This window comes from Campylobacter gracilis, assembly GCF_001190745.1.
Taxonomy (GTDB): Bacteria; Campylobacterota; Campylobacteria; order Campylobacterales; family Campylobacteraceae; genus Campylobacter_B; species Campylobacter_B gracilis.
Genome location: NZ_CP012196.1, coordinates 1 through 115,343 on the forward strand (window position 1 = coordinate 1; position 115,343 = coordinate 115,343).

Annotated in this window: 101 protein-coding genes, 1 tRNA gene, 1 other RNA gene, 2 pseudogenes and 1 CRISPR repeat array (1 of these 106 running past the window's edge); of the genes and pseudogenes, 62 read left to right on the top strand and 43 right to left on the bottom strand. The window is 46.2% G+C overall.

The genetic code is table 11. The features are described 5' to 3' along the window. From dnaA to CGRAC_RS00030, 6 genes and pseudogenes are all read left to right on the top strand, one after another. Positions 1 to 1,329, top strand: coding sequence for a chromosomal replication initiator protein DnaA (dnaA, locus tag CGRAC_RS00005; RefSeq protein ID WP_005872941.1), 1,329 nt, complete (start codon positions 1 to 3; stop codon positions 1,327 to 1,329). 156 nt (positions 1,330 to 1,485) lie between these two features. Beyond that, positions 1,486 to 2,565 (top strand): DNA polymerase III subunit beta, encoded by a 1,080-nt coding sequence (gene dnaN / locus CGRAC_RS00010; protein WP_005872946.1) that lies wholly within the window; start codon positions 1,486 to 1,488, stop codon positions 2,563 to 2,565. A 9-nt stretch (positions 2,566 to 2,574) separates the two neighbouring features. After that, positions 2,575 to 4,887, top strand: a complete 2,313-nt coding sequence (gene gyrB, locus CGRAC_RS00015; RefSeq protein WP_005872948.1) for a DNA topoisomerase (ATP-hydrolyzing) subunit B — start codon at positions 2,575 to 2,577, stop codon at positions 4,885 to 4,887. Then, a complete protein-coding gene (locus CGRAC_RS00020; protein WP_005872950.1) occupies positions 4,887 to 6,317 on the top strand; it encodes an EAL domain-containing protein in 1,431 nt (476 codons plus the stop codon). The genes gyrB and CGRAC_RS00020 overlap by 1 nt, the downstream gene beginning before the upstream one ends. Further along, a pseudogene (queF, locus tag CGRAC_RS00025) lies at positions 6,311 to 6,694 on the top strand (preQ(1) synthase); the annotation flags it as partial. The gene CGRAC_RS00020 and the pseudogene queF, both read left to right, overlap by 7 nt. Then, complete coding sequence (locus CGRAC_RS00030) at positions 6,694 to 7,929, top strand: HD domain-containing protein (RefSeq protein ID WP_005872955.1); 1,236 nt, start codon at positions 6,694 to 6,696, stop codon at positions 7,927 to 7,929. The pseudogene queF and the gene CGRAC_RS00030, both read left to right, overlap by 1 nt. A 3-nt stretch (positions 7,930 to 7,932) precedes the next feature. Here CGRAC_RS00030 and ffs read toward each other — a convergent pair. Then, positions 7,933 to 8,030, bottom strand: an RNA gene (gene ffs, locus CGRAC_RS11275) — signal recognition particle sRNA small type. A gap of 47 nt (positions 8,031 to 8,077) precedes the next feature. On the opposite strand from ffs, the gene CGRAC_RS00035 reads away from it, so the two are divergent. The 3 genes from CGRAC_RS00035 (at position 8,078) to CGRAC_RS00045 (ending at position 11,064) form a co-directional block, all read left to right on the top strand. After that, positions 8,078 to 8,497 (top strand): hypothetical protein, encoded by a 420-nt coding sequence (locus tag CGRAC_RS00035; RefSeq protein ID WP_005872956.1) that lies wholly within the window; start codon positions 8,078 to 8,080, stop codon positions 8,495 to 8,497. Between the two features lie 64 nt (positions 8,498 to 8,561). Then, complete coding sequence (gene typA, locus CGRAC_RS00040; protein WP_005872958.1) at positions 8,562 to 10,364, top strand: translational GTPase TypA; 1,803 nt, start codon at positions 8,562 to 8,564, stop codon at positions 10,362 to 10,364. A gap of 112 nt (positions 10,365 to 10,476) precedes the next feature. Next, a complete protein-coding gene (locus tag CGRAC_RS00045) occupies positions 10,477 to 11,064 on the top strand; it encodes an HAD-IB family hydrolase (protein WP_005872961.1) in 588 nt (195 codons plus the stop codon). Between the two features lie 409 nt (positions 11,065 to 11,473). Here the strand turns inward: CGRAC_RS00045 and CGRAC_RS00050 are convergent, their stop codons facing one another. Beyond that, positions 11,474 to 12,286, bottom strand: coding sequence for a transporter substrate-binding domain-containing protein (locus CGRAC_RS00050; protein WP_005872965.1), 813 nt, complete (start codon positions 12,284 to 12,286; stop codon positions 11,474 to 11,476). Positions 12,287 to 12,510: 224 nt separating this feature from the next. Beyond that, positions 12,511 to 13,314: a transporter substrate-binding domain-containing protein gene (locus CGRAC_RS00055; protein ID WP_005872970.1), complete on the bottom strand. Its 804-nt coding sequence runs from the start codon at positions 13,312 to 13,314 to the stop codon at positions 12,511 to 12,513. A 97-nt stretch (positions 13,315 to 13,411) separates the two neighbouring features. Between CGRAC_RS00055 and CGRAC_RS11630 the strand changes: the two genes are divergently transcribed. Further along, positions 13,412 to 14,440 carry a hypothetical protein gene (locus CGRAC_RS11630; RefSeq protein ID WP_143297827.1) on the top strand — a complete coding sequence of 343 codons (1,029 nt, stop codon included), beginning with the start codon at positions 13,412 to 13,414 and terminating at the stop codon, positions 14,438 to 14,440. A gap of 381 nt (positions 14,441 to 14,821) precedes the next feature. On the opposite strand, the gene CGRAC_RS00065 is transcribed toward CGRAC_RS11630, so the two are convergent. Beyond that, positions 14,822 to 15,403 carry a Crp/Fnr family transcriptional regulator gene (locus tag CGRAC_RS00065; protein WP_005872973.1) on the bottom strand — a complete coding sequence of 194 codons (582 nt, stop codon included), beginning with the start codon at positions 15,401 to 15,403 and terminating at the stop codon, positions 14,822 to 14,824. Between the two features lie 127 nt (positions 15,404 to 15,530). On the opposite strand from CGRAC_RS00065, the gene CGRAC_RS00070 reads away from it, so the two are divergent. The 3 genes from CGRAC_RS00070 to CGRAC_RS00080 all read left to right on the top strand — a co-directional run bounded on the left by CGRAC_RS00070 (position 15,531) and on the right by CGRAC_RS00080 (position 19,522). Beyond that, positions 15,531 to 16,097, top strand: coding sequence for a hypothetical protein (locus CGRAC_RS00070; protein ID WP_005872974.1), 567 nt, complete (start codon positions 15,531 to 15,533; stop codon positions 16,095 to 16,097). A gap of 13 nt (positions 16,098 to 16,110) precedes the next feature. Further along, positions 16,111 to 18,558, top strand: coding sequence for a molybdopterin-dependent oxidoreductase (locus CGRAC_RS00075; protein ID WP_005872975.1), 2,448 nt, complete (start codon positions 16,111 to 16,113; stop codon positions 18,556 to 18,558). 457 nt (positions 18,559 to 19,015) lie between these two features. Further along, positions 19,016 to 19,522 (top strand): hypothetical protein, encoded by a 507-nt coding sequence (locus tag CGRAC_RS00080; RefSeq protein ID WP_005872977.1) that lies wholly within the window; start codon positions 19,016 to 19,018, stop codon positions 19,520 to 19,522. 282 nt (positions 19,523 to 19,804) lie between these two features. On the opposite strand, the gene tpx is transcribed toward CGRAC_RS00080, so the two are convergent. Next, positions 19,805 to 20,329 carry a thiol peroxidase gene (tpx, locus tag CGRAC_RS00085; protein WP_005872978.1) on the bottom strand — a complete coding sequence of 175 codons (525 nt, stop codon included), beginning with the start codon at positions 20,327 to 20,329 and terminating at the stop codon, positions 19,805 to 19,807. 89 nt (positions 20,330 to 20,418) lie between these two features. On the opposite strand from tpx, the gene CGRAC_RS00090 reads away from it, so the two are divergent. The 6 genes from CGRAC_RS00090 to CGRAC_RS00125 all read left to right on the top strand — a co-directional run bounded on the left by CGRAC_RS00090 (position 20,419) and on the right by CGRAC_RS00125 (position 27,913). Further along, on the top strand, positions 20,419 to 21,897 hold the full coding sequence (locus CGRAC_RS00090) for a TM2 domain-containing protein (protein ID WP_005872980.1): 1,479 nt from the start codon (positions 20,419 to 20,421) through the stop codon (positions 21,895 to 21,897). 60 nt (positions 21,898 to 21,957) lie between these two features. Beyond that, a complete protein-coding gene (locus CGRAC_RS00095; protein WP_005872982.1) occupies positions 21,958 to 22,401 on the top strand; it encodes a DUF805 domain-containing protein in 444 nt (147 codons plus the stop codon). Positions 22,402 to 22,618: 217 nt separating this feature from the next. Beyond that, complete coding sequence (hutX, locus tag CGRAC_RS00100) at positions 22,619 to 23,131, top strand: heme utilization cystosolic carrier protein HutX (protein WP_040304324.1); 513 nt, start codon at positions 22,619 to 22,621, stop codon at positions 23,129 to 23,131. Positions 23,132 to 24,171: 1,040 nt separating this feature from the next. Continuing rightward, entirely contained in the window at positions 24,172 to 24,771 is a 600-nt protein-coding gene (locus tag CGRAC_RS00115; protein WP_040304326.1) for a disulfide bond formation protein B, read from the top strand. 20 nt (positions 24,772 to 24,791) lie between these two features. Continuing rightward, positions 24,792 to 25,400 (top strand): hypothetical protein, encoded by a 609-nt coding sequence (locus tag CGRAC_RS00120; RefSeq protein WP_005872994.1) that lies wholly within the window; start codon positions 24,792 to 24,794, stop codon positions 25,398 to 25,400. Continuing rightward, the gene (locus tag CGRAC_RS00125) at positions 25,397 to 27,913 is read left to right on the top strand and encodes a molybdopterin guanine dinucleotide-containing S/N-oxide reductase (RefSeq protein WP_005873014.1); all 2,517 of its coding nucleotides are present in this window, start codon (positions 25,397 to 25,399) and stop codon (positions 27,911 to 27,913) included. Before CGRAC_RS00120 ends, CGRAC_RS00125 begins: the two co-directional genes overlap by 4 nt. A 387-nt stretch (positions 27,914 to 28,300) precedes the next feature. On the opposite strand, the gene CGRAC_RS00130 is transcribed toward CGRAC_RS00125, so the two are convergent. The 9 genes from CGRAC_RS00130 to CGRAC_RS00175 form a co-directional block, all read right to left on the bottom strand. Continuing rightward, positions 28,301 to 29,113 (bottom strand): hypothetical protein, encoded by an 813-nt coding sequence (locus tag CGRAC_RS00130; protein ID WP_005873016.1) that lies wholly within the window; start codon positions 29,111 to 29,113, stop codon positions 28,301 to 28,303. A gap of 189 nt (positions 29,114 to 29,302) precedes the next feature. Continuing rightward, positions 29,303 to 30,616 (bottom strand): sodium-dependent transporter, encoded by a 1,314-nt coding sequence (locus tag CGRAC_RS00135; protein ID WP_005873018.1) that lies wholly within the window; start codon positions 30,614 to 30,616, stop codon positions 29,303 to 29,305. 642 nt (positions 30,617 to 31,258) lie between these two features. Beyond that, complete coding sequence (locus CGRAC_RS00140) at positions 31,259 to 32,572, bottom strand: hemolysin family protein (RefSeq protein WP_040304332.1); 1,314 nt, start codon at positions 32,570 to 32,572, stop codon at positions 31,259 to 31,261. 305 nt (positions 32,573 to 32,877) lie between these two features. After that, entirely contained in the window at positions 32,878 to 33,687 is an 810-nt protein-coding gene (locus CGRAC_RS00150; RefSeq protein ID WP_005873024.1) for a M48 family metallopeptidase, read from the bottom strand. A gap of 1,128 nt (positions 33,688 to 34,815) precedes the next feature. Then, positions 34,816 to 36,075: a hypothetical protein gene (locus CGRAC_RS00155; protein WP_005873027.1), complete on the bottom strand. Its 1,260-nt coding sequence runs from the start codon at positions 36,073 to 36,075 to the stop codon at positions 34,816 to 34,818. Positions 36,076 to 36,083: 8 nt separating this feature from the next. Then, a complete protein-coding gene (locus CGRAC_RS00160; RefSeq protein ID WP_005873028.1) occupies positions 36,084 to 36,344 on the bottom strand; it encodes an HP0495 family protein in 261 nt (86 codons plus the stop codon). Then, positions 36,322 to 36,792: a cyclic pyranopterin monophosphate synthase MoaC gene (moaC, locus tag CGRAC_RS00165; protein ID WP_040304336.1), complete on the bottom strand. Its 471-nt coding sequence runs from the start codon at positions 36,790 to 36,792 to the stop codon at positions 36,322 to 36,324. Before moaC ends, CGRAC_RS00160 begins: the two co-directional genes overlap by 23 nt. Before the next feature lie 610 nt (positions 36,793 to 37,402). Next, positions 37,403 to 37,849 carry a hypothetical protein gene (locus CGRAC_RS00170; protein ID WP_005873031.1) on the bottom strand — a complete coding sequence of 149 codons (447 nt, stop codon included), beginning with the start codon at positions 37,847 to 37,849 and terminating at the stop codon, positions 37,403 to 37,405. After that, positions 37,850 to 38,212: a YegP family protein gene (locus CGRAC_RS00175; protein ID WP_005873032.1), complete on the bottom strand. Its 363-nt coding sequence runs from the start codon at positions 38,210 to 38,212 to the stop codon at positions 37,850 to 37,852. Positions 38,213 to 38,328: 116 nt separating this feature from the next. On the opposite strand from CGRAC_RS00175, the gene CGRAC_RS00180 reads away from it, so the two are divergent. Further along, on the top strand, positions 38,329 to 38,808 hold the full coding sequence (locus tag CGRAC_RS00180; protein ID WP_005873035.1) for a hypothetical protein: 480 nt from the start codon (positions 38,329 to 38,331) through the stop codon (positions 38,806 to 38,808). 210 nt (positions 38,809 to 39,018) lie between these two features. On the opposite strand, the gene CGRAC_RS11635 is transcribed toward CGRAC_RS00180, so the two are convergent. After that, the gene (locus tag CGRAC_RS11635) at positions 39,019 to 39,171 is read right to left on the bottom strand and encodes a hypothetical protein (RefSeq protein WP_005873036.1); all 153 of its coding nucleotides are present in this window, start codon (positions 39,169 to 39,171) and stop codon (positions 39,019 to 39,021) included. A 70-nt stretch (positions 39,172 to 39,241) separates the two neighbouring features. On the opposite strand from CGRAC_RS11635, the gene CGRAC_RS00185 reads away from it, so the two are divergent. From CGRAC_RS00185 to CGRAC_RS00195, 3 genes are all read left to right on the top strand, one after another. Continuing rightward, complete coding sequence (locus CGRAC_RS00185; RefSeq protein ID WP_005873037.1) at positions 39,242 to 40,084, top strand: DUF3737 family protein; 843 nt, start codon at positions 39,242 to 39,244, stop codon at positions 40,082 to 40,084. A gap of 1 nt (position 40,085) precedes the next feature. Next, the gene (locus tag CGRAC_RS00190) at positions 40,086 to 41,279 is read left to right on the top strand and encodes a MalY/PatB family protein (protein WP_005873038.1); all 1,194 of its coding nucleotides are present in this window, start codon (positions 40,086 to 40,088) and stop codon (positions 41,277 to 41,279) included. A gap of 200 nt (positions 41,280 to 41,479) precedes the next feature. Then, positions 41,480 to 42,865 carry a DUF3137 domain-containing protein gene (locus CGRAC_RS00195; RefSeq protein ID WP_005873039.1) on the top strand — a complete coding sequence of 462 codons (1,386 nt, stop codon included), beginning with the start codon at positions 41,480 to 41,482 and terminating at the stop codon, positions 42,863 to 42,865. A 244-nt stretch (positions 42,866 to 43,109) separates the two neighbouring features. Here the strand turns inward: CGRAC_RS00195 and CGRAC_RS12340 are convergent, their stop codons facing one another. From CGRAC_RS12340 to CGRAC_RS00240, 10 genes and pseudogenes are all read right to left on the bottom strand, one after another. Further along, positions 43,110 to 43,676, bottom strand: coding sequence for a hypothetical protein (locus CGRAC_RS12340; RefSeq protein WP_005873040.1), 567 nt, complete (start codon positions 43,674 to 43,676; stop codon positions 43,110 to 43,112). Between the two features lie 253 nt (positions 43,677 to 43,929). Next, on the bottom strand, positions 43,930 to 44,256 hold the full coding sequence (locus tag CGRAC_RS12345) for a hypothetical protein (protein ID WP_005873041.1): 327 nt from the start codon (positions 44,254 to 44,256) through the stop codon (positions 43,930 to 43,932). Positions 44,257 to 44,348: 92 nt separating this feature from the next. Then, the gene (locus CGRAC_RS00210) at positions 44,349 to 45,863 is read right to left on the bottom strand and encodes a hypothetical protein (protein ID WP_005873043.1); all 1,515 of its coding nucleotides are present in this window, start codon (positions 45,861 to 45,863) and stop codon (positions 44,349 to 44,351) included. A gap of 292 nt (positions 45,864 to 46,155) precedes the next feature. Then, the gene (locus tag CGRAC_RS12655; RefSeq protein WP_005873044.1) at positions 46,156 to 46,347 is read right to left on the bottom strand and encodes a DUF4299 family protein; all 192 of its coding nucleotides are present in this window, start codon (positions 46,345 to 46,347) and stop codon (positions 46,156 to 46,158) included. Next, positions 46,328 to 47,119: pseudogene (locus tag CGRAC_RS12350) on the bottom strand (DUF4299 family protein). The gene CGRAC_RS12655 and the pseudogene CGRAC_RS12350 overlap by 20 nt, the downstream one beginning before the upstream one ends. Positions 47,120 to 47,153: 34 nt before the next feature. Next, positions 47,154 to 48,014 carry a cysteine ABC transporter substrate-binding protein gene (locus CGRAC_RS00220; protein WP_005873047.1) on the bottom strand — a complete coding sequence of 287 codons (861 nt, stop codon included), beginning with the start codon at positions 48,012 to 48,014 and terminating at the stop codon, positions 47,154 to 47,156. Positions 48,015 to 48,034: 20 nt separating this feature from the next. Beyond that, positions 48,035 to 48,772, bottom strand: coding sequence for an amino acid ABC transporter ATP-binding protein (locus CGRAC_RS00225; protein ID WP_005873048.1), 738 nt, complete (start codon positions 48,770 to 48,772; stop codon positions 48,035 to 48,037). Next, positions 48,772 to 49,428 (bottom strand): amino acid ABC transporter permease, encoded by a 657-nt coding sequence (locus CGRAC_RS00230; protein ID WP_005873049.1) that lies wholly within the window; start codon positions 49,426 to 49,428, stop codon positions 48,772 to 48,774. The genes CGRAC_RS00225 and CGRAC_RS00230 overlap by 1 nt, the downstream gene beginning before the upstream one ends. A gap of 2 nt (positions 49,429 to 49,430) precedes the next feature. Then, positions 49,431 to 50,084 carry an amino acid ABC transporter permease gene (locus CGRAC_RS00235; protein WP_005873050.1) on the bottom strand — a complete coding sequence of 218 codons (654 nt, stop codon included), beginning with the start codon at positions 50,082 to 50,084 and terminating at the stop codon, positions 49,431 to 49,433. Between the two features lie 166 nt (positions 50,085 to 50,250). Then, positions 50,251 to 51,597: an SLC13 family permease gene (locus tag CGRAC_RS00240; RefSeq protein WP_005873052.1), complete on the bottom strand. Its 1,347-nt coding sequence runs from the start codon at positions 51,595 to 51,597 to the stop codon at positions 50,251 to 50,253. A 643-nt stretch (positions 51,598 to 52,240) separates the two neighbouring features. On the opposite strand from CGRAC_RS00240, the gene CGRAC_RS00245 reads away from it, so the two are divergent. After that, entirely contained in the window at positions 52,241 to 52,870 is a 630-nt protein-coding gene (locus CGRAC_RS00245; protein WP_005873054.1) for an outer membrane protein, read from the top strand. A gap of 810 nt (positions 52,871 to 53,680) precedes the next feature. Here the strand turns inward: CGRAC_RS00245 and purB are convergent. Beyond that, positions 53,681 to 55,012 carry an adenylosuccinate lyase gene (gene purB / locus CGRAC_RS00250; RefSeq protein WP_005873056.1) on the bottom strand — a complete coding sequence of 444 codons (1,332 nt, stop codon included), beginning with the start codon at positions 55,010 to 55,012 and terminating at the stop codon, positions 53,681 to 53,683. Positions 55,013 to 55,087: 75 nt separating this feature from the next. Here purB and CGRAC_RS00255 point away from each other — a divergent pair, with 75 nt between their 5' ends. Both CGRAC_RS00255 and CGRAC_RS00260 read left to right on the top strand, forming a co-directional pair. After that, a complete protein-coding gene (locus CGRAC_RS00255; RefSeq protein ID WP_005873057.1) occupies positions 55,088 to 56,500 on the top strand; it encodes a pseudouridine synthase in 1,413 nt (470 codons plus the stop codon). 289 nt (positions 56,501 to 56,789) lie between these two features. Next, complete coding sequence (locus tag CGRAC_RS00260) at positions 56,790 to 57,110, top strand: hypothetical protein (protein WP_005873058.1); 321 nt, start codon at positions 56,790 to 56,792, stop codon at positions 57,108 to 57,110. A gap of 212 nt (positions 57,111 to 57,322) precedes the next feature. Here the strand turns inward: CGRAC_RS00260 and rlmN are convergent, their stop codons facing one another. From rlmN to hisF, 3 genes are all read right to left on the bottom strand, one after another. Then, a complete protein-coding gene (gene rlmN, locus CGRAC_RS00265; RefSeq protein ID WP_005873059.1) occupies positions 57,323 to 58,432 on the bottom strand; it encodes a 23S rRNA (adenine(2503)-C(2))-methyltransferase RlmN in 1,110 nt (369 codons plus the stop codon). Next, entirely contained in the window at positions 58,429 to 58,974 is a 546-nt protein-coding gene (locus CGRAC_RS00270; protein WP_005873060.1) for a hypothetical protein, read from the bottom strand. Before CGRAC_RS00270 ends, rlmN begins: the two co-directional genes overlap by 4 nt. A gap of 352 nt (positions 58,975 to 59,326) precedes the next feature. Then, entirely contained in the window at positions 59,327 to 60,247 is a 921-nt protein-coding gene (gene hisF / locus CGRAC_RS00275; protein ID WP_005873062.1) for an imidazole glycerol phosphate synthase subunit HisF, read from the bottom strand. A gap of 91 nt (positions 60,248 to 60,338) precedes the next feature. Here hisF and rsmA point away from each other — a divergent pair, with 91 nt between their 5' ends. The 5 genes from rsmA to ybaK all read left to right on the top strand — a co-directional run bounded on the left by rsmA (position 60,339) and on the right by ybaK (position 66,007). Continuing rightward, positions 60,339 to 61,202 carry a 16S rRNA (adenine(1518)-N(6)/adenine(1519)-N(6))-dimethyltransferase RsmA gene (rsmA, locus tag CGRAC_RS00280; RefSeq protein WP_005873063.1) on the top strand — a complete coding sequence of 288 codons (864 nt, stop codon included), beginning with the start codon at positions 60,339 to 60,341 and terminating at the stop codon, positions 61,200 to 61,202. Further along, positions 61,183 to 63,408, top strand: coding sequence for a ribonuclease J (locus CGRAC_RS00285; RefSeq protein ID WP_005873064.1), 2,226 nt, complete (start codon positions 61,183 to 61,185; stop codon positions 63,406 to 63,408). Before rsmA ends, CGRAC_RS00285 begins: the two co-directional genes overlap by 20 nt. Before the next feature lie 377 nt (positions 63,409 to 63,785). After that, a complete protein-coding gene (locus tag CGRAC_RS00290) occupies positions 63,786 to 64,748 on the top strand; it encodes a KpsF/GutQ family sugar-phosphate isomerase (RefSeq protein ID WP_005873066.1) in 963 nt (320 codons plus the stop codon). Between the two features lie 8 nt (positions 64,749 to 64,756). After that, the gene (locus tag CGRAC_RS00295; RefSeq protein WP_172539843.1) at positions 64,757 to 65,518 is read left to right on the top strand and encodes a pseudouridine synthase; all 762 of its coding nucleotides are present in this window, start codon (positions 64,757 to 64,759) and stop codon (positions 65,516 to 65,518) included. A 15-nt stretch (positions 65,519 to 65,533) separates the two neighbouring features. Beyond that, positions 65,534 to 66,007 carry a Cys-tRNA(Pro) deacylase gene (gene ybaK, locus CGRAC_RS00300; protein ID WP_005873068.1) on the top strand — a complete coding sequence of 158 codons (474 nt, stop codon included), beginning with the start codon at positions 65,534 to 65,536 and terminating at the stop codon, positions 66,005 to 66,007. A gap of 362 nt (positions 66,008 to 66,369) precedes the next feature. On the opposite strand, the gene CGRAC_RS00305 is transcribed toward ybaK, so the two are convergent. Then, positions 66,370 to 66,933 (bottom strand): LemA family protein, encoded by a 564-nt coding sequence (locus CGRAC_RS00305; protein WP_005873070.1) that lies wholly within the window; start codon positions 66,931 to 66,933, stop codon positions 66,370 to 66,372. A gap of 70 nt (positions 66,934 to 67,003) precedes the next feature. Here CGRAC_RS00305 and CGRAC_RS00310 point away from each other — a divergent pair. From CGRAC_RS00310 to CGRAC_RS11645, 13 genes are all read left to right on the top strand, one after another. Then, positions 67,004 to 67,080, top strand: a tRNA-Met gene (locus CGRAC_RS00310). Between the two features lie 259 nt (positions 67,081 to 67,339). Beyond that, positions 67,340 to 68,152, top strand: a complete 813-nt coding sequence (cas6, locus tag CGRAC_RS00315; RefSeq protein WP_005873071.1) for a CRISPR system precrRNA processing endoribonuclease RAMP protein Cas6 — start codon at positions 67,340 to 67,342, stop codon at positions 68,150 to 68,152. Positions 68,153 to 68,284: 132 nt separating this feature from the next. After that, positions 68,285 to 70,480 carry a CRISPR-associated endonuclease Cas1 gene (cas1, locus tag CGRAC_RS00320; protein ID WP_005873073.1) on the top strand — a complete coding sequence of 732 codons (2,196 nt, stop codon included), beginning with the start codon at positions 68,285 to 68,287 and terminating at the stop codon, positions 70,478 to 70,480. Beyond that, positions 70,477 to 70,749, top strand: a complete 273-nt coding sequence (gene cas2 / locus CGRAC_RS00325) for a CRISPR-associated endonuclease Cas2 (RefSeq protein ID WP_005873074.1) — start codon at positions 70,477 to 70,479, stop codon at positions 70,747 to 70,749. The genes cas1 and cas2 overlap by 4 nt, the downstream gene beginning before the upstream one ends. Positions 70,750 to 71,180: 431 nt before the next feature. Next, a CRISPR array of direct repeats spans positions 71,181 to 74,341; the repeat unit is 37 nt; unit sequence GTTTGATTAGAATTTCCCCGATCTAGGGGATTGAAAC. Between the two features lie 222 nt (positions 74,342 to 74,563). Next, the gene (locus CGRAC_RS00330) at positions 74,564 to 75,169 is read left to right on the top strand and encodes a hypothetical protein (RefSeq protein ID WP_005871601.1); all 606 of its coding nucleotides are present in this window, start codon (positions 74,564 to 74,566) and stop codon (positions 75,167 to 75,169) included. Between the two features lie 162 nt (positions 75,170 to 75,331). Then, positions 75,332 to 75,985, top strand: coding sequence for a hypothetical protein (locus tag CGRAC_RS00335; protein ID WP_005871600.1), 654 nt, complete (start codon positions 75,332 to 75,334; stop codon positions 75,983 to 75,985). Between the two features lie 278 nt (positions 75,986 to 76,263). Beyond that, complete coding sequence (locus CGRAC_RS11640) at positions 76,264 to 76,437, top strand: hypothetical protein (protein ID WP_005871599.1); 174 nt, start codon at positions 76,264 to 76,266, stop codon at positions 76,435 to 76,437. 272 nt (positions 76,438 to 76,709) lie between these two features. Then, positions 76,710 to 77,504, top strand: a complete 795-nt coding sequence (locus CGRAC_RS00340) for a hypothetical protein (RefSeq protein ID WP_005871598.1) — start codon at positions 76,710 to 76,712, stop codon at positions 77,502 to 77,504. A 3-nt stretch (positions 77,505 to 77,507) separates the two neighbouring features. Further along, positions 77,508 to 78,755, top strand: coding sequence for a CRISPR-associated DxTHG motif protein (locus CGRAC_RS00345; protein WP_005871597.1), 1,248 nt, complete (start codon positions 77,508 to 77,510; stop codon positions 78,753 to 78,755). Beyond that, positions 78,752 to 79,132: a CRISPR-associated protein Csx20 gene (gene csx20, locus CGRAC_RS00350; RefSeq protein WP_005871595.1), complete on the top strand. Its 381-nt coding sequence runs from the start codon at positions 78,752 to 78,754 to the stop codon at positions 79,130 to 79,132. The genes CGRAC_RS00345 and csx20 overlap by 4 nt, the downstream gene beginning before the upstream one ends. Continuing rightward, positions 79,132 to 79,854 carry a hypothetical protein gene (locus CGRAC_RS00355; RefSeq protein WP_005871594.1) on the top strand — a complete coding sequence of 241 codons (723 nt, stop codon included), beginning with the start codon at positions 79,132 to 79,134 and terminating at the stop codon, positions 79,852 to 79,854. Before csx20 ends, CGRAC_RS00355 begins: the two co-directional genes overlap by 1 nt. Beyond that, a complete protein-coding gene (locus tag CGRAC_RS00360; protein ID WP_040304029.1) occupies positions 79,851 to 80,132 on the top strand; it encodes a WYL domain-containing protein in 282 nt (93 codons plus the stop codon). The genes CGRAC_RS00355 and CGRAC_RS00360 overlap by 4 nt, the downstream gene beginning before the upstream one ends. 296 nt (positions 80,133 to 80,428) lie before the next feature. Continuing rightward, entirely contained in the window at positions 80,429 to 80,575 is a 147-nt protein-coding gene (locus tag CGRAC_RS11645) for a hypothetical protein (protein ID WP_156187197.1), read from the top strand. 235 nt (positions 80,576 to 80,810) lie between these two features. Here CGRAC_RS11645 and CGRAC_RS00365 read toward each other — a convergent pair whose 3' ends face one another. The 10 genes from CGRAC_RS00365 to CGRAC_RS12355 all read right to left on the bottom strand — a co-directional run bounded on the left by CGRAC_RS00365 (position 80,811) and on the right by CGRAC_RS12355 (position 90,425). Next, positions 80,811 to 81,296 (bottom strand): DUF3137 domain-containing protein, encoded by a 486-nt coding sequence (locus tag CGRAC_RS00365; RefSeq protein WP_050346284.1) that lies wholly within the window; start codon positions 81,294 to 81,296, stop codon positions 80,811 to 80,813. Continuing rightward, positions 81,277 to 81,849: a hypothetical protein gene (locus tag CGRAC_RS00370; protein WP_040304028.1), complete on the bottom strand. Its 573-nt coding sequence runs from the start codon at positions 81,847 to 81,849 to the stop codon at positions 81,277 to 81,279. The genes CGRAC_RS00365 and CGRAC_RS00370 overlap by 20 nt, the downstream gene beginning before the upstream one ends. A gap of 139 nt (positions 81,850 to 81,988) precedes the next feature. Further along, a complete protein-coding gene (gene purN / locus CGRAC_RS00375; RefSeq protein ID WP_005871586.1) occupies positions 81,989 to 82,567 on the bottom strand; it encodes a phosphoribosylglycinamide formyltransferase in 579 nt (192 codons plus the stop codon). After that, positions 82,558 to 84,189, bottom strand: a complete 1,632-nt coding sequence (locus tag CGRAC_RS00380; protein ID WP_005871584.1) for an NAD(P)H-hydrate dehydratase — start codon at positions 84,187 to 84,189, stop codon at positions 82,558 to 82,560. Before CGRAC_RS00380 ends, purN begins: the two co-directional genes overlap by 10 nt. Continuing rightward, positions 84,186 to 85,703 carry a YifB family Mg chelatase-like AAA ATPase gene (locus CGRAC_RS00385; protein ID WP_005871582.1) on the bottom strand — a complete coding sequence of 506 codons (1,518 nt, stop codon included), beginning with the start codon at positions 85,701 to 85,703 and terminating at the stop codon, positions 84,186 to 84,188. Before CGRAC_RS00385 ends, CGRAC_RS00380 begins: the two co-directional genes overlap by 4 nt. Then, entirely contained in the window at positions 85,700 to 86,218 is a 519-nt protein-coding gene (gene def, locus CGRAC_RS00390; RefSeq protein WP_005871580.1) for a peptide deformylase, read from the bottom strand. The genes CGRAC_RS00385 and def overlap by 4 nt, the downstream gene beginning before the upstream one ends. Beyond that, on the bottom strand, positions 86,219 to 86,803 hold the full coding sequence (gene clpP, locus CGRAC_RS00395) for an ATP-dependent Clp endopeptidase proteolytic subunit ClpP (protein WP_005871578.1): 585 nt from the start codon (positions 86,801 to 86,803) through the stop codon (positions 86,219 to 86,221). Continuing rightward, the gene (gene tig / locus CGRAC_RS00400) at positions 86,804 to 88,117 is read right to left on the bottom strand and encodes a trigger factor (protein WP_005871576.1); all 1,314 of its coding nucleotides are present in this window, start codon (positions 88,115 to 88,117) and stop codon (positions 86,804 to 86,806) included. 157 nt (positions 88,118 to 88,274) lie between these two features. Beyond that, a complete protein-coding gene (locus CGRAC_RS00405) occupies positions 88,275 to 89,840 on the bottom strand; it encodes a TonB-dependent siderophore receptor (protein WP_322786805.1) in 1,566 nt (521 codons plus the stop codon). A gap of 54 nt (positions 89,841 to 89,894) precedes the next feature. Next, on the bottom strand, positions 89,895 to 90,425 hold the full coding sequence (locus CGRAC_RS12355) for a TonB-dependent receptor plug domain-containing protein (protein WP_005871573.1): 531 nt from the start codon (positions 90,423 to 90,425) through the stop codon (positions 89,895 to 89,897). 186 nt (positions 90,426 to 90,611) lie between these two features. Between CGRAC_RS12355 and folE the strand changes: the two genes are divergently transcribed. The 4 genes from folE to CGRAC_RS00425 all read left to right on the top strand — a co-directional run bounded on the left by folE (position 90,612) and on the right by CGRAC_RS00425 (position 94,715). Beyond that, positions 90,612 to 91,196, top strand: coding sequence for a GTP cyclohydrolase I FolE (folE, locus tag CGRAC_RS00410; protein ID WP_005871572.1), 585 nt, complete (start codon positions 90,612 to 90,614; stop codon positions 91,194 to 91,196). A gap of 111 nt (positions 91,197 to 91,307) precedes the next feature. Then, positions 91,308 to 92,501: a NifS family cysteine desulfurase gene (locus tag CGRAC_RS00415; RefSeq protein WP_005871571.1), complete on the top strand. Its 1,194-nt coding sequence runs from the start codon at positions 91,308 to 91,310 to the stop codon at positions 92,499 to 92,501. Between the two features lie 10 nt (positions 92,502 to 92,511). After that, a complete protein-coding gene (locus tag CGRAC_RS00420) occupies positions 92,512 to 93,513 on the top strand; it encodes an iron-sulfur cluster assembly scaffold protein NifU (RefSeq protein WP_005871570.1) in 1,002 nt (333 codons plus the stop codon). A gap of 413 nt (positions 93,514 to 93,926) precedes the next feature. Further along, the gene (locus tag CGRAC_RS00425) at positions 93,927 to 94,715 is read left to right on the top strand and encodes a transporter substrate-binding domain-containing protein (RefSeq protein ID WP_005871569.1); all 789 of its coding nucleotides are present in this window, start codon (positions 93,927 to 93,929) and stop codon (positions 94,713 to 94,715) included. A gap of 612 nt (positions 94,716 to 95,327) precedes the next feature. Here CGRAC_RS00425 and CGRAC_RS00430 read toward each other — a convergent pair. The 3 genes from CGRAC_RS00430 to CGRAC_RS00445 all read right to left on the bottom strand — a co-directional run bounded on the left by CGRAC_RS00430 (position 95,328) and on the right by CGRAC_RS00445 (position 98,682). Continuing rightward, a complete protein-coding gene (locus tag CGRAC_RS00430) occupies positions 95,328 to 96,041 on the bottom strand; it encodes a rhodanese-like domain-containing protein (protein ID WP_005871566.1) in 714 nt (237 codons plus the stop codon). 344 nt (positions 96,042 to 96,385) lie between these two features. After that, the gene (locus CGRAC_RS00435) at positions 96,386 to 97,177 is read right to left on the bottom strand and encodes a UDP-N-acetylmuramate dehydrogenase (protein WP_005871562.1); all 792 of its coding nucleotides are present in this window, start codon (positions 97,175 to 97,177) and stop codon (positions 96,386 to 96,388) included. A 608-nt stretch (positions 97,178 to 97,785) separates the two neighbouring features. Continuing rightward, positions 97,786 to 98,682, bottom strand: coding sequence for a menaquinone biosynthesis family protein (locus CGRAC_RS00445; protein WP_005871556.1), 897 nt, complete (start codon positions 98,680 to 98,682; stop codon positions 97,786 to 97,788). 291 nt (positions 98,683 to 98,973) lie between these two features. Here CGRAC_RS00445 and recA point away from each other — a divergent pair, with 291 nt between their 5' ends. The 14 genes from recA to CGRAC_RS00515 form a co-directional block, all read left to right on the top strand. Next, positions 98,974 to 100,017, top strand: a complete 1,044-nt coding sequence (gene recA, locus CGRAC_RS00450) for a recombinase RecA (RefSeq protein WP_005871554.1) — start codon at positions 98,974 to 98,976, stop codon at positions 100,015 to 100,017. Continuing rightward, a complete protein-coding gene (gene eno / locus CGRAC_RS00455) occupies positions 100,017 to 101,267 on the top strand; it encodes a phosphopyruvate hydratase (RefSeq protein ID WP_005871553.1) in 1,251 nt (416 codons plus the stop codon). Before recA ends, eno begins: the two co-directional genes overlap by 1 nt. A 1-nt stretch (position 101,268) precedes the next feature. Beyond that, positions 101,269 to 102,096 (top strand): FtsB family cell division protein, encoded by an 828-nt coding sequence (locus CGRAC_RS12360; protein ID WP_005871551.1) that lies wholly within the window; start codon positions 101,269 to 101,271, stop codon positions 102,094 to 102,096. Further along, the gene (locus CGRAC_RS00465) at positions 102,093 to 103,283 is read left to right on the top strand and encodes a hypothetical protein (protein ID WP_005871549.1); all 1,191 of its coding nucleotides are present in this window, start codon (positions 102,093 to 102,095) and stop codon (positions 103,281 to 103,283) included. Before CGRAC_RS12360 ends, CGRAC_RS00465 begins: the two co-directional genes overlap by 4 nt. Positions 103,284 to 103,292: 9 nt before the next feature. After that, complete coding sequence (locus CGRAC_RS00470; RefSeq protein WP_005871547.1) at positions 103,293 to 103,922, top strand: NAD(P)H-dependent oxidoreductase; 630 nt, start codon at positions 103,293 to 103,295, stop codon at positions 103,920 to 103,922. Positions 103,923 to 104,114: 192 nt separating this feature from the next. Beyond that, positions 104,115 to 105,488 (top strand): argininosuccinate lyase, encoded by a 1,374-nt coding sequence (argH, locus tag CGRAC_RS00475; protein ID WP_040304040.1) that lies wholly within the window; start codon positions 104,115 to 104,117, stop codon positions 105,486 to 105,488. A 614-nt stretch (positions 105,489 to 106,102) separates the two neighbouring features. After that, positions 106,103 to 106,735 carry a uroporphyrinogen-III synthase gene (locus CGRAC_RS00480; RefSeq protein WP_081451729.1) on the top strand — a complete coding sequence of 211 codons (633 nt, stop codon included), beginning with the start codon at positions 106,103 to 106,105 and terminating at the stop codon, positions 106,733 to 106,735. Between the two features lie 243 nt (positions 106,736 to 106,978). Further along, positions 106,979 to 108,235, top strand: a complete 1,257-nt coding sequence (gene purD / locus CGRAC_RS00485; protein WP_005871539.1) for a phosphoribosylamine--glycine ligase — start codon at positions 106,979 to 106,981, stop codon at positions 108,233 to 108,235. Beyond that, positions 108,232 to 108,669 (top strand): RDD family protein, encoded by a 438-nt coding sequence (locus CGRAC_RS00490; RefSeq protein ID WP_005871538.1) that lies wholly within the window; start codon positions 108,232 to 108,234, stop codon positions 108,667 to 108,669. Before purD ends, CGRAC_RS00490 begins: the two co-directional genes overlap by 4 nt. Beyond that, entirely contained in the window at positions 108,656 to 110,914 is a 2,259-nt protein-coding gene (locus tag CGRAC_RS00495; protein ID WP_005871537.1) for an LPS-assembly protein LptD, read from the top strand. Before CGRAC_RS00490 ends, CGRAC_RS00495 begins: the two co-directional genes overlap by 14 nt. Beyond that, a complete protein-coding gene (locus CGRAC_RS00500; protein WP_005871536.1) occupies positions 110,914 to 111,633 on the top strand; it encodes a phosphoribosyltransferase family protein in 720 nt (239 codons plus the stop codon). The genes CGRAC_RS00495 and CGRAC_RS00500 overlap by 1 nt, the downstream gene beginning before the upstream one ends. Further along, positions 111,617 to 113,731: a polyribonucleotide nucleotidyltransferase gene (locus CGRAC_RS00505; protein WP_005871534.1), complete on the top strand. Its 2,115-nt coding sequence runs from the start codon at positions 111,617 to 111,619 to the stop codon at positions 113,729 to 113,731. Before CGRAC_RS00500 ends, CGRAC_RS00505 begins: the two co-directional genes overlap by 17 nt. A gap of 21 nt (positions 113,732 to 113,752) precedes the next feature. Then, entirely contained in the window at positions 113,753 to 114,607 is an 855-nt protein-coding gene (locus tag CGRAC_RS00510) for a universal stress protein (RefSeq protein WP_005871532.1), read from the top strand. A 401-nt stretch (positions 114,608 to 115,008) separates the two neighbouring features. Then, a protein-coding gene (locus CGRAC_RS00515; RefSeq protein ID WP_005871528.1) for a hypothetical protein crosses the window boundary here: on the top strand, positions 115,009 to 115,343 show its 5' portion. The gene runs 115 nt beyond the window's last position; 335 of the gene's 450 nt are visible here — the first part of the coding sequence; its start codon is at positions 115,009 to 115,011; the stop codon falls past the right edge of the window.

Genomic DNA, 115,343 nt, shown 5'->3' on the forward strand with positions numbered 1-115,343 from the left:
ATGGCGACGTCGCAAGCACAAGAAATTTTATCGAATTTAGAGAAGGAAATTTTACCTACCGAATACTCTAGATACATTAAAAATTTGAAATTTAACGATAAAAACTCGACCCCGGAATTTTTCATATACAACGCAACTAACGAGTTTATCGCTAAATACACTCAGACAAAATACGGCACTAAAATAAAAGAGCTTATCAAAAAACAGTTTGGGCTCAACGACGTGATCGTCAAAATCACCTCAAAGGCTAAAATTTCGCCTAAAGAAAAGGTAAAAATCATCTCCGAAAAGCCCAAGAGCACCATTTTAAGCGAAAATTATAACTTCGAAAATTTTATCATCGGCGATTCAAATAAATTTGCCTTTGAGTGTTCGGTCTCCGTCGCAAAAGAGCCCGGAATTCGCTTTAATCCGCTCTTTATCTACGGGCCTAGCGGGCTTGGAAAAACTCACTTGCTTCAATCGATCGGAAATTACTGCATCAAAAAGGGAAAGACCGTCATTTGCGTCACCAGTGAGCAGTTCGCTAATGATTTTGTCTTTAATCTCAAAAACAACTCGATCGATAAATTTAAACAAAAATACCGCAATTGCGACGTTTTGCTCATCGACGACATTCAATTTTTAATCGGACGTGATAAAGCTCAAGAGGAGCTTTTTTATACATTCAACGAGCTAAAAGACAAAAACTGCCAAATCGTGCTAACCAACGACCTGCCGCCGAAATTTTTAAAAGGTTTTGAAAATCGACTCACAACGCGATTTGAAAGCGGCATAATAGCAAACATCACTCCGCCTAATCTAGAAACTAAAATCGCTATTATCAATAAAAAGAGCGAAGAAAATCGCGTTAGAATTCCACACGACGTCGTAGAATATATCGCCGCAAATATGGGCGATAATATCCGTGAAATCGAAGGCGCGATCAACAAGCTAAACGCTTACTCGTCGATACTTCGCACAAAGATCACGCTGGAATTTACCAAAAGTACGCTTCAAGATCAGATCCATCAAAAATATTCAAGCGTGAGTCTCGAACACGTCATAGAGGTGATCTCAAAAGAACTGAACGTAAAACCTAGCGAGCTAAAAAGCAAAACGCGAGCTAAAAACGTCGTCGAAGCGCGCCAAATTTGCATATATCTAACCAAACAGTTAACTCAAAACTCAATGCCTAAAATCGCCGCATTTTTTAATCTAAAAGATCACAGCGCCATCAGCAAAAATATCAAAAAAATCAACGAACTCATTCAAACCGATGAGATGTTAAAGATAAAAATTGAAGAGCTAAAAAACAAAATAACCAAAAAGGATAAGAATGAAATTTAGACCTTATGAAAATAAAGCAAAAAAGGTGAATGAAAGTGAATAAAACAAAGCTACTTACTCACTGGATAAACTACCTAAAGACAAGCTTTAGGACAAGTTTTTCACAAAAACTGCATACCAACTACTACAACGATAAAAATTTAAAAGGATAAAAATATGAAAGTGTTAATCACTAAAAAACTTCTAGAAGAGATAGTTTCAAATACTAGCTCCTATCTTGATAAAAAAGATCTAAGCTCAATAACTTCGCATCTTCTAATGAGTGCTAAAGATGGAATTTTTAGTATAAAAGCTACCGATCACGAAATCGGACTAAGCTATAATCTTCAAAATGTCTCAATAGAAACGGAAGGCGAAGCCACTGCAAATGGAGGCAAACTCCTTAGCGTTATCAAAGGCTTAAGCGACGATAGCGTTACTTTAGAAACCGTTAACGGAGCGCTATTCGTAAAGCAAAAAAAATCCAAGTACAAGCTTCCAATGTTTGAAACGAGGGATTTTCCGAGCTTTCCTGTAGTAGAGGGCAAAAACAGCTTTGACGTAAATGCTGGAATTTTAGGCAGAAGCCTTAAAAAAATCTATCCCTCGATCGATACGAACAATCCAAAATATGAGCTAAATGGAGCCTTAATCGACGTAAAAGAGGGCTTTTTAAATTTAGTCGGAACCGATACGAAGCGACTTAGCGTTTATAAGCTGATCACTCAATCAAAAGCTGGCGAGCTAGATACTAAAATTTTAATCCCTAAAAAGGCAATAGGCGAAATTCAAAAGTTATTTTCTGATAAAATTAAAATTTACTACGACGAAAACGTGCTACTAGCGGTGAGCGAGAATTTTGAGTTTTTTACAAAGCTTATAAACGGCAAATTTCCAAACTACGAGCGCGTGATCCCAAGCGATACGGCGCATAAAATTTCAATCCCGCGCGATAAGATGGTAAGTGGCGTACGAGCAATAAACGCGATGTGCGAGGAGATGAAGGTTACCATTAAAAAGGATGGAATGATTTTTGAGAGCATTAATGAGGATAATTCCGAGGCAAAGACCGAAATTGAAGCGACGATCGAAATAAACGGAGAGATAGTTTTTGGCGTGAAAAACCGCTTTTTACTTGATTTTTTAAGTAATATCGAGAGCGAAATTTTTGAGCTTGATTTTAACAGCTCCGATACGGCGTTCGTGCTTAGTGCGGATGGTTTAAAAACGGTTATCATGCCGATAAATAATATTTAAAGGAAAATTATGAAGCAAAATTACGGCGCTAGTAATATTAAAGTTTTAAAAGGTCTTGAAGCCGTTAGAAAGCGTCCCGGAATGTATATTGGAGATACCAATATCGGCGGACTTCACCATATGATCTACGAGGTAGTGGATAACTCGATCGACGAGGCGATGGCAGGTTACTGCGACACAATCGATGTCGAGATCACTAGCGAGGGAAGTTGTATCGTTAGTGATAACGGTCGTGGGATTCCCGTCGATATACATCCGACCGAAAAAATTCCTGCCGCGACGGTAGTTTTAACCGTGCTTCACGCAGGCGGTAAATTTGACAAAGACACTTACAAAGTCTCCGGCGGTCTGCACGGCGTGGGTGTTAGCGTCGTAAATGCGCTTTCAAAAAAGCTTGTCGCTACGATCAAACGTGATGGAAATATTTATAGACAAGAATTTGCCAAAGGAATTCCTACTACCGAGCTTGAAAAGATAAAAACTACTAATCGCACGGGCACTACGATCGAGTTTTGGCCCGACGGCGAAATTTTTGAAATTTTAGAATTTGACGATGAAATTTTATCGAAAAGATTTCGCGAGCTAGCGTATCTAAATCCAAAAATTACGATAAATTTTAAAGATAATCGTACGGGCAGGGACGAGCATTTTCACTTTGAAGGCGGTTTGGAAAGCTTTGTAAACGATATGAATAAAGCGCCTGCCATATCCAAAGCCGTATCGTTTAGCGATAGCGCGGATGATGTTATGGTGGATTTTGCGCTTATGTATAACGAAACGTATAACGAAAATTTACTAAGCTTCGTAAATAATATCAAAACTCCGGACGGCGGTACGCATGAGGCGGGATTTAGAGCGGGTCTTACTCGCGCGATAACAAATTACGTCGCGGCAAATGCGGCTGCGCGCGAAAAGGACACGAAGATCACCGGCGACGACGTTCGCGAGGGACTTATTGCGGTAATTAGCGTTAAGGTTCCCGAGCCGCAGTTTGAGGGACAGACTAAAGGTAAGCTGGGCTCCAGCTATGTTAAACCGATCGTGCAAAAGATGGCGTTTGAGGTACTTAGCAAGTATTTTGAAGAAAATCCGATCGAAGCGCGCGCCATTATGAATAAGGCCCTTTTAGCTGCGCGCGGTCGCGAAGCGGCGAAGAAGGCGCGCGATCTAACGCGCAAAAAAGATAATATAAATTCCGTCGGAACCCTTCCTGGAAAGTTAGCCGATTGCCAGAGTAAGGATGCGAGTATTAGCGAAATTTATCTAGTAGAGGGCGATAGCGCGGGCGGTTCGGCGAAGCAGGGAAGAGATCGCGTGTTTCAAGCGATCCTGCCGCTTAGAGGTAAAATTTTAAACGTAGAAAAGGCGCGCCTGGATAGAATTTTACAATCAGAAGAGATTAAAAATATGATCACGGCCTTTGGCTGCGGTATAGGCGAGGAATTTAACGAAGAAAAGCTCCGCTATCATAAAATCATCATTATGACCGATGCGGACGTCGACGGTAGCCACATCCAGACGCTGCTTCTAACATTTTTCTTTAGGTTTTTGCGACCTATCGTAGAAAACGGCTATGTTTATCTGGCACAGCCGCCACTTTTTAGATATAAAAAGGGCAAAAAAGAAATTTATCTAAAAGACGAAAAGGCGCTTAGCGAGTTTTTGATCGAAACTGGCATCGATATGGGCGAGTTTGAAGGCATCGGTAACGAGGATCTGATCGATTATCTAAAAATCGTCTCAAATTATCGCTCGCTTCTGAATGAGCTTAAAAAGCGTTTTAGCGTGCTTAGCGCGATCAGATTTTTGATAGAAAATGACGAAGCGCGAAGCCTCGGCTATGAGGAGTTATTTAAAATTTTAAAACCACGCCTGGAAAGCGAAGGATTTAATATCTTAAATTCCTACGTAAATGATGAAGGCATTAGAATTTACGTCCAAACTCCGAGCGGTTTAGAACAGCTTGTGATAGATGAGAATTTATTCGGCAATTATATCTTTGAAGAGGCGATCAGAATTTATTCGAAGATCAAAGATCGAGATGTAAACTTTGGCAAGGATTTTATTGAAATTTTAGATGAAATCGAAAAAAGCTCGAAAAAAGGCGCTTATATTCAGCGCTATAAAGGTCTTGGAGAGATGAATCCGGAGCAGCTTTGGGAAACTACTATGAGCCCTGAAAATAGAAGGCTTTTAAAAATCAGCATTGCAGACGCACAAAGTGCTAGCGATACCTTTAATCTCTTCATGGGTGACGAGGTTGAACCGCGTAGGAACTACATCCAAGATCATGCCAAAGACGTTAAACACTTGGATATATAATGTCTGTTTTATTTAGTGAGACCAAAGAGCGCGAAAACCGTTTTATAACGGCACTTAAAATTTCGGTGCCATTTACCTGCGTTTTGATTGTTTTCGGAATTATTTTATTCCGAAATGGCGAGTTTAAATTTGACGATGTAATTTTATTTTTAATACTTTTGATCTGCTATGTTTATTATGTCATTTATCAAATTTATTTTGGCTTTCAAAAGACTCTGATTGATCCCGTTACTCACGTATTTGTGCGAGAGGAGATCGAGAAAATTTTGAGTAATGATCTAGCCAAAAATCGTCAAATAAATATTGTTCTTTTGCGAATTAAAAATATCATCGACATAAACGATCGATACGGCTACAAAAACGGCGATGAAATTTTATATGAGTATTGTAAGGAACTTTCAAATTTTATGGCGGAGCAGGGTTTTAAGGACCTTCCGATAGGACGCTTTATAAATGGCTATTTTGTATTCGGCGTAGAATCAAAAGCTACAAATTTAAGTCATATTTTGCGAATGTTTGAGCATAAAATTTCAAGTCAAACGATTAAAAATGTAGAGATAAAAAGCGAATTTACGATGCTTCCAAGCTCGTATGATCGCAATCTAAATAATATCGTAAATGCTCTATTTTATAAGATAAATCACCTGGACGACGAAGAGCACGGCGAGAAGGCTATTGACGTAGAGAAAGTATTAATTGACGTATTTTCCGCCGACGTAATGGAAGCGATCGATAGCGAAAATTTTAGCTTTAAATATCAGCGCGTTGCAGATAAAAACGGCGTAAAATCGCATATAAATTTAATTCCGAAACTTGATCTAAGAAGCGGCGAAAAGATTACAAAAAGTAGAATTTTAGATATTTTGCTTCTAAATCATTATGATATCAAATACGATATTTCGATGATGAGGCAGATTTCTAGGATCATCTATTTTAAAGATATTGACGCTAAAATTTTTATCGAGATCATGCCTCAGACCCTGCGAAATAACGAGTTTCGTAATGAAATTTTAAAGCTAATAGATAATAATCTGATCGATCCGAAAAAGATCGTGTTTGAGTTTAACGAAAAGCTTATCTATTCGGAGATCAAGCGCTTTGACGAAATTTTGATTAAATTCCGCGAACTTGGATTTAGCTTCGCGCTGTCGCAGTTCGGCGGCTCAAACGCGAGCTTTGAATATTTAAAATTTTTAGAAGTGGATTTTATCGTTTATGACATAGAATTTAACAAAAATTTGAACGACGAAAAGATTAAAAATATTTTTATAGGTATCAACGAAGCCTGCGCTAAATCGGGTATCAAAACCGTAATGCGTTTCGTTGATAAAGAGGAATTTCAAATGCAGCTTTATAAAATGGGTATCGATTATATTCAGGGATTTTGCGTCGAAAAGCCGAACGATATATCGAATTTAAGGAGATCATAGTGAGATACGGCGAAGAGGAAATTGAAAAATTTGACATCGAAAATTTAGAAGTTTGGCCAAATAAACAGGAGCGCGATTATCTTATAAAAATAACCCTACCCGAGTTTTGCTGCCGCTGCCCACGCTCTGGCTATCCGGACTTTGCGACGATCTATTTGGAATATATCCCGGATAAGCTCGTAGTAGAGCTTAAAGCGATCAAACTTTACATAAATTCCTTTATGAACCGTTATATTAGCCACGAAGATAGCATAAATGAAATTTACGGCGCGCTGCAAAGCAAGCTAAAACCTAAATTTATGAAAATTACGGGCGATTTTAATCCGCGCGGCAACGTTCATACGGTAATCGAAATAAACTCGGATCAAATTTACCGATGATAAGCTCAAATTTAGTCGAACAAATTTTTAAATCCGCAAGCATTAGCCGTTGGAACGATTACCCAAAGATGGTAAGTCTTGTCGAGCTCGACAAGCAGGCACATAAATTTATCATCGCTTATTTTATCGCTAGCTTTGAGCGCGACGTGAATATCAACTACGTGATAGAAGCGGGGATTTTCGAGTTTTTAGCGCGCATCGTCGTGACCGATATCCGTCCGGACGTCTTTCATCAGATACAAAAAACCAAGAAAAAAAAGATCAACGAATGGGTTTTAAGTGTCTTGGAAAGCGATCTTTTGCCTATTCAAAACGGCGAGTTTTTCGAGCGATTTAAAAAATATCTAAATTCCAAGGATCATAAGAAAGAAGCCGTGATCTTAAAGGCGGCAAGCTACCTTTCTACGCGCTGGGAATTTAACATCGTCTATCAAACGAGCCAGTTTTTAAACGATATCGAGGAGCTAAAATCCAAGGTCGAGGAGGAGCTCGAGGATTATTATGAGCTAATCGGCGTGCGAAAGATCGTGATGAACAAAAAACTTGCCCGCATAGTTGATCTTAGCGGCAGACTTCGTTTTCAAAAACGCTGGGCTCAGACGCCGCGCATTCCTGAGACATCGGTGCTGGGACATATGCTGGTAGTCGCGATTTTAAGCTACTTTTTCTCGCTTGAAGTTGGTGCGTGCCGCTCGCGCACGGCATATAATTTTTTCTGCGCTCTATTTCACGATTTGCCCGAAAGCCTCACTCGCGACATCATTAGCCCCGTAAAATACGGCGTCAAGGGCCTTAGCGACATCATCAGCGAATATGAGATGCGGCTAATAGACGATAAAATTTTACCCTTTGTGCCGGAACATATGCGAGATGATTTTAGTTATATTTTGGGTATCCGTAAAGAGAGCAGTAAATTTATAAAAGACGAGTTTGAAAACCGCACCTTCGAGCTAGGCAGGGAGCCTAAATTTGCAGAAGGCAGCCTAAAGATGTTTAACGAAGATAAATTTCGCGCAATCGACGGCAAAGCGCTTAAGTATTGCGATAAACTAGCGGCGTTTTTCGAGGCGGGGATTTCGATCAGCTACGGCGTTAAAAGCAAGGAGCTGCTTAGCGGGTATAATTCGATGTTAGAGTTTTTCAAAGCCAAGCCGAAAATTGAAGGCGTCGATTTTCAGAGTGTTTGCGAGGATTTCAAAGAGCATTTCGGGCTCAATAGGATCGATTTATAAAACCCCTTCCCAGATGGCTGCGGCACATGCGAGATCTAAGTGCTCTGCTGTATTCCTACCCTGAAGCGGTGCCTAAAAAAAGCATTGCACAGGTCTAAGAAAGGGCAATCGGGATTATATGGAAATGTTTCTTAAAGTAAGGTTATAAATGAATTTCAAAAATCATCTTTTATTCGTATTTCGCGAGGTTTTTATCCCTCATCATCGCTCTATCGAGTTTAGAGCCAAAATTTTTGCCGCTATGCTGCTTGCCAAAAAGAAGCAGACCGACGAGGATTATGACGTGATCAAAGATATAGCGGGCGAAATTTATCCGGGCGATGAGCAGCGCATCGGCGTGCTGGTATCCATCGTAAAAGAGTATATTATAAAGGCGAAGACCTATAAAGGTCTAAATTTAGACTCGCTTTTAAAAGAGATCGACAGGGATATCAAAAACAACAAAAAATATATCAAAAAAATCGATTTTTCGCATCTGCGCCGTCTGATCGGCGACGATGACGACGATGCGTTGATCCAACAGCGCGTTTATGAGTTTTTTGTCTGCGAAGTCAAAGAGTACTCGTAAATTTTTATCTTAAGAATTTTTTTAGTATAATCATCAGTTTTTGAAATTATAAACGGAGAAGAATTTGGAAAATATCAGAAATATCGCGGTTATCGCGCACGTCGATCACGGAAAGACCACTATCGTAGACGAGCTTTTAAAACAGTCCGGCACCTTTGGTAATCACCAAGAAGTCGGCGAGCGCGTGATGGACAGCAACGACATAGAGCGCGAGCGCGGCATTACGATACTATCCAAAAACACCGCCATCCACTACGGCGGCGTTAAAATTAACATTATCGACACTCCGGGCCACGCCGATTTCGGCGGCGAGGTCGAGCGCGTGCTAAAGATGGTAGACGGCGTGCTTTTGCTCGTCGACGCGCAAGAAGGCGTCATGCCGCAGACGAAATTTGTCGTAAAAAAGGCGCTATCTTTAGGGCTCAGACCTATTGTAGTCGTAAATAAAATCGACAAGCCCGCAGCCGATCCGGACCGCGTGGTAAATGAAATTTTCGATCTTTTTGTAGCGCTTGACGCAAACGACGAGCAGCTTGAGTTTCCCGTCATCTACGCCGCGGCCAAAAACGGCTATGCAAAATACGATTTAAGCGATGAGAGCACCGACATGAAGCCGCTTTTTGAGACAATTATATCTCACGTCCCTACTCCTAGCGGTAGCGACGACAATCCTTTGCAGCTGCAGGTTTTCACGCTCGATTACGACAATTACGTTGGCAAGATCGGCATCGCTAGAATTTTCAATGGCACGATAAACAAAAACCAAAGCGTTATGCTAGCTAAAGCCGACGGCACGCACATTAACGGTAGAATTTCAAAACTCATCGGCTTTAACGGACTTGAGCGCACCGACATTGATACGGCGGGCACCGGCGACATTGTAGCGATTGCGGGCTTTGATGCGCTTGACGTAGGCGATAGCATCGTCGATCCCAATAATCCGATCCCGCTTGATGCGCTGCATATTGAAGAGCCGACCCTTAGCGTAATTTTCAGCGTAAATGACGGACCGCTAGCCGGCACGGAGGGTAAATTCGTAACCTCAAATAAGATCGACGAGCGCTTGGAAGCGGAGATGAAAACCAACATCGCGATGCGCTATGAAAACGCGGGCGAGGGTAAATTTAAAGTAAGCGGTCGCGGTGAGCTGCAGATCACGATTTTGGCTGAAAATATGCGCCGCGAGGGCTTTGAGTTTTGCCTCGGGCGCCCGGAAGTCATCATTAAAGAGATCGACGGCATCAAATGCGAGCCTTTCGAGCATCTAGTCATCGACGCGCCCGATGATTGCACGGGTACCGTCATCGAAAAGCTCGGTCGCAAAAAGGCCGAGATGAAGGTGATGAATCCTACCGGCGATGGACAGACGCGCATGGAGTTTGAGATCCCCGCGCGCGGTCTCATCGGCTTTCGCTCGCAGTTTTTGACCGATACTCGCGGCGAGGGCGTGATGAATCATAGCTTTTTGGAATTTCGCCCCTTCATCGGTGCGGTCGAGAAGCGACAAAACGGCGCGCTCGTGAGTATGGAAAACGGAGTGGCGCTAGGATACAGTCTGTGGAATCTGCAAGATCGCGGCGTGCTTTTTATCGCTCCGCAGGCGAAGGTCTATCTGGGCATGATCATCGGCGAGCACAGCCGCCCGAACGATCTGGACGTAAATCCGATCAAGGGTAAAAATTTAACCAACGTCCGCGCCAGCGGCAGCGATGATGCGATCAAGCTCGTGCCGCCGCGAGTATTAAATTTAGAGCGCGCGCTGGAGTGGATTGAAGAGGACGAGCTTGTGGAGGTTACGCCGGTAAATATCCGCGTGCGCAAGCGATACCTAGACCCTACGACGCGCAGACGAATGGCGAAAAAATAGAATTTTTGGATGAAATTTTAAAATTCGGCGTGAAATTTAGCTTTTAAATTTCACGCCTTTTTTATAGGCAAATTTTAAAATTTGCGCTGCTAAAATTTTGCTAGGAGAGGCAATGAATCTTGTTTTATTCGACTTTGACGGTACGATCACGCGCGATGATTCGCTGCTCGAGTTCGTCGCCTACGTAGTCGGATTTAAGAAATTTTTTCGCGGGATTTTAGTGCTATCTCCCATTTTAGCGGCGTATAAGTTAGGTCTTGCGAGCAATAATTTTACGCGTAGAAAGCTCTTGGGCTACTTTTTTGCGGGCATGAGCGCCGATAAATTCGATAAAATTTGCAAAAAATACTCCACCACTCACATCGAAGATATCCTAAAACAAAGCGCGATGGACAAGATCGCAAGCTATAAAGCCGCGGGCGATAGGGTCGTTATCGTCACCGCCTCGCTCGAAGACTGGCTACGTCCGTGGTGCGAGGCGCAGGGCTTGGAGCTTTTAGGCACTAAAATACGACGCAAAGGCGGCATCATTACGGGCGAGATCGAGGGACAGAACTGCTACGGCGCGCAAAAGGTCGCTCGCGTGCGCGCAGCATACGACGTGCAGGCTTTCGATCGCGTCATCGCTTACGGCGACAGCAGAGGCGATCGCGAGATGCTCGAGTTTGCCGATGAGGCGCACTACAAGGCGTTTGAGTAAAATTTAACGCTGAAAGCTGAATAATACATCTGCGGCGACTGCGCTTTTGCTGAGAGCTAGATTTCTCCTCACGCAGAATTTTATCCTTTTAAATTTATCGCGCTTATCTGCGGAATTCTATACCGCACGATAAATTTTATATTTTATCGCAGCGCAAAAGCCATGAGTTACGAAATTCTGTTGCAGCACGGGATTTTAAAATTCTCGGTGCGGGTAAAATTATATCGTAGCGTGGAATTTCGTTCCGAATAGAATAGATATTTTGAAACCGAGCGTAAGATAAAATTTAAAATTTTACGGAATTTATTGGTTACCAAAATTTCAAAATTTGCAGATTTCAGAATTCCACTCGCCGCGTGCGAGGTGAAATTTTAAAATTTCAAAATTCCGCGCCTTAGAATTCTAAGGTCTAAAGCATGTTGTAAATTCCGTCTAAAAGGAAGTATTTTTTATCCGCAGTGCCGCGGTAAAACGGCTCGAAAGTGTCCTCATAAGCCTTTTTGAAAAAGCCCTCTTTGCTTAGCTTAATTAGATCGGCATTGATGAAATCAAGCAGGCTTTGATTGCCTTTTTGCACGCCGACGCCTAAGAATTCCGCCGCACCTAGGTTTTTAAACGGCACTTCGAGCGTATCGTCTACGACGGCGTAGGCTAGGACAATGATATTGTCGTTGGCATAACCATCAGCTCTGCCGTCCTTCATCATCGCGTAGCACTCGGAGGTATTTTTGCAGTAAACTAAATTGCTAAATTTCTCTTTGCGCAAATAACGCTCGGTCATTGAGCCGTTGGGATTTTTTTCGATCGAAATTCTCATATCGCGAACTTGCGCGAAGTCCTTCACTTGATCCTCTTTACGCGTTACGATGCCAAAATTTACCGATAGATACGGCAGCGAGAAATCCACCTGCTTCTTACGCTCTTGCGTAATCATAAAGGTGCCGATAACCATATCGACCTTGTTATTTTTCAAAAACGGGATTCTCTCGCCTGCGGTTACGGCTACGAACTGCACTTCGCCCTTTTTATCGCCGAAAATGTCTTTGGCGATTGAGCTAGCAAGCTCGATTTCAAAGCCCTCAAACTTGCCGTTATTAGACTCGCTTAGTGGCGGACGACCTTCTCGCACGCCTACTCTGATGACCCCTGCCTGCCTGATTTCATCTAGTGTATTTGCAAAAATGCTAGCGCAAAATAAGGCTAAAATAAAAAGTGATCTCATAAAAAGCCCCCTACTTTTTAGTTTTGAAATAATTATAGCACTATATATTTTAGAGAAAATAAATGCAAGCGGTTTAAAATTCAATCACCGCGCGTATGCAGGCTTGAAATTTAGGGGCGAAGTGGGGATTTAAAATTTAGCGAATTTGTGAAATTTTAAATCCCAAGATTTTAATTATACAAGCTACCTTCTATAAATTTTATATTTTAATTTCTAGCTCGCTTTTATAATAAGTCATAAATTCCATCTAGCAGGAAGTATTTTTTATCCGCCGTACCACGGTAAAAAGGCTCGAAGGTGTCCTGATAAGCCTTTTTGAAAAAGCCCTCTTTGCTTAGCTTGACAAGCTCTGCGTTGATGAAATCAAGTAACTCCTTATTTCCTTTTTGCACACCGATACCGATGAAATCAGGCTTACCGAAGTTTTGAAACGGCACTTCGAGCGTATCGTCCACGACGGCGTAGGCTAGCACCGTGATATTAAGGTTGACGTATCCGTCGGCTTTGCCGTCACGGATCATCGCGTAGCATTCGCTTGTACTTTTGCAGTAGCTTGCGTTGGTGAATTTCTCTTTTTTGAGGTAATTATCTACGGTCGTGCCCTCTTCGGTTATGAGCCTCATATCGCGCAAACGCGATATATCTTTGATGGCGTCTGCTTTGCGAGTTAGCACGCCGAGATTGGTCGAAAAATACGGCATCGAGAAGTCTACATGATTTTTGCGCGCCGAATCAATGACGAAGGTAGCTGCGACCATATCGACTTTATTATTGACTAGATATGAGACGCGATCGGCGGCGCTTAGAGAGACAAACTGCACTTCGCCTTGTTTAGCGCCAAAAATCGCTTTTGCGATCGCATTGGCAAGCTCGATCTCAAAGCCTTCAAATTTACCGCCACTAATCTCGCTAAAAGGCGGTCTGCCGTCTCTGACGCCGACTCTAATGACGCCGCTATTTCTGATCTCTTGCAGCGTGTTTGCAAAAAGCCCCGCACAAAGCAAGATCAAAGTAAAAAGTAGTTTCATTTGCTGCTCCTTTGTTTAGGTTATTTACGGCTAATTCTAGCGAAATTAAAATCAAAAGGCGCTTTTTTAGGCTAAATTTATTTGCCGTTTGCTTTTTATGAAATTTCAAGACGCTGTTAAATTTAGCCTTAGATTTGATATAATCGTGCAAAATTTAAGCGAGGGCGATATGAAAAATTTTATCTTTTTGTGGCTTTTACTTGCGGGCTGCGCTTTCGGTGCTGCTAAAGAGGATGCGGCGGCTTCTACTACGCAGCAGGTGGCGTCAAATTTGCCGCAGCCAAATTTTGAAATTTTTTACGATGAAAATGCTAGCGATGCGCAGATAGATGCGGGGTTGGATGCGCTTTTAGAATTCGCGGCGCAAAACAGGGGCAGGATCGACGAGGATTTCGGGGAGTTTAAAGATAGAATTTTCACCGCTTTCATTTTTAATCCGAAGGTGCTACGAAATTCAAAATTCGACTTCGAGCGGATAGAAAAAATCCTTAAATTTAAACCAAATCTCAATTACGGCGGAGACGGCGGTTTTTTCTCGCCGCTAAAGCTCGCGATCTTTTTCGGCTCGAAATTTAGCAGCGAGATAGCGAAGCTTTACCATTTTGATAAAGCCGATGCGATGCGGCTTTTAGAGCTTTTGGTGCGAAACGGCGCGGACGTCAAGGCTAGCGGGCTGCTGCGAGATGCCGCGGCAAACGATAATTTCGAGGCATTTAAGTTTTTGATCGCAAACGGCGCGCGAGATACGAAAGACGTGGTCGGCTCGGTTGCGGGCAGCGAATTAATATTTTTAAGTGACAACAACGTTTCTATTCTCGGATATAAAGAGGCACTGCCGCTTGCTGCGAGGAAGTTTGCCACGGGCGCCAAATTTAAAGAATTCCGCGACGGGAGATTATGCTATTTGGACGAAATTTTAAAATTCCAAAGCTTTGCGAGCATCGATAAAAAGGAGATCAAAACGCTTATCAAAGTAGCTATGGTACTAGATGACGAGATGACGGCGAAATTTCTGCTAACGCGCGGTCTGTGCAAGCAGAAAGAGCTTTGCGAGTTTCTAAAAGCGCAGGCAAAAACTTACGACGCCGTAAAAATTTCTAAAATTTTAAGCCGCAAAGAGAAGTAAATTTTAAAATTTGAGTGGCTACGGCGTGGCAAGCGGATAAAATCGCTATTATAATTGCGCCAGTCGCAGTCGCCCTACTTTGTCATTTAACGCGAGCGAAAAAGCAAAATTTGTTCCGCCTAACCTACCCTCCTCCGCTTATCAAACAGCTCGCTATTAAGTTCATTCGAGATAAATTTTAATGTATTTGCCAAATAGCGCGGCGGCGGAGGTAAATTTTAAAATTTAGCCGCTCACTACTAAAATTTCAAGGTTGCTTTCAGCTTTAGTGTGCCGCAAAAGCGCACTATATATTGTGTTCAGACACAATCAAATAGCTTGTAAGACGCGAGCTTTTCAAATAGTCTTGCATTAAATTTACATCTGCCACGCGAATTCAAACTATAAAATTTTAATTCTATTTCCTTTTAATTTCACGATCTTTTTGTCATTTACGAGCTTCGTAATCGCCTGGGAGACGTTTTGGCGAGGCGCGCCGAGCAGGCTTGCCAGCGTCATTATATTAAAGGGAAGCTCCACGATCTTATCTGCGTTTGCGATGCGGTTTAAAAAATTTAAAATCCGCGTCTGGATTTTCGCAAAGACGATCTCTTTTATCAAGATCCGTTGCGAGTAGATATTTTTGATAAGCGCGTTTATGATCGAGCTTGCAAACTCATCTCCGAGCAACCCGAAAAGCTCCGAGATATTGATTTGCAGCGTCTCGCAGTCGCTTAAAATTTCAAGGCTCGTGTTTTTATCCAAGCAGACGTAGGCGCCGCTTCTTATGAAGCTAAAGATAAATTCCTTGCCGTTTTCGTAGCAGTTTAGCTTCGCCCTACCGCGCAGCAGAATGATAAATTTAAACTTCTGCGCGTAGATCACGTCGCCGCGAGCGTAGCTTTCGCGCCTAAATTTGGCAATCCGCTCCCTGCTTAAAAAGTCGAATTTCTCGCTGTAATCGTTATTTAATCTATCTATCATAGCAGCTCTTTGCATAAAATTTCACGTAAATTTTACATAAAAAGGATAAATTCGTCGCAATCGCGACAAATTTAAATTTATCTTTGATTTATAATTCGCGTTAAAGACAACCTAGAAAGGATACTTTATGAGGAAAATTTTTATCTCATTTATCTGTGCGTGTTCGCTTTTTGGCGGCGAGATAATCTCTAAAACCGCTACGATCTCGCAAGACGGCAAAGCAATCGGCGAGGCTGAAATTTTAACACCGATCGAGGTGATATCCAGCGAAGGTGGCGTTACCAAGATTAAAATTAAAGGCGTCGTGAGCGAAAACTATCAGCTTCAGATCCAAAAAAATATGAAAGAAGCTGAAATTTACGCAATTTTTACGAACGAAGCCGAAGCAAATTTTAAAAAGGGCAAAAAGCTAGAGGACGATTACGGCGAGATCTGGTACGAAGCCGAGGGGATTTACGAGATCAGTTCGGATGCCGTAGCCAAGGACGCTAAGGCTCTTTATGCGGAGGCAAAGACGAACTACGAGCAGATCTGCTCGGCGTGTCACCGCCTGCATGAGCCAAAGAGCTTCACGGCAAATCAGTGGCCTGCAAATTTACAAGAGATGATCAATGCAAACTACGTAGCGCTCGAGGGCGACGAGCTAAATTTGATCATAAAATACCTACAACACAACGCAAAAAAACCTGAATGATAAAGGAGATCAGATGAAAAGGCGAGACTTTTTAAAGGCGGGGATTTTAGGCGCAAGCGCGGCAAGCGCTAGCAGGATCGAAGGGGTAACGCAGACGATTTTTGATAACAAAAAGGTATTCGGCGCAAATAGATTCGGCCCTTTTTGGCTAAATTTAAACTCGTCGCAGATCGTTTCGGTAAGCGATTTCGAAGGCGATAAATTTCCAAATACGATGAACTACAGCTTGCCCGATAATATCCAAAACGAAAACCGCGTGCTCTATCCGATGGTACGCAAAAGCTATCTGAAGGCAAAAGGCGCGGCAAAGAGCGAACTACGCGGCAAAGAGGAGTTCGTGCGCGTTAGCTGGGACGTAGCGCTTGATCTAGCGGCGAAGGCTTTGAAAGAAAATTTCGACAAATACGGCGCCGAGGCGATCTACGGCGAGTGCTACTGGTGGGGCGGTAGCGGCAAGATCGGCTGGGGACGCACCGTAGCGCACCGAATGCTTAAAATTTTAGGCGGCTACGTAGAGGAAAGCGGCGATTACTCCACCGGCGCAGGGCTCGTCATCATGCCTCACGTGCTAGGCTCAAGCGCCGTTTACGACGCGCCTACTACGTGGAAAGCGATTGTTAAAAACGCCAAAAACGTCGTATTTTGGGCGACCGATCCTGCGGTAACTAATCAAATTTCATCCATTCCGCCTACGCACGACGGCTACATCGGCATGCAAGAGCTTAAAAAATCGGGCATCAAAACCTACAGCGTAAACGTGATGAGAAACGACACCGCGCGCTACTTCGGCAGCGAAGATATCATCGTGCGCCCAAATACCGACACCGCGCTCATCATCGGCATGTGCCATTATCTGTTTACGAACAACCTCTACGACGAGGAATTTATCAAAAAATACACAGTCGGATTTAATAAATTTAAAGCGTATTTTCTAGGCGAGAGCGATAAAATCGTAAAGGACGCCGCTTGGGCGAGCAAAATTTGCGGGCTTAGCGAGGAGGCTATTGCGAAATTTGCTACGGCGCTTGCAAAGGAGCCGAGCACGATTTTAATCGGTCGCGGTTTGCAACGTGCCGATCACGGCGAGCAGCCTTTCTGGGCGCTCGTGGCGCTTAATGCGATGCTGGGACATATCGGCAAGGAGGGGCTCGGCTTTGAATTTAGCCTGGGCTACGACTCTGCTGGCGCTACGAATAAGGTGGCTCCGATTTTAAAGGGACTTAGCACGCGCATAGATGAGAAATACGAAAACACGGGCTCTGCGCCTTGGAAAAGTGCGAAAAATATTACCATCCCGTCTTCTCGCAGTATCGAGGCGCTGGAGCATCCGGGCAAGCAGATTGACTACGACGGCACCAAGATCAAGCTGCCGCATATGAGAGTCGCGTATATGGCGTGCGGATCGATGTTTACGCGCCATCAAGACGTGAACAATATCGTCAAGCAGTGGCGTAAGCTCGACACCGTTATCACCGCCGAGCCATACTGGACGAGTACGGCGAAGCTTAGCGATATCGTGCTTCCGGTGGCCGTCGAGGTCGAGCGCAACGACATCAACCAAACCGGCGCTACGGGCGAATACATAGTCGCTTACAGGCCCGCAATCGAGCCGATGGGCGAGAGCAAGAGTGACTTTTGGATCTGCGAGCAGATCTGCAAGCGCTGGGGATATGGCGAGGTCTTTAGCGAGGGCAAGGACGAGCTAGGCTGGATGAAGGAATTCTACGCCGATGCCGTAGAGCAAGCCAAAGGTCTAAATATAACGATGCCTAGCTTCGAGGAATTTTACGACAAAGGCTTCGTGCGCTTTGAAAAGGACGACGAGAGCAGCGCGCTATATACGCGCCTTGCGGCATTCCGCGAAAATCCCGCCAAAAACCGCCTCGGCACGCCGTCTGGTAAGATCGAGCTTTACTCGCCCGTAATCGCTAAGATGGGCTATGCTGACTGCCCGCCGATGCCTACTTGGATCGAGCCGAAAGAGTGGCTGGGGGATGCGAAAAAGACGGCGAAGTATCCGATCCACATCGTAAGCCCGCACTCTCGCTACCGCCTGCACAGCCAGCTAAACAACTCGATCATCAGAAATTTCGCCGAGGTTAGCGGCAGAGAGCCGGTGCTGATAAATCCAAAAGATGCCGAAGCTCGCGGGCTTGCGAACGGCGACATTGTGCGCGTTTTCAACGACCGCGGCGAAATTTTAGCGGGCGTGCTCATCACCGACATCGTACCCGAGCGCGTCGCAGCGATCTGCGAGGGCGCGTGGTACGATCCCGAGGTTTGGGGCGAGAAGAGCCTCTGCCAGCACGGCTGCGTAAACGTGCTTACGTTTGATAAGGGCACGTCAAGTCTCGCGCAAAGCAACTCGGCTCATACTGTGCTAGCGCAGATTGAGAAATTTAAGGGAGAGATTAAACCTATACAAGCGTTTAGTAAACCTAAAATTTTGCAGTCGCTATAAAATTTAGCGCGTCGTCTTTTAAGCGTCTTTGAATGAGCTAGAAAATTTCGCCCTGCGACAGGCTAATTTGCCTAGTCTTGGGACGAAATTTTCGTCGCAACATTCAAATCCATCTTAAAATACTTCCGCTTCTCTTTTTTGCGTTCAAATTTTATAATCCGTCAAATCGCGCTGCATTTTGTAAAGCAAGCATGGCAGAGTTTTTAAAATTTCGCTAAAATTCGCTCAAATTTAACCCAAAGGCCGAGCCGTGCAAATCCCAAATTTGATCCGAAATTTTATCCGCAAACGCATCGTTTCAGAGTGCATTTTACTGCCTTTTTTCTACCCCGACGAGGGCGAGTTTGAGAGTTTTTAGGAGGGATATAGGCTCGTTAACCGCAAAACGGGCGAGGAGCTAGCGGGCGACGCACCCGGACAGTGGCGCAAGAGCTGGCGGGTCATCGCGCGTAACGGCATGGACGATCCTTTTTTCGTGGATTTTGCCCTAGGCGCCGCCTCGCCAGTGTATTTTGCCTATCACGGCGCCGGCTCTTGGGAGCCGATTAAAGTCGCGGACAACATCGTTAAATTTGAAGAAATTTTAACCGCTCTTGCCGCGCTTGAGGCGCCTTGCTCGCTTGAAGCGATCGCGCCACTTGCTGATTTAAACAACGAATTTTACCGCGAGCTGGCGGACGATTACGCGCGGGCGGATGAAGCGCGCGAGGAGCCGGGATATAGATATTTCAGCGTTTTTATCGAGGACCTGGGCGCGGATAGGGTAAAAACGCTCGTGTTTTTAAAGAAATTTTTTGAAGATGGGAGCTTTACGGCGACTAAAGAGAGGACGCAAAATTTGCCACTTTGCCTCTTTAGCGGCATAGAGGAGCTGGCGCTAGCGCTACAAGACAAACTCGCCTCACTCGGAGTTAAATTTTACGCCCGCGAGATCTCTTTTAGCGAAATTTATCGCACGGAGTAGTTAAGCGGGCAAATTTAAAATTTTAACTCCCGCTATGGCTAAATTTAAAACTTAGCAGCAGGCGATCCTAATAAATTTCGTGCTCGTTCGCTTGCTATCGCAGTGCGCTAACAGCTTTGCGTACGCTGCAGCGCAAATTAAAGCGTAAAATCAAAATGTAAAATTGAAGTAGAATTTTAAGCGCCCTACTTCGCTTTTTTTGCTTGCAGTAGGGCGAATTTGCTTAAAGTAGTGAACTAAAGCTAGGCGAAAATTATCCAAACCTTGGATCTATTATCTTGCTCAGTTAGAGCAGCTGTTGCGAGCGACGAGCTCTGCAAAATCTAGCGCTGCGTCGTAGTCGGGCTCAGAGGCTATGTCGCTTACGAGCTCTTTATAAACCACAACGCCTGCGGTATCTATGACGAAGATCGCTCTGGCGCTAAGACCTGCCAATGCGCCGCTGGCGATGAGGGTACCGTAGCGGCGGCAAAATTCCTTATCGCGGAAATCGCTTGCAACGCGTAGATTTTTGATCCCCTCAGTCGTGCAAAACCTCCCCATCGCAAACGGTAAATCCATCGAAACGACGATTACTTCGGTGTTAGGAAGTGATGCAGCGCGCTCATTGAACTTACGTGCCTCCGTCGCGCAGACGGGCGTATCTAGCGACGGCACGGCGACGATGATTTGCACGTGCTTGCCGCTAGCGATCTCGATTTCGCTTAGATCTTGGGCTACTAAGCGCACTTGCGGCGCGCGATCGCCTAGATTTATCTCTTGCCCGCTTAGCTCTACAGGCTTTCCTTGAAAAGTTACTGTTGGCATTTTTGTCCTTTGTTTTGAATTTACAGCGGCGAATATACAAAAATTCCTTAAATTTCAGGTAAAATTGCTTTAAAAATCAAGGAGAGCAGATGGGCGAAGATATTTGGGGTAGCAGCAGTAATCCTGCGTCGCTAGCCAGTATAAGACGTAAAAGCGGCGAAGAAAAAAAGCCTCTGGACGAGAAACCACAGGCGCAACCTGAGAATTTAGATTTAACGCAAGAAGCTCTTGCGGCGGATGATACTAGCGAGCAAAATTCCACGGCTCAGAATTCTATAGAGCAAAATTCCGCTTTTACAAAACAGAATTTCATACCACAGAATTCTGCGGAGCAAAATTTAGCTTTTGCAGCTCAAGGCTTGGATGAAGAAAATTCTATTTTGCGAGATTCTGCCGCGACAGGTTCTGGCGAGCAAGATTCTAACGGCAAAGACTTGAATTCTACCAAGAATGCTGCGAGCTCACAGAATTTTGTAGAGCAGAATTCCACTTGGCAAAATTTAGCTTCCTTAAATTCCGATAGAATTAACTCTACGCAAAGCTCAACTAGGGCTTACGATCTAAATAAGGCCTACGTATTTTATATGTTCCTCGGGCCTTTCGGCGCGCATAGATTTTATCTTGGGCGTATAATCTCCGCGATTTTTCAGCTTTTAGGCGGGCTGCCATTTCTCATCTGGCTTTTTTTAGTAGTGGTTACTGTCATGTGGACGAGTATAGAAGGTAACGATCTGTTGGCGCTTATAAACTCGTCTCGTCCGGATTTGGGCGTGCAAGCATCAGACCTAAAGGATATAGAGCAGGGCTTTTTTCATTTTATGGTTATTTTCTCGGTGCCTAATGTTTTGTTTTTAATCTGGCTTGTTAGCGACTTTTTTAGGTTGCCTGATATGGTGCGAAAGCTAAATGTATCCGTAGGTGTGGGAGATATTACCTATCTTTATGCGGACGATGTTATGGAATGTGGCGAGAGTCTATCTAATGCCGAAACCGCTCTTTATGTAGCATTTGGACTTGAGGTACTAAGTGCAGTGAGTGGATATATTAAAAATGCGGACAAGGCTGGTGCACTACAAGGTATCGGGATTATTTTGGTAATATGTTTAGCTGTAGGGCTATATTTTTTAGCGCGCGCAATACGCAGCACGGATTTGCTATCAAATGCTGCGATTGCTGGAGTTTTTTCGACTATAAGTGCGTTAATCATCGTATTTATAGGCTTTGGGCTTTTTAAGCCTTCTGTCTTTGCACTGTGTGTTTCTTGCGTGTGCATGTTGGTATATTTGATTTATCGGTTATTAATTAGCAAGGAGCTTTATGATTGTAGTGGCGAGAAAGACTATTTGAGAGCGTTTTATGTTATCGCGACTACGGAGATGATAACTCTAGTTCTTGCGATACTTGGCTCGCAGCTTTTAGTTCTAGTATCCACCATAGGTCAGGTTGTCGCAGCAGTTCTAAATATTTCAGCGGTTTACGCCACCAAGGGGGTTACCGCTTCAAAAGGTGGCTACAATCTAGCGAATCTGGCGTATCACGTAAGGCAGATGAATAGGCGGGAGTTTTAGGTATTTAAATTTAAGGGGCGATTAGTATAATCTTATATTATTTTAAAAAAGGAGTTTAAAATGACTTTTATGGAGTCTGTGCAAACTTGCGTAAAGCAAAAATACGCCGCATTTAGCGGGCGAGCATCGAGGTCGGAGTACTGGTGGTTTTTTCTATTTACCGTGCTTGGCGGGATTGTTTTGAGCTTGATAGATGGCGTTTTAGGCACTACGATAGGGTACAATCAAATAATAGCCGGCAAAATAGTCCATCAAGAAATCGGCATTATAGATGCGCTTTTTCAGCTAGCTATGCTCGTGCCAGCCATCGCCGTATCAGTCAGGCGACTACATGACACCGATAGAAGCGGCTGGTTTTTTCTGCTTATTTTAACGCCGATCGTGGGTGCTTTTTTCGGCGATATCGGGCTTTTGGTATCATTTGTGGGTTGGATAGTGCTGCTTGTGTTTTTCGTGCAGCGCGGCGATAGCGGGTCCAATCGCTTCGGATACGATCCACTATGATACAGTTCTAAAGCTTTGCGGAATTTTAGAATTCTAAAATTCCGTGTAGATAAAATTCTTTGTATTATCACTTAAAATTCTACGCATAAGCACTTTGCAGCGGTAAATCTTTCTTAAAATAAGCTTCGAAAATTCGCTCTAATTGATTGCCGTTATCTGTAACTTAGAATTTTTATATTATAATGGCGCTCAAAATTTTATTTCAGAAAGGATGAAAATGAAAGAGAGAATCGAGGCGCTGTTCGCGCAAAACCCTAAAATTTCGATCGCGCAGATCTGCAAGGAGCTCGGCGCCAAGGAGATCGACGTGCTGCTAAACCTGCCCGAGCGCTTCGGAAAGAGCGCTGGCGGCGATAAATTCGGCGAGGTCATTAGGGAGCTTGAGAGTTGGGGCGAGGTGCTTTTTGTAAAAAATACGCCGAGCTTCATCATCGAGTTTAAAACCAAGATCCCAAGCGGCAAGAGCGCGCAGGGATATTATAATTTCGGCATGGGCGCAAACGGCGATGAGGCGCATGGGCTGGGCATTTTAGGAGGTCATCTAAAGACGGATGAGATCGATAAGATCATCCTTGTGACGCAGACTTTCATGGGGATGCTCTCGAAATTCGTGGGCTTTTACGACAAGGCGGGCGAGAATATCTTTAAAATTTACGTCTCGCGCGATGAGAAAGGACAGCTGCTAGCCGAGCAAGACGCGAAATTTGAAGCGCTAAAAGCCGCGATTTAGCGCTCGCGCAAGACCGCTCTTGCGCGGTTTGCGTAAAATTTGTCCTTGCGCGGGCATTTAGGCTTGATCTTGCCCTTTATGCGCGAGATCAAATCCATAAAATTCTACCGCGAAATAACATTGCGCGCACTCCTGCGCGTTTGCGCGCAAACGCGCAAAATTGATCCGCGCCGCCGCCCTCTTTATCTCCCGCTTATGCGTATTTATGGTTTTGATCTGCGGCGTAGAATCGCCTCCTTTTCTCGCCGCCTTCATGCAGAATCGATCTTGTCGGTTTAATTTACCAAACCGACTTTAGCGCGCGGGAATAGTTTTTCGAATTTGACGCAGGATCGTCCTCTTTTTTTCATTTTAGCCTCAAGCGCGCGCAGTATCTTGGGCGCAGAGAATTTGAATTTAAACGGGCTCTCAGCGGGCCGAATTAAACGGATAAAATTTAGTCGGAGGATTCGTGCAGCGGCGTTTTTAACGGCCTAAAATTTTAAATTTTAGATTTGCTGCGCCGCGCCACTGTAAGGCGTAAATTTCGATCACGGGCTGTTTTGATCGAGCGCAACTTCGGGCGATCGCAATTTTAAGCGTGCATGATTTTAAAATTTGTGTCGCGCCGCTAGCTTTATTCTATCTTATCACGCCGTGCTCCGTTCTACCGCGCCTATCTTCTGCCGCATCTCGTCTTGCTCCGCTTGTGACGTCCCGCTTCGCGCCCCGTTCGTTTTTTAAAAAGCGGCGCGCGACCGAGAAAAAACCGCCCTACTTCGGATTAAAATTTTATTTTTCCTCAAAACAGATCTCGACAAAGATAAAATTTTATAAAATCTACCATTTTAATTTCATATCTCAAAAACGTTTTGCCGTTACGCAAGGAGCGTCAAATTTTAAAATTGAAATTTTATACGTGAAGCTTAAAGGTTATTAAACTCCGATATTTAGGGCAATGTAGACATGAATTTTTTATCTTTTACTGCTATAATTTTCTCAGAAATTTAAATCTTAAGATTAAAAAGTATTCTTAAGAATTTTATAAGACGGAGGAGATCTTGAATAGATTGATCTTGAAGATTTATGCGTGGCAAAATACTGCTACGCCGTGGTTTTGGCTCTTTGTGATAAGCGCAGGCTATCTTGCGGTATCGTATTTTTTCTTTCAGTGCTACATTTTTATGTCGCCTACGCAGACGAGCGCCCTCGTGCGTCTGGGCTTTGCCGTAGCGGGCGTGGGCGCGCTTATCGGCTTATTGCTGCCGTTTAGCTTCATAACAAGGCTCATTGCTTACGCGCTTGGCTTTGCGGGCGCGATATACGGCTATTTACAAAGCTCCGCGCCGCACCCCGCCGCAGATACCGCAAATTGCCTCGCAGCGCCCGCATTTCCTTTTGCGGCACCGCTTGATAGTCTGCTACCGGAGCTATTTCGCCCCGCAAGCTGCACAGGCACCCCGTCCTTCCCCGCAGGCACCGCGCTTAGCGAAGTGCAGAGTTTTTTTGGCGGATTTTATGGCGAGGGATTTTATCTGGTGCCGAACATTAAATTTGCAGACGCGGCGCAGTGCGCGCAGGTAGCGTTTGCGGCATTCGCGGTTGTTTTAGTCGTGATGTTTGTGGGCTTTTTATACGGCAGATTTACGAGAAGTTTTTAAAATTTTAAGAAAGGATAAGCATGAAGTTTTTAAATTCTATTGCGGCTGCGGCGGCTCTTACGGCTGCGATCGCAAGCTACGCTGGCGCCGAGGTTAAGGCGGGCGAGACGCTTTACGGCACGGCGCTAAAGCAGGTAAGCGTAAGCGGCGATTTGTCGCACAAGGACGGCAGGCTGCTGCCCACAAACGCCATAGAGGTCTTGGAGGTTAAGGACGGAGTAGTGAAATTTTCGCTCACCGGCTATCAAAACCCAAAGGCACCGAACGTTATTTATTTCACGCCTAAAGCGCGCATAATCGCGGTGGCGTTTTCGAAGCAGGCTAAATTCCAAAGCGAGAGCTTGGGCGAAGAGGACGGCTTTAATAAGGTTAAAATAACCGCCTACACCGACGAGGGCGCGCTAAGCGGCGACGTGGATAAAATTTTCGCGGGCGCTAAGGAGAAATTTGAAGCCTCGTGTAGCGTCTGTCACGCTCTGCACCAGCCGGCTAGCTACGAAGCAAACAGATGGCCGGGCTACATTAAATCGATGCTTTCGCGCACGCCTATTAGCAAGGATGAGAGCTGGACGGTGGTGCAGTATCTGCAAAAGCACTCCAAGGACGTAAATTTAAAGGATATGAAATGAAAAGACGAAATTTTTTAAAGCTCGGCGCGGCGGTCTCGGCGCTTCCGCTCATCCCAAGCTCGATGCTTGCGGCGGATAAACTTACTGCGCTTAAGAAAAATGGCGAAATTTTAACCGCGGCGCGGTGGGGAATTTTAAAAGCGAGCGTAAAAAACGGCAAGATCGTAAAATCCGCGCCGTGGAAGATCATCTCTAAAATTCCAAATACGCTTCAAAATACGATGGCGGATCTCGTTTATAACACGCGCATCAAAGCGCCGATGGTGCGAAAATCATATCTCGCCGACCCAGATAATCCTAAGCCGGAGCTTCGCGGACTTGACGAATGGGTCGAGGTAAAATATGAAGACGCGATCAAACTCGTCGCGCGCGAGCTTAAAAAGACGCGCGAGCAAAAGGGCGCGGACTCGGTGTTTGCCGGCAGCTATGGCTGGCAAAGTACGGGCAACGTGCATGTCTCAAGGACGCTACTTCATAGATTTATGAACTTAACCGGCGGCTTTACGGGCGTCACGGGCGATTACTCTACGGGCGCAGCTCAGGTCATCATGCCGCACGTAACGGGCTCAAATCAGGTCTATGAGCAGCAAACCTCGTGGCCGGTGGTGCTTGAAAACTCCAAAGTAGTGGTCTTTTGGGGGCTAAATCCGATCTCTACGCTTCGCGTGGCGTGGACGAGCTCGGACGAGCAGGGATTTAAGTATTTCGAGCAGCTAAAAAACAGCGACAAAGAGATCATCATCATCGATCCAATCAAAACCGTAAGCGGCAAGTATTTCGAAGGCAAGGCGCGATGGATCGCCCCTCGCCCTAACACCGACGTAGCGATGATGCTAGGCATGGCGCAGCACCTCTATTCGCAGGGCAAGTATGATAAGGAATTTTTACAAAATTACACCGTGGGCTTTGAAAAATTCGTGCCGTACCTCACGGGGCAGAGCGACGGCGCGGCTAAGACGCCGGAGTGGGCTAGCGAAATTTGCGGCATTAGCGCGGATGTGATAAAAGAGCTTGCGATAAAATTTTACGAAAACCGCACGATGATAATGGCGGGTTGGGGTATCCAGCGCGCTCATCACGGCGAGCAGGCGCACTGGATGATCGTGACTTTGTGCGCGATGTTAGGACAGATCGGACTTGCGGGAGGCGGCTTTGGCTTTAGCTACCACTACGCTAACGGCGGCGCGCCTACCTGCGCGGGCGGCGTGATTGGCGGAATGAACGCGGCAAGCGTCGGCATCGTTAAGGACGGCAAATTTTTAGGGCTTGCGCAGGATCAGAAGCAAGGCGGCGAAGCAGCCCAAGCATGGCTAGTAAATACGGCGAAGGTTGCCTTTCCTTTAGCTCGTATCGCGGACGCGCTACTAAATCCTGGCAAGACGATCGACGCGAATGGCGCAAAGATCACCTATCCGAAGATCGACTTCATCTACTGGGTCGGCGGAAATCCTATCGTGCATCATCAAGACACCAACACCAACATAAAAGCTTGGCGCAAGCCGCGCACCATCGTAGTGAATGAAATTTACTGGACGCCGACTGCGAAGATGGCGGACATTGTGTTCCCGACCACTACGCAGTACGAGCGCAACGACATTACGATGAGCGGGGACTACTCCAATATGCATATCATCCCGATGAAGCAGGTCGTCGCCAAGCAACACGGCGCGAAGGACGATTATCAAATTTTTACCGACCTTTGCAAGGCTTACGCAGACGGGCTTGCCGAAGTCTATACGGACGGCGGCAAAACGGAGATGGACTGGATCAAAGAATTTTACAAAGGGGCGGCTGGCGCCGTAAACGCAAACACCGCTTTAGGCATACAGATGCCGAGCTTTGAGCAGTGGTGGGAGAAAAACGAGCCGACGGAATTTTACGAAACGCCGGAGAGTGCTGCATACGTGAGCTTTGAGGATTTTAGAAACGATCCCGTTTTGGAGGCTTTGGGAACGCCTAGCGGGCTGATTGAAATTTACTCCGATACGATAGAGGCGATGAACTACAAAGACTGCGGCGCGCATCCGATGTGGTTTGAGCCCGTCGAGTGGCTCGGGATGAAGGATAAGCCTGCGAAATTTCACCTGCTCAGCCTGCATCCGCTTGATCGCTTGCATTCGCAGCAGAGCAACACTTCAAATCGCAAGAGATATGCCATTGCGGATCGCGAGCCGGTGTTAATAAATACCGAGGACGCTAAGGAGCTCGGCATCAAGCAGGGCGATCTGGTGCGCGTGTATAACGCTCGCGGCGAAATTCTAGCAGGAGCCAACGTAAGTGACGACATAATGCGCGGCGTGGTGCAGATATTTGAAGGCGCGTGGTACGATCCTAACGCCGAAGGGCTTTGCAAAAACGGAAATCCGAACGTACTTACGATCGATCTTCCTACGAGTGAGCTTGCCAACGGCAACATCGCGCATACGGCGCTGGTAGATATCGAGCTTTATAAACACAAGGCGGGCGAGGATATCAAACTAACCGCGTTTATGCCGCCTAAAGGGGCGAAGTAGGGATTGGGAGCGGTTTAGGTTTTAAGACTGGCTCATTGCTGGCTTGGACTAGATACGCCGATCCTCTGCAGGCTTTAGCCAAACTCGCCGTGGTTTTGCTACGGCGAGGCATATCGATTTCGACTTGCCGCGGCTTTATATAGTCGCGGCTGTGTATCGGGACCAATTTGCTTGCTACAGCCTCGCGACTTCAACGATAGGTCACGGAGCTGATTTAAATTTTATAGCCTTGCGCTTGCAGTGATGACTGAGTTGATTTGATTTATCGTAACTTTGAGCTGTGGCAGGCTGGAGATAACAGCAAGCAATATTTGCCTCGCCGCCCTACTCTCTATTTGCTCGTGAAATTCTCGCTAAATTTAAGAACTTGCCGTTTGGACTAAAATTTCAATCCAAACTAAAAAATCGCCTAAGCTTCCATTTAAAATTCTTCTTCGGAATTTGTGTATCACTAAAATCGTCGCTGTAAATTTCGTTTTTATCGGTGAAATAGCCGCTATTTTGAGCCTGCGGTATAAAGTTGGTCCGATCTTCTATTTTTACGTTTAGCGCCTTGAAATATTGCAGCAGCTCATAATACTCTTTTGTAGATACGGCATTTATTAAAAAGTAATTTCTGTTGTTAAATTTGATGACGAAATTTCTTTTTAACAGCCAAAGGGGCTCCGAGCTCTTTTTGAGCTTGTAAATTTTATACGGCAGAGCAAATATTAAATATAGCATTAGATGCTTTATATAAAGAGCAAGTTTGCCTATATGAACGCCTATGCTTGAATATCTATATAACTCATACGAGCTTAAATAATGGAACCTGCCGTAAGAGTTTTCTAGTTCGCATACTACACAGAAATGAACGCTAGATATATTTGCGGACGGATCGGGGGCTATTTTGGTTTCGGAAATTATGCTATCTTTCATATCTATATTTTCGACGTAGCGGATCAGGCTGTTTGAAAAATAAAAATAGCTCGGATTTTTAGAAAAATTTTGCTCCGCCGAAATTCTTAGCCGTATGAAAGAATATGTCACAAAAATTAAAGAAACGATACCGAAAGCGCTAAATTTTCCCGTAGTGCCAGTCGTAATCAGATCATAAGCTAAAAGCGAAAAACCCAATATGCAAGTAAATATACTCCAGGAAAATACATGATAGACGGTGTAATCGTTTATGATCAATGGCTCTTTGTCGTAGTCTCGCATAAATCCCCTATTTTGTAAAATTTTGGCACATTATAACGCTTTATTCTCATAACGTATTAAAATTTAAAGTCGTTTTGGCCATTTAAATTTTTAAGTTTGTTATTAGGTAGAATTTTAAAATTCTACCCCACTTCGCCTTCTCTGCCGTATCTTGCCAGTCGTTGCATTTATGCCAATGTGGCGATAAGTTTAAAACGAAATATGCATACTAAGCGCGATTATGCATAAAAGTAGCGCCAGCGGAACATAGACAAAGCGCCCGATATCATACCAGAGCTTGCCGCGAATCCTCTCTGCGCCCAGATTGATCTCATCTAAAATTTCATTCCGTTTAATTACCCAAAACCACGATATCGCTCCGATTACCGCTCCGATCGGAATGATATAAATTGATACGAAATCCATCCATGGCCCCCATGAGCTTATCGCTTCCATACCAAGGCCCGCACCAAGGCAGATCGCGCACAATAACGCAAGCGTGAAGGCGCGGCTTAGCCTTGGAAACTTATGCATTAGCGATTCGGCGACTACTTCGAACATATTTTGAAGCGATGAAATTCCACCAAAAATCACGGCGGTAAATAAAATCACCGCAAAAATTCTACCGCCTGCCATATCTTGTAAAATTTTAGGCAGAGTTACGAAAAGTAGCTTAGGCCCCGCCGCAGGATCCATTCCATAAGCAAATACTGCAGGGATCATCACTAGCGCAGCTACCATTGCGGCTAGCGTGTCAAATAGCGCGGTATTTTTCGCTGCAGATACGACATCTTCGTCCTTGGATAGATACGCGCCATAGACGATCATCCCTGAGCCCGTAATCGATAGCGAGAAAAACGCCTGTCCCATCGCAGAAATCCAAACCATCGGATCTGCTAGCTTAGTAAAATCAGCGCCGAAAAGAAAGGCATATCCGCCCGCAGCGCCTTGCAGCGTCGCAACCCTAACCGCTAAAATTGCAAATAGCACGAAAAATAGCGGCATCATAATTTTATTCGTTTTTTCGATGCTTTTGGCGCCGAAAAACAGCGTCAGCAACGTGCCTGCGACGATTATGCAGTGATAAGGTACCACGGAGTAGGGCGTCAGGGCAAAAGAGTTGAACCACGTATCGGTATTTTCGCTCATTAGCGAGCCGTCTATGGCTTGAACTAGCGCTTTTAAAACGTAGGCGATGATGACGGCATAGCCCACTGCGATACACATCGAACCGGCAAGTGGCAACCAGCCGATAACCTTACCGATAGCGCCCAGTCCACGGCTTTTCCACGCGTATTCGTATGAGCCTAGCGTGCCTGTTTTGGCGCGGCGACCGATCGCGTATTCGGCGCTTAGGCCTACGTATGAAAACAGCGCTACGAAAAAAACGTAAATTAGCAAAAATGCGCCGCCGCCGTTTGTGCCGAGTTTATAAGGGAAGCCCCAGACATTTGCCATACCTACGGCGGAGCCCACGCAAGCGATGATAAAAGCCCAACGCGATGAGAATTTGTGTTTTGTCATAAAGCCATCCGTGTGAAAAATTTTCGTTATGGTAGCAAAAAGGAATTTAAGATTTATTTATGCGGAATTTTAAGGCGCGCCAATTTGATTACTTAGGAATTTTTAGAATTAAAATCGCGAAGTTTTAAAGCAGGATTGGCGGAATTTTACGATTAAAATTGATAGAGTTAATTCTGCGATACTGCGCGGCAAAATTTTATCTTTATAATTTTAGAATTTTACGCTTAGGCTTTGGATTTAAAATTTGCTTAGCTCGGGCTTACAGAGGGCTTACTATTTAAGTTAGGCGAGAAATTTAGATCAATTGAAATTTTAAAATTCCGCGAAATTTTAAAATTTTAAAATTTACGATCTCGCAAAATTTAAAAATAGGCTCATCAAGAAATTCTATCTAGCGCCGCTCTGGCAGAATTCCGCGGTAGAATTTCGCCCTTCGTTTACAGCGCGCAGAAGGTTTATAGATAGCACTTTTGTAAACCCTACAGGGCGCGGGCATTCCTCTGCCTGCTATTAGGGCATCTATATGGTAGCAGCAAAAAATTTTTGCCCTATATGGGGATTGAGAGCGTCGCAAGCGGCAGCGCGCTTGAAATTTCCGGCGCACAGCATCACAGAGCGAAATTTATTAACTCACACTTTGGCTTAGTTATTTTTCTCCGCTTCTTCGTTTTCTTGCGGCTGCGCGACTGCTTTTTTGATCGCCTTTACGAGCGAGACCCTCGTGCCATCCATTCGCAGCACTTCATAGTCGCAGTTTTCATCACTTATTTTATCGCCGATTTCAGGTAGGCTGCCGAAGAGATTAAAGACGTAGCCGCCGATCGTTAGCTGCTCGGTCTCCTCATCAAAGTCAATGCCCATCACCTCCTCGACGCCTTCGATCTCAAAGCGGCCTCTAAACTCAAAGGTGTTCTCGTCGATACGTTTGAAATTTTGCGCATTCGCGTCGTGCTCGTCGTTGATGTCGCCAAAAATTTCTTCTATTATATCTTCCATCGTCAAAAATCCCGCCGTGCCGCCGTATTCGTCGATGACGAGCGCGGCAAAAATACGCTGCTTATTCATCATCGGTAAAATTTTAGAGATTGGGCTGTTTTCAGGCACGATGATGAGTTTGCGCACGATCTTATCGAAGCTTTTATCTCCCTTTTGCTGGATGATGTCGCGGATGTGGATGAGGCCTAGGACGTTATCCTTGCTGCCGTCGATATACGGAAAGCGCGTAAATTTCGACTGCAATACGGTTGCGTAGTTTTCGTCGTAGCTTTTTTGCTTATTTAGGCAAACTAGATCGCGCCTCGGTGTCATTATCTCTTTGGCGACCGTATCGCTAAAATCGACGGCATTTTTGATGATCTCGGTCTCTAGGCTATCGAGCACGCCGCCTTTTAGGCTCTCGCTTGCGATGATTTTGATCTCTTCGTCAGAAAGCGCGAGCTCGCTCTCCTTAGCGGGCTTTACGCCGATGATTTTAAGCGATACGGCAGCGATGAAGTCAAATGCCTTTATGATCGGAAAAAACATAATCCAAAAAATATGAAGCGGCCTAGAGATGAAAAGCACGATCTTCTCGGTTTTAGCAATAGCGATGGATTTTGGCACCAGCTCGCCGAGCACGACGTGAAATAACGTAACGAGCGTAAAAGATATGACGAAGGCGATCGTATGTGCCGCCGCTCCGCTACCTATACTGATGGATCTTAGCGGCAGCTCGATCAGTCTCGATACCGCAGGCTCACCGATCCAGCCGAGGGCGAGCGAGCTTATCGTAATGCCTAGCTGTGTGGCGCTGAGGTAGGTGTCAAGGGAGTTTGAAATTTTAAAAGCGAGCTTTGCGTTTGGAATTTTATCCTTGATAAGCTCTTCGAGGCGCGATTTTCTTATTTTTACGATTGAGAATTCCGAAAGAACGAAAAAAGCATTCATAAAGATGAATACAAAAGCTAAAACTAACATTAAAACTGAACTGTCCGTGTCCAAATTTCTTATCCTTTGAAATTTAAAAATAAATATTTATGATTATATCTAAAAACGCTTTAAAATCCAAAAGGTGTGGAAAATGCCTCGCGCCCGTGCGTAGAATTCTGCGGTAATTTAAAATTTCGCGCTGCGGCAGGTCTTTGTCACGGCAAAACTCCAGCGCGGCGGCGGATAATCCTAGCGCCGCGCGCAAGCCCATTAAGAAATTTAAATGCGATGATAAAACCTGCTACTTAAAAAACCTCAGCGCGCAAACTCTTGCGAAATTTTAAATCGCAAGACTATCTATTTCTTGTGGCGGCCTCGTAAAGCGGCAAGACTTTCGGCATCACCTCTTTTAGATCGGCGATGCGATCGTCGTTTGAAGGGTGCGTGGACATAAATTTAAGTGGATGACTCTCATTTAGCTTATTCATCTTCTCCCAGACGTTTATCGCCGCCCTCGGATCGTATCCTGCGCGTGCCATCAGCTCAACGCCCATCAGATCGGCCTCAGTCTCATGCGTGCGTGAAAACGGCAGCGTGAATGTGTATTGAGCCGCCATATTCAAAGCTGCTGAGCCCAGATCTCCAAGCCCTGCTGCGGAGCTTGCTACGGCGATACCGACATCTTTCATCTGTTCAGTCGAGGCTCGCTCGCGGCTGTGTTCGCGCAGTGCGTGCGACATTTCGTGCCCCAAAATAGCAGCCAGCTCGGCATCGGTAAGCTTAAGCTTTTCGATGATGCCCGTATATACGACGATGCGACCGCCAGGCATACACCAAGCATTGATCGTAGGGTCGTTGATGACGTTTACCTGCCAGTTCCATTTCAGTGCGTCTTTGCGAAATGCGCCTACTTGAGCGATTAGGCGCTTCGAGATGCCTCTAACGCGATCAGTTAGCTTTTTATCGGTATTTAGGACGTGCTTGGCGTTTGCTTGGGCGGTAATTTGCTTGTAGGCAAGCGCGGCACTTTGATCCATTTCAGCTTCGCTTACGGTAATGAATTGCGAGCGGTCGATGCCTACGGCGCCGCCTTGCGTGGTGCTCGCGCAGCCGGTAAAAATCATCATCGCAGCAAAGGATATTAAAAGAGCTAATTTTTTCATCTTTTCTCCTTAAAATTTTGCGGCGATTTTAGCGAAATTTGGTTAAATTTTTAGAATTTTATTTTGGATCGTTGGATTTTGTGAGCACGATCTATTTGGAATTTGTCGTGAAATTTAAGAACACCCATCGTCTTTAAAATAGGATTGGGCTTTGTAATTTAGCGATAAAATTTAGCGGTGATTTCGCAGAATTTTATCGCGGCGTAAACGAGGTATTGCTATGTGAAAATAGTGGGTTTAATCCAAGCGTGGCGCTGTATAAACAAGGTACCTCTGCGCCTAAATAGAGCGGGGGGGCGGTTTCAAATTTATGCTGCGTAGGCTACGATAAGTCTAGCGGAATTTTATTTGCACTAAGCGCTCAGTTTGGGTGGATAGGAGCAATTTGAAATTTGCGCAATCAAATCGCGCGATAAAATGGGCTCGGATGTCGCTATGATTTGAGATTAGTCGCGTTGGTATTTTGTGGCGCATAAATTCTAATTATTGGCTTGGCAAAAGGCACTACACCACTGCATCTTGTGTTACAATAAAATTTCGTTGTGGGAATTGAAATGATCGCAGAAATGTCAAACGCCGTAGGTGCTTTTTCGTAGAATTTATCTCGCGAAATTTCATTTGCGCGCGTCAAGATAAAATTTCAAACTGCAAACCGCGCCGTATCATTTTGGGTAGAATTTTAATTTTATGCGTTTAGAATTTTAAAATTCGGCTACGCAAATTTGTATGATGAAATTTCAAGCTTAAAATTCCGCGCCGGCTTTGGAATTTTATATGCGTCACGTCAGCTATAAAATCTTACACTTAGAATTTTATCACTGCGGCAAGATTTGGTTGGACCGGGGTCTCGCATCGCCGTAGGATTTTTGGCGGCACGGAATTTTGCAGCGCGCATCTAAATTTAGCTATGCAAAATTCCTAAAATTCTTTATCAGCATGGAATTTTGCAGCGCCGTTAAAACGCATAAAGAATTCTGCGCAGGCTTCGCAAACTCTAACGAAAGCTCCTTTCTTTTAGGGCACGCGAGCTTTAAGGCATGCTAGTATAAGGCATGCTAGTAAATTTTGCAGCGCAAAGCAGCGAGCATCGAGTGTTTGCCGCTAGGGTTTCGCGCCCGCGGCGCCCATTTAGTCCTTTTTGGACTTTAGCTTGGCGATTGTCTCTTTTGCGGCCTCGTAAGCCTTAGCGCTCATCTCACGCGCCCTTTCGCTTACGTTTTTGGCGACGTCGGAGCTTTTTAGCTCAGCAAATTTTTGGCTCATCTTCTTTTCAAATTCGCTAAGCTCTTTTTTGATTGCGTCCAATTTCTCGTCCAGATCGAGGTTTTCGATGATTTTGGCGCTTTTTTGGCTCAGCTCTTGAGTGATTTCGCGCGCCTTGGCGCTCGCCTTTTTTGCGCGCTCGCCAAGCTCGATCTCGCCGATTTTGGCGCTTAGCTGCTCGGCAAGATCGCTTGAAATTTTTCTAAATTTAGCCAGATAGCCGCCGAATTCTTCATCGGCGATCTTTGCGATCTCGCTTTTAGCGGGCTCCTCCGAGCTTGCGACCGCATCGCTTAAAACCGCGCTAAATAGCTCGCTCATCTGCGTAATTTGAAGTTTTTTATCCTCTAGGCTCTGCGCGTCGCTTGCTGGCGAGAAGCTTAGCTCGTCGCGGTATCTTTCGGCGGCTTTGTTTATGCCGTCGTAGCAGCCTAAAATCGCGCCTCTAATCAGCGCAGAGGCTGTATTTTTGCTCTCGTTTGCGACGAAAATCGCGCGATTTATGATGATTTTTGAAATTTCTTTAGTGCGGAATTTCGTAAATTCTCCGTCGCCGATAGCCGAAAATGCGATATTTTTCGCCGTCTCGTGCGCGGTATCCTCGATGTCGGTGCCGCTTTCGAGTACGCTTATGAAGGCTAGTTCGCTTGCTTCTTTCAGCACGTCCGCAAGCGGAAGTTTGCTCGCGATCGCTCGCTGTAGCGCCGAGCCTATGCGCTCTTTTAGCTCTGTTTCGCTTGCGTTTTGCAGCGCGGTATCCAGATCATCATAGCTGCGCAAAACAAGGGTTTTAATTGCCTTTTGCTTACAAGCGATCTTTTTACGGAGATCGTCGTAGTCGTAGATGAGCTTGTAAAGCCCCTGCTCGTCCTCGTCGCACAGTGCCTTTTTTACCCCTTCGATTAGCGCTTCGGAGGAGGCGTCCTTTAGAGCTCCTATTTCGTTAAGCTCGGCGGCAAAGCTTAAGATGAGCTCGGCGCTTTTAGCGCTTTTAGCATCTTCGCTAAGCCCGCGTAGAGCCTGAAGGCTCTGTTCAAAAGCTAAATTTTGCACGCAGGCCGCCAGCTCCTCGCCACGAATTTGCGCGAGATCGGCGCCTAATTTTTCTATTAGTTTTTCCTTCATATCCTCTCCTACAGTATGTATTTAAAACGAGCCTTCAAGCGCTCGAAAATTTCATTTCTATGCGTATCGCTATTTACGAAGACGCTTACGTTGAAGCTCATATATTTGCCGCCGTTTGAAAAGCGCGAAAAGTCTATTTTGTAATTCTCGCCCTTTAAAATTTCATCGATCTGCTCGCGCTTTTGGGTGGTCGCATCTAGGACTACTTTGTATTCCCAAAAGAGCGGATAGTCAATTTTTGGCTTTTCAGCCCCTAATATACACGCCACTCTTGCCCCCCTCTTTGCGCTGTAGCACGATGCCTGTGATCTGCATCGATTTATCTATCGCTTTTAGCATATCATAAATCGTCAGCAGCCCCACGCTCACGCCCGTTAGAGCCTCCATCTCGACGCCCGTTTTGCCCGTGATTTTCACCGTTACAAAAAGCTTAAACGCGCACTCGCTCGTAAGCTCTTCGATATCGGTTTTAATTGAAGTAATCGTGAGCGGATGAGTCATGGGTATTAGCTCGCTCGTCTTTTTAGCGCCCATTATCGCGGCAATGACGGCGGTTTGAAGCACGGGGCCTTTTTTGGCCGTGTTTTGCTTGACGGCGGCAAAAGCCTCCGCACTCATTCGTATGATACCGCTAGCGGTGGCTACGCGCTCGCTCTCGTCCTTGGCGCCGACATCTACCATGCGGGGCATATTGTTTTCGTCGATATGTGTAAGCATAAAATTCCTTGCAGTTTTTGGCGGGATTATAGCAGAATTTCGGGCATAAAAAAAGCCCGAGCTTTTAAACTCGGGCTTCATACAAAAAGGAGGTTTTATCTTGTCGGACGAAAATGATTATACTACCTAAACAGTAAATAGAAATAAAATATATCCTTTTTAGGCAAACTCTTTCGCGTTTAATTTATAGCCGTTTTTAAAAATTTAATGGCATGCTATGGCGCGCTACGTGGGAATTTGAATGGGTAGCGAAATAAAATGGAGTCAAAAAGTGACTAAATTTAAAGCGGACGTTTGAAGGACAAAGATAAAATTTAAGCGGCATTTGAGGTTGTTTCACCTTGAAACGAGGATTTAAAGAGAGTCGAGCAGGGCGCTCCGCAAAGGCACTATAAATAAAATTCTGCAAAGGTAAAACGGGTTAAATTTTAAATAACTTTTGCTTTAAATTTTAGCCCTCCTTAATTAATCGCAAGGTTTTTGTGCGCAATGCAATATAAATTTAAATTCTTTACGCGAGCGTTAAACGACGCAGGCGCGGATTAAAATAGCGCGCGCAAATTTAAATATCGTCGCGCAAAATCCGGCCTGCGTTTGAAATTTAGCTCGTTTAAATTTTAAACGTTTTTAGCAGGCTGCCTAAGCTTAACCCCTTATCTTCGCCGTTTGCGCCGCCTCCTAAAAGATCGCCCAAAAAGCTACTTGCGTCGTTGATATCGATTTTGCCGTCGCCGTTGAGGTCGAGCTTGGCGCTTGCGATTTTGCCGATCAGCGCGCTAAAATCCACCCCTTTGCTATCGACGGCGTTTGCTTGCACGTCCTCGCCGCCGCCTAAAAGTCCGCCCAGCATCGAGCCTAGCGAGCTCGATCCGCCGCTTTCGTTTTTGCTTAAAAAATTTGAGCTGATGCCCGCAATTATTGCATTTATCTGATCGTCAGGCAGGTCCACGCCTAGAAATTTTTCGATAAAAGCGACCGGACCGCTTTGAAATTCTCTTAAATTTTTATCGTCGCTTTTGAGCGCAGAGACCATATTTACAAGTCCGTTTATGTCCATTTACGCCTCCTTGATCTTGGCTTTCGCAGCCTGTTTTACGATAAGCTCTATTACTTTTAGAGCGTCCGCTTTGGCCTCAAAATCCTTGCTGACGGCGATGATCTGTCCGTTGCTAGCCGTTAGGCGAAAGCGAACCTTGTCTGCTTTATCGGTGTAGAGCTCAAATTTCGGATTGTTTAGCTTCTCGCCGCCTGCGATTTGATCCTCGATCTTATTTAGCGCGGCGTTTTTTGCGACGCTTTCGATGCCGTTTTTGCAAGCGGCCTTGCTCGTGTAAACCTCGGAGGTGCATAGCACGTGTCCGTCATAAAGTAGATCAAATTTGCAGCCGTCTTTGGCGTCTTTGATTAAAAACTCAGCCATTTTTCATCCTTTCGTAAAAGATATCGTTATTTTAGCTAAAATTTTAATAAATATTTTTAATAGGCGCGGAATTTTCTGCTAAAATTGCGCACAAATTTCATTTACAAAGGATCATAATGATAAAGGCTCTACGTTTTAGCTTGATTTTCGCCGCTACTTTAGGATTTGGCGCGGATGAGAGCGATGCATTATTTAAGGACATAAGGACGCGTCTGGGCTGCAATCTAGCCGCGCAGGACTGCGAGACTAACGCTGGCGGGCAGAAGGCGCTCTTTAGCGTAGCGCGCCATCCGATCGAAGCGGGAGCAAACGAGCTAAAAATAAGCGGAATTTCGCGTGAGCTGAAAAATCCGAGCGTTAAAATTTCGGGCGTGAGTATGAATATGGGCAATGCGGAATTCCCGCTAAAGCGCAGTGCAGACGGCTATGAAGCGACACTTGACGTTGCGGTGTGCACGCATGCCGTAATGCGCTACAAACTTGAAATTTACGAGGATGGCGAGCCTAGCGGGCTTTTTGTGTATTTTGATCTACGAAAGCGCGCTACAGATCGAGACCGCGGCGAAGACGCGCACTCGCATCACCACGAGCATTAGACGCGCCCGTTTGTGCGCGGGGTAAAATTTACGCTTTTTCAGACACGACGCTTTAGAGGAACTTGCACGTTGATTGTAGAAAATTTTACAAATTTTATAAGGCGCCGCTTGCGATAAATTTTATGCGTCTTTTGGACGGCGCGCGTCGCGGACAGATACGGGCGCCTAAACGAATACGCGACTAGCCGTAGCGACCTAGGTGCGCTTTATCTACATTTTGTGAAGCGCCATTATAGGCCATGGGCGCGCGGCGATTTGCCGCGCATTCGCCGCATGTGTTTCGTAATCGCTACCGCAGCACATCAAATTTAGCTCCTCGCCGCCTTTAAATTTTAAAATTTTTAAAATTCGCTTGCGTTTCATACGCCTAATCTATGCAGAATTTTGAAATTCCTTGTATAATCTGAAGCAAATTTTAAATCTAAGGAAAGCCATGCAAATATTAAAACAAAAGCACTTTAGCGGCGAGCGCGCGTTATTCGGTGCAAAGGATCTGCGGATCGAAAATTCCGTCTTCGGTGAGGGCGAGTCGCCACTAAAACACAGCGCAAATATCGTCGCGCAAAATTGTAAATTTGAGTGGAAATATCCGTTTTGGTACGCCGAAAATATCCGCGCACAGGACTGCTTCTTCGACGAGATCGCGCGCGCAGGGATCTGGTATAGCCGCGGCGTGGTGCTAAAAGACTGCCTCTACGGCGCACCCAAGGGGCTTCGCCGCGTAAAAGATGCCGCACTGCAAAACGTAGAATTTCATGATGCGCAAGAGACCTTGTGGCACTGCAGCGACGTTACGCTAAAAAACGTCACCGCAAAGGGCGCGTATTTCGGGCTTGATTGCGAAAACTTAAGCATCGAAAATCTATCGCTCTTCGGGGATTATTGCTTCGACGGCTGCATAAACGTAACGATCAAAAACTCCAAACTCCTATCCAAGGACGCGTTTTGGAACTGCGAAAATATCCTCATCGAGGACTGCTTTATCGCGGGCGAGTACTTCGGGTGGAATTCCAAAAACGTAACGCTGCGAAACTGCAAAATCGAGAGTCTGCAGGGCTTTTGCTATATGCAAAATTTGCACTTGCAAGACTGCGAGCTCATAAATACGACGCTAGCGTTTGAATACAGCGACGTCCGTGCCGAGGTAAAAGGCGCAATCGATAGCGTCAAAAATCCAAGCAGCGGGCTAATCCGCGCGGCAAGCATCGGCGAGCTGATCCTAGACGGCGCAACGGACGCGTCTAAAACTGAAATTATTACTGAATTAAGGGCGTAAGATGGGACTTTTTGATTTTATAAGCGGCAAGGAGAAATACGACTTCGACACCCTACCGAACCGCCGCGGCACGAAGTCGCTTAAATGGGACGTAGGCGAGAACGAGCTTCCGATGTGGGTCGCGGATATGGACTTTGCCGTAGCGCCCGAGATCATCGAGGCTCTGCAAAAGCGGCTAAATGAGCGAGTTTTGGGCTATTCGATTATCGATGATGAATGGCGTAGCGCGTATCAAGGCTGGTGGCTTGCGCGCCACGATTATGAAATCCAAAAGGAGTGGCTGATCTATGCCGGCGGCACGCTGCCCGCGATCGACTCGATCATCCGTAAGCTTACTTCGCCCGCCGAAAACGTGCTGCTGATGAGCCCCGTTTACAACTGCTTCTACTACTGCATCAAAAACGCCGCCCGCGTGCCGATGGAAAATGAGCTTGCCTATGCTAACGGCGATTATAGCATCAATTGGGAGGATCTACAGGCTAAGCTCGCCGATCCGCAGACGACGCTTTTTATCCTTTGCAACCCGCACAATCCGGTCGGACGCACCTTTAGCAGGGACGATCTTGCTCGTATCGGCGAGCTGTGTGAGAAGCACGGCGTGACGGTGCTTAGCGATGAGGTGCATTGCGATCTGACCGAGCCGGGCGTACGTTACACGCCTTTTGCTGCGGCAAGCAAGAGCTGCGAGAGGATCTCGGCCAGCATAATCGCGCCAACCAAGGCGTTTAACATCGCGGGGCTGCAGAGCGCGGCGGTTTTTGCCGCGGATAAACGCTTGCGTCATAAAATTTCAAAGGCGCTAAATTCCGACGACATCGCCGAGCCGAATTTTTTCGGTGTCCAAGGAGCGATCGCCGCATTTACGAAGGGTGCGCCGTGGCTGGACGCGCTGCGCGAATACCTCAGCGAAAATCGTAAATTCGCGACGGAATTTATCGCGCGTGAGCTTCCGCAGGTGCATGTCGTGCCGCAAGACGCGACTTATCTGATGTGGCTTGACGCGGGCGCTTACACGCAGGATAGCGCGGAGCTTGCGCGCTTCATCCGCGAAAAAACGGGGCTGTATCTCTCCTGCGGCGCGCAATACGGCAAGGGCGGCGAGAAATTTTTGCGCCTAAATATCGCGACCTCTAGAGCGCTGCTAAAAGACGGGCTAGGGCGGCTGAAAGAGGCGCTAAAGATTTGCCCGCATTAAACGAGCTGCGGCGCGGTGAGGACGAAATTTAAAATTTTATGGCGGCCAAATTTAAAGCGACGGAGTAAATTTTAAAATTTATCGCAGCAGGGCGCGAGCTTTGCGCTAAATTTAACGTCGATCAGGCGGCGGTGCGCAAACGTTTAAATTTAGCGCGCGGCAAATAGACCGGCGCTTAAATGCGCTACAAAAGGCGGGGTATGGATAGAAACGGCGATTCGCAGAAGCTTTACCTGCTTGAAAAACGGCGCGAAAAGCTCTCGCGCATTAGCAAGCTCATCTCATTTTTGATAATCCTGCTGCTGCTCGGGCTTTACGTGCTTTTAAATACGAGGGCGGAGCCCGTCTCGTTTGATACAAACTGGCTAATAGTCGCGCTTTTCATCATCTTCCCGGTTTTAAACGGACTGCTCTACCGTCTATTTTGCGGCTTGAGCTCTAGCAAAAACGAGGGCGCACAGCGCGCAAATTTTGATAAATTTAGCGGCTTTGATACGGCGCAAGACAGGGGCGCGCTAGGGCAGGGCGCAGCGCAAACCGAGCAAATTTTTAGCGTCGATGCGAAAGAGGGGCAGGTATTAAAAGCTGAAGCGGGCGAGGATAGCGGCTCCAAAGACAGCGATAGCCGCACATCCTCTACCTACGGAAGGTTTGAGTCCAAAGTCGCCGAAGGCGAGGGTGGGGGCAAAGAGAGCGGAGTAGCCGGGTCAAAATTTAACTTTCTAGCCGATCTACAGAGCCTAGAGGATGAGCGCGCGGCGCTGCAAAAAGCGGTGAAAAAGGCCGGTCTAATCGCCGCTGTCGTAGGGACCAGTGTGGGCGCACTGGTGGCGCGCTTTTGGGACGAAGTGGCGGCCAGCGTATTTTTCGGCATCTCCGTTTACGGCGTCGTGAGCGCTCTTTTAACGGCGAGCAAAAGACGGAATTTCAGATCAAATTTTAAAAACAGGGTCGTCGCGAGCATCGCAAAAAGCTTCGGACTTAGCTACGATGAAAATGGCGGGCTGGGGACGGATGAGTTTTTTGAAATTTACGACTGCTACATAAACGAGCAATCGAGCGAGGATATGATGAGCGGGGAGGTGCAGGGCGTGCGCGTTAGCTTTAGCGACTTTTACGCCGCCGAAAAGGTGCGCACCAAAAACGGCACTCGCACCGACGTAAAATTTCAAGGAGTGCTTTTCGTCGCGGACTTTCACAAAAGGCTTAACTGCGAGGTGCGGGTGTGTCACAAAAACTCGCGAAATCTGCGCAGATACGGACAGCGAGCGAATATGGACGATGTGAAATTTGAGGAGTTTTTCGACGTCTATACGACCGATCAAGTGGGCGCTAGATACGCTCTGACGCCACTTTTGATGCAGCGACTGACGGAGGTTTATCTAAGGCTGGGTTCGCAGATAAACGCGGTGCTAAGGGAGGATAAAATTTACGTGGCGATCGAGACCTGGCGCGATAATTTCGAGCCTAGAATCGACTGCTCGCTAAAGCAGGACGCTACGATAGCGCTTTACGTAGATGAGATCGGTGCGCTTGTGGGTATCGTGAGCGAGCTAAATTTGAACCGCAAAATTTGGAGCGAATGAAGTGGGCGGCGGCGCTGTGGAGTATGACGGCGGCGGGCCGCATACGGCTCTGGCGACGCACAGAAATGTAAATTTATAAATAAAGTGAATTCAATAAAACTCAAAATCGCCCGTAAATTCGACTAAATCGCAAACCGCAAGCCGAATTAAATCATAAATTTTAAAGCGATCGTTTTGATGGGCTAGCGATTTGCGTTTAAAAACCGGATCTCTAAATTTAAAACCGAGCTAGCCCGCGCTAAATTTATTCGTCTAAAAAATATATCACGCCGTCGACGACCGCTCCGCCTGCCTTGCCTTCGCTAGTAGGCGGAATGTAAAAAAAGCTATGTCGCTGCGTCCGTCCGTCGTCGTATCTGAGCGTGAGCTCGCCCGCATCTAGCGTATATGAGCCCGCGCTACTGCTAGAGCTCGTACCGCCGCCGCCCCCAGCGCTCGTAGAGACGGACGAATACGACGAGCTGCCGTCCTTGAAGCGGCCTTTGCCGTCGAAGTCATAGTATCCGCTCGCGCCTCCGCCAACGACGTCCAAACCGCCCGAGGCGTTGTAGACGGACATGGAGCTAGCGGAGGTAAACGAGTAGCTGCCTCTTGGCACTTCGTTTAAGATTTGAGCCTTAAAAAGATGATATCCGCCGTCGCTCCACAAAAACTCGCAGTCCGCATCCTCACAGCTATATGCGCTTTGTTTGCCGTCGATGCGCGTGCGCCAGTCGGGCTTTTCTAGGCGGCTCGCGTAGGTGCCGTCGTCGCGTAGATAAAAGGCGATGTCAATGTTCGTGTTTATGAAAAACCATTTGCCCGCAAACACGCCCGTGCCTTTTTTGGTGGCTTTTGCGTCGCTATACTTTACGCTAGAGTCTTTTACGTTTGCTGCTTGATTTGCGCTTGGGCTTGATTTAGTTCGTGCCGAGCTGCTTGAGCTTGTCTCGCCTGCCCGTTTTTTAAAGGTAAATACGAGGTTATTGTTCGCTTGCTTGTATTCGAGCGTGTCGCCCTTTAATCTAAATTCGCCTGCGTCTTTATCTAGCGCGTATCTGCTGCTACCAAGGCTCTTATAGCCGCTACTTCCCTCGCCCGTCTTGCACGAGCCGTCGGAATTCGCCGCTTGCTATGAGGGCGTATCTGCCGCCGCCAAGGCTTTTATATCCGTAGCTTTGTTTGCCGCTTTTGCACGAGTCGCCGCTTGCATTGCTAAGCGTGAATTTTGCGACGTCGCCGTTAATTTCAAAAAACGAATCTTCTAAGCATTTTTGCCCCGTCGTTTGCATACTCTGTCCGTTTACATCGGCTGAGATTATGCTCCATTTGCCCTGTAGCTCGCTTGCGTTTAAGTTTAGCCCGCAAATTCCGGCAAAAGCGCATGCGGCAAAGATCTTAAATTTAACCATAAATTTCCTTTCCAGTGTATTTTATGAAACCGCCGCATCACGAGGTTTCTAATTTGTCCTATAAGGTCATAAAAGCTCTTATAACTGCGAGCCTACCGATAAACCTCGCCGTCGATGATCGCCATGGCTTTGTTATCTTTACTACGCGGCGAAGTGTAGAAAAAGCTGTGGCGAACGACCGTACCGTCGTCGTATTTTAGCGTTAGCTCGCCTTGATCGAGCGTATATGAGCCCTCGTCGCTGCGCGATTTTGAGCTGCCCCCGCCTATGCCGCCGCCGGCGGTACCCGAGGTTGCCGTAGCATACGACGATCCGCCCGAGTTAAAGCGCCCTTTGCCGTCAAAGCAGTAGTATCCGCTCACGCCTACGCTCACCGTATCGCTGCCGCCCGACCAGCCGTGCAGGGACGACGAGCTAGCCTTGCGAAAAGAGAAACAGTCCTTCGGCATTTGGCTTGAAATTTGCGCTTGAAACATATAATACCCCGTGCCGATGGAGTTCCACAAAAAGGTACAGTCGTCGTTCTCGCAGTAGTAGCTCGTGTCGTAGTCGTCGTTGCTGGTTATCGTTAGGATGCCGTCTTTGACCTTATACGTGCCGTCGATGCGCGTGCGCCAGTCGGGCTTTTCTAGGCGGCTCGCGTAGGTGCCGTCGTCGCGTAGGTAAAAGGAATAATCCTCGCTCGTGTTTAGAAGCATGTTAAATTTCGTACCGCCAAATACCCCCGAACCTTTTTTGCTCGCCCCGGCGCTACTGTGTTTGACGCTAGGATCTTTTGCGGGCTTGCTTAAATTTGAGCTTGATTTAGTTTGCGCCGAATTTGCGCTATAGCCTGCTTGCGCCGCGCTTTTTTTAAAGACGAACAAGATCTCTTGCCCGTCCGCGACCTGTTTGTATTCGAGCATGCCGTCCCTTAGCCAAAACTCACCCAGCCCTTTAGCGCTAAGCGCGTATTTTCCGCCGCCTAGACTTTCGTAGCCGCTTTTGCCGGCACTTTTGTTGCACGAGCCGTCCGGGTTTACGCCCACGATTCCGACCGTCGCTTCGTCGCCCGAAATTTCAAAAAACGAGTCGCTAAAGCATTTTTGCCCCGCGACTTTAAAGCTCTGCCCCTGCGCCTTTAGCGAGACTAGCTCCCATCTGCCCTCGATCCCGCTTAAATTTGACCCGTCGAGGCCGGCTTGGTTTACGGCGCCGTTTACGATGCCGGCTAAATTTACCTCATCTTTTTTAAAGGTAAATACGATCTCGTCGCCGTCCGCGCCTTGTTTGTATTCGAGCGAGCCGTTATTTAGCCGTAGCTCGCCGCCGCCAAGCGAGTATCTGCCGCCGCCTAGGCTTTTTAGGGCAAAGTCGTGTTCGGCTTTTTCGCAGGAGTTGCCGTTCGCACTACTTAGGCTAAGACGCGCGCTATCGCCGCTAGCCTCGATAAACGAACCCTCCAAGCATTTTTGTCTCGCCGTTTTGAAGGTTTGCCCTTGAGCTGTGACGGAAACAATGCTCCATCTACCCTCCAGCTCGCTCGCACTTAAGCTTAGCCCGCTAAATCCGATGCAAACGCATACGGCGAAAATTTTAAATTTAGCCTTGTTTGCGAAACCTGTCATAAATTTCCTTTCGAATAAATTTCAACTCAATCTTGATAGGCAATTTTAACGTTTGTGAGTAAATTTATAAAAATTTAGAGTGAAAAAATGAAGCGGAAAAACCCATTGTGCGAAATGAGGTTTAAATTTCTTCACTTGCTTGTTTAATTAAATTCTCCGCGTTTGATTTTAAGCTAAGCTAGCAGATTTATCGAACATGTTCCCTGGCTTTAGAAATTATCTCCTTAATTCAACCGAGTAAATTTATTAAGTCGCGGTTAAATTTAGCCATCCTTAAATGTTGCATTTAAATTTAATCCGCTAGCCCCTCTTCGCCGCATTTTGCGATGAGCGCGTCAAATTCCGCTTTGCTAAACGCGCTTACGACGATATTTTTAGCGTCGATAAATTCGTATTCATCTTTCGGCAAATTTTGGATGAAATTTTCATATTTCAGCGTCGCTAGGATCTCGTATTTTTCGTCGTCATCGCCCCTCTCCGCCAAATATCGCGACCGACCACCGCGCGACTTTTTCGTCGCCTAGCATTTGCAAATTTTTATACTCCACGCTAGGCTCAAAGGGCAGCGTGGTAACGACGCCTTGCGACAGGACGTACTGCCCGATGATCTCGCCGCTATCGTTCCCGCGGTAAAACATCTGATTTGCAAAATACGCGTCTAGGTTTTGGATATCGGTTACGAATTTGCTAAATTCGCCCGCGGGATCTTTCGTGCCTAGGATGCGAGCTATGATCTTTTGATCAAACGACACCTCGTTTCGCTTGCCGTAAATAGTGCTGATTTGCGCCTCTTTTTGCAAATTTTGCTCTATCGCCTCTAGTCCTGCGCGTATATCGGGCTCATAGTCAAAACCCTCGATATTTTGCGCGTTAAATTTCTCTCCGTCCTAGCTCACGATTTCGCCGTCCATTTTCAGCGTCAAATTTTTGAGGTATTCTAGCGCGATCTACCAATCCGCATGGGTGCTAGGCGTGCTGACGCGGATGTTATACGTGCCGTCCTCGTAGCCGATCTCAAAACCGCGTCCGCTAAGTCCGTCCGTGCCGGCAACGAGGCAGTCAAGCTCGTCGAGTTTCGCGCCGTAAAAGCCCTCGGCGTCAAACTCCTCATCATCCTCGTCGGCGTTAAACTGCGATAAATTCGGCACCAGTCGCAGCGCCTCCTCTACGCTCATCACGAGCGCTTCGTCTCCCGAAGGCTTCTTTCTGTTTTTGACGAAAAACGTGATGCTTATTTTGATTCTCTGGAATGAAATTTAGCCTGAAATGCACTTCAAGCTTGGACTAAATTTATAACTTCCCGCCCTCGATTACGACGTCATCAGCCTTGATGTCGTCGCCGTAAACGGGCGCTAGCGTCGCGTCGTAGTCGGCGTGGAAAAATTTCTCGTCCGCGAGTTTTACGATTAGATCGTCAAGCCATTTGCGAAGCTCGTCGTTGCCCTTTTTGACCGCAGGCGCGATGACGTCCTGATCGCCCAGCGAGCGGATACCTACCTTAAAGCCAGGGTTTGACTTCGTCCACGCAAACAAAAGCGTATTATCATGCGCGATCGCATCGCCCCTGCCATCCAGCATCGCACCGAAAGTCTCGGTATTTTGGTCAAATTTTAAAAGCTTGATCTCGGGATGGTTTTTCGTAAAATACAGATCCGCGGTTGTGCCTTTGTTGATTAAAAGCGTTTTGTCCTTAAGCTGCGAAACATCGGTGATATCGCCGTCCTTGCTCGCGACGCCGAGGGCTACCTTCATATACGGCAGCGCGAAATCCACGACCTCTTTACGCTCTGGCGTGACGGTAAAATTTGCAAGCGTGATATCGACCTTATCCGATGCTAAAAATTCTGCGCGATTGGCAGCCTCTACGAGCACAAACTGCACCTTGCTCTCATCGCCCAAAAGCTCCTTTGCGATGCGTTTTGCAAAATACACGTCATATCCCGCGTTTTTACCCGTCTCGTCGATATAACCAAACGGCGGCTTATCGCCGAAAACCGCGATCCTTACTACGCCACGCTTTTTAATCCCGTCGATATAACTTTGCGGCGCGGCGGAACCTTGCGCGGAATTTGAGGAGCCTTTGCCCTCGTCGTTGCAGCCTGCGAAAAATAACGCACCTAAGATAAAAAGCGTGCTTAGCGTTTTTTTCATCTTTTCTCCTTTATTAAAATTTATTTTTTAAATTCGAACATATTTAAAAATTTCTTCGCGCGCTCGCTCTTTGGAGCGGTAAAGAACGCCTCCGGTTCGTTAATCTCCACGATGTGTCCGTCGTCCATAAAAATTATGCGATCGGCTACGGCGCGCGCAAAGCCCATCTCGTGCGTTACGATTAACATCGTCTGCCCCTCTTTGGCGAGATTTAGCATTACGTCTAGCACCTCGCGCACGATCTCGGGATCAAGCGCCGCTGTAACCTCGTCAAAAAGCATGATCTTGGGCTTCATCACCAGGCTTCGTACGATCGCGATGCGCTGTTTTTGCCCGCCGCTAAGCTCTTTGGGGTAGGAGTTCTCTTTATCCGCAAGACCTACGATCTTTAGCCATTCGCGTGCTAGAGTTATCGCTTCCTCTTTCGGAACGTTTTGCACCTTCATCGGGCCTAAGATTATGTTGTGCAGCACGCTTAGATGATCGAAGAGCTCGTAGCTTTGAAAGACCATGCCGATCTTTTGTCTGATCCTGCGCCACTCTTTGAAATTTTGATCGATCCGCTCGCCCTCGATTATAAAATTTCCGCTTTGTACTGGCTCAAGTCCGTTGATCGTGCGAAGCAGGGTGCTTTTGCCGCAGCCGCTAGGGCCTAGGATCACTACGACCTCGCCCTGCGCGACGCTAAGACTGACGTCTTTTAGCGCATGCAGCTCGCCGTAAAATTTATTGATTTTATGAAGTTCTAAAATTCCCATCAGCTCCACCTGTTTTCTAGTTTTTTTGAAAGCGCCGAGATCGGATAGCAGATCAAAAAATATACGAAAAATATCGCTCCGTAGATGATTAGTGGCGCATAATTGTCGCGGAAGACATTCACTTCGATGATCTGCTGTCCGACCTTGACGAGCTCGATGACGCCGATTAGCACGGCGATCGAGGTTGTTTTTATCATCCTGCTGAATAAATTTATCGTTGCGGGCACTAGGCGCCTCATCGCAAGCGGCAGGATGACGTAGAGATAAATTTGAGATCTGCTAAATGCGAGCGCTTCTGCGCTTTCGAACTGATGCTTGGGGATGCTAAGTACGGCGCCGCGCACCAGATCCATCATCTCAAAAACACCCCAGACGCTAAAGACGATGATCGAAGCCGCGATATTTGAGATGTGGATGCCAAATGCCTTGCTCGCGCCGAAATATACGATAAATAGCCAAACGATGGGCGGCATGATGCGCACGATCTCCAGGCAAATTTTAAGCGGGATGTATAAGGCTCTGCGCCCCGAGGCCATTAAAATTCCAAGCACCAAGCCTAGAGCGAGCGAAACCGCGATCGAGATGAGCGCGATTTGCAGTGTGACCCCAAGCCCCTCTAAAAGCCTGATTAAATTTTCGCCGCTTAAGAGTTCCATCGCTAGCCTCTCATATACGCAAGGCGCTTTTCAAGCAGCGTAAGCGCTAGCGAAAGCGGCAAGATTATGATCAGATACGAAACGCTTAACATAAATAGCGCCTCGTTCGTCTTGTAATACAATCCAATCACGTCCTTTGCGGCATAAACGAGATCAGCGAGCGCTACGATGCTAACGATCGAAGTTTCTTTAAGCAGAAAGATTATGTTTGCGCTGATGGAGGGCAGGGCGATCGCAAAGGCGCGCGGCAGCACGACGTAAAATACTATCTGCGCCTCACTAAGGCCAAGGCTCATCGCGCTTTCGATCTGGGATTTTTTTATCGCCTCAAAACCGAGCCTAAAGCTCTCGCTCATATAGCTTCCGCCCAAAAACGCAAGACCTACAATCGCGCAGGTAAAGCCTGAAATTTGAACGCCCAGCTTCGGCAGGCCGTAGTATAGAAAAAATAGCTGAATTAAAAGCGGAGTATTGCGCGATAGCTCGATATATGCGCTCACGAGCGGACTTAATAGAGGCAATCTTTTGTATTTTATCAACGTACAGATAAAACCGATGATGATGGATAGTAAAATCCCGTAAAATGCGAGCTTCAGTGTTAAAACCCCCGCCTTTACGAACATCGGGCTAAATTTGGCTATAAAATCAAAATCCATAAATTCTTCTTTCCGTAAAATATGCGTATTATACAGATAACTGATTAAAATAGTATTAAATTAGAATTTTTTTATAAAAATTCCGAAAATTTAGGAGTTCAAAAATATATCTTATAAATATATTTAGTCCGGGCAGATACCCGGACTATAGAATTTTGACGGAATTTTACGAGTAGAAAATATACGCGTACCCCGAAACCAAAAACGCGGAGAATATCGCTAAAATTCCGCCACTCCGCACCATTTCCGCCTGGCGAATGCGTCCCGTGCCGAAAACCAAAGCATTCGGTGGCGTCGCTACCGGCATTATGAAAGCGCAGCTTGCGCCCACACCGATTACTATAGTAAGAGTTTCTTTCGGTAGCCCCATTTGCGCCGCCACTCCCGCAAATACTGGTACCAAAAGCGCCGCTGAAGCGGTATTGCTCGTAAATTCCGTAAGGCAGATGATGAAAACCGCTGTTACCAAAAGTACGATGTAAGTAGGCGCTCCGCCGAAAGTGTGCGCGACTAGATCACCAAGTACCTTAGAAGCTCCGGAATCGCCTAAAACCGCACTTAGCGTAAGTCCGCCGCCGAAAAGCAGCAATACGCCCCATTCGGTGTTTTCGGCGATATCGTGCCATTTGGCAAGCCCTAGTATGACGATTACGACTGCCGAGCAGATGGCGACGTAAGCATCATCCACTTTAAAGCCCACAAGGGCTGAAATTTGCTTTGAAAATATCCAGCCAAGCGCTGTTAGAGCAAATACGACGATCGTAATAATGCGCTCGCGCGTCCAAGGGATATGCTCCAGATCCATCTCTATTTTATGGCTTAAATTCGGCTTGAAAATTATATAAAGCACCACAAGCATTATCGGTAGCATCACGCACATTAGCGGCAAACCTACCTTCATCCAGTCCGCGAAGCTGTAGTGCAAGGCTTGAGCCACGATTAAATTTGGCGGAGATCCCACGAGCGTGCCCAGACCTCCGATGCTTGCAGAATACGCGATGCCTAAAAGCAAAAACACAAGCGTGCCGCGATCTTTGCTCTCGTCCATGTTGGCGCAAATTCCAAGCGCGATCGGAAGCATCATCGCAGCAGTTGCGGTATTTGAAACCCACATCGAAAGGATCGCCGTAGCAAGGCAGATTAAAATCGCAGCTACACCCAAGCGACCGCCTGCGCGGGCGATTAGCCACATCGCGATCTTTTTGTCTAGCTTTTGCATATGCAGAGCCGTTGCCAGCGCGAAGCCACCGAAAAAGGTAAAGATCGTAGGGTTTGCAAAATTTGCAAGCGTGCTTTTGATGGTGGCAGCCGTGAAAGTGCCATCTTTAGCGAATTTACCAAGTCCGATAGCTACCGCAAGCACCGGCACCATAAGCGCGGTTACCGTGATATGCACGGCCTCTGTAAGCCACATAATCGCGATGAAAGCAAGTAGCGCAAGGCCTTTTTTGACATTGGGCTCAAATGGTAGTGCGGCATATAGAGCAAAGCCCACTGCAGCGGCAATTGCCATGATAATTACGCCACGCTTAGGAAACGGCACGGTGTCGGTGAGCCTGTCTAAACCCAGCTCGTCTACGTCTGAGTCTAGCGGCCCTTGTAAGCGGGAGTTGCGTAACTCCACTTTGTGTTCTTCCATAGATACTCCTTTTTTGGATTTGGCTTATGATACAAAAATGAGGCGGGAATTTTATAAATTCCAAATCAAATCGTCTTAAATTTTTAAAAGTGCAGTTACTATCGGTAACACGGCACTTATCTCGTGTGTAAATTTTAAATTATACATAAAAACGAACAACTAAGTAAGCGCTTTAAATTTCATCACAGATTATTTTTTAATGACACCCGACATTAAATTTGCTAACTGCTCAAGGGAGGCGGCGTAGAATTTCGTCGAATTCCGTGCTGGCAATCAAGATAGAATTCTATCCTTAGCAAGCGAGATAAAATTTTATCCAAGGCGAGTGAGATAAAATTGCGCGTCTTGCCTCAAAAATTTATCAAAATTTAAGTGGGGGGGGGGGCTATTATAATCAACAAATTTTAAACGGATTTGTAAGTGAATCCGGTGGAGGAGGCTCAAAGATCGTAAGTTATAAAACGGTAAGAGCGGCTGTGGCGAGAAGCCTTGAAATCATAAATTGTAAGGAGAAAATATGAAAAACAAAATTTTAATCGCGGCGTTTGCCGCTGCGGCTTGCGTTAGCGTAGGCTCTAGCGAGGGTTTGCTTTTAGGCATCGAGGGGGATTACTCGTTTAAATCTAGTCTTACAGCCAAATGGTCGGAGGATGGAGACTCTGGCACCGTTAAAGATCATAAGGGGCAAGCTGCGATAGGTTTTAAGGCTGGCTATGATTTTGGTATAGCTAGAGCATACGGCGAGTATATGTATGACTTTAAGGTTACAAAAAATGGTAGTGATGAGGATGGAGATTTTAAACACTCTTGGAATAAGCATAGCTTGCTAGTAGGCGGAGATTTTACGCCTGAGATTACGAATAGCTTTAGGCTAGTAGCGGGCGCATATACGGGGGTTTCGTTTTTGAAATACAAAGATTCGTATAATGACTTCAGCGGCGATAGTGACTCTATATCAAAGACAGTACCAGGCTGGGTCATCGGCGCAAGGCTAGGCGGTTTATATAGCTTTGATGAGCATAATGAGATCGAGTTTGGCTACAAAGCGGACTATACGAGATACAAGGCTAGTAAGCTCGGAGAGGATATAGATAAAGCCTACGAGACCAATCATGGACTATATCTAGGATATAACTTTAAATTCTAAAAATTCTAACGTGCTAGCGCAGGATGGAGCGAACGAACTCCCGCTCCATCCATTTTAAATTCCAAATAATTATTAGACGTCAAATCGCAGAATTGTTTAATCTGAGATTTGCTAGCAATTCAGACGTAATTATATGATAATCAAAGGATGCTGCCGGTACTAGACGTCAAATTTTACCCGCTTGCGCATATAAAATTTTAAAATTTTTAAAAATATCATTACGCAAGCTTAATTTCCTATTTTTAGTGCTATCTGCTAAGCACTTAAATTGATGGAATTTATGAAATTTTACTCAATCTGCTTTTTTCTAAGAATCGTTATAATTTCAAGTTGAAAAAGCGGAATTTTATCAATGTCTCCATTTGCCACTTTAAATTTGTTTCATAATTGCTTCGGATATCTCACGACCCCTAGTTCGAGTACGACGCAGAAATGCCATTTTGCTTTATGGAAATCTCGCATTTACATCTTTGGGATTAGCACTTAAATTTTGCGGTAAAATTCTAAAAATTACTACACCTAAGAATTTTACCGTTTTAAAGCATTAAATTTTACGATTTTGATGTTAGCCGCAAGCGTAGAATTTTGCCTTTATAAATTCATGGTAAAAGCAGTGGCGCTTGTTCTTGCGGATTTAGATACCAGATTTATCCGCAAGCGCTACGCTTTTACTAAAATTTTGTCTTTGTAAAAATTTTAAAATTTCAATCGCTGTTTTTAAAATACTTCGGCGCAAACATAAATTTCTAGCTGCTTCGCTATATTTTGTAAGCTAGCTCGGAGTTTTAAAATAGCAAGTCGTCGTGCCTGCTATTTGCCAAAAACCCTAGCGAAAATCGCGTCTACGTTTTTAGTGTAATATCTGTAGTCAAAGCACTCTTTGATCTCGCTTTCGCTTAGCTTTTCTCGCAGCTTTGTATCTGCGAGCAGATTTTGCAAAAATAGGCTATGTCCTTGCTCATCTATAGCTTTTTTGCCCTCTTGCAGATCCGCCCAGACCTTCATTGCATTACGCTGTACGATTTTATAAGCATCCTCTCTGCTAACTCCTCGTTTAGGCAGCTCTAGCAGCACGCGCTGCGAAAATACGAGCCCACCGGTTAAATTTAGATTTCTCATCATATTTTCGGGATATACGAGCAGTTTTTCGATCAAGCTCGTCAAGCGATTTAGCATAAAATCAGCAGTTATAAAGCCGTCGGGGAGGATAAATCGCTCGACCGAGCTATGGCTAATATCGCGTTCGTGCCATAGTGCTACGTCCTCCATCGCAGGTATTACGAAGCTACGGATCATACGGCATAGTCCCGTTACGTTTTCGCTAAGCACAGGATTTCGTTTGTGCGGCATCGCAGAGCTGCCCTTTTGACCTGGGCTAAAAAATTCCTCTGCCTCATAAACCTCGGTGCGTTGATAGTGGCGGATTGCGATAGCGATCTTTTCGCAGCTGGAAGCTAGGATCGCAAGTGCGCTCATTACCTGCGCGTAGCGATCGCGCTGGATGACTTGATTGGACGCGGGAGCGGGCTTTAACCCCAGATATTCGCACACTAGCTCTTCCAGCTCTAGTGGAGCGTGGGCGAAATTCCCCATCGCACCGCTTATTTTGCCGTAGCTGATAACGCTTTTTGCGTGTTGCAAAAGCTCTAGCGCGCGATTTATCTCATCATACCAGACCGCAAGCACGAGTCCGAAAGTGATCGGCTCGCCGTGGATACCGTGGCTGCGCCCGACCATCAGTGTCATTTTATGCTTCATGGCTTGAGATTTTATCGCAGCTTTTAAATTTTGCACATCCTCAATGATAAGCTCCATGCTTTCTTTGATTTGTAGTGCAACGGCGGTATCGATGCAATCGCTGCTAGTCATGCCGTAATGCACGAAGCGGCTCTCCTGCCCAAGGCTCTCACTCACGCTCGTTAGAAATGCAATCACGTCGTGCTTGGTGGTCTTTTCGATCTCATCTATCCGCTCGATCCTAAAGCTTGCGTTTTGTAGAATTTTATCTTTATCACAGTCGCTTATTAGACCTAGTTTATTCCACGCCTTAACCGCCGCGAGCTCGACTTTTAGCCACGCGTCGTATTTGGCTTGCAAGCTCCATTTTTCAGACATCTCTTTTCTTGCGTATCTTTCGACCATTTTAGTAGCCTTTCGGTTAGAATTTCTTGTATAATGATGGCAAAAATTATATAAAAATAGGGCTGAAAGTTTAATATGGGTTATGAGAAAAGAAGCTTGGGAAGCTTTGAGGGGCGCAAAATTTACGAAATTCTGCTTAGCCTCGGATACGATATGAAATCCGCGCAGCGCATCTGTGACAAGCGCCGCGTAACCGATGCAGAGGATCAAAATTTACATAAAAACTCCGTTGCTTGCGGAGAAATTTTTTTGATCGATTACAAATGCGAGCCGCGCGGACTGAAGCCGATCTTTGAGTGCGATGCGTTTGCGGCATTTGACAAGCCGAGTGGAATTTTAAGCCATCCGAGCGGGCGCAACTCGCCTTATAATATGTATGACGAGATCTGGTCGCTATACGGGCAGGACGCGTGCGTGGCGCACAGGCTTGATTTAGAAACCAGCGGAATTCTTATTGTCGCCAAGGATAAAGACGCGGCGCGCGAGCTTAAAGAGTGCTTCGAACAGCGTAGAGTGATGAAAAGCTATCTAGCGCTCGTGCAAGGGGATTTGAGAGAGGGCTTGCGAGGGGATTTGCAAAGTGCCGCTTGCAATGGTGAGATAGAGAGTTGCTATGCTCTAGGCTTTGATGAAATTTGCGGATCAAAATTCGCGGGCGATGCTGTGAGTTTACCAAGTAGCGTATCGGATTTGCGCGATACACTAGCTCTAAAAGGAACAGGCAATAAATTTGGATTTAATATCTTGTCTAATGGTGCGAGTAGGGGATTGTGGTGCGATGCTCTATCTTACGACGCGCAGGTTAAATTTAATTCCGGCGCTCCTACTGGCGATGTTGACAGCAGATCTGAATTTGATGACTTATCCTGCGGCGTGAGTGATAAGCTCAAACCCGCTATCACGATGAGTAGCGCGGATAACGGACATAAACCTTGCGCCTTATCTGCGGCTAAATCTTTGCCAGCTACTTCTAAGGGCTGTGTAAATTTGAAAAAATTTGAGCCTGCAAAATACGCAAAATTTAGCGAAAAACTGAAATTTTTAAAGGATTTCGAGGGGTTTGTAATTGATGCTCCTATTGCTCCTAGCGGCGAGTTTGCCGATCTTAAAATTCGTATGAAAATATCGCGCGACAGCAAGGAGGCGATCACGCTGATTCGCCCGCTGCGATATTTCTCGGACATAGACGCTAGCCTGATCGAGTGCTATCCGCTGACGGGTAGGCAGCATCAGATCAGGCTGCATCTATTTGCCGCGGGTGCGCCGATATTGGGAGAGCCGCTGTATGGGCTTTCGCGAGAGCAAGCGGAGCGGATATTGGATAAAAAGATGGATGAGACGGAGCGGGTCAGAACGACGGGAGCACCGAGATTGTTGCTGCATGCGAATGCAATTTGCTTCGAACTAGGCGGCGAACGATACGAGATAAAAAGCAAATTTGATGCCGCAAGAGAGTTTTATAATCTCGCGAAAATCGGTAAAATTTGAGCAACTCAATAAAATTTTGAAGTGGCGACGATTATTTTTATGACCATGATTTTGCTTTTGCCGGTTTTTATAAAATTTTGTGGTTACAACGGCGTTTAATTTATTAATTCCTCATCTATAGTTATTTGAAAATTTTAAGACGATTTTATTTTGCGATGGCTATATTGGGAAAAAAGCGCTAAGGCCATAAAAGCATATAATTCAACTTGGCTAGACAACGGGGTTTCATATATTTATTTTCGGTAGCGAAAATTACGGTAAATTTGAGCTCAGAGCGCATAAATATTGGATGCTTCAAGATAAGCTGGGTGGCAGTATAAAAGATTTTAAATCTGGTGTTGATTCTTTTAAAAAATACAATCAAGAACATGGAATATTTAAAAAAGAATTTGACGAATACGCTAATTTCCTATTTAAGCAAAAGGGTGGAGCGGGAAGCTCTGTTAATTTAGAAAGCTCGGCATTAATAGCAAGCATGGGGAGCAAAACGGTAGTTGCTTCTTTTGGGGAATATTGCAAGAGGATGCTTGGTTTGGGTATAGACCGTAGCATAGAACAAAAACAAACAATAGAAATATCGCAAGATATTGGTATGAGACTTGGATTGTAATTGTTAATTTCTATGAAAATTCGAAATGTTAAGGGTAGATAAGAAGGAATTCGCGGATGATTTCAGCGTTTGTAATCTAGGATTTTTTAAGTAGCGATCTGTTTAAGAAGATGCTGTTCTCATCCATTATTTTTTGCGCGTCCATTGCTACTCCTTTATAAATTTTTTACTGATCTGCCTTATGATCTGAAAATAATCGCCGAATTTTTCCTCTACTTGTTCGAAATTTTATCGGCACTGATACTACTTTGAGCCAAAATTTTACCTTGCTCGTTTCTTTGTTTAAGCTGTCCGCACGCCGCACTGATATCTAGCCCCTTGCTCTGGCGGATCGTGCAAGTAATGCCGTGCGCGCATAGATAGTCTTGAAATTTTATCATATTTTCAGGGCTTGGTCTGCCAAAGCTCGAGCCTTCGTGCGGATTAAAATAGATCAGATTTACCTTTGCGCGGATGCCGTGCAGAAGCTTCACTAGCGTTTTGGCATCGCTTGGGCGATCGTTTACGCCATCGATCATTAGGTATTCAAACATCACGCGCTTTCGCAGATCGATTGGGAACTCGCGCACCGCCTGCATGATCGATGCGATATTGTAGGCGCGATTTATCGGCATTAGTTTTTCACGCAGTTCGTCATCCACTGCATGCAGTGAGATCGCGAGCAGCACGCCAAGATCCATTTCGCCAAGCTTTTTTATCTGCGTAGAAAGTCCGCTAGTGCTTATCGTTTGGCGACGTGGCGCTATGGCGAGTCCGTCGTTTTCTTTTAAAATTTGCACAGCTTTGGCAACGTTGTCTAGGTTATTAAGCGGTTCGCCCATCCCCATATATACGACATTGACGCGGCGCTCGTACGGGATCGCGTTCATTTTCTTGATGAGCCAAATTTGAGCCACGATCTCGCCTGGAGTTAAATTTCGTACGAAGCCACCTTTTGCTGTCAAGCAGAAGCTGCAGCCAATTTTGCAACCCACTTGTGAACTTACGCAGATTGAGTAGCGCGCGTGTCTTATAATTTTTTCGTTTTCATCTCGCAGCTCATCCTTCATCGGCAGCAGGACACTTTCGATCGTCTTGCCGTCTTTGAGAGCGAAAAGATATTTGATACTGCCATCGCTACTTGTTTCGGATCTGACGCATTTAAGCGGGTCTAAATAAAAATTTTGGGCTAAACTTTGACGGATCTCTTTCGGTAGATTTAGCATTTGTGCAAAGTCGTCCACGTTCTTTTTGTAAATCCATTCGTAAATTTGCTTGGCTCTAAATTTTGGTTCGACGAAATTTTCAAGCTCTTTCATCGTAAAATCAAAGATATTTTTCAAATTAATGCCTTAGTTTTTAGATATTTGGTTAAATTTTCTTTTGCAGCGGCGTGGTTTTTTAAAAAATCTGCGTGAGCGTTTGAATCACAAAAATTCGTTGCACAAAAAATTCCGGAAGCGGGAATTTGAAATTTTTGAGCTACCTTAAGAACCGAAAAAAATTCCATATTTTCTAAAAAATAACCTCGCTCAAAGAATTTTAGCGCAGATTTTTTATCAGTCGTGATAAAATTTGAGCTATTGGTTATTGTTTCATATGAAACATCGGCAGAATTCCTAGCTGCAATTTCAAAACTAATCGGAGAGTATGAAAGTTCATAAAGCGCTGATATTTCACAGTTTGCAGCCGATCTGCTTTCATAAATTTTTAGAATTTCACCTTCTTTATATAGCCCTGCAGAACCCACGAAAATGATCTCACTCGGCAAGCTTTGCCTATTTTCACATAGAAATTTAGTCAAATTTATACTCATATCCACTAGCCCCACGCCCATAGGCAGGGCAAAATCAAAAATTTCATTTCGTCCGGCAGAGATTATCATTTATGGATTCACGCTTTCGTTATTTTTCACTAATCATAGCAAAATGACGATAAATTTAAGGCTAAATTTTGAAATTTTTTCGTCGTAAAGTATCGGATGAAATTAAAATAAATTGAGTAAATATCTATGAGAGCTGTGCCCTTACCTTCCATAATGGTAGCAGGGCAGGTGGCGGGTAGAAGATGGAAAAGTATTTAAAAAAACTTATGATTTAGCTAAAACGAATAAATTTTATCTAAGCAAAATAATACTTGTCAAAAAACTTGTAAGATAACGAAGGGCTGAAATAAAATTAATTGTTTAGTCGCTTTGACAGCTAAGTTTCAACCCCACGGTATAAACCTGACTAAATTTACAGTCTCACTTCGATGCCTTGCTCCTGCAGATATGCTTTTAGCGCCTTGATTTCGATTTCTCTGAAGTGAAAAATCGATGCCGCCAGGCATGCGTCCGCGCCCGCTAAAAATGCGTCCTTAAAGTGCTCCATTTTACCCGCGCCGCCGCTTGCGATCACGGGGATATCAAGCGCGCTAAAAATGCGCGTCAAATTTAACTCAAAGCCATTTTTAACGCCGTCGCAGTCCATCGACGTGAGTAAAATTTCGCCCGCGCCGCGCTCCTGCGCCTCTTTTGCCCAAGCAAGCGCATCCCTGCCAGTATCTAGCCTGCCGCCGTTTATAAACACGCTATAGCCGCAAAGTTCGCCGTTCCCAGTTAAAATTTCATCCTGCGCGCCGCGTAAAATTTCGCCGAAATTCCGCGCCTCACTGCCTAAATTTGTGTCTGGATTTCGCATGCCGCCGTGTAAATCTCCGTTTGAATTCCTTGCCTCGCCATATAAATCGCCGCGCGAAATTTCAATCGAATTTCGTTTCGCATCGATCGCTATCACGACGCACTGCGAGCCGAATTTATTCGCCGCTTCGTCTATTAAATTCGGATTTTTTATCGCGGCGGAGTTGAGGCTGATCTTATCGCAGCCGACGTTTAGCAGGCGAGAGATGTCATCGATCGTGCGGATGCCGCCGCCCACGGTCAGCGGGATAAAAAGCTCGCGCGCAACCCGTTCCACGACGTCCACGATCGTATCGCGCCCCAGATGCGACGCCGTGATATCTAGGAAGCACAGCTCATCCGCGCCCTCTTCGTTGTAGCGTTTGGCTATCTCGACCGGATCGCCCGCATCCACGAGACCTACGAAATTTACGCCCTTTACTACTCGTCCGTCTTTGACGTCTAGGCATGGGATTATGCGTTTTGCGAATCTATTCAAAGCGGCCCTTCGGAATAAAATTTTTTATGATTTTAGCCAAATTTTACTTAACATAATGACTTTATAAGTAAAATTTGGCTAGACTCTCGCGATGATTAGGGCGAAAAAAGAGTTCGGGCAAAATTTTTTAAAAGACGAAGCCGTTTTAAGCAAGATCATCCAAGCGATTCCCGGGAGCGTACAGAATGTCGTTGAAATCGGGGCTGGCTTAGGTGATTTAACTCGCAAGCTTTTGGAATTTTACAGATTAAAGAGTTTCGAGATAGATGAAGATTTATATCAAATTTTAAGCGCTAAATTTGCGCAGCAGATCGCTAGCGGCGAGCTTGAGCTCGTTTTGGGCGATGCTTTGCGGATTTGGCAGGAGCGGCGGGGACTTGAGCGCGGCGAATATTTTTTGGTCGCAAATTTGCCCTACTACGTTGCTACGAAGATGATTTTGCAGGCGATCGATGATGAGCTATGCGGCGGATTTTTGGTGATGATCCAAAAGGAGGTCGCTTTAAAATTCTGCGCTAGAGCAGGGCAAAGCGATTTTAGCGCTCTTTCGATCCTGGCCGATCTTGCGGGCGGCTGCGAGCTTCTATTCGACGTCGAGCCCGACTGTTTCGAGCCCGCGCCGAAGGTAACCTCATCGGTAATCAGGCTCATAAAAGGCAAAAATTTTAAGCCAGGCATCGAGATAAACGCAGACGGCCTCGGCGTAAAAAGTTGCGCCCGCTTCCAGAATCTCGATGAATACGAGAAATTTAAAAGCTTTTTACGCGTATCTTTCAGCGCGCCACGAAAGACGCTTATTAAAAATTTAAGCGCAAAATTTGATAGAGGCTTAGTCGAAGAGATCTCTTTAAATTTGCAAATTCCGCCCACAGTTCGGGCGCACGAGTTAAATTCCACCTTTTTTTTAGAAATTTTTAAAAATTTAAGGGTAAAAGATGGAAGAAAACAGAAATGAAAACGGTGTCGAACGACTCAAAAAAAGCAATCGCTACAAAAAACGCAAGGAAAATCTAAAAAAATCTATCGCGAGTGAGGGCTCTGCGGGCGGCGCGGAATTCAGCGGCGAGCATGAAAACGGCTCTCACAAAAACAAAGGCGCGAAAAACGGGCAAAATTCCGCTCGTTCAAAGGGTTCAAAAAACGGCTCTCGCAACGGATCAAATTCTGCGGGAGGCTCGTCAAACGGCAATTCGAACGGTGCGAGTGGTGCGCATTTCGGCGGTGCATATCCAAAAAGCAACGAAAACGGTGCGGGCGGTAACGGCGCAAATTTAAACGGCGCCGTAAAACCGAATGGTAATAACGCAAAAAGCGCAAATTCTAGCGCCGCAGACGATGCAAGCTCCGCAGACATGCAGAAAAAGAAAAAGCACAAAAAGCGCTCAAATATGCCAAAGAGCCTCACCGGCAACGAGCCGTGGCAAAAGGCGATGGAAGAGGCGATCGCGGAAAATAAGCTAATCCACGAGGAGCGCCTGCACCCGCTTAAAGACGCTAATCGCAGCGACGAGACGGTGCGTATCACGCCGCTTGGCGGACTGGGCGAGATCGGTGCGAATATGACCGTTTTTGAGACCAATACGAGCGCAATCATCGTGGACGTGGGTATGAGTTTTCCAGAGGAGAGCATGCTAGGCGTGGACATTTTAATCCCCGACTTCGATTATGTACGAAAGATAAAAAACAAGATCAAGGGCATCCTCATCACCCACGCGCACGAGGATCATATCGGCGCGATGCCATATTTTTTCAAAGAATTTCAATTCCCGATCTACGCTACGCCGCTTCCTTTGGGGATGATAAGCAATAAATTCGAAGAGCACGGCCTTAAAGCCGAGCGTAGCTACTTTCGGCCCGTGCAGAAGCGCCAGCTTTATCAGATCGGCGATTTTGAGGTCGAGTTTATCCACATAACGCACTCCATTATCGATGCGAGCGCGCTTGCAATTACGACGAAAGCGGGCACGATCATCCACACGGGCGATTTTAAGATCGATCATACGCCGATCGACGGCTATCCGACCGATCTGAACCGCCTAGCTTATTACGGCGATCGCGGAGTTATGCTTTTGATGAGCGATAGCACGAACTCGCACAAAGAGGGGATCACAAAGTCCGAAAGCTCGGTAGGCAAGACCTTTGATACGATATTTTCGAGCTGTAAAGGGCGCGTGATAATGAGCACCTTCAGCTCAAACATCCACCGCGTCTATCAGGCTATAGAGCGCGGTGTAAAATACGGCCGCAAGGTTTGCGTCATCGGACGAAGCATGGAGCGAAATTTATTTACCGCGATGGAGCTTGGATATGTAAATTTAGACAAAAAGATCTTCGTCGATGCCGATCAGGTCTCCAAATACCCCGATAATGAGGTTTTAATCGTTACTACCGGCTCGCAAGGCGAGACGATGAGTGCGCTGTACCGCATGGCGACGGACGAGCACAAATACATTAAAATCAAATCCACCGATCAAGTAATCATCAGCGCCAAGGCGATTCCCGGCAACGAAAGCAGCGTCTCGACCGTGCTTAACTACCTGCTAAAAAGCGGCGCAAAGGTCGCGTATCAGGACTTCAGCGAGATACACGTAAGCGGGCACGCCTCGATCGAAGAGCAAAAGCTCATGCTGCGCCTAATAAAGCCGAAATTTTTCCTACCCGTGCACGGCGAGTACAACCACATCGTAAAGCATAAAGAGACCGCGATAGAGTGCGGCATCGAGGAGAAAAATATCTATTTGATGAACGACGGCGATCAGATGGAGGTTTGCGAAAAATACCTAAAGCGCGTCAAGACCGTCAAGACGGGCAAGGTCTTCATCGACAACCAGATCAACAAGCAGATCTCCGACGAGATCGTCAAACACCGCCAAAATTTAGCCGATGCGGGCGTCGCGGTCATCATCGCGCAGATCGACAAAAACGAAAAGAGACTCATCCAAACGCGTGTCATCACCTACGGGCTCGTCGCCGAGAACCAAACGGCACACTTTACCAAGGAGATGCAGGGCATCATCGAGCAGTTTTTGGCAAATTTAAAAGATGAAATTCTACTCGATCACTGGGCGCTGGAGGGCAAGATCCGCCAGGCTGTGCGCAAGCACATCTTTAGAAAGATCAAAAAATATCCGACCATCGTGCCGGTGATTTATTTGATGTAAGCGCGGCTAAATTTAGCGAGCAGGGGCGGCTTTGATCTGCGGCGGGCAAGTGAAATTTTAATGGCGTGGGTGGGCTTTCGGGCGTGAAATTTTGCGACGGAAGCGGGCTTTGCAGCGTTGGAATTTCAAAGCGGCATTAGCAGGTCTTGCAGCGCGAAATTTTAAAGCGGCTAGTAAAATTTTAGCACAGAATTTCGGCGTAAGGCAAAATTTAAAGAATGCCTAGGAAGCCTGCGGCAAGCGGGCAGAGCGGCGCACGATTTTGTAGATTATAATTTTATGGCGCAAATTTCAAAGGTGCGAAATTTCGGCTAGCGCAAATTTAGGCGCGGCATAAAGAGGCGCAAAATGAAAGTAAATTTTAAAAAGAAGGTTTAATGAGTGAAATTTTAGATATGGCACGAGAGGTGCTAAGGCTCGAAGGGGCGGAGCTTTTGCGGCATGCGGATCTTATCGGCGGCGAAATTGAGCGAGCCGTAAGCTTGATCCTAGCTTGCAAAGGCAAGGTAATCGTCACCGGCGTGGGTAAGAGCGGCCACATAGGCGTTAAGATCGCTGCGACGCTTGCCAGTACCGGCACGCCGTCGTTTTTCGTCCATCCTACGGAGGCGCTGCACGGCGATCTGGGTATGATTGGCAAGGACGACATGGTGCTTGCGATCAGTTTTAGCGGCGAGAGCGAGGAGTTGGTTAGAATTCTGCCACACCTCAAACGCTTCGGCGTGAAGATCATCGCGATGGCGCGCGATAAAAATAGCTCGCTCGGCAAGGTTTGCGACGAGTTCATAAGCCTTAGCATCGTCAAAGAGGCCTGCCCGCTCGGCGCCGCGCCTACGGTTTCTACGACGCTAACGCTCGGTTTGGGCGACGCGTTAGCGATCTGTTTGATGAGGCAGCGCAGATTCGGCAAGGAGGATTTTGCAAATTTTCACCCGGGCGGCAGCCTCGGCAAGCGACTTTTCGTAAAAGTAAAAGACGTGATGCAAAGTAAAAATTTACCGGTTGCAAACCGTAACGCCAGCCTAAAACAAGCTATCGACATTATGACGCACGGAAAGCTCGGCACCGTTTTGTTAGTGAACGAAAAGGGCGCGCTCGAGGCGATCTTAAGCGATGGCGATTTGCGGCGTGCGCTGATGCGAGAGGATTTTGACATCAATGACGGCGCGCTAAAATATGCCACCAAAAATCCTAAAATACTGGACGATAAAAATATGCTCGCAATAGACGCGTTAAATTTGATCGAGCAATTTAAAATCCAGGTCCTGCCCGTGGTCGAAAACGGCGTGCCCGCGGGGATCTTGCATATCCACGATCTAACGAGCTTGGGGCTAAAATAATGCAAAAGATGCGTCTGAATAAATTTATCTCCCATAACACTGCCTACTCACGCCGTGAGGCGGACGAGCTGATCAAGCAGGGCAAGGTTAGCATTAACGGTCGCGTCGTTAGCGATTTTATAGAGGTTAGCGGCGAGGAGAAGATTCGCATCGGCTCGCGCCTCATTAAGCCCAAGACGGAATTTACGATGATCGTTTATAACAAACGCAAAGGCGAGTTAGTTACTAAAAAAGACGATCGCGGCAGGCGGACGATTTACGATAGCTTGCCGGAGGGATTTAGTAGATTTGTTAGCGTAGGGCGTTTGGATTTCGCAAGCGAAGGGCTTTTGCTGCTAACCGATGCGCCCGCGATCGCTACAGCGCTGATGAACAGCGACATCGAGCGAGAGTACTATCTAAAGGTAAAAGGCGAGGTGAAGGAGGAGGTAGTAACGGCGATCCGCGAGGGCTTTTTTGCTGCAGATGCGAGCAAAGGTGCGCACGCCAAAAGTAAGATCAAATCGATGGAATTTAAACCCTTTTTGGGCTACCGCATAATGCCTAGCAGCGGCGGTTATACGAAGATAAAAGCGATCATTAACGAGGGGCAAAACCGCGAGCTACGTAGATTTTTCGGCTATTTCGATCTGGATGTCGTGGAGCTTAAGCGCACGGCATTCGGTAGAATGACGCTTGGGATGTTAAAGCCCGGCAAATGGCGCTATTTTGATCATAGCGAATACGAAGATCTGCGCGATTTTTTGAAAGAAAACAAAATCCGCTATTAAATTTAAAGAGGCGAAATGAGCTCAAAGACGAACGCTGCACGCGTACTGGACGGTCTGAAAATCCCTTACGAGATTAAAGAATACGCGGTTGATCCTTTAAATTTAGACGCGGTGCACGTGGCAAACAGCGTGAACGAGCCGATCGAGCGGGTCTATAAAACGATAGTTTGCACGGCGGATCACGAATATGTCGTAGCCTGCCTGCAAGGCGATCTAAATCTCGATCTCAAGGCGCTCGCGCACATCTGCGGCGCGAAACGTTGCGAGCTGATGGATTTGAAGGATTTGCAAAAGGTAACGGGCTATGTCAGGGGCGGCTGCTCACCGCTTGGGATGAAAAAGCACTTCCGCACCTTCATCGACGAGCGAGCGCTAACGCAGGAGAAAATTTACGTTAGCGCGGGCGTACGCGGAAAACAGATCGCTCTTGCGCCGAAGGACCTCGCAACTGCGACCGAGGCGCAAATTTGCAAAATAACGCATGACTAGCGTAGCGTTACTTTTGTCGCCGTTTGCGTAAATAACGCCGGCGGCAAGCTAGCCAAAATTTAAACTGTGAAATTTAGACTTTTAAAATTTGGCGTTGCACCGCTTGCCAAAACGATCCGCTGCCTGGCAAAAAATACAAATCAAATTAATTTCGTAAAATTTTATTGTTAAAATTCTAAGTACCGCATGCCGCAAAATATCTCAAACAAGATGACGAGCACGCGGGGTGCGAAGCAAATCTATTTTAAGAACATGCTATTTGTGCGCGATCTGTTTTGCTCGCTATAAATTTAGCCTTGCGGCGCTCGCATTATTTGCGATGAAATTTTAAAATTTCATCGCAAATTTTCTACGTCTCGCGCTTATTTTTTGAAAAGCTCGGAGACGTTTGGGGCTTGCTTTTCTTGCTCGCTAGCGGCGAAAAATTCCGCTTTGACGAAGTTAAAAACGTTAGCGATGATGTTGGTAGGAAACATCTCGCAAGCGTTATTATAAACTGTAACGGCGCCGTTATAAGCGCGGCGTGCGGCACTGATCTGCTCCTCGCACTCGCCCAACGCGTTTTGTAGCTTGGCAAATGATTCGTTAGCCTTGAGGTTTGGATACGCCTCTACCGCAACGCGGATCTGTCCCAAAAGAGCCGAAATTTCGCTATTTAATCTAAATTTATCGGCGTTAGAGCTTGCGCTGATCGCTTGCGAGCGAAGTTCGCTAACGCGCGTTAGCACGGCATTTTCGTGGCTCATATATTCTCGCGTGGCGCTAACTAAATTTGGGATGAGGTCGTAGCGCTTTTTAAGCTGTGTATCGACGGTGGAAGCGATGTTTCGCACCTGGTTGCGCTTGGCGATGAACGAGTTATAAGCGCCTACTAACGCCAAAACTAACAAAACTATGACGACTAACAGAACTAAGGCCGCATTCATTTTCTCTCCTTTTAAAGTGTTTCAATTAAAAATAAGAATATTTAGCTATACTTGCCATTTCTTTTCACGTGTCAAGGTAGCTCAGCTGGTTAGAGCGCTGGTCTCATAAGCCGGAGGTCGAGAGTTCAAGTCTCTCTCTTGACACCATCTTCAAATTATCTTTAAGAGTGCAACGGCGCCTCAAAAAAGTTCGAGATTATATCTTACTTATACTTGAAAAATAATGAAAATTAACAAAAGTATAAAATTTATCTTATTGGCGCACCTTTCATGCAACCTAAATTTAAATGCTAGCCGAGATAAAATTCGCTCTTAATTGCCGGCAATTAGGTGAGCATCTTGGCTAGTCTAAAACACAAAAGCTCATTTTATAGTATAATTTTCTCAAAAATACAAAAGGTCATTCATGCTTAAATATTTAGAGCTAGGCATTTGCGGCACGGATTTAAAGCCCTCGCATCCTTTTATTGGCTCGGCGATCAGGGGCGCTTTCGGATACGCTCTTAGAAAGGCGAGTTGTCCTTTCGTAAGTGCAAACTGCGAGAAATGCGACATCTCCGGCGAATGCGTATATAATGAATTTTTTGAAAATGTATCCGATACGCCAAATTTTAGGCTGGATATTAATCTTAATCAAAAGAGCTTTGATTTTAAAATTTTACTTTTCGAGCATGCCGTGCGCTATCTGCCTCACGTCGCTATAGCTATTGCAAATATGCAAGAAATCGGGCTTGAGGCAAGCAGGCGCAAGTTTAAATTTTCAAATTTTACTCTAAACGGCGAAATCGTAGAGCCTAAATTTCTGCTTTCAAATGAGCCTGGGCCATTAAATTTCACGCCCGATTTTGCTGCGGGCGATTATGAAATTTCGCTTCTTACCCCGCTTCGTATGAAGCAAAAAAACGTCCTCGTCCGCCGCGAGATCGACCTTAAGTCCTTTATTCGCCAAATCGCTATGAGATTTGAGAACATAACGGGCGAGGCTATAGATAAATTCGAGGTAAAATTCCGCCGTTTCGAGCAGGATTTGCGCTTTTACGACATCAATCGCTACTCAAACCGCCAGCACACTAAAATGCAATTTGGCGGCTTGCTTGGACGGATGCGAGTTTTCGGACTTGATGAGCGCTCGGCAAAGTTTTTACAACTCGCTCAAATTACCGGGGTCGGCAAAAGCACGGTTTTTGGACTAGGCAAGATAAAGGTAGAGCGGATTTAAATTTCGCCGTGGATTGCGATGTGGAATTGAAATTATGTCGCGAGTCGAGGAGCGGATAAATTTGCCGCAGATCACGGTATCGGCGCATTTTGCGCGATATTTACTAGCTAAATGCAATGACGAGGAGGCGTTATGTTTGATCTAAGTTTAGAGGATATTTTTACCGCAGGCGCCTTTGAATACGCGCTAAAAAGGCTAAAGCGCACGGCTTTGGGGTTTGATGGACTTAGCGCTGATGATATTTGTTCGGGCGAATTTTACGCTGAGCTAAAGAGCGAAATTTTTAGCCTTTCCTATTCGCCGCAGCCCTTAAAACGAGCCTTTATCCCAAAAGAAGCCAAAGACGAGTTGCGTAAGCTCGCCGTACCCTCGCTAAAAGATAAATTTGTGCAAAATATCCTCACTCGCGAGCTTTCAGGCTATTTTGATAAAAGCTTTTCAAACCGCTCTTATGCTTATCGAAACGGCAAATCCTACGCCAATGCCATCTATCGCGCCCGCGATTTTTTTCAAATTTTCAGCTTCGCCGTCAAAACCGACATCAAAGATTTCTTTGAAAATATCGATCACGAAAAATTGCTTGAAATTTTACGCGCAAATATCCGCGACGCTCGTATCATTAGGCTCATCGAGCTTTGGATCAAAAACGGAATTTTTGAGCGCTTTGATTACCGCGCTCACACAAAAGGCGTTCATCAGGGCGATGTCCTAAGCCCGCTTCTTTCGAATATCTACCTAAATCAAATGGATAAATTTTTAGAAAACTCGGGCGTAGAGTTCGTCAGATACGCCGATGATTTCGTTATGTTTTTTGCTTCATATGAGGCCGCCGAAATGAGGCTAGCGCGCCTGAAAGATTTTTTAAAAACCATAAGCTTATCTCTAAACGAAGCCAAAACCTCCATTCACGGCAAAGATAGCGAATTTGTCTTTTTGGGCGTAAGCTTTAAGGGCACAAATTTAAGCATCGGTGAGGAAAAATTTAAGCGCATTCTAGCCAAACTCGCAAGCTCTGCCAAAAAGCAGGCGATAAGCCAAAGCGTAGAAAATTTAAACGCCTATGCGTATCATCTAAAGGCCATTTCGCTTAAGCTTTTCTCACCTTCGCAAAAAGATAGATTTTGCTTGCATTTTGGCGAGGTCGTAACGAGCCTAATACGCAGATTTCTAAAAACCGCAGACAAGCGGACGCTAGCAGAAGCCTTAATCAACCTAAACTTCCCCTACGAGCTAGGCAAAACGGCTAAAAAGGCTAAAATTCTAACCTACTTCAAAAACGCCAAGCGTCCCGCCGTCAAATCCGTCCAAAACGCCCTTGAGGCTAAAAAGCGCGAATATCTAAAAACCTTCTCGCAAAGCTCGATTATCCACATCACGACGCCTTTTTACTTCCTCGCTCTGTCGCAAGGAAAGCTCGTGCTAAAAAGCAAAGGCGCTATCAAGCACAAATTCCCCATAAACCAAATCAGCCAGATCATCATAAACGCTCAAATTTCGCTTAGCTCCGCCGTCATCAAAGAGTGCGCCAAAAAGAAAATTTCCATAAATTTCATCGACGAAAAGACTAATCTTAGCTACGCCACGCTCATTAGCGCAAATTCTGCCATACCCAAAACCGCTGCTTCGCAAATTTCGCTGCTAACGACCAAAAAATCGCTCCGCATCGCCCAGCAGTTCATCATCGGCAAGCTAAAAAATCAGATCAACTATCTAAAATATCTAGGCAAATACCATAAAAATCTAGGCGCCGAAATTAAAGCGATGCAAGAAATTTTAAAGCTCCGCGTCCCTGGCGCCGCAAGCGTAAGCGAGCTTATGGGCTTTGAAGGAAGCGCCGCAAACTCCTACTGGCAGGCTATCGCAAAGGCAGTCGACTACGAGTTTGGCTTTAGTGCGCGAGTGACGCAGGGCGCTACCGACATCGTAAATTCCGCCCTAAACTACGGCTACGCGATCCTTTATTCAAAAATTTTAAAATCCATTGCCGCCGCAGGTCTGTCGCCGCATGTATCCTATCTGCACGCGCTTGATGAGCAAAAGCCCACTCTCGCCTTCGATCTCATCGAGGAATTTCGAGCCTTCATCGTCGATCGTGCCGTAATCTCGATGGTCAATAAAAACGAGCCCTTTGAGATAAAAGACGGACTCCTATCTGTCGCAACCAGGCAAAATATCGCCAAAAACGTAAATGAAAAGCTCTTCGCTTGCACGCAGTACAGAGGCGAACAGCTAAAAGCGCAGGATATCATAGATAGGCAAGCCTACGCCCTAAAACGCGCCGTAACCCAAAACGAAAAATATAAGCCTTTCATCGGGAGATTTCAATGAATTTAATCATCTGCTACGACGTTTGCAAAACTAAGCGTCGCAACAAACTCGCCGCCTTGCTAGAAAGCTACGGGCTGCGGGCGAACTACTCGGTATTCGAGCTAGACGTCTCCGAGCGGATTTATGCCGAGCTAAAACAGTGCATCGCGCGCATAATCGAGCCTAAAACCGACAAAGTCCTATTCTACCGCATCTGCAAAACTTGTATGGCTAAAAGCGAGAGCCTAGGCGAAGGTGAGATCTTTCGTTCCCCTGGCACCTACGTCTAAGTCCCATTTTTAGGGATTTGATTTTCGGACTTTTCTTAAATTTAAAACCCCGAATTTAGCGCACTTTTATATTCTATTAAGCTTTAAAATGTCCGCAAAGCTTAAATTTCGCTCGCGCCAAAAACCCTTTCTCGGACTTCCGCTATTTAGCCTATTTTTAAAGCCCCATTTCTAGGGCTTTTTACGTTTACGAAATTTAGCAGAAATTCGAAAAAGCCTAAAATTTTAATTTTTGCGTTTAGATTTTCGGACTTTTGCGCTTGTGTAAAGACGCTTAAATCCGTACTTTTAAGCCCGCTATAAGTAAAAACCTCGAAATTTGAAATTAATTTTTCGCCTCTTTCTCGGACTTTTTCGCGTTTTGTGATATAATGGCGCTCGCAAATAGTTCTTTAAAAACTCATTGTCAATTTGAATGAGGTTTTTGGGCTGTTTGATTAGAATTTCCCCGATCTAGGGGATTGAAACTTTAAACCAATCGCTCCAAAGATAAACTTTATGAACGTTTGATTAGAATTTCCCCGATCTAGGGGATTGAAACCTATAACGGTAAAGCCGGTTTTCATGAATTCCTTAAGTTTGATTAGAATTTCCCCGATCTAGGGGATTGAAACTTTTAAACCAATCGCTCCAAAGATAAACTTTATGAAGTTTGATTAGAATTTCCCCGATCTAGGGGATTGAAACTTTATAGGTCTTAAATTTCGCAATAAAAACCTGCTCCATTGGTTTGATTAGAATTTCCCCGATCTAGGGGATTGAAACAAAACTCCCATTCGCCACCTAACGAGTAAGCGCAGTTGCGTTTGATTAGAATTTCCCCGATCTAGGGGATTGAAACGACTTGGCAAAAACCGCCTTCGGTTACTTCGTTTAAAGTTTGATTAGAATTTCCCCGATCTAGGGGATTGAAACATTTTTCTCCTTTAAAAAGGACTTTCTTTTTATCTGCAGTTTGATTAGAATTTCCCCGATCTAGGGGATTGAAACACCGTTCTCGAGTCCGCTCCAATTGGCGAACCACACCTCGTTTGATTAGAATTTCCCCGATCTAGGGGATTGAAACCCAATTCGCCCCAATCCTCGTTAAGGAATAAATCTTGTCGGTTTGATTAGAATTTCCCCGATCTAGGGGATTGAAACATATTAGCACAAAAATCAGTGTGACCCTCATTTATGGTTTGATTAGAATTTCCCTGATCTAGGGGATTGAAACGTCGTGCTCAAACCTCTGTCCTAAATGAACCTGTACCATGTTTGATTAGAATTTCCCCGATCTAGGGGATTGAAACAAGTCTCCTCTTTGCCCGACCTTTCCGACGAGCAAGTTTGATTAGAATTTCCCCGATCTAGGGGATTGAAACCTCACCAAGTATTTCCCATTAATCAACACGGATGGGATATAGTTTGATTAGAATTTCCCCGATCTAGGGGATTGAAACACATGCACCCTAGTTCAGCCTTCTTTCTCATTTTATTCTCGTTTGATTAGAATTTCCCCGATCTAGGGGATTGAAACGATGTCTTGTATCTCTGAAGTTGTTACGTTTCCTAGTACTCTAGGTTTGATTAGAATTTCCCCGATCTAGGGGATTGAAACCAGTTATCTTTACTAGCCTCATTATCCTCACATCTAAATTTGATTAGAATTTCCCCGATCTAGGGGATTGAAACCAGTTATCTTTACTAGCCTCATTATCCTCACATCTAAATTTGATTAGAATTTCCCCGATCTAGGGGATTGAAACACTCTGTCATACACTAGGCTATAGAAGTCTTGTCTTTTAGATTTGATTAGAATTTCCCCGATCTAGGGGATTGAAACCTCAATTATCTTACCCTCTTTAGTGGTTCCGTAGTCCATTTGATTAGAATTTCCCCGATCTAGGGGATTGAAACAGGTCATCCTCACTCTCAAATATGATGTTCTTAATCATATTTGATTAGAATTTCCCCGATCTAGGGGATTGAAACGTTAGCTTGTACGTTAATAAGATAGCCTTTAGAGTACATTTGATTAGAATTTCCCCGATCTAGGGGATTGAAACGCTTTTCTTAGCATCTTTCAGGTACTTTTCTACTGCATTTGATTAGAATTTCCCCGATCTAGGGGATTGAAACTTTATAAACGCCTCATACCCTCGCCCAAATTTTGCGTCAATTTGATTAGAATTTCCCCGATCTAGGGGATTGAAACAATCATAGGCAGCACTCACTTCTAGAAGCATTGCTACGTCTTGATTTGATTAGAATTTCCCCGATCTAGGGGATTGAAACAATCATAGGCAGCACTCACTTCTAGAAGCATTGCTACGTCTTGATTTGATTAGAATTTCCCCGATCTAGGGGATTGAAACTCCCAACTTTACTGAGTTACGCATTTTATGCTCCTTGAATTTGATTAGAATTTCCCCGATCTAGGGGATTGAAACGCTTTTCTTAGCATCTTTCAGGTACTTTTCTACTGCATTTGATTAGAATTTCCCCGATCTAGGGGATTGAAACTTTAGGAAATGCGCTGACTCGTCCGCATAGTGTTTCACCGATTTGATTAGAATTCCCCCGATCTAGGGGATTGAAACGCCTATGCTGTAACTGCTATTGCACTCGCCGGCTGAGATCGCATTTGATTAGAATTCCCCCGATCTAGGGGATTGAAACAAGCCTTCCAACCGATTAGAAGCTCGCCAGTTGGGAGACGATTTGATTAGAATTTCCCCGATCTAGGGGATTGAAACCTTAACATTGAACTTCTCCGGGTCTATCATCATTGCTATTATTTGATTAGAATTTCCCCGATCTAGGGGATTGAAACCAGCTTGAGTAAGCTTTTTTGCCATAGTTCTCTCCTTTTACGATTTGATTAGAATTTCCCCGATCTAGGGGATTGAAACCTCAAAAGAACGATATATCTTTTGGCATCTGTCAGCGTCAGAATTTGATTAGAATTTCCCCGATCTAGGGGATTGAAACTTTTCGGCTAGAGCAATAGGATTTTGCGCATAATTAGGCTGATTTGATTAGAATTTCCCCGATCTAGGGGATTGAAACAAGCGCACGATTCTCATACGCATTTACACGAACGCCCTATTTGATTAGAATTTCCCCGATCTAGGGGATTGAAACCTGACCGTCTTTCTTAACTCCGAAGTCTTTGTCTTTGTTAGATTTGATTAGAATTTCCCTGATCTGGGGGATTGAAACCTCCACAGTTTTGATCTAAGATTTTTTCTAATCGGTCTAGTATTTAATTAGAATTTCCCCGATCTAGGGGATTGAAACGTCTGGCATTTTTTCTCCTTTCTGAAAAAGATTAATTTGTTAAAATTTGATTAGAATTTCCCCGATCTAGGGGATTGAAACATCGATAAGCCATATTTACTGCCGCAAAACTCGATTTTATTTGATTAGAATTTCCCCGATCTAGGGGGATTGAAACAAGATATGGTAACTTAGCATAGTAAACTCCTTGAATTAATTATTTGATTAGAATTTCCCCGATCTAGGGGATTGAAACGTTAATCCTATCTTTTAGATTTGCCATTGTATTTTCCTATTTGATTAGAATTTCCCCGATCTAGGGGATTGAGACAAACGGGTTTTGCCTCGTATGATGCTGTATGATCACGCTGATTTGATTAAATTTCAAGATATACGACTAAAATTTAATGGATTTTTTAAAAGCACTCCGTAAATTGACAGAATTTGACAACTAAACTCCTTATAATCACGCTCAAAGTTGATATGGCGGGTTTGAATTCTATGAATAATTTTGTTATTTTTCGAAAAAGAATTTTAAAATAAAGGAGAAAGTATGAAAATTTTGTTTAAAGTGTTTTTGCTTGGTTTGATCGGAGTTATGTTTTCTGGTTGTTTTATCGTAATGCCGCCTGATAAAGAAACGGTAATGGCTCAGCAACTAGATGTTTGGTGTATCCTTAGAGAGAATAAGGATAAGGAAAGATATGAGGAATCTAAACGTAAGGCGGAGTCGTTCCTTGATAAAGATAAATATGGAGATAGAGTTCAAATAGCTCCGAGAGGAGAGTATAGCGTTTCGCTATTAGATAGAGCTTTTAGTGGTGACAATCACCCGGGACTATATTGGCGAGAATATGGTATGGTGTATAAGCCGATAACTTGCGACAGAGAAAATAAAAAGCTTAACATGGTTGTAGAAATCACACCTCATAAAGTTAAAGCTCAGAATGAGAAAGATAAGATGGAGGGAGACGCTTACACCTTTATTGATTCTTTTAAAAAACAAACGGCTGAAGCACTTTATTCCTCTAAGGAGATCGGAGAGCTAATGGAGTTAGGCTCATCACTCGATCTAATTTTTATTGATTATGAAACAAGAAAAGAGATCGATAAAAGTACTTATGATTTTGCGGGTTACAAAGCGTATAATGAAAAGTAAGTATAAGTTTACCTATCGGAAATTGATTATCGAGTATTCGTCGCGAGAGTTAAATAAGATAGCTAATTTTGCTTTGCTTCAATTGGAAGGCGATGCAACGGATAGAATAACCGGCTTTTCAAATTGCCCGATTGTTTATAAATTTAAAGGAAGGAAAATGTTATGAGAACACTGTTTTTGGTATTAATTGCTCTATTTTTAATAGGATGTGTAGAACCGGACCCGGAAAGCTACTATGGAAGGGTTAATAGAAAAGATGAGTTTACGACTAACTTTCAAAGTAGAAGGCTAGCCAATGAGCTAATCGTCTTATTTGATATGGGCGAAAAATCTCAATATGGAAACGATTACTTTGATAATTCGCTTAAGATAGCCGATTATGAAAACGATGTAAAGCTTTCGGAAGTTAAAAGCTTTTTAGCTTCAAAAGGAGCTGCGCCGTTACGCGTTTATGAGCGCGCAGTTAAGAGTAGCGGTAAAAATAAGTTTAAAAGGTATTCGGGCAGGCTGAATGCCGAAGTTGTTGCTCTAGTTCCTTTCGACACTCAGTTCCGAAAAGCGCAAAAGAACTGCTTTGATGGCACTTCCCTATGCTTATTTAACGAATTTCCTTTGCTAACCGAAACGGATGTGGAAGGAGATATGGCTTCAATGATGATAAATTTTGTTGAAGTAAAATCGGCTTTCAATAACTATCAAGATGGCTTTACGCCAGTAAAGATCATCATCCATACCGCAACTTATACCGGTGCGAAGCTCAACGCTATCTTAAGTAAAATTCCGAAAAAAGCATTTGAAAATAATGAGTTAAACTAAATAAGAGAGTCGGATGAATGAGCTAGAATGGCTCAATAAATATGGCTTTTGCTAGGAATGATTTTAGGCGGCGAGGAATTCGGTTAGAATTTCCCCGATCTAGGGAATCGGTTCCTCTTTACACCTAAAATTTTCAATCTATCCTCCTGATTTAATTAAAATTTCCCTCTCATTTTTCAAGGTTTCCCCTTGGCTGACAGAATCTGACACTATGGCTCACTATAATTGCGTTCAAAGTCGGAGGTAAAACGTCGACGAGATCAATTAAAGGAGTTGTAATGAAAAAGATTGTGTTGTCGCTAGCAGCGGCTGGAGTTATGAGTGGCGCTTTGGCGCAAGAGGTACCGAATTTAGCCAATATCGCTCCGAGCAATTACGGCTCGTACGTCCCTACGCTTGATTTTTACATCAAAGGCAAGGATATAACGAACAGTGCGTCTTTTGCGATTTGAAGGAGATCTATTTTATATTACTTTTATTAAAAATAGGTGCGAGAAGTAAATATATTTTAAGCAAATAAAAAATAATCTATGCTAAAATATCAAAAATTAATAGATAGGAGTATAAATGGCAAAATACCTTTACGGCGCGAGCATTCAAGGCATACAAGAGTATATTTGCGCCACTGGAAGATGGAAAGAACAAACTAAACAAAAAAGCCGGAAAAAGACAGAGACTATCAAGATACGTTAAAGATAATGGAGATGCTAAAGGAATTTAAAAAATGACGCATTATGAAAAAAGAAATTTTCAAAAAATAATCGTTTCGCTTTTGGGAAGCTCTCTTTTAGAGCGTAAGGCGTTTTTTATCATCGCGGGCGTATTGCTGTTTTTCGCTTGGTTACCGGACGGAATGTCGTCGCTGCTAGATAAAATTTTCGGCGGCGAAATTTTAAAATGGAGCGCCAAAGACGGCACTATGCTGGTTCAAATTTTAGGCTCTATAGCGATCTTTTGCGCAATTAAGCATATAATTCCTAAAAGCGTTCCAAACGTTGATATAGATATAAATGATAGACCCAAAAGAGCTAAAGTTCTGGTGCTATTTTTAAGCGAAAATAATAGCGGAATAGAAGAAATTTTGAAATTTAAAACTATCGATGAGTATGGAAGAAATAATTATAGAATGCCGCTAAAAGCGATAGATTATCACAAACAAAGGCTGAAAAAGATTATAGTCGCTTGTTCTGAAAAATCTCACGGAGATAGAGAGAAATTTTTAAAATGCGTGCAAAATCTCTTTGGCAAGGAGCTCGCGGATATGACAAATGTACGATATATAAAGAATTTCGAAGACGCAAAAAGCGTCTATAAATTTTTAGAAAGCGCATATAGCCAGCTTGGGCAAGAGGGTTTTATAGAGGACGACATTGTATTTGATGTTACGGGAGGACAAAAGGCGATAAGTATAGCCGGAGCGATGTTTGCGATACCCAACGACAGGCATTTGCAGTACGTCTCCACTAGCGATTATACTGTCAAACACTATGATTTAACATATATGCAAAATGAGGAATAAAATATGAAAGTTGTAACAATTTTAGGTATAGGACGCGCAAAAGAAAAATTTGAGGATAGACCCGTTTATAGATATGATGATAAACTAGGCAGTTTTTACTCTTTAAAGAAACAAAGATATACAAATATGCTCCCACTTCTAATTGATAATTTTGGCGAGCAAAACATCATACCTATTTTCACTAAAGATGCTAAAGATACTAACATAGAAGTTTTAAAAAAAGAATTTGATATAGAATATTGTGAATTTTTTAAGGATGAAAATTTCATAGATAGCGATAAAGATTTTTACAAAATTTTACGCATCATAAATGACGTAACGTCAAACAATGAAGAGTATATAATAGATTTAACGCATGGTTTTAGGCATATCCCCATATTAGCTACCATTTCGCTTATATCACAAAGCCTAAACAATACAGATAAAATCAAGCATATATTTTTCGCAAAAGAGATGGAGCCTTATAAAGATTATGAAATAATCGATTTAAAAGAGTATTTAGAGCTTGCAAATATGTCGTATGTGCTAGAAACTTTTAATCATAATTACACGGTTTCATTAGTTTCTAAATTTAAAAATAAGAATTTTTGCAACCTCATAAGTCGGTTATCAACTATCTCTAATCATATACTATCGAATTCGCTAAAAGCCCTTAATAAAGATGTCGACAAAATTCTAAGCGATATAGATTTTATTTTGAAGAATGAGCAAATAGAAACTTTTAAAGGCAGTCTTGAAGATATACAACGACACATAAGGGAGCTTCAAGATATAGGCAAAGAAAAAGATTCCATAAAATTTTATAGAATGTCTAAAATTCTAAACTCCAAAGGTTATTTATTAAATGCTATAACTTTACTATTCGAGGCTATAGGATATTACTGCGCGGAAAGCTTTGAGTGCTTTGGCGACGATATAAAAGCGCATATAAATAACTTTAAAAACAGCAGAAAATTTAATGCTTATGATTTGACGCATGAGTCTAGGACTATTGTAAAAAAAATGGGATTGAGGAATGGGGCCTATTTAACAAGCATCGCTGTGCATGATAATATACAAAAGAAGCTAGAAAGTATAAAAACTCTTGGTGCCTTTAGGGATTTTATAAAAGATGCCGAAAAATTAAGAAATAATCTAGCTCATGGTAATGCCAACGAAAGGATAGAAGACTCAAAGCAAGAGTTATCAAGATTATTAGATAAATATAATTCATTTTGTATACAGCAAAATATATTGGGAAATAAAATATGAAAATCCTCTTTACACTAATAAACCACACCTTGACGTCGGAGCAAGAAGAAGACGCGAGGAAGAATTTAAATGTCGATAAATTCATAAATATAGCCGATGCGAGGTGGAGCGATATTGACCCGTCCGAAAAAAGCGTAATAAAATTCGTTGAAGCGTATAAAGATAAACTTAAAAAGCAAGCAAAAGCGGGCGATGTATTGCTGGTGCAGGGTGATTTCGGAGCGACTTATAATATGATAAGGTTTGCTAAAAATATGGGTCTGATAGCCGTGTATGCGACTACTAACCGCATCGTAAGTGAGCAGGTAGAAAACGGCAAAGTCGTGATTAAACGAGAATTTAAACACGCAAGATTTAGAGAATACGAGGAGTTATAATGTCATCAGATGCAGAAAATAAAACGATAGTTATCTTTGAAATTTTAAAAAAGCTAGTTGCAAAGCAAGAAATTTATCTTACCGATACAGAGCTTTTAGATGAGTTAAGGATTAAGGAAAGAACGCTTAGAAGGTATATGGGCGAAATCGACAAGTTATTTCCGTATGCTTTTAGGATAGAAAGCAAGCTCATAGGGCATGGCAAGAGACCGGTAAAAGTATTAAGAGTATATGACAAAAACAAAGATATAATCGGCGTTTTAAAATGTCTTTTAGAATATGGCAATGATCTAGGCTGGCTAATTAGTTTATTAAACGACAATGATCCTAGGTTGTTTAACGATTTAGATAAACATGAAAAAGAGAAGGTATCTAAACAATTAAAAGAGGATTCGGATATATTTTTATTTAGAACTAATCCCTTGGAGGTTTTGCAAGATGAGCTAAGTAAAAGATATTTAAGCGAGCTTCGCAATGCCGTTAAAAATAAAGAATGCCGAAACATCAAGTATAAATATATCGGTGAAATGGAGAATTTAATCGATGCGAAATGTCTAAAGATAGTTTTTACAGATAGTAATTGGTATCTGGCTATCGAGGATGCCGATGGAAATTTTAGGCTTTTAAGAGTGGCTTTTATCGTATCGCTTAGTAAAAGCTCAAAAAAATACGAAGGAAAGATATTGAAGGAATACGAAACGTATTTCAATAAAATACTATGAGCTTGCCCTCCAAGCCGACGCGAATAGCACTATTAAAAGCTTCTCCGAAAGTGGCTATATATTTTAAGGAGGGCATGAAGCTGTTTTTCCCAACTCAAAAATTTAAAAAGAAGCTAGCGGATGGTAGCATTATTTTTAGCATAGATTTTACTCAGGATATGGAGATATTGCCGTTTATAAAAAAGTGGCTTCCAGATATCGAGATACTAGAGCCAAAAGATCTGAGAGAAACCTTTAAAGAGCAATTAAAAGCGGCTCTTGATATATTAAGTGAGTAGAAAAGACACGCGTTGTCGCGCTAATAGTGAAACGAAATTTGCCCTGAGTCTATTCACGCACCACGAAGCGGTAAAATTTTAGAGGGTTTGATGAAATTTAGGACGCACAAAGCCTCGTCGCAATCTCATATAAAGATCGTGTGGCGTAAGCGGCAGTGGCAAGATCATAATGCTATACAGAGCGGATTTGCACGAGCATAAATTTATAGGCGAGTTATAAAATCTAATTAAAATTTAACGCAAAATCTCATAAAAATTCCATTCGGTAGATTTTTGCAACTAACATGTCATCATTAATGCTTAGTATTGTCTTGGACGAAAGCGGAGCCGAAAAGCTTCTAGGCGCAGGTGATATGCTAGTAAAACTAAGTGGTTCGCAGCCGCAGCATATATTTGCGCCGTATTTAAGCAAAGGCGATATTAAACGGCTAATAGATCGCTGATTTTGTCACAATATGCTAGGATAAAATAGCTAAGAGCCCTATAAATCCTATGTCGCAAAATTTATGTCGCTACAAGAATTCTATAAATTCCATGACTTAAATGCGCCGCGGAATTTCAGGCGGAATTTTGTTGTAGCGGTTGCGGCGTAGTAGCGCATAAATTTAAAGCAAAATTTCAAAATTTTGCGGCGGCGCAAAGCCTCCGTATTTGCGGATTTAAGGTCAAATTTAGAATTTAATCTTGCCAGATATTTTCGTTTAGTTTCAGACTTTTTACGATGGAGAGAAAGAATAGAAGCTCGTGCTTGATAAACGAGGCGGGATCAAAGCTCAATACGCTGCGATCTACGCTAGGCTCGAAACTATCGTATCCCGTGCGGATGAAAATATAGACGTTTCTGCCCGAAAAGCTTAAACTGATCGGTCCGCCGGCACCGCTTCTAAAGCGAAGCAAGCGCCGCATAAAGGCGGGTGCGAGGGCATACATTGCAGACACCGCATCGGCGCTATATACGCTAAATGCGGAGCTAAACTCGCTATCATCCATCACGATCTTCTTAAGTCCGCCAAGTGTTGGTCTCGCGCTGAGCGAAGGCAGGATCACTGCCACCGAGTTTACGCGCTTTTTAAATTCTGCGTAGAAAAAAATCCCCCTGCTGCTACGTCGTTCGTCGGTGTGGGTCACGCAGACATCGGCAAAGCTAAAAAAATACTCCGTCATAAACGCCGGAAATTTTATCTTCGCAATCAAAATAGCTTATGCCGTCCACAAATAGGCCGCTAGCGCGCAGATACGCCGGCCGAAACGAGCCTGAAATTTCATAGCGGTAGCCTAGGCTTGCGATATAAGGCGTGATATATTGGTGTTTAAATGCGCGGACGAATTTTTTGGATCTGTTGTGTTTGATTTGCTCTAGCGCAGCACCCGCGATATTAAATAACGAAAGGCAGATGGTTACGAGTGCGATGACGAAGCGTAAGGTATCATTCTTGAGTTCTATGCCTTTGGCAAGTATCCACAGCAAGATGCAAAAGATAAATACGCGCACTATATTTGCATCTTTATTCACTACTCTATAAGAGATATTGCCGCAGCTAAATGCCACTATGATCCAGCAGAGAATCATTGCTGCATTTTGATCTCTAAAATTGAAAAATAGCCACAGCGCCGAGGCCAGCACTGCTAGTACTATTATCGAAAACGCCGTACCTTTGTGCTGCTCCGCCTCATCCAGGATGCCGAGCCTTAGTTTTTCCGGTTCGTTTGCGGTCATCTTTCTCTTTCTAAATTTATCGAAGCAAATTTTAAAATTTAGCTTCGAATTCGCCCCTAAATTTAAAGGTCTGAGCTTTAAATTTACAAAATTCCGCGGAATTCGCTCTTTAAATTTAGCGCGAATTTCTGCGCTAAATTTAGCTTTGGCACAAAATTTCTACGACCACCTGCGGCAATAGCTCATGTTCGATCTCGTGGATTTTGGTCTCGTAAGCCTCAAAGCTCATGCCCGCGCTCTTTTCAAACGCACGCTGAGCGATGATCGCGCCGCCGTCAAGCTCCTCGCTGACCCAGTGCACGCTCACGCCGCCCACCTTCATATCGCTCTCAAAGCTCTGCTCTATCGCGTGCGCGCCCTTAAAAAGGGGCAGCAGCGACGGGTGCAAATTTATCGCGCGAACCCTGCTCGTAAAAACGGGCGTGAGAATTCGCATAAAGCCCGCAAGTACCGTAAGCTCCGCGCCGCTTTTTTCGATCTCGCGCACGAGCGCGGCGTCGAATTCCTCGCGGCTAGCGAAGTCTTTGTGATTTAGGATCACGCTTTGAAGTCCGAATTTTGCGGCCTTTGCGATACCGCCGGCGTCGGCTTTGTTGCTTAGCGTTAGCACGACTTCGATCTTAGTTTCGCCAAAAGTTTTGCCGTGCAGCTTCTGCAAAATAGCCTCTAAATTCGAACCGCCGCCGCTAAAAAGCACGGCGAGCTTTTTTACAGCCATTTTACCTCCTCGATGAGATCGAGCGGATTTAGCGCGTAGGAGTTTTTGGCGAAGGCTCGCGCGGCGAGTGCGTGGGCTAGGACGCCGCAGATTGAGGCTTGCAGAGGCGAGTAGCTTTGCGCGAGCAGCCCGCCGATGAGCCCTGCGAGCACATCGCCGCTGCCGCCCTTTGCGAGCGCGGCGCTGCCCTTGTCGCAGACGTAGGTGATGCCTGCCTGCGCAATGAGCGTGTTTGCGCCCTTTAGCACGAGCACACCGCTAAATTTTTCGCTCCACGCCCGCGCAAGCTCGAAGCGGCGCCCTTGCAGCTCGCTCACGCTAAGATCTGCGATACCCGCGATCTTTAAAAGCGAGCAAAACTCCTTCGGATGGGGCGTTAGGATTAAATTTGAATTGGCGTTTAACAGGCTTAAAATTTCGCTCTCGTAGCATAGATCGGCGTCGATGACGCAGCTTTTGTCCCGCAGCGCGGCAAGATCGATCTTCCGCTCCCCGAGGCCGCAGCCGCAGACTACGACCCGCGCGGCATCGAATGAGCTTTTTTGCATCAAAATCGGGCTCAGATTTAATGGTCCCTCACTAACGACGCTAACGAGCCCGCTGCCGATCGCGTGAGCCGCTAGGGCCGCCATCTGCGCCGCTCCGCTCATCTGTCCGCTTACGACGTAGGTGTGCCCGAAATCGCCCTTGTTGGTGTTTTGCTTCCTGCGTAGCGGCAGCTTCAGATCGCTTTTTTGAAGCAGAAAATATTCGCTCCGTCCTTCGAAATTTGAGCGCGAAATTCCAAGATTTGCGACCTTGATCTGCCCTACATAATCCTTCGCGCCGTCCGAAAACAGCGCGAGTTTGAGCGCTCCCATCGCGATCGTCAGATCCGCGCAAAATGCACCGCCTAAAATGCGCCCGAACTTGTCGATGCCGCTTGGGATATCTACGGCGATTTTTAGGGATTTTGAGCTATTTGCGAGAGATAAAATTTCACAAATTTCAGAGCTTAAGGCTTTGTTTAAACCGCTACCGAAAATTCCGTCGATTATGCAGTCTGCGTTTATAATCTCATCGTGCAGGATGCTCGGCTCGCCGTATTCGTTGCCTAGGTTGCCGTGCTCGCCGCTGCGTCCCGCGATCTCAAATTTTGCGCTTAATTTATCGCCGTCACACGAAATGTCTGCACCGCTTAGGCTTTCGAGCTCTCCCCGCGGCTCGCTTGCGCCAGTGCCTTTTAAAGAGGAGCCGTCTACGCTTTCATGCGCGCAGGCATCCTTGCTAGACGCTTCCTCTACGTGCTCGCAAGCGTCTTTTACGCTCGAGATATCGATAAGTTTAACGCCCGCAGCCCGCGCCGCATCCGCTTGAAATTTGCCCGCCGCGCTTCTATTTTCGAGCACGCAAAGCGCCGTGCAGCTAAAATCCCCGCTTAATTTTCGCAGCGCCGCCATCGCATCCGCGCCGTTGTTTCCGCCGCCGCAAAGTGCTAAAATGCGCGAGCCCTTTTTGAGTCGCTTTCTGATCTCGCCCTCGATCTTGCAAGCGGCGTTTTCCATTAAAATTTGCTCGCCAAGTCCAAATTTTGCGCTTGCTCGCGCGTCGAGTTCTGCGGTGCTAAAGAAAATTTTTTTCAAATTTCGCTCCTTATGCGAAAGCTAAGAGCCTCCAAAATATGCGCCTTAGCGATGATCTCTGCGCCTGCTAGATCGGCAATCGTGCGCGCGAGCTTTAGCGTCTTATTTACGCCGCGCTGCGAAAGATCGTAGCGGGTGATCGCCGTTTGCAGAACCTCTCGCGCAGCGCTTTCGCAGACGCAAAATTTTTTGGTCTCCTCGTCGCGCAGCTTTGCGTTTAGTTCGCTCTGCCCACGAGCCTTTTGTGCGCAAAACGCCCGTAGCACCGCATCAGCCATCTCCTCGCTGCAAACGTCGCTTCTGTCGTCCGCACCGGTCTCGTCCATCGCGACGTATATGTCGATGCGATCCAGTAGCGGCGCGGAGATCGTGTTTTTGTAGCGCCTGATGTCGTTTAGCGAGCAGGTGCAGGTGAGGTTTTTGGAGAATAAATTTCCGCACGGGCAGGGGTTTTGCGCCGCGACGAAGATAAATTTCGTTTGGTATTCGACCTTGGAATTTACGCGCGAAATCAAAATTCTATTATCCTCCAGCGGCTCGCGCAGGCTTTCTAAAATTTGCTTGCCGAAGTGCGGCAGCTCGTCGAAAAACAGCTCGCCGCCGTTTGCAAGCGCGACCTCGCCGATTTTTGCGCCGCTACTGCCGCCGCCGAAAATCGAGCTGCGCGTGCTGGTGTGGTGCGGCGAGCGGAAGGGGCGCAGCGCGCTAAAATCGACGTCTTTGTTATTTAGCGACTCGTAGGCGCACGAGAGCAGCACTTCGCCTAGGCTCTGCGGAGGCAGAATTCTGGCTATTCGCTTTGCGCACATGCTTTTGCCACATCCCGGGCTGCCCTCAAAGAGGATGTTGTGCATGCCGCACGCGGCGATCAGGCTCGCGCGCTTGGCGCGCTTTTGTCCTTTTACGTCTTTGAAATCAAGCGAAAAATCGCGGTTAGGGACGTAAGCTTGCCCGCCAATCTCCACGACGTTTTTAAAAAGCGGATGGGTTTCTCGCATGAGCCTGCTTGCGGCAAATTCCTCGTCTAAAAAAAATCTGACCGCATCGCTTAGGCTATCCACCGCATAAACGTCGTAGTTTGGGATCGTGCAGGCCTTTAGAGCAATGCTTTGCGGCACTAAAATTTTAGCGCGCTTCACCTTCGTGCTTAAAAAAAGCAGGATCGAAAAGAGGCTCGCCGTGCTCTTTAAGCTGCCGTCTAAACCGAGTTCGCCGAAGACGAAGAAATCGCCGTCGATGCGCTCTTTTTGCAGCGCGATTAGAAGCGCGATCGCAAGATCGAAGTGCGAGCCGTTTTTGGGCGTGTCGGAGGGGGAGAGATTTATGATGATTTTGGACGCGGGAAATTTAAAATTTAAGCTCATAAGCGCGGCTTTTACGCGGCTCTCACTCTCTTTTATCGTAGCTCCTGCAAGGCCTACGATATTAAATCCAGGCAGCCCCCGCACGAATGTCGACTCGACCTCTACGGGGATCAGTGCATCCGTGAAGGCAGCGCATTTTAGGGATTTCATTTCGATTTTTCTTTTAGGCTTTTTTTGAATTCTTTATCAAATTTTTTGCGTTTATTGTATCCGATGCGCTCGATGAAAAGATGTCCGTCGAGGTGGTCCATCTCGTGCTGGATACAGACGGCTAGCAGTTCGCTAGCGTCCATTTCGTGGGTATTGCCGGCGCGGTCTTGAAACTGCACCGTGATAAACTCGGCGCGTGTTACGTCCTCGTAAAAGCCGGGCACCGACAGGCAGCCCTCCTGAAATACGACCTCGCCTTCCTTTTTTAAAATTTGCGGATTGATGATCTCGATGAGGTCTTTTTTGTCTTGGATTTTTTCCTCATTGGCTAAATTTATGATCAAAGCGCGCACGGGCCTTCCTACCTGGATGGCGGCAAGGCCTATGCCGTTTTTTGCGATCATCGTCTCATACATATCGTCTAAAAGCTCGCCCAGCGCCGCGTCGAATTTCACGACTTCGATCGATCTTTGATATAGCTTTTTATTCGGATAGGTAAGGACGTTCAGGATCATCTATTTAAAGCTCTTTTGAAGTACTTGATCGATCAAGCCGTATTGTACGGCATCCTCGGCGCTCATGAAAAAGTCGCGATCGGTGTCTTTTTCGACCTGCGCGAGATCTTTGCCGGAATTTTGCGAAAGGATGCCATTTAAAATTTCTTTCATTCGTAAAATTTCTTTGGCTTGGATCTCGATGTCGGTAGCTTGGCCTTGCGCGCCGCCGAGGGGCTGGTGGATCATTATGCGCGAGTTTGGAAGCGCGTAGCGTTTACCTTTGGCTCCGCAGCTTAGCAAAAACGCCCCCATCGATGCCGCTTGACCGATACAGATCGTGCTTACGTCGGGCTTGATGTAATTCATCGTATCATAAATGCTAAATCCGCTCGTAACCACGCCGCCAGGGGAGTTGATATATAGATAGATATCCTTATCCGGATCCTCCGCCTCCAAAAACAGAAGCTGCGCGACGATCGAGCTTGCTACCGCGTCGTCGATCTCGCCGCTAAGCATTACGATACGATCTTTTAGCAGCCTCGAGTAGATGTCGTAGCTGCGCTCTCCGCGACTAGTTTGTTCGATAACGTAAGGAATCACCATCTATTCGCCCTTCTCTTCTTTTTTGCCTTGTTTGGAGAAAATATCGTTAAATAGCTTCTCCTCGATTAGCGCCATTTTAACGGCCGGCAGCATGCCGTTGTTGCGGTACCTATCTAGGTGCTCTTTCGGGTTTGCGCCGTAGGTATAGGCCTCCATATAGACCGCTTGGACGAGCTCCTGATCGCTCACATCGATATTGCGTTTTTTGGCTAGCTCGTCGATTAGGAATGTCAGTTTGACGCTGTTTTCGGCAGCCTTTCTAAACTCTTCGCGCTTTTTATCCAGGGCGTCTTTGTTGTTTTTAAATTCCTCGATCTGCTCTTTTGAAAAGCCGCTCCAGGCGTTGTTAAACTGTAAATTTATCTCCTGCTCGACAATCGCTTTTGGAAGCGCGAAGTTAAATTTCTCGGCGAGCGCGTCGGCAAATTTAGGCTTTAGATCCTCGTTTATCAGCTTTTGAAGCTTATCGTTTTTGATGCGCTCTTTGATGCGCGCTTCAAATTTCTCCTTGCTCGGCTCTTTCTCGCCCGGAAGCGCTTGTTTTAGCTCCTCCTCGCCGAGCTCTTTGGCAGGCTTTTTAGCCTGAATTTCGTGAAGCTTGACTTTAAAGATCGCGTCCTTGCCGGCTAAGCTTTTCGCGCCGTAATCTTGCGGAAATTTAACCGCTACGTCGCGTTCCTCACCCACTCTAAGCCCGATCATTCCGTCTTCAAAGCCAGGGATGAATTGATTTGATCCGATCTGAAGGACGTAATCCTGCGCCTTGCCGCCGTCGAATGGCTTGCCATCCACGAAGCCTTCGAAGTCGAATTTTGCAAAATCGTCTTTGGCTAGAATTTTTTTGTTGGTTTTAGAAAGCGGAGCGATCATCTGCAAAAATTCCGCTACTTTCTCGTCGATCTCTTTTTGAGTAACTCGCGGGCTGCTAAACTTAGGAATCAGCTCCTCGTACCCTTCTACGCTAACTTCTGGTCTGAAAGAAATTTCGATCTCCACATCGATATCGCCGTTTTTTTCATCAAATTTAGAAAAGACCGGCTCGGATAAAATTTCATCTTGTTTTTTCTTTAAAATTTTAAGAGACTCGTCGATCATATTTTTAAGAAGCTCCTGCTTTGCATCGCCCTCAAGCTGCTTGCCGTATCGCTTCAAAACCACCGCGGTAGGCACTTTACCCTGTCTGAATCCGTCGATTCTTAGCTGCTTGGAGGCCTTTTTGGCTAGCTCTTCTACTTTGGCTGCGATCTGCTTTGCTTCGATCTTGCTCGCAGCTACCGCATTTGCGGCGTCTTTCATTTTTGCTTTTACTTCCATAAAATTCCTTTAGAAAATTTAAAAATAGCGAATAATATATCAAAAAATTTCTTATTTAAAGTATAAATTCCTAAAATTTGCCGAGCCTAAGCGGTTTGTATTTATCAAAATTTTAAAATTTTAAAAGCCTGCCTTAAAATTTAAAGCAGGCTTGAGGTTAAAATTTTACCGATACGTTAAACATAAACTGCCGCGCGTAGCCCATTTGAATAGGTATCACGCTCGTGGTTGTGCCGGTTGAGGATGAGGTATAGTATTTTTTGTCGGTCAAATTTTTGACATTGAACGAAAAATTCGTATCATAGCCCGAAATTTTAGTATCGTAGCTCACGAAGGCGTCATAAACTACGGCGTGAGGCAGCTTAAACGCCGTTCCTGCGGGCACGTTCGGTAGGTTCGTACGCATATAGTAGGTGTACCACGAGCCGAAATATCGCGCGCCGCCGCCGAGCCTAAGCCCCTTTGCGCCTAGATGTGCGAAATCGTAGTTGGCAAATAGGCTTGCTTGGTGCTTCGGCGTCGCTTCCAGCGGTTTGCCGATTAGCACCGCAAAAGCGCCGTCGTCCTCGCGCACCCTCGTTTTGGTGTATGCGTAGCTCGCCGACATGCTAAGCCCCTGCGTCACGCGCCCGTTTATATCGAGCTCAAATCCTCGCGAGCGGGCCTTGCCGATCGTCTCGCTTATATTATTTACCGTTCGCAGGATGTTTCTTTTATCGATATTAAACACCGCCGCGCCTGCAGTGACGCGATCGTTTTGAAATTTAGTGCCGAACTCCAAAGATTTGCCTTCCTCCGGCTTTAGATCGCCGCCTATCGCCTCGCCTATGGACATCTGCGGCGTGAAGCTTTGTGCGTAGTTAGTATATACCGACCACTGCGGACTTAACAGGTACAAAAGCCCGCCCTGATAGGTCGTAGCAGCCTTTTTCTGATCGGTGCTGTTCGGTCCTCGCCAGCTTTGTTTGGCTACTTGATCGTAAAATTCCCTACGCACGCCCAAAGAAAGTATCAACTCGTCGGTTAAATTTATATTATCTTGCGTGTAAAGTCCGATCGTTCTTAGTTTTTGATATTGTATTTTTGGCTCTCTATCGTTCGTTAAGACGGCGCCCGAAGCGGTCTGTCCGGTAAGCATATTGATGCGTCCTGCGGTGCCTTTTAGCGCGCCCGGACGGTATCTGTAGTAGTTTTTGTAATCCGTGCCGAAAAGAACGTCGTGCTTAAGCGGACCCGTTTCAAATTTGCCGTTTAGCGTGACGCTTGCTGCGTGCGTGCGGTGTATGAAATTATCGTAGTAGTTATACGATCGCGTCGTGCCGGTAAGGCCTTGGGGCGTGAATGGATTGTTCGGACGGACGTAGCCGTATTCGTGCTTGCTGCGCGAGAAAGCGTAAGCGCCTTTTAATATCCAATCCTCGTTAAATTCCTTCTCAAAGCCGAAATCAACCGTATCGAGCTTGCTTTGTAGTTTATTTACCGGCTCGTCGAAGCGGACTTTGCCGCTGCCGTAAATTTTACCCGTACTCGGCACCAAAAACGCGCCGCGATCCACAGGATCGGTAGAGCGGCTATGGGTGTAGCCTAAGTTTATCGAATAATCGTCTCCTTGATACGCAAGCGACGGCGCAAAGAGCGTGTTTTTTATACCGCCGAAATTTCGCCAATAATCCTTCGCGTAGTAATCGAATATAAATCTATACGCAAAGCCGCTATCTACGATCGGTCCCGCAGTATCAAATCCTGCGTCCCAATAGTTGCGGTTGCCTAGCCCGCCCTAAAGTTCATTTATAAACTCATACTGCGGCTTTTTGGTTACCATGTTTATGACGCCGCCCGGTTGCTGCGCGCCGTAGAGCATGCTCGCGGGCCCTTTTAGAACCTCGACGGATTGAATAGTTTTATTGTAGTTGTGTATCACGGCGCCCGGTACGCCGTTGCGCATAATCGAGCCGTCGCGACCCTCGCCGAAGCCACGCTTGATGATCGCATCGAAAATATTTCCCGTCGTATTTGCATAGCTTATGCCGCTTACGTTTTGCAGCGATTCGGCTAGGGTGTCTGGCTTTTTGTCCTTTAGATGCTGCTGCGTTACGACGTTTACGGTCTGCGGAATTTCTAAAATTCTCTTAGTCGTCTTGCCGATCTCGCTGCGTACGGCGCGGTAACCGTCGTCGTTATTCGCCCATTCTACGACCTCGATATCGCCTAGGTTTTCGCCCGAGGCGGAATTTGCTGCGGCGTTTTGTTCGGCGCAAGCAAAGGAAAAAAGCGCCAAAGCCGCACCAAAACTCATCTTAAATTTCATTACCGAACTCCTTGTAGATAAAGCTTATCGAAACGGCGGATTTTAAACAAAAATTTCTTAAATTTAAATATATTATCATTAACATAATGAGATTGATAAAATTTCGCGCGGAATTTTAAAATTTATCAGCGTTATAAAAGGCGTTTTTGAGTAATATCGCGCATCGATTTTAAGGAATTGCTAAAAATGGACGAAAAAAGCCGAGCTAAATTTGAAAGCTGCGTGTCGCAGATGCTTGAAATTTTAGGCGAGGATCCGAAGCGCGACGGGCTTGCGAAGACGCCGGGGCGCGTAGCTAAAGCCTATGAGTTTCTAACTAGTGGCTACGAGCTGGATCCAAAAGAAATTTTAAACGACGCGCTGTTTGAGAGCAGCAACAACGAGATGGTTCTGATAAAAGATATAGAATTTTATAGTCTCTGCGAGCACCATCTGCTGCCGATCATCGGGCGCGCACACGTCGCGTACATACCGAATAAAAAGGTCGTGGGGCTTAGTAAAATTCCGCGTATGGTAAATATTTTCGCGCGCAGGCTGCAGATCCAAGAGCAGCTTACCGAGCAGATCGCAAGCGCAATCCAAGAGGTAATCCATCCGCTCGGCGTGGGCGTGGTGCTGCAGGCGCGGCACATGTGCATGGAGATGCGCGGCGTGCAAAAGATCAACTCGACCACGACTACGTCGGCACTTAGGGGGCTTTTTATCAGCCGAAACGACACGCGTAAGGAATTTTTCGATCTAATAAATTCTCCGAAAACTTTCGGTTTTTAAAACGTCAGGCGTTAAAGAAAAATTTAGCAATTATGTTATATTATCGTGCGAAATTGATAAAAGAGCGAAATTGTCTGATTAAATTTCAGACAAATTTTAGAAAGGAATTTTATGCAGCGCGTTTATTTAGATAATAACGCCACTACGATGGTCGATCCCGAAGTTTTTGATGAGATGAAGCCGTTTTTTTGCGATAAATACGGCAACCCAAACTCCCTTCACAGCTTCGGCAGCGAGACTCACCCCGCGCTAAGAGCCGCGATGGATAGGCTCTATGCAGGACTCGGAGCTGCGGATGCGGACGATATCGTCATCACGAGCTGTGCGACCGAGAGCAATAACTGGGTTTTAAAAGGAATTTACTACGATAAAATTCTAACCGGCGAGAAGGATAATATCGTCATAAGCTCCGTCGAGCACCCCGCAATCAGCGCAACCTGTGCTTTTTTAGAAAAAATTTGCGGCGTAAAGATCACGCGCCTGGGCGTCGATAAAAACGGCTTGATCGATCTTGACGAGCTTAGCGAAAAGATCAACGACAAAACCGCGCTTGTTAGCGTGATGTGGGCAAATAACGAAACCGGCACTATCTTCCCCGTAAAAAAAATCGCACAAATCGCACACGAGCATGGCGCGCTATATCATGCCGACGCGGTGCAAGCGATAGGTAAGATAAAGGTGAACGTGCGCGATGCGGATGTGGATTTTTTAAGCCTATCCGGGCATAAATTTCACGCTCCAAAGGGCGTCGGCGCACTCTACATAAAAGATAGTAAGCCGCTTACGAGCCTACTTCACGGCGGCGAGCAGATGGGCGGACGCCGCAGCGGCACGCTAAACGTCGCGGGCATCGTGGGGCTCGGTAAGGCTTTGGAGCTAGCGAATAAATTTATGGATTTTGAGCGCACGCAGGTAAGCAGACTTCGCGATAAGCTGGAGGATGCGCTTTTACAAATTCCAAACGTAAGCGTCGTGGGCGACCGCAGCATTCGCGTGCCAAACACCATTCTTGCCTCAATCCAAGGCGTCGAGGGAGAGGCGATGCTGTGGGATCTAAATAAAGCGGGCATAGCCGCTTCTACGGGTTCTGCATGTGCGAGCGAGGCGCTTGAGAATAACCCAATAATGGAAGCAATCGGCGCGGATAAGGAGCTGGCGCATACGGCGCTAAGGCTTTCGTTATCGCGCTTTACGACGGAGGCAGAGATCGATTACGCGATCGAACATATTGGTAAAGCTATCGCCCGTTTGCGCGGGATTTCAAGCACGTTTGCTTACGCACCGCAAGGTTATGAGAAGAAATAAAGGATAAAAAATGGCAAAAAATAGTTTGATAAACGGCTCGATCTGGGAGCAGTACTCGCAAAAAGTGCAGGATCGCATGAACAATCCTCGCTATATGGGTGAGATCACCGAGGAGGAAGCGAAGGCTAGAGGCGGTAAGCTAGTGGTCGCGGACTTCGGCGCCGAGAGCTGCGGCGATGCGGTGCGGCTATATTGGTTGATAGATCCTAAAACCGATAGAATTTTAGACGCTAAATTTAAAAGCTTCGGCTGCGGCACGGCGATTGCGAGTTCGGACACGATGGCTGAGCTTTGCATCGGAAAGACCGTCGATCAAGCGGTAAAGATTACAAATTTAGACGTAGAGCACGCGATGCGCGATAACCCTGATGAGCCCGCCGTACCGCCGCAAAAGATGCACTGCTCGGTAATGGCATACGACGTCATCAAGCAGGCTGCTGCGAATTACAAGGGCGTCGATCCCGCGCATTTTGAGGACGAAATCATCGTGTGCGACTGCGCGCGCGTGAGCCTCGGTACGATCAAAGAGGTGATCCGCCTAAACGACCTTCACACGGTCGAGGAGATCACGCAATACACCAAAGCGGGCGCGTTTTGCAAATCCTGCGTGCGCCCTGGCGGACACGAGGAGAAGGATTACTATCTGGTCGATATTTTAAAGCAAACCAGAGAGGAGATGGAGAGAGAGAGACTTCAAGCTCAAGCCGAGGCGAGTGCCGCTACTAGCGCGAAAGCGGGAGCCGAGATGAGCTTTGAGCAGCTAAATTTGATCGGTAAATTTAAAGCGGTCGAAGGGGTGCTTGACGAGGATATCCGCCCGATGCTTCAGATGGACGGCGGCAATCTCGACGTCATCGACATCAGGCCTGCAGACGACGGCAAAACGGACATATATATCCGCTACCTAGGCGCTTGTAGCGGCTGCGCCAGTGGTGCGAGCGGCACATTATACGCGATCGAAAATGTTTTGCAAGAAAACCTTAGCCCGAACATCCGTGTAATGCCGATCTAAGGTTGTTACTGCCAAGTTTGCATCTTGGCTTAGTCTTTACGAAATTTTAAGAGCTTGGCTTCTGTATAATTGATGCAGTGCTAAATTTCGCCCCTTAGTTAAATTCGCAATTAGACGCTAAATCTGCGTAGAATTTCGCCGTTTGCTTTTAAGAATATCGTAAATTTTGATAAGGTTTTCTAGCGTGAAATTCATCCGTAAATTTTGTCTATAAAATTTAATTAAAAGAGCTTTTTATTTCGCTCGTGTAAGTTTTTTATGAGATTTCGTTTGTAAATTGGGCATAGAATTTTCTCCATGAATTCCATCTTTTTATAAATTTAGATGAAAATGCGCCATAAATCGCAGAATTTTAGCTGGCTATAATTTCTTTTTATTATAATTGCGCCTTATTTCAACTAAAAGGGGAGCAAATGAAAGTATTTGTTTTGGCGGCTCTGCTACTTGGTTTTCTATCTGCAAATTCTTTGGATCAGATCAAAAAAGATAGGCTCGTTCGCATCGGTGTATATAACGATCAGCCGCCGTTTAGTGCGCTCGTAGACGGCAAATACAGGGGATTTGAGATTGCTCTTGGCGAAAAGCTCGGCAAGGAGATTTTCGGCGATAATCCCGGCAAGGTAAAATTTATCCCGATCACGGCTTCAAGACGCATTAGCGCTTTACAGCGCAATGAAGCGGATATGGTGATTGCGACCTTTACTCCGACGCCCGCGCGAGCGAAAAAAGTAGATTTTTCGGAGCCTTATTTTAAGGTGCAGGTAGGTGTGCTAGCCAAAAAAGACGAGAATGTCACGAGCTTCGATCAGCTGCGCAAAAAGAGGATTTTCGTCATCAAACACTCTCCTATTCACAATTTCTTACGCAAAGCGGGCTTTAAGAAGAATTTAAACTTTTGCGCCAGTTCGGCTAAATGCTACCGCGCTTTCAAGAGGGCGAAAAACGCCGTACATGTCGATGATAATCTAATCCTGCACGCATACGCGATCATCGATAATAAAACGCAGGTTGTTTTGGATGGTCTAGGTAAGCAAACTTACAACGCAATCGCCGTACAGAAGGGCAATAATGCGCTGCTAGAGCTAATCAATACATCTTTAGCGGGACTAAAAAAAGACGGATTTTTGGATAAGACCTTTGACGATACGCTCGAGATTTTTTATCACGGCACAATCGATAAGAAGGAATTCTTGGTTGAATAAAATTTCGTGCAGAATTTGATTCTTGCGTTTGACTTCCGCTTGAAATTCGTTTTATTGTAATGACGGAGTGAAAAAATACATTGCGGGCTTAATTTGCTTTTAGAATTCGGCTTTGACTTTGCTTGCCTCTCCTAAAGCGCAAATTTTATCGGGATTTGTGAGGCTATTTAAAACGCACGCACTACTAGCGCGAAATTCCATTTTCGGAAATAAAATTTTTAAGCGATTCGTCTGTATTTAAAATTCACGCAACTTTTATAGAGTCCGTTTCACTTTTACATCCCACAAAACCCGCGCTAGCTTGTAAATTTCTATTTTTTCAGCTCTAAATACCTGCTTTCCCGCTACAGCTTTATGATTTAAATTTTAAAAATTCCTCTAAAAGGAGCTAAACTCCCAAGCGCTATTACCGCCTCGGTATGGAGAATTTAAAATTTACGCCCTACATCAAAGACAAATTTTATGCAAAGTAGGCGCCAAATGAGCAGGCGGAGCAAATAATTTCAAATTTAGCGGCGCCTGTCTTATCGGGTGCCGCGAAGCTGCATTTTATAAAGACGCGGCGAATACAAAAAATGGTCGTAAAATTTTACCTCAAGAGCCAATCTCGATTTACTTCACCAGCTCGTAATTATACTCTTTCGTGCCGTCAAGTAGATTTGTGACGTTGTAGCCTCGCTCGTTTAGGGCTTTGGCGAGCTTGGCGCTGCGGTTGCCGCTGTAGCAGTGCGTGATCATCTTTTTGTCTTTATTGGCCTTAAGCACGTCCTTGTAGTTTTCTAAAGGCTCGCCGTCAGGAATATTTATCGCGCCTTTCATATGCCCCGCGTCGTAGTCTTGCTTCTGCCTAGCGTCGATGATCAGCACGTTCGGATCATTTGCTATTTTCAAAAACCCCTCCGCGTTTATGCTGCCGACTTTATACAGCTCATAGTCGTACTGCTTCACGCCAGTCGCATTCATAAGCACACTGAAGCCTTTTTGTTTAAGCAGATCAAGCGCCTTGCTGCTGCGATTGCCCGTATTGCAATAAAGCACGACGTTTTTATCTTTATAGGCGTTTATCTCGTCCAGCCTGCTTTCCAGCTCTCCAAGAGGGATGTTGATCGCGTGCTTTATGTGGCCTGCAGCGTACTCATCTGCACTTCTAACATCAATGACTAGATAATTTTCTTTCGCCCTATTGTCCTCCTCTATCGCCGATAGCGCTGCGCCGCTTATAGCGTAGCCGCTAGGCTGCTGCATCTCGGCGCCGCAAGTCGCAAAAGATCCCAATGCCGCCAGCAAAACCGCGCTTTTTAAAATTTTGTGAGAAATAAATTTCATGTTTTTCCTTTGAATTTTAGCTTTTAAAGCGGGAGATTATATCAAAAATTTAGCTAAATAGTGTGAATTTACGCCGTTAGCAGATGCGAACGATCAAGTAGGCGGTTTGCTTGCAAAAGCAAAAGAGCGATAAAATTTAATAAGGTCGGACTTGCGCCCGAGCAATACCAAAAGATAGGGGTTAAAATATATAGACCGCCACAATAAACGCTCTTAGGCAAAAGCCGCCCGCAAGCACGCCGCATTCGTTATAAACACAGCTTTTTACCTCCTCGCCGTCGCCGTGCGCAGAGGCTCGCTCGTAACGCTGCTCACCGCCTTAGCCTGCGAAGTCCGCGCCTGAACTATAAAATTTTAACCTCTAGCTCAAGCGCGACGCCGAAGCGCTGCAAAACCCGCTCGCGAGCGAGATCTATCAGGCTCATCATATCCTCAAAGCTCGCGCCTCCGAAATTTATGATGAAATTGGCGTGCTGCTCGCTAAATTTCGCGCCGCCGACCCTGTAGCCTTTTAATCCCGCCGCTTCGATCAGCCTACCCGCGGCATCGCCAGGCGGGTTTTTAAAGCAGCTTCCAAAGCTAGCTCCCTTTGGCTGATTGGCGCGTTTGGCGGTGAAATCCGCGGCGAGTTCGGCATCAAAGCCGCGTGAAATTTTAAACTCGGCGCCCAAAATCGGCTCCTCGATCCCGCTTCTTCGGTAGCCGAAGCTTATCCGCTCGCGCTCCACCCAGCCGCGAGTTAGGCGCACGGCAAGCAGGCTATCGCTGATGCTAGCGCCGGCGAGCCCCGCGTTCATTTTGATTAGCCCGCCGAGCGTGCCCGGGATGTTTCGCAAAAACTCAAAGCCGCCGAGGCCCTGCTTTTTGGCGAAGTTGTAAATTTTGCCCGACTTCGTCGCAGCCCCGATGCTAAGGACATCGCCACTTAAACTTATACGATCGAACTCCTCGCTTAGCATCGCAAGGTGCGGCGGCGCGGGCGAGATGAGCAGATTGTTGCCACCGCCGATGATCGCGCCCCCCGCTATGCTCTCAAACTCTGCAAAATCGGTATCGTCTTTTAAAATTTGCACCGCAAAGCTCCCGCCGATGCGCACGGAGGTGTATTTGCTAAAATCTATCTGCTTTGTTTTCAAAATTTTGCCTTTTAAATTTCATTTCTAAATTTTGCGCTTGCCGCTCGCCCCGTATCGTTTTAAAATTTAGCGATACCGCCGCGAGGTGCGGTGCGAGACGCAAACGCTATTTCAAAATTTAGCGCCGCCAGCGCGATTGAATTTATCTCGCTTTCGATATGTTTTCAGCAGCGCGCTACATCGCACCGCAACTCGCACCCTGCGGCACAAAACACAGTCGCGCAATATGCTTCCACGCGTAAAATTTCATCGCTGCGTAGCCGTAAATTTAAGGCGCAGCTACAGATTGCACGGCGATAATAACGCTACAGCGCGGTCGATTGGCACAGCTTGGCGGCAAAATCCGCGGCGAGCTCAGCGTTAAATTTGCGCTAAATTTTAAACTCTCTATGCTCCGCGGCTAAATTTCAAAAACTACGGCACAGCACTGCAATGGCAAGAGCGGGTAAAATTCTACCTTGCGCGCCCGCTTTTGCGCCGAAGCAAAATTTAGCCAAGTCACTCCGCTTAACGACGAGAAATTTAGCCAAAACACGATTTCATTCCGAGCAAAATTCACCCGAAACAAGAGCCAAAAATTTAATCTAAAATTTTAACCTCGCCCGGCTTTACATCGGGTTTTGCCCGCCGCAGTCCGCAAAACGGATCTCGTTATATTCGCGCGGGATAAAATTCTCCTGCGCGCTAAGCGGCGCAGGGTAAAATCCGCGCTCGTAACCAAGCTCAAACAGCCTATCTACCGCCCTTATCTGTACCTGCGAAAGCTCGATCGAGGCTTCGTTGGCATAAAGGCTCAGATATTTTTCGAGCTTTGCGTCGTCCACGCGGATCAAATTTCGCTCCATCAGCATGTGCGACAAAAAGGGCTTATGCGCGGTGGCGATACGCACGCCCTCCGTTAGCACGCGCTCGCACTCGGTGGCGTCCGTTATCGGTAGGCTACGGCGAACCGCCATACCTCCTAGCGGCAACGGCAGATTTTCGCCCGCTAGCTCGCTCCAGATATCCCAGATCTCGCGCTCCACGCAAAGCTCGTCCGAAAAGTCCAAAATGCTTTCATGTATCAGCACTCCTGCGTCTACCTCGCCGCTTAAAACCGCGCCCTCGATGTCGAGAAAATTTTTATAAACTATGCGCGCCTGTGGGTAGGCCATGCGAAAAAGCAGGGCATTGGTCGTGTGTTTACCGCTTAGCGCGACTTTGAAATTTCGCTTTAAAACCGCGCCCTTTTTCTTAACCAGCTTTGGCCCATAACCCTCGCCGAAGCTCACCGCCGTGCGCAAAAGCGCGTATTCGTCGCAGATAAGAGGATATAGCGCGAAGCTAATCGCCGTGGCCTCATAGGTGCCCTTTAGCGCCTCGTCGTTTAGCGTCTGGATATCAAGCGCGGTGGCGCTAAATTTTAGATTTTTTGAACTCACCCAGCCGAAATCAATCGCCTTATACATAAAAATATCGTCGGCGTCGGGCGAGTGGGCGACGTTTATATGCTTAAAAATCTTCAAATTTAATCCTTTTTGCTCCGCTTTAAATTTCGCGCGCGGCCTAATTTCAAAATGTTGCGAAATTATAGTGAAATTTTGCTACAACCCTCATAAAAATGTGGAATTTCTAAAGAAAAACGTGAAAAACAGAGCCTGTTTAAAAGGCTAAATTTAATGCTCTCCGCTTGCCGCGCAGAACTTTTGCGCTCCTTAAAAATTTCAAATTCCGAATGCCGCGCCGAATTTGAGCGAATAATCAAAAATTCATTTCAAATTTGGTAAAATCAAGCGAATTTATTTTTAAGGAAAAACATGGACGAGGGAAAGAAAAAGACGCTGGATGCGGCGCTAAAATCGATTGACAAAGCTTTCGGCAAGGGCACGCTGGTGCGGCTGGGCGATAAGCAGGTCGAGCCGATAGACGCCATCTCTACGGGCTCTGTAGGGCTTGACATCGCGCTTGGCATCGGCGGCGTGCCGAAGGGGCGTATCATCGAGGTTTACGGGCCTGAGAGCTCGGGTAAGACGACGCTTACGCTTCACATCATCGCGGAGTGCCAAAAGGCGGGCGGAATTTGCGCATTCGTGGACGCCGAGCACGCGCTGGACGTCAAATACGCTTCAAATTTAGGCGTCGATACCGACAATCTCTACGTCTCTCAGCCCGACTTCGGCGAGCAGGCGCTTGACATCGTAGAAACCCTAGCAAAAAGCGGCGCGATCGATCTTATCGTCGTTGATAGCGTCGCCGCGCTCACGCCGAAAAACGAGATCGAGGGCGACATGGGCGATCAGCACGTGGGGCTTCAGGCGCGACTTATGAGCCAAGCGCTGCGCAAGCTCGCCGGCGTCGTGCATAAGATGAATACGACGGTGATCTTTATCAACCAAATCCGTATGAAGATCGGCGCGATGGGCTACGGCACACCTGAGACGACGACTGGCGGAAATGCGCTTAAATTTTACGCTTCGGTGCGCATCGACATACGCAAGATCGCCACTTTGAAACAAAACGAAGAGAGCATCGGCAACCGCGCCAAAGTCAAGGTCGTGAAAAACAAGGTGGCGCCGCCGTTTAAGATCGCGGAATTTGACATAATGTTCGGCAAGGGCATCAGCAAAGTGGGCGAGCTGATCGATTACGGCGTCAAGCTCGATATCATCGATAAAAGCGGTGCGTGGTTCAGCTACGGCGATACGAAGCTTGGTCAAGGGCGCGAAAACGCTAAAATTTATCTAGAGAATAACCCTGCTGTCGCCGAAGAGATCACCGCTAAAATACGCGAGCAGATGGGTAGCGTAAATTTCAGCGCAGACGCGGACGATGAAGAAAATTTACAAAGTGGAGATGAATGATGATTTATATCGAAGATGTTTATGCGATAGAAGTACTTGACAGCCGTGGCAACCCGACCGTGAAAGCAACCGTGGCTCTAAGCGACGGCACCGTAGCAAGCGCGATAGTGCCAAGCGGCGCAAGCACGGGCAAACGCGAGGCGCTGGAGCTTCGCGACGGGGGCGATAGATACTGCGGCAAGGGCGTGCTAAAGGCGGTAGAAAACGTAAATTCGCAGATCGCTGAGGCCGTGATCGGGCTGGATGCCTTTGATCAAAAGGCGCTTGATGATGAGATGCGCGAGCTTGACGGCACGGATAACTACTCAAATTTGGGCGCAAATGCGGTGCTTGGCGTATCTATGGCGGTAGCGCGCGCGGCGGCTAAAAGCCTTGACGTGCCTTTATATCGCTACCTTGGCGGCGCAAACGCTAGCGTACTGCCCGTGCCGATGTTTAATATCATTAACGGCGGCGCGCACGCGAACAACAGCGTGGATTTTCAAGAATTTATGATTATGCCGTTTGGATTTGATAAATTTAGCGACGCGCTGCGAGCGGCGACCGAAATTTACCACACGCTAAAAGGCCTTCTAAACGCAGCCGGTCACAGCACGGCGGTAGGCGACGAGGGCGGATTTGCGCCGAATTTAAACGATAACGAAGAGCCGATCAAACTAATCATGCAAGCTATCGAAAAAGCAGGCTACAAGGCCGGCGAGCAGATCAAGCTAGCCCTTGACGTCGCAGCCAGCGAGCTGTACGAAAACGGCAAATATAAGCTAGAAGGTAAGGAATTTAGCAGCGAAGAGCTGATAGAGCGATACGCGCAGCTTTGCGAGAAGTACCCGATATTTTCGATCGAAGACGGCCTAAGCGAGGACGACTGGGCGGGCTGGGCGAAGCTAACTAGCAAGCTTGGCTCTAAAGTGCAGCTTGTGGGCGACGATCTATTTGTAACGAATGAGAAAATTTTACGCGAAGGCATCGCCAAAGGCGTAGGTAACGCGATTTTGATCAAGCCAAATCAAATCGGTACCGTCAGCCAAACTATGCAGACGATCCGCCTAGCTCAGCGCAAAGGCTACCGCTGCGTGATGAGCCACAGAAGCGGCGAGAGTGAGGATAGCTTTATCGCGGACTTCGCCGTTGCGATGAATACGGGCCAAATCAAAACGGGCGCGACCTCAAGAAGCGAACGCAACGCCAAATACAACCGCCTGCTTGAGATCGAGCGCGAGACGGACGAGTTTTTAGGAAGCCGAATTTAAAATGTTTTTTAAAAAAAGGTCCAAGCGGGGCTTAAAAGGCGGTGCACAACGCACCTATGCGGACGGAGCGGATTATACGGACACGCAAGGCAGATATTCAGACATAGACTTTGACGAGGACGATTTTTTTGACGATGGTGAATTTTGTAGCGATGAAAATTTTAGCGGAGGCTTTAGCGAGGTAGGGGCTGGCTTCTGCAAAAATCGCAATGGAACCTCACACGGCGTAGACGAAACAGGCTCTGCCTCTGATGCCGGAGGCGGCGGCTCTAATTTAAGCAGCAAAAGCTCTACTACAAGCGGAAACTACGAAGGTAGCGTGCAAGCAGACGCGGGCTTTTACAGCGCGGAATTTATTGGGGGCGGCGATTTAAAGAATGCAGAGTTATACGCTAAAGAAAACCACTTCCCAAACGACGCGGATTTTGCGGCTCAGAGCGTAGAGCGCGGCTCTCAAGGCACGAGCTTTGCGGCGCAAGACATAAATCCTGCCACGCAAGGATTTTCTTTTGCGCCGCAAAACGCAGATCCTGCCGCTAAAAAAGCTTTAAAAAAGCGTAAAAATTTAAAAGAACGGCTGAATTTTATCAATCCGTTTTCACCGCTTAAGCAGATTTTTGCAGCTCTTGCGCTGATCGTCTGCGTCGTTTTTGCGGGCATCTTTGTGGGTGATGTGCTATTTGGCAAGCGATCGTTTGAGGTGCTGCGCCAGCTGCAAAAAGAAAAGGCGTTTTTATTCACCGACGTCGAGCGGCTAAAAGAGGAAAACGCCGAACTGCAAAAGCTTTATTTAGAGCGTCGCTCGCTCGATCCGGACCTTAAAAAATGAGAAAAATTTTTTTGCTAATTTTGGGTCTCTGCGCTTTTTTAAACGCAGAGAATTTAAATGGCGTAAATTCAAACGCTACGAAATCCAGCATCGTCGTGGTAAAAGAGCAAAATTCTACCGATTTGGCGATTAAAGACCCAAAAACAGGTGCGCAAAGCCCAAACGCTAAAAAGCAAGCTGTAATGAAACCTGAAACATCTAAAAGCCCTACCGTAGCAATGCAAAAAAGCGCCGCAGAAGCAAATTCCAGCGTCAAAGCAAGCGCCGCCAAAAAAGCTGTGAGCGCACAGCTCTCGCAGACCGAAAAAAAAGCTTCTGTGCCCAAAGCTGGCATCGGCGCTCCTTCGCAGGTTATAAAAACGGAGCTGAACTCTTCTGCGCAGCCTTCAGTTGCGATGCTTCCGCCTCCTGATGAGTTACCGATCGTGCCAGAAGTAAGCGAGCCAAATTCTACGATAGTGCAAAATTTCAAAGCGGCACAGAATTCTACAGCTCAAAATTCTACGGTGCAAAACTCCACTGCGCAACAAAACGCGCAATCTGCTCCACAAAATTCCAATCCGGCGCAAAGCTCCGCCGCCACGCCGCAAAATATTCCCGCGCCTAAAAATTTCACGCAGCAAACCTTTGCGCTTCCTTCAGACGCTCTTACGATCGAAAGCCTGATCGTGCGATATAGGGACGACGACGGGGCTCTGCATGAAAAGATCGTTGATATCAATCGCTCGATTGATTGGCACGATGATTTCGTGCTAAGCGCGAGCGCCAAACCTGCGCTACATAGGGCACTGGACGTCTCGGTTACTTCGACTGATCCAAATTTACAAAAGCAGGTCTCGCAAAGTGGTATCACACCTAGCTTCGCGCCGCGCCTGGAGCTGCCGTTAGAGACGCTTAAATTTGACGACGGATTAAAATTTGTCATCCGCAAAGACAGCGTGCAGCTCATCACCGCAGACGATTTCAAAAGCTCCGACGCAAATGCTTCGGGCGCGCTTGAAGCGGAGTTTTGGCGCCAAGAGATCCCGCTTAGCGGCGCGAGCTTTGCTGTAAATATCGGCGGCTTTAGCGATATTAATGTCACTAAAGAGGATGGCTACTACCGCATCGGCGTGCGCTCGCATGAGGGCAACCTCAGCATCAGACGCAAAGATGGCGGATATTTAATCTACAAAAATTCTAATTAAGGAGAGGCTATGACGCATTTAGAGATTATGAAATTTCGCCACGCGTGCAAAATTTTTGACGAGAATAAAAAGATCGGTAAAGCCAATTTCGACGCCATTTTGCAGGCAGGCATCTTGGCACCTAGTTCTACGGGACTAGAGCAATGGGACTTTTTGGTTGTGCAAAAAAAGGCACTGCGCGAGCAAATCCGCGAAAAATCGTGGAATCAGCCGCAGATCACCTCTTGCTCACATCTGGTCGTGATTTTAGCAAAGATCAAGGACATAAAGCTAGGGAGTGATTATATCGAGCGAATGATTACACGTAAAAAAGATGAAGCGCCTAAATATATCGGCGACAGGCATAAATTTTATCAAGATTTTTTAAGCGGTTATTTTCACAACGACGATGAGGAGTTATTTAATTGGTCTCACGCACAGTGCATGTTCGCAGCACTTGCGATGATGAACGAGGCTGCAAGCCGCGGCATCGACAGCTGCCCTATGGAGGGCTTCGATCGCGCGGCGCTAAATGAAATTTTAGGCATTGATTGGAACGATCGCCGCGTGGCGCTGCTCGTACCTTTCGGCTACCGCGTAAACCCGCAGCCGCAAAAGATCCGCCGTAGCATGGATGACGTAGTAAAGTGGATCGAATAAGCTAGCAAGCGCTTTTGAAGCGCTAAGCTTGAGGCGCAATAAATTCCAAACCGAGTGCGAAAGCGCGGTACGCGCATTTTTTAGAAATTTACCGCGCTTTAGCCTTTTTTCTCGCCCGCAAATCTTGTGCGGCGAGATTTAAAATTTTATAAAATCACCGAAAATTTAAACGAAGGAGCGAGCGTGAAAAAAATGTGGGAAGGGCGCTTTAGCGAGGCGAGCTCGGCGCTTTTGGAGGAGTTCAACGCCTCGATCGGCTTTGATAGGGCGCTTTGGCAGGAGGATATCGCAGGCAGCAAGGCTCACGCAAGAATGCTCGGCGCCTGCGGGATTTTAAAGGCTGACGAGAGCGAAAAGATCGTCGCGGGGCTTGATGCCGTATTCGAGGAGATAAAAAGCGGTAAATTTGAGTTTAAAACCGCCGACGAGGACATCCACATGGCGGTCGAAAAGCGCCTAAGCGAGCTCATCGGAAGCGATCTTGGCGGTAGGCTGCACACGGCGCGTAGCAGAAACGATCAGGTCGCACTTGATTTTCGCCTCTACGTGCTTAAAAGCGGCTCTGCAATCGCCGAAAAGATCCGCGAACTAGTAGAAGCTCTGCGAGATATAGCTAGCGAGCATACAGGCACGCTAATGCCCGGCTACACGCACCTCCAGCACGCTCAGCCAGTGAGCCTTGCCTATCACTTGCTGGCTTACGCGTTTATGTTTCGCCGCGACTACGAGCGCTTTGCCAGCTCGCGCGAGCGAAACAACCTCTGCCCGCTGGGCTCGGCTGCGCTTGCCGGCACGCCGCACCCTATAAACCGCGGTCTGGTCGCGCGAGAGCTAGGTTTTGCGGGAGTAACGCCAAATGCGATGGATAGTGTCAGCGACCGCGATTTTGCGCTGGAGATTTTGTTTAACGTAAGCGTGCTGATGACGCATGCGTCGCGCCTGTGCGAGGAGCTAATCTTGTGGAGCTCGCAGGAGTTCGGCTTCATCACGATCAGCGACGCGTACAGCACGGGCAGCTCGATCATGCCGCAGAAGAAAAACCCCGACGTCGCCGAGCTCATACGGGGCAAAACGGGGCGCGTAAACGGCAATCTCGTCGCGCTGCTAACGGTGATGAAGGGCTTGCCGCTAGCATACAACAAGGACATGCAGGAGGACAAGGAGGGCGTTTTTGATAGCGTCGCTACCGCGCTTGCGAGCCTTGAAATTTTAAAACAGATGCTAAAAACGGCTAAATTTAACGAGCAAAATATGCTAGCGATGACGCGCCGCGGGCACCTCACGGCAACCGATCTGGCCGACTTTTTGGTGCGGGAGAAAAACGTGCCCTTTCGCCGGGCGCACTTCATCACGGGCAAGGCCGTGGCGTATGCGGAAAATTTGGGTCTAGATTTGAGCGAGCTAAATGCGCAGCAGCTTGCAAGCGTGGATGAAAGCTTGGGTGGCGATGCGGTTAAATTTCTTGATCTAAACGCTTCTAAGGAGGCGCGCAAGTCGCAAGGAGGCACGGCAAATGAGAGCGTAATGGCGCAGATTGAAATTTTAAACGAGTGGCTGAAAGGGTAAATTTAAGGGGTTAAGTACGGCGAAATTTTAAAATTTAGCGCTCGTAGCTTTGAAATTTCATAGCCGCGGTTTTAAATTTTAAAATTCGGCGAGCTATGTAATACGTCTGCTGCGTGCAGAGCAGGCCTCGCGACGGTGTTTTAAGCACCCGCCGCAGGTAATTACTGCGCAAATTTAAAAATGATAGCGCACTCTAAGCTAGCTTTAGAGCGGGCGCTTGAGGTTATAAAGTTAAATTTAAAATACCGAGCCAGCGCAAAATGGAGTGCTTGGTTGCAAATTTAGGCAGTGAGATAAAATTTTAAAAAAGCGTGCCGCCGCTAGGTTGCCTAAACTCGACTGAAAAGCGCGAGCAGACTTTGCGGGCGGGTTTTAATCGACGTCGAGGACGGAGCAAAGCGGAATTAAATTTTAAACTCAAAGATTAATGACGGCGGATCGGATTTTTCGAGAGCGGAATTTAATCGAAGTAAATTTAAGCGTTAAACGGTGTGCACGTAATCGATAAGGCGCGAATGGAATTTAATCAAAGCAAATGAAGCGGCATTTTTTTCGTTTCTGCGCGTCGTGAAGGCAGGGGCGAGGCTCAAGCAAATTTAAACATGGAGGGCGTTTTGATATATCTGGTGTCTAATACGAAATTTGATCATCCGCAGGTGAGGCAGCTTGCGGTCTGCGAGATAAAATTTCTCAAATTTAGCCTGCCTGCGCAGGCGAGCGCGCTAATTTTTACCTCCAAAAATGCGGTGGCGGCGATAAAATTTAATGAAATTTCGCCTGATTTAGATACGCCCGTTTACGCTATCGGCGAGCCGTGCGCTGCGGCTGCGCGCGAGTTTGGATTTCGCGATATCTATACGGCGCGGCACGGGCACGGAAATGAGTTTGCCGCGGAGATCGCGCCGTTCTTGCAAGGCGCATACGCGCTGTATCTGCGCGCACGCGAGACGGTATCGAAGTTGGAGCAAATTCTATCTAGCGCCGGCGTGCGGCTGCAAAGCATGATCGCCTACGAAAATTCCATTCTCAGCCTGCCTGCCGCTGCAAAGCCGCCGCAAGGCAGCACGCTGATTTTTACCTCTCCTAAAAACGTGCGCGGCTTTACCGCAAATTTCGGCTGGGACGGGAGCTACAAGGCGATCTGTATCGGTAAGACGACGGCGAGCTTTTTGAGCGAGTTTTGCGAGCCGATAATCTGCGAAAGAAGGTCGATAAAATCCTGCGTCGATCTGGCGCTTTTGCCATAGTTTAAGCAAATTTTGACTATAATTTTGCCCAAGCCTGGGTGAAGCGAGAGCGTTTTATATGAGGGTTCAACATATTTGTATAAGCGACGACGTGAGAGGTCCGTGTGACGCGGCTCGGCTCGAGCTTTTTTTAAAGTTACGGGTTGCGACCTAGAGATTTTTCCTAGTTGCAAGATTGGCTTTGTTTGAGCCGATTCTTTTTACGCAACGCTCACTTGGGTTTTTTACGTTACGGAGGCTTCATTGAATATCCTAATAATTGGCGGTGGCGGTAGAGAATACGCGATCGGGCTAAGACTTCGCGAGGATAAAAACGTTTTAAATCTGTATTTTGCTCCGGGAAACGGCGCTACAAAGGCGTTCGGTAAAAATTTAGATTTAAAAGATTTTAATGAACTCGCGCTCTTTGCCAAAAACAACGACGTAGCCCTTACCGTCGTAGGCGCCGAAGAGCCGCTTACAAAAGGTATCGTGGATATTTTTAAAGCGCAAGGTCTTGCGATATTTGGCCCCAGCGCTGCTGCGGCGAAGCTTGAGGGCTCTAAAGCCTATATGAAGGACTTTCTGGCGCGAAATCACATTAAAACCGCAAAATTCCTAAGCAGCGACGATCTATCCGAAATTTCAAAATTTATCGATACTCTAAACGGCCGCATAGTGGTCAAAGCGGACGGCTTGTGCGCAGGCAAGGGCGTCATCATCGCAAACTCCAAAGATGAAGCCAAAAAAGCCGCGGCGGATATGCTAAGCGGCGAAAGCTTCGGCGAAGCGGGCAAGCGCGTCGTCGTGGAGGAGTTTTTAGATGGTTACGAGCTGAGCTTTTTTGCGATTTGCGACGGGGAGAATTTTGTAAGCCTGCCCGTAGCGCAGGATCACAAAAAATTGCTTGACGGCGATCTAGGCCCGAACACCGGCGGCATGGGAGCCTATGCGCCAAGCCCGCTAGCGGATGCCGCGCTGATAAAAAGAGTAGAAAGCGAGATCGTAGCACCCACGCTAAAAGGGATGAAACAGCAGGGCGCGCCATTTTGCGGCGTGCTGTTCGTGGGGCTTATGATCGTGGGCGGCGAGCCTTACGTGCTGGAGTACAACGTCCGCTTCGGCGATCCTGAGTGCGAGGTTTTGATGCCGCTAATTGACGGAAATTTGAGCGAAATTTTATACAACGCCGCCGTAGGCAAGCTAAGCAGCATAAGTTTAAAAGAGCGATTCGCGGTGGGCGTCGTGATCGCTAGCGAGCGCTACCCTTACGGCTCTTCGCAGCCTGCTTTGATCGAGGTCGGCGAAATTCCTGCGGGCGCGCATATCTGCTATGCGGGCGTGAGCGAGCGGGAGAGGCAAATTTACGCTAGCGGCGGGCGCGTTTTGGTAAGCGTGGGCGTCGCACAGAGCTTAAAGCAGGCGCGCGATGCGGCTTATGCGCTGTGCGAAAATATAAAATTTAGCGGCGCGCAGTATAGGCGCGATATCGCGCACCAAGCCTTAAGAGATAAAATTTGATCGTCGCTTCGCTTAGCAAGCGCGTAATCGCGTTTAGTATCGACGAAGCTGTGAGCGTAACGCTTTTTGTGGTCGTGCTATTTGCTATCGACGAGCCAGAGCTTGTCGCAGCGGCGCAGAGCGGAAGCAATCTTGAGGTACAAAAGATCGCGTCGAAATTTATTTTGCATTACGCGATAATAAAATTTTTATATCATATGATTTTCGTCTATCTGTACGGCGCGTCGCTAGGTAAGCTCGCGGTTAAAATTTATTGCGTCCGCGTTGACGGCAGCTCTATGGATATCGCTACGGCGGCGATTCGCGCAGCGGTTCGGGTGATAAGCGAGACGATATTTTATATGGGATTTTTGGTGGCGTTTTTTACGAACTCGCGACAGAGCCTGCATGATATGGCGGCGAAAACATTGGTGGTAGAGATTGAAAAAGAGTAAAAAATTTAAAATTCTAGCGCTTAGTTTTAGCGCTCTTTTAGCAAGTAGTGCGAGTGCAAAGGTCCAAGACGTCGAGCTTATAGCAGATAATGTCGAGAAGAACGGCTTTTTGACGGAGGCGAGCGGCAACGTAACGGTGTATTCGCAGGATTACTTTATCACCGCCGATCGTGCTACCTATGACGAGCAAAACGGCATTATCGAGCTTTTCGGCAACGTCAATGCGATGCGCGGTAGCAGCGAGACTACGCGTGCGCAGCATGTCAAAATCGATCTGAAAAACGATAAGCAGCAAGCCGATGTAAATTTTATGATGGATAAGGACTCCGAGCTTTGGATGCAAAACGACGCCAGCTGCAGCGACAGTGAGTATTACCGCGTGGAGGGCTCCAGCGTATCTAGTTGCAACGTCACCGATCCTGATTGGCGCATCAAATTTAGCAGCGGCATGCTAAATAAAGAGAGCAAATTCCTCCATCTTTTTAATCCGAGATTTTATGTGGGCGACGTACCGGTGCTCTATCTGCCGTATTTCGGCTTCCCGACTGATCGCACGCGCCGTACGGGCTTGCTGCCTCCCGAGGCCGGTTATATCAGTAAGGAGGGGATTTATTATAAGCAGCCGATCTATTTCGCGCCTTACGATAGCTGGGATTTTCAGCTCGATCCACAGGTGCGCACGCGCAGGGGCTTTGGCGTATACGGGACATTTCGATTTACGGAGTCGCCGTATTCTTACGGCGAGATTAGAGGTGGAGTTTTCGATAACTTCTCGCGGGCGCAAAAACGCCTCGAATACAAAAACGAGCGCCATCACGGCTTTGAAGTGCAATACGATCGTAGCAAGCTTGTGACCTATCTGCTAGACGGCGATCTGCGCGAAAATTTATGGATCGATTTTACCCAGCTAAACGATTTGGAGTATTACGATCTCAAACAAAAGGGCGGCCTTAGCGACGATGCGGATAACTCGCTCGTAACTTCACGGCTGAATTATTATTTGACCGGCGACGAGCACTATTTCGGCGCTTACGGACGCTACTACATCGATACGAGCAAGCTAAACGCCGATAATACTTTCCGCAACGAAGATACCGTCCAAGAGCTTCCGACGCTGCAATATCATAAATTTAGCAATGATTTGGGGCTGCCAAATTTGATCTATTCGCTTGATGCGAAGGCGCGTAATTATACCAGATGGGAGGGCGCGACTGCTCGCCAATACGAGTTTGACGTGCCGATCAGTATAAGCACACCGCTACTGGCGGATTATTTAAATTTCGCCTTTACCGAGCGAGTGTATATGACCAATATCGATTGGCACGATAAATTCTACTACGCAAACGGAGATCTTGGCGAGGATAAAAGCACTTTCTACGCTAATCAATACACCGAGCTTTCGCTCTACACCGACGTAGCCAGGGCTTACGATAGCTTGTATCATACGATGAGCTGGAGAGCGGATTTTAGAATTCCAAGCTGGCAGCAAGGCGACATCGAGGATAGAATTTTAAAGTATCATCAGTATAAATACGACCTTGCTCGCGGCGCAGTAGATCGCTCGCGGCTAGGTAACTTGCAAGACTCGCTTTATTGGGAGGATAACTTCTTAAGTGAGCTTAGTGACGAATACACCCACGAAAATGCAGCTTTAAGTATGACGCAGTTTTTCTATAATGAAGACGGACGTAAATTTTTACGCCATAGCGTCAAGCAGCGATATGACTTCGACGATCATGAGTTCGACGATTTAGAACACCGCATCGATGCGTATTTTGCAAATGGATTAAATATCGGAAACCGCTTTACCTACTCGCATAAATATAAAAGCTTCGATAAGGTCTATACCTACGCCAACTACTCCAACGAAGACTTTAGCTTTGGACTTAGTCACGCTTACGAATACGAAAAGCTAAGCATGGAGCCTAAACGCTATACGAAAGATAACTACGGCATCGTAAACGCTTCGGTAAATTTACCTAGGAATAATAAAATTTTTGGGCGTTGGGATTACGACTTGGAGCGATCTTATTCTAAAATGTGGCGCGTGGGACTTTCTCATACGCGCAAGTGCTGGAATTACTCTTTTGTGTATCAAGAGGATATTGAGCCTAAAAATACCAGTATGACGGGCTATAGTAAAGCAAGCAAGGAGCGCGGAATTTACTTTCTCGTAAATTTCTATCCGTTCGGCGGAGTGGGGTATGATTTTTCGGTAGATAGTGAATACGGAAGTGAAAAATAATGACGCCTAGAGCCGAGCTGATGTTTGAAAACCAAATCGATGCCGCGATGAAACTCGCAGAAATTTTACCCGCTACCGTGATCAAAAACGAAAATTTTCTAATAATCGCTCAGTCTTTGGAGTCGCTTCCTATCGCAAACCATCTTGCTCTAAAACTCGGGCTTGCTTATGAGTTTTTATTTACTGAGCCTGTTTTAGCGCCAAATAATCCTGAATGCGCGATCGCGTGCGTAAGCGAAACCCAAGAGATCGTAATGGTAGATGAGCTCGTGCGAAGCTTTGGTATCAGCCTGGATTATGTTTACGGACAGGCAAACAGACTTTATGAGGAGAAAATTTTAAAAAATATGTATAAATTTCGCAAGGGCGAGCTTTTGGGAAATTTAGAGAAAAAAAACGTCATCTTGGTAGATGAGGGGTGTGAGAGCGGGCTGACTGCACTTACTTGCATAAAGACGCTCGTAAGCTTAAACGCCAAAGCGATCTTTTACGCCACGCCCGTTATCGGCAGCGATAATGCGGACGAGATCGCCATGCTAGTAGATGGAATTTACGCCGTTCACAAGATCAGAGATTTCGTGAACGTGGATTTTTATTACAAAGAAAAAACGCTCTCAAGCGCGGAGGAGATAATGCAAATTTTAAACAAATGCCCGCTTTATCTGCCGTTTCACGAGACCAACAAAAATAAGGAGAAAATTAATGCAGTGCAAAATTGAAGTAAATGGCAATACCGAAATTTTCGATATCAATAAGGTCGCAAAGCAAGCCGCGGGTGCGGCGCTTTTGCGTGTGAAAAATACCGTCGTGCTCGCTACCGTAGCGCGCGAAGAGACGCAGGTGCAGGAGGACTTTTTGCCCCTTACCGTGCAATATATCGAAAAGATGTACGCAGCGGGCAGAATCCCCGGAGGCTACATCAAACGCGAGACCAAGCCGGGCGATTTTGAGACGCTAACGAGCCGCATCATAGACCGCTCGCTGCGCCCGCTCTTTCCGAAGGGCTATGCATATCCGACGCAGATTGTGGTTTACGTGCTATCGGCGGATCCCGAGGTCGATCTGCAAGTCGTCGCTCTTAATGCGGCGTCTGCGGCGCTATATCTTAGTGACATCCCGATTAAGGCGCCCGTTTGCGGCGTGCGCATAGGCTATGAAAACGGAAATTTCATCTTAAATCCGAGCAACTCCACGCTTAAAGCTAGCGTGCTTGATCTTTACGTAGCTGGCGTCGGCGATGAGCTTTTGATGATCGAGATGCGCTCTTTGCCGCAGATTAATGGCGACGCGCAGCAGATGAATGAATTTAGCGAAGACCTGATGGTAGATGCGATCGATTTTGCCGCAAAGGCGATAAGTGCGGGTTCAAACGCCTACGAAGAGGCTTTTCTGCCGCTTAAAAAGCCCGATGCAAGCCTGGAGTACAAGCCCGAGATCGAGGATGAGGATATCGCGGATTTTATCGACGCAAACTACAAAGACGCCGTCAAAGCGGCGATCAATCAGATGGCAAAGAGCGAGCGCGCTACCGAGCTGAATAAAATCGTGGATCAAATTTTAGCGACCGAGGTCGCGGCGCAAAACGAATGGAGCAAAGAGGTGATCTCCAGCGTCATCGGCAAGTATAAGCGCGGCATCATCCGTACGCAGATCATCGAGGATCGCCGCAGAGCCGACGGACGCGCGCTTGATGAGGTGCGCCCGATCAGTATCGAGACAAATATCCTACCGTGCGCGCACGGTAGTTGCCTATTTACGCGCGGGCAGACGCAAGCTTTAGTCGTAACTACGCTGGGCGGCGATAGCGACGCGCAGCTAAGCGATAGCCTAACGCAGCTCGAGCCGATCAGCGAGCGATTTATGTTTAACTACAACTTCCCCGGCTTTTGCGTAGGCGAAGCAAGCCCGCTCAAAAGCCCCGGCAGACGCGAGCTGGGACATGGAAATTTAGCCAAAAGAGCGCTGTATCCGAGCATCAATCTAAACTCGCCGCAGTCTATCCGCGTGGTGAGTGAAATTTTAGAGAGCAACGGCTCAAGCTCGATGGCTTCGGTCTGCGGCGGCGCGCTATCGCTTCGGGCGGCGGGCGTACCTACGCTAAAGCTGGTTGCGGGCGTAGCGATGGGCTTGATTTTTGAGGGTGAAAAACACGCCGTGCTAACCGATATAATGGGACTTGAGGATCACGACGGCGATATGGATTTTAAGGTCGCGGGTACCTATGAGGGCATCACCGCGCTTCAGATGGATATCAAGCTCGGCGGCATCAGCCTGGAGGTTTTAAAAGAAGCTCTCGCGCAGGCAAGGCAGGCTCGCGCGCATATTTTGGGCCTTATGGAGCAAGCGGATGCGGCGATCGTTATAAATAGGGACGTGCTTCCAAAGCTTGAAATTTTTAACGTCGAGGCGAGCAAAATCCCCGACATCATCGGTCAGGGCGGCAAGGTCATCAAAGAGATCACCGAAAGCTTCGGCGTAAATATCGATCTGGATCGCGAAAAGGGCGAGGTTAAGATCCAAGGCGCCAAAGCTAGCGGCGTATCGGGCGCGAAAGAGAAAATTTTATCGATAGTTTCAAATTCTCGCGATTTTCGCAAGCCGCGCGGCGAACGTAAAGAGGTAAAATTTCAGATCGGCGAGGAGTTTGACGGCGTAGTGCAAAGCGTGCTGGATTTCGGCACCTTCATCTCGCTACGAGACGGCGTGGACGGGCTACTGCGCGCTAAATTTATCACGACGCCTTACAAGGCGGGCGATGTAGTGCGAGTGCGCGTGACCGATCAGAAAGGCACTAAAATTTCACTGGAATTAGCTTAAAATTTTAATAGGAGCGTAAAGATGCAGCTTAAAAAGATTTTTTTTCCTATCGGTGGCGGCGAGGAGCTGGCAGAGCGCATACACGGAGCGCTGCTAGTGAATAAATTTTTCGGCACGCACATAAACATAATGGCGTGCCAGCTCGATCCTAAGATGATCTACAACGTCCGCATGACGCTAAAAGGCGGCGTGCTGATGGAGGAATTTTTAAAATCCGCAGGAGACGAGATGCAGGCCGAGCGCGAGGTGATCAAAGCTATCTTCGACGCTGAATGCGCCAAGCTGGGGCTAGATCAAAACGACGACGATCACGTCCCAAATAGCGCCGCTTTGAGGCATATGGTAGGCATCCGCTCCGAACTGGTCGAGAAATACTCCAAATATTGCGATTTGGTGCTGGTCTCCGTGCCGCCTACGGGCTCTATCACGGGCACGTTCGAGGCGGCGGTCACTAAAAGCGGCAAGCCTTGCATCGTCATACCGCGCAAGCTGCAGGAGTTTAAGGCGGATAAAATTTTAGTTTCGCTTACCGGCACTGCGGCGTCTGCGCGAGCGCTCGATAATTGGCTGGAGCTTTTGCAGCGTGCCAAATCTATCACTGTCATTACCGCAAATCACTACCTTCAAGATGATCTTGCCGAAACGAAGCGCCGTATAAGCGATTATCTGGCTCTACACAGCATTAAAATCGACGTTTTCGAGGCACTGAACGTCGAGGGCAAGATCCCGGGGCAGGTGCTGCTAGAGTACGCCGACGCGGGCGATTTCGACCTCATCGTCGCGGGCTTGCACTCAGACAGCGGCATAAAGGAGATATTCCTAGGCGGCGCGTCGAAATACTTCCTACAAAAGACTAAAATTCCGGTCTTAATGTAGCTTAAAGCTTAGATGCTGTGTCGCGGCACATCGCCCGCACTGCGTCTAAGCTTAATCGGCTTTTAAGCGCCGCAAGCTAAAGCTTAAATTTTAATCGGCTCGCTTTGGCTTTATTAGCCCGTCTGCAAATCGTGCAGTTATGCTTCTTGCGGATGGGTTGCTGCGATTAATTTTATCGCTAGCTTTGCTAACGAGTCGCGCTTACTTTGCCGCGGCTAGCGAAAGCAAATATATCCGCGGCGAGCAGAGTTAGTGGTCGCGGTAAGCTTGCCGGTCTATCTTTTAACGCGGCGAGTTTAGAATTTCTATGCTTGTCGTTTCGGTTGCGCCGCAAAATTTTGCATAAATTTGCACTTGAAATTTCTGTTTGCACGCTAAATTTTAAATTCTAAGGAGTGTAGATGGCGTTTGAAAATGCAATCATCACTAAAGAGGATGATGAGAAGTATGGATTGAGTGCGCTATATGGTAAGTATAATTATGGAGCAAAGTTGCCAAATCTAAATTTTACAATAGATAGGCAATTAGATTGCTGGCTTTTAAAAATTTATAGCTTTCCAGATCCGAATTACGATAGGGCATTGCTTGCAAAAGCCGTATGGATCTTATATTGCGATAGTACTCAAATATATGTAGTGTTGGATCAAAAGGTAGCGGATACGCGATCGGACGAATTCCACAGAATCTGGGAACTTCTAGATTTAAAACCAAATCATACGCAAAGTCTTAATAAGCA

Excerpts from the sequence above, each read along its gene's own strand:
- dnaA (WP_005872941.1), top strand. The coding sequence starts at position 1 with ATGGCGACGTCGCAAGCACAAGAAATTTTATCGAATTTAGAGAAGGAA.
- dnaN (WP_005872946.1), top strand. The coding sequence starts at position 1,486 with ATGAAAGTGTTAATCACTAAAAAACTTCTAGAAGAGATAGTTTCAAAT.
- gyrB (WP_005872948.1), top strand. The coding sequence starts at position 2,575 with ATGAAGCAAAATTACGGCGCTAGTAATATTAAAGTTTTAAAAGGTCTT.
- CGRAC_RS00020 (WP_005872950.1), top strand. The coding sequence starts at position 4,887 with ATGTCTGTTTTATTTAGTGAGACCAAAGAGCGCGAAAACCGTTTTATA.
- CGRAC_RS00030 (WP_005872955.1), top strand. The coding sequence starts at position 6,694 with ATGATAAGCTCAAATTTAGTCGAACAAATTTTTAAATCCGCAAGCATT.
- CGRAC_RS00035 (WP_005872956.1), top strand. The coding sequence starts at position 8,078 with ATGAATTTCAAAAATCATCTTTTATTCGTATTTCGCGAGGTTTTTATC.
- CGRAC_RS00045 (WP_005872961.1), top strand. The coding sequence starts at position 10,477 with ATGAATCTTGTTTTATTCGACTTTGACGGTACGATCACGCGCGATGAT.
- CGRAC_RS00050 (WP_005872965.1), bottom strand. The coding sequence starts at position 12,286 with ATGAGATCACTTTTTATTTTAGCCTTATTTTGCGCTAGCATTTTTGCA.
- CGRAC_RS00055 (WP_005872970.1), bottom strand. The coding sequence starts at position 13,314 with ATGAAACTACTTTTTACTTTGATCTTGCTTTGTGCGGGGCTTTTTGCA.
- CGRAC_RS11630 (WP_143297827.1), top strand. The coding sequence starts at position 13,412 with ATGAAATTTCAAGACGCTGTTAAATTTAGCCTTAGATTTGATATAATC.
- CGRAC_RS00065 (WP_005872973.1), bottom strand. The coding sequence starts at position 15,403 with ATGATAGATAGATTAAATAACGATTACAGCGAGAAATTCGACTTTTTA.
- CGRAC_RS00070 (WP_005872974.1), top strand. The coding sequence starts at position 15,531 with ATGAGGAAAATTTTTATCTCATTTATCTGTGCGTGTTCGCTTTTTGGC.
- CGRAC_RS00075 (WP_005872975.1), top strand. The coding sequence starts at position 16,111 with ATGAAAAGGCGAGACTTTTTAAAGGCGGGGATTTTAGGCGCAAGCGCG.
- CGRAC_RS00080 (WP_005872977.1), top strand. The coding sequence starts at position 19,016 with ATGGACGATCCTTTTTTCGTGGATTTTGCCCTAGGCGCCGCCTCGCCA.
- tpx (WP_005872978.1), bottom strand. The coding sequence starts at position 20,329 with ATGCCAACAGTAACTTTTCAAGGAAAGCCTGTAGAGCTAAGCGGGCAA.
- CGRAC_RS00090 (WP_005872980.1), top strand. The coding sequence starts at position 20,419 with ATGGGCGAAGATATTTGGGGTAGCAGCAGTAATCCTGCGTCGCTAGCC.
- CGRAC_RS00095 (WP_005872982.1), top strand. The coding sequence starts at position 21,958 with ATGACTTTTATGGAGTCTGTGCAAACTTGCGTAAAGCAAAAATACGCC.
- hutX (WP_040304324.1), top strand. The coding sequence starts at position 22,619 with ATGAAAGAGAGAATCGAGGCGCTGTTCGCGCAAAACCCTAAAATTTCG.
- CGRAC_RS00120 (WP_005872994.1), top strand. The coding sequence starts at position 24,792 with ATGAAGTTTTTAAATTCTATTGCGGCTGCGGCGGCTCTTACGGCTGCG.
- CGRAC_RS00125 (WP_005873014.1), top strand. The coding sequence starts at position 25,397 with ATGAAAAGACGAAATTTTTTAAAGCTCGGCGCGGCGGTCTCGGCGCTT.
- CGRAC_RS00130 (WP_005873016.1), bottom strand. The coding sequence starts at position 29,113 with ATGCGAGACTACGACAAAGAGCCATTGATCATAAACGATTACACCGTC.
- CGRAC_RS00135 (WP_005873018.1), bottom strand. The coding sequence starts at position 30,616 with ATGACAAAACACAAATTCTCATCGCGTTGGGCTTTTATCATCGCTTGC.
- CGRAC_RS00140 (WP_040304332.1), bottom strand. The coding sequence starts at position 32,572 with ATGTTAGTTTTAGCTTTTGTATTCATCTTTATGAATGCTTTTTTCGTT.
- CGRAC_RS00150 (WP_005873024.1), bottom strand. The coding sequence starts at position 33,687 with ATGAAAAAATTAGCTCTTTTAATATCCTTTGCTGCGATGATGATTTTT.
- CGRAC_RS00155 (WP_005873027.1), bottom strand. The coding sequence starts at position 36,075 with ATGAAGGAAAAACTAATAGAAAAATTAGGCGCCGATCTCGCGCAAATT.
- moaC (WP_040304336.1), bottom strand. The coding sequence starts at position 36,792 with ATGCTTACACATATCGACGAAAACAATATGCCCCGCATGGTAGATGTC.
- CGRAC_RS00170 (WP_005873031.1), bottom strand. The coding sequence starts at position 37,849 with ATGGACATAAACGGACTTGTAAATATGGTCTCTGCGCTCAAAAGCGAC.
- CGRAC_RS00175 (WP_005873032.1), bottom strand. The coding sequence starts at position 38,212 with ATGGCTGAGTTTTTAATCAAAGACGCCAAAGACGGCTGCAAATTTGAT.
- CGRAC_RS00180 (WP_005873035.1), top strand. The coding sequence starts at position 38,329 with ATGATAAAGGCTCTACGTTTTAGCTTGATTTTCGCCGCTACTTTAGGA.
- CGRAC_RS11635 (WP_005873036.1), bottom strand. The coding sequence starts at position 39,171 with ATGAAACGCAAGCGAATTTTAAAAATTTTAAAATTTAAAGGCGGCGAG.
- CGRAC_RS00185 (WP_005873037.1), top strand. The coding sequence starts at position 39,242 with ATGCAAATATTAAAACAAAAGCACTTTAGCGGCGAGCGCGCGTTATTC.
- CGRAC_RS00190 (WP_005873038.1), top strand. The coding sequence starts at position 40,086 with ATGGGACTTTTTGATTTTATAAGCGGCAAGGAGAAATACGACTTCGAC.
- CGRAC_RS00195 (WP_005873039.1), top strand. The coding sequence starts at position 41,480 with ATGGATAGAAACGGCGATTCGCAGAAGCTTTACCTGCTTGAAAAACGG.
- CGRAC_RS12345 (WP_005873041.1), bottom strand. The coding sequence starts at position 44,256 with ATGGTTAAATTTAAGATCTTTGCCGCATGCGCTTTTGCCGGAATTTGC.
- CGRAC_RS00210 (WP_005873043.1), bottom strand. The coding sequence starts at position 45,863 with ATGACAGGTTTCGCAAACAAGGCTAAATTTAAAATTTTCGCCGTATGC.
- CGRAC_RS00220 (WP_005873047.1), bottom strand. The coding sequence starts at position 48,014 with ATGAAAAAAACGCTAAGCACGCTTTTTATCTTAGGTGCGTTATTTTTC.
- CGRAC_RS00225 (WP_005873048.1), bottom strand. The coding sequence starts at position 48,772 with ATGGGAATTTTAGAACTTCATAAAATCAATAAATTTTACGGCGAGCTG.
- CGRAC_RS00230 (WP_005873049.1), bottom strand. The coding sequence starts at position 49,428 with ATGGAACTCTTAAGCGGCGAAAATTTAATCAGGCTTTTAGAGGGGCTT.
- CGRAC_RS00235 (WP_005873050.1), bottom strand. The coding sequence starts at position 50,084 with ATGGATTTTGATTTTATAGCCAAATTTAGCCCGATGTTCGTAAAGGCG.
- CGRAC_RS00240 (WP_005873052.1), bottom strand. The coding sequence starts at position 51,597 with ATGGCAATTGCCGCTGCAGTGGGCTTTGCTCTATATGCCGCACTACCA.
- CGRAC_RS00245 (WP_005873054.1), top strand. The coding sequence starts at position 52,241 with ATGAAAAACAAAATTTTAATCGCGGCGTTTGCCGCTGCGGCTTGCGTT.
- purB (WP_005873056.1), bottom strand. The coding sequence starts at position 55,012 with ATGGTCGAAAGATACGCAAGAAAAGAGATGTCTGAAAAATGGAGCTTG.
- CGRAC_RS00255 (WP_005873057.1), top strand. The coding sequence starts at position 55,088 with ATGGGTTATGAGAAAAGAAGCTTGGGAAGCTTTGAGGGGCGCAAAATT.
- CGRAC_RS00260 (WP_005873058.1), top strand. The coding sequence starts at position 56,790 with ATGCTTCAAGATAAGCTGGGTGGCAGTATAAAAGATTTTAAATCTGGT.
- CGRAC_RS00270 (WP_005873060.1), bottom strand. The coding sequence starts at position 58,974 with ATGATAATCTCTGCCGGACGAAATGAAATTTTTGATTTTGCCCTGCCT.
- rsmA (WP_005873063.1), top strand. The coding sequence starts at position 60,339 with ATGATTAGGGCGAAAAAAGAGTTCGGGCAAAATTTTTTAAAAGACGAA.
- CGRAC_RS00285 (WP_005873064.1), top strand. The coding sequence starts at position 61,183 with ATGGAAGAAAACAGAAATGAAAACGGTGTCGAACGACTCAAAAAAAGC.
- CGRAC_RS00290 (WP_005873066.1), top strand. The coding sequence starts at position 63,786 with ATGAGTGAAATTTTAGATATGGCACGAGAGGTGCTAAGGCTCGAAGGG.
- CGRAC_RS00295 (WP_172539843.1), top strand. The coding sequence starts at position 64,757 with ATGCGTCTGAATAAATTTATCTCCCATAACACTGCCTACTCACGCCGT.
- ybaK (WP_005873068.1), top strand. The coding sequence starts at position 65,534 with ATGAGCTCAAAGACGAACGCTGCACGCGTACTGGACGGTCTGAAAATC.
- CGRAC_RS00305 (WP_005873070.1), bottom strand. The coding sequence starts at position 66,933 with ATGAATGCGGCCTTAGTTCTGTTAGTCGTCATAGTTTTGTTAGTTTTG.
- cas6 (WP_005873071.1), top strand. The coding sequence starts at position 67,340 with ATGCTTAAATATTTAGAGCTAGGCATTTGCGGCACGGATTTAAAGCCC.
- cas1 (WP_005873073.1), top strand. The coding sequence starts at position 68,285 with ATGTTTGATCTAAGTTTAGAGGATATTTTTACCGCAGGCGCCTTTGAA.
- cas2 (WP_005873074.1), top strand. The coding sequence starts at position 70,477 with ATGAATTTAATCATCTGCTACGACGTTTGCAAAACTAAGCGTCGCAAC.
- CGRAC_RS00330 (WP_005871601.1), top strand. The coding sequence starts at position 74,564 with ATGAAAATTTTGTTTAAAGTGTTTTTGCTTGGTTTGATCGGAGTTATG.
- CGRAC_RS00335 (WP_005871600.1), top strand. The coding sequence starts at position 75,332 with ATGAGAACACTGTTTTTGGTATTAATTGCTCTATTTTTAATAGGATGT.
- CGRAC_RS11640 (WP_005871599.1), top strand. The coding sequence starts at position 76,264 with ATGAAAAAGATTGTGTTGTCGCTAGCAGCGGCTGGAGTTATGAGTGGC.
- CGRAC_RS00340 (WP_005871598.1), top strand. The coding sequence starts at position 76,710 with ATGACGCATTATGAAAAAAGAAATTTTCAAAAAATAATCGTTTCGCTT.
- CGRAC_RS00345 (WP_005871597.1), top strand. The coding sequence starts at position 77,508 with ATGAAAGTTGTAACAATTTTAGGTATAGGACGCGCAAAAGAAAAATTT.
- csx20 (WP_005871595.1), top strand. The coding sequence starts at position 78,752 with ATGAAAATCCTCTTTACACTAATAAACCACACCTTGACGTCGGAGCAA.
- CGRAC_RS00355 (WP_005871594.1), top strand. The coding sequence starts at position 79,132 with ATGTCATCAGATGCAGAAAATAAAACGATAGTTATCTTTGAAATTTTA.
- CGRAC_RS00360 (WP_040304029.1), top strand. The coding sequence starts at position 79,851 with ATGAGCTTGCCCTCCAAGCCGACGCGAATAGCACTATTAAAAGCTTCT.
- CGRAC_RS11645 (WP_156187197.1), top strand. The coding sequence starts at position 80,429 with ATGCTTAGTATTGTCTTGGACGAAAGCGGAGCCGAAAAGCTTCTAGGC.
- CGRAC_RS00365 (WP_050346284.1), bottom strand. The coding sequence starts at position 81,296 with ATGACGGAGTATTTTTTTAGCTTTGCCGATGTCTGCGTGACCCACACC.
- CGRAC_RS00370 (WP_040304028.1), bottom strand. The coding sequence starts at position 81,849 with ATGACCGCAAACGAACCGGAAAAACTAAGGCTCGGCATCCTGGATGAG.
- purN (WP_005871586.1), bottom strand. The coding sequence starts at position 82,567 with ATGGCTGTAAAAAAGCTCGCCGTGCTTTTTAGCGGCGGCGGTTCGAAT.
- CGRAC_RS00385 (WP_005871582.1), bottom strand. The coding sequence starts at position 85,703 with ATGAAATCCCTAAAATGCGCTGCCTTCACGGATGCACTGATCCCCGTA.
- def (WP_005871580.1), bottom strand. The coding sequence starts at position 86,218 with ATGATCCTGAACGTCCTTACCTATCCGAATAAAAAGCTATATCAAAGA.
- clpP (WP_005871578.1), bottom strand. The coding sequence starts at position 86,803 with ATGGTGATTCCTTACGTTATCGAACAAACTAGTCGCGGAGAGCGCAGC.
- tig (WP_005871576.1), bottom strand. The coding sequence starts at position 88,117 with ATGGAAGTAAAAGCAAAAATGAAAGACGCCGCAAATGCGGTAGCTGCG.
- CGRAC_RS12355 (WP_005871573.1), bottom strand. The coding sequence starts at position 90,425 with ATGAAATTTAAGATGAGTTTTGGTGCGGCTTTGGCGCTTTTTTCCTTT.
- folE (WP_005871572.1), top strand. The coding sequence starts at position 90,612 with ATGGACGAAAAAAGCCGAGCTAAATTTGAAAGCTGCGTGTCGCAGATG.
- CGRAC_RS00415 (WP_005871571.1), top strand. The coding sequence starts at position 91,308 with ATGCAGCGCGTTTATTTAGATAATAACGCCACTACGATGGTCGATCCC.
- CGRAC_RS00420 (WP_005871570.1), top strand. The coding sequence starts at position 92,512 with ATGGCAAAAAATAGTTTGATAAACGGCTCGATCTGGGAGCAGTACTCG.
- CGRAC_RS00425 (WP_005871569.1), top strand. The coding sequence starts at position 93,927 with ATGAAAGTATTTGTTTTGGCGGCTCTGCTACTTGGTTTTCTATCTGCA.
- CGRAC_RS00430 (WP_005871566.1), bottom strand. The coding sequence starts at position 96,041 with ATGAAATTTATTTCTCACAAAATTTTAAAAAGCGCGGTTTTGCTGGCG.
- recA (WP_005871554.1), top strand. The coding sequence starts at position 98,974 with ATGGACGAGGGAAAGAAAAAGACGCTGGATGCGGCGCTAAAATCGATT.
- eno (WP_005871553.1), top strand. The coding sequence starts at position 100,017 with ATGATTTATATCGAAGATGTTTATGCGATAGAAGTACTTGACAGCCGT.
- CGRAC_RS12360 (WP_005871551.1), top strand. The coding sequence starts at position 101,269 with ATGTTTTTTAAAAAAAGGTCCAAGCGGGGCTTAAAAGGCGGTGCACAA.
- CGRAC_RS00465 (WP_005871549.1), top strand. The coding sequence starts at position 102,093 with ATGAGAAAAATTTTTTTGCTAATTTTGGGTCTCTGCGCTTTTTTAAAC.
- CGRAC_RS00470 (WP_005871547.1), top strand. The coding sequence starts at position 103,293 with ATGACGCATTTAGAGATTATGAAATTTCGCCACGCGTGCAAAATTTTT.
- argH (WP_040304040.1), top strand. The coding sequence starts at position 104,115 with ATGTGGGAAGGGCGCTTTAGCGAGGCGAGCTCGGCGCTTTTGGAGGAG.
- CGRAC_RS00500 (WP_005871536.1), top strand. The coding sequence starts at position 110,914 with ATGACGCCTAGAGCCGAGCTGATGTTTGAAAACCAAATCGATGCCGCG.
- CGRAC_RS00505 (WP_005871534.1), top strand. The coding sequence starts at position 111,617 with ATGCAGTGCAAAATTGAAGTAAATGGCAATACCGAAATTTTCGATATC.
- CGRAC_RS00510 (WP_005871532.1), top strand. The coding sequence starts at position 113,753 with ATGCAGCTTAAAAAGATTTTTTTTCCTATCGGTGGCGGCGAGGAGCTG.